The sequence below is a fragment of the Stenotrophomonas sp. JC08 genome, assembly GCF_052180205.1.
In the GTDB taxonomy this organism is placed as follows: domain Bacteria; phylum Pseudomonadota; class Gammaproteobacteria; order Xanthomonadales; family Xanthomonadaceae; genus Stenotrophomonas.
Window position 1 is genome coordinate 1,300,558 of sequence record NZ_CP197473.1, and the last position, 112,174, is coordinate 1,412,731.

Annotated in this window: 98 protein-coding genes, 2 tRNA genes and 2 pseudogenes (1 of these 102 cut by a window edge); 54 read left to right on the plus strand and 48 right to left on the minus strand. The window is 66.4% G+C overall.

Going from position 1 to position 112,174, the window contains the following annotated elements; genetic code table 11:
• The first annotated feature begins 34 nt into the window (after nucleotides 1-34).
• Entirely contained in the window at nucleotides 35-631 is a 597-nt protein-coding gene (locus ACSBPQ_RS05945) for a hypothetical protein (RefSeq protein ID WP_442684113.1), read from the plus strand.
• Between the two features lie 266 nt (nucleotides 632-897).
• On the opposite strand, the gene ACSBPQ_RS05950 is transcribed toward ACSBPQ_RS05945, so the two are convergent.
• The 4 genes and pseudogenes from ACSBPQ_RS05950 to ACSBPQ_RS05965 all read right to left on the minus strand — a co-directional run bounded on the left by ACSBPQ_RS05950 (nucleotide 898) and on the right by ACSBPQ_RS05965 (nucleotide 5,024).
• Nucleotides 898-1,263: a DUF1993 domain-containing protein gene (locus tag ACSBPQ_RS05950; protein WP_442684114.1), complete on the minus strand. Its 366-nt coding sequence runs from the start codon at nucleotides 1,261-1,263 to the stop codon at nucleotides 898-900.
• 40 nt (nucleotides 1,264-1,303) lie between these two features.
• The gene (locus ACSBPQ_RS05955) at nucleotides 1,304-1,657 is read right to left on the minus strand and encodes a hypothetical protein (protein ID WP_442684115.1); all 354 of its coding nucleotides are present in this window, start codon (nucleotides 1,655-1,657) and stop codon (nucleotides 1,304-1,306) included.
• 254 nt (nucleotides 1,658-1,911) lie between these two features.
• Nucleotides 1,912-2,661: pseudogene (locus tag ACSBPQ_RS05960) on the minus strand (TonB-dependent receptor domain-containing protein); the annotation flags it as partial.
• A gap of 164 nt (nucleotides 2,662-2,825) precedes the next feature.
• A complete protein-coding gene (locus tag ACSBPQ_RS05965; RefSeq protein ID WP_442684116.1) occupies nucleotides 2,826-5,024 on the minus strand; it encodes a TonB-dependent receptor in 2,199 nt (732 codons plus the stop codon).
• Between the two features lie 122 nt (nucleotides 5,025-5,146).
• Between ACSBPQ_RS05965 and ACSBPQ_RS05970 the strand changes: the two genes are divergently transcribed.
• The 5 genes from ACSBPQ_RS05970 (at nucleotide 5,147) to ACSBPQ_RS05990 (ending at nucleotide 9,798) form a co-directional block, all read left to right on the plus strand.
• Nucleotides 5,147-5,560, plus strand: a complete 414-nt coding sequence (locus ACSBPQ_RS05970) for a MerC domain-containing protein (protein WP_442684117.1) — start codon at nucleotides 5,147-5,149, stop codon at nucleotides 5,558-5,560.
• 104 nt (nucleotides 5,561-5,664) lie between these two features.
• The gene (locus ACSBPQ_RS05975; RefSeq protein WP_442684118.1) at nucleotides 5,665-5,847 is read left to right on the plus strand and encodes a 30S ribosomal protein THX; all 183 of its coding nucleotides are present in this window, start codon (nucleotides 5,665-5,667) and stop codon (nucleotides 5,845-5,847) included.
• Nucleotides 5,848-6,075: 228 nt separating this feature from the next.
• The gene (locus tag ACSBPQ_RS05980) at nucleotides 6,076-7,716 is read left to right on the plus strand and encodes a serine hydrolase (protein WP_442684119.1); all 1,641 of its coding nucleotides are present in this window, start codon (nucleotides 6,076-6,078) and stop codon (nucleotides 7,714-7,716) included.
• An 88-nt stretch (nucleotides 7,717-7,804) separates the two neighbouring features.
• The gene (locus ACSBPQ_RS05985; RefSeq protein ID WP_442684120.1) at nucleotides 7,805-9,025 is read left to right on the plus strand and encodes a sensor histidine kinase; all 1,221 of its coding nucleotides are present in this window, start codon (nucleotides 7,805-7,807) and stop codon (nucleotides 9,023-9,025) included.
• Nucleotides 9,022-9,798 (plus strand): LytR/AlgR family response regulator transcription factor, encoded by a 777-nt coding sequence (locus tag ACSBPQ_RS05990; protein ID WP_442684121.1) that lies wholly within the window; start codon nucleotides 9,022-9,024, stop codon nucleotides 9,796-9,798. The genes ACSBPQ_RS05985 and ACSBPQ_RS05990 overlap by 4 nt, the downstream gene beginning before the upstream one ends.
• A 20-nt stretch (nucleotides 9,799-9,818) precedes the next feature.
• Here the strand turns inward: ACSBPQ_RS05990 and ACSBPQ_RS05995 are convergent, their stop codons facing one another.
• The 3 genes from ACSBPQ_RS05995 to ACSBPQ_RS06005 are packed head-to-tail and all read right to left on the minus strand — an operon-like array spanning nucleotide 9,819 to nucleotide 13,126.
• Nucleotides 9,819-11,063, minus strand: coding sequence for an alkaline phosphatase family protein (locus ACSBPQ_RS05995; RefSeq protein WP_442684122.1), 1,245 nt, complete (start codon nucleotides 11,061-11,063; stop codon nucleotides 9,819-9,821).
• A gap of 54 nt (nucleotides 11,064-11,117) precedes the next feature.
• A complete protein-coding gene (locus tag ACSBPQ_RS06000; protein WP_442684123.1) occupies nucleotides 11,118-11,630 on the minus strand; it encodes a methylated-DNA--[protein]-cysteine S-methyltransferase in 513 nt (170 codons plus the stop codon).
• The gene (locus ACSBPQ_RS06005) at nucleotides 11,627-13,126 is read right to left on the minus strand and encodes an AlkA N-terminal domain-containing protein (protein WP_442684124.1); all 1,500 of its coding nucleotides are present in this window, start codon (nucleotides 13,124-13,126) and stop codon (nucleotides 11,627-11,629) included. The genes ACSBPQ_RS06000 and ACSBPQ_RS06005 overlap by 4 nt, the downstream gene beginning before the upstream one ends.
• A 166-nt stretch (nucleotides 13,127-13,292) precedes the next feature.
• On the opposite strand from ACSBPQ_RS06005, the gene ACSBPQ_RS06010 reads away from it, so the two are divergent.
• The 3 genes from ACSBPQ_RS06010 to ubiM all read left to right on the plus strand — a co-directional run bounded on the left by ACSBPQ_RS06010 (nucleotide 13,293) and on the right by ubiM (nucleotide 16,280).
• Complete coding sequence (locus ACSBPQ_RS06010; RefSeq protein ID WP_442684125.1) at nucleotides 13,293-14,411, plus strand: hypothetical protein; 1,119 nt, start codon at nucleotides 13,293-13,295, stop codon at nucleotides 14,409-14,411.
• Nucleotides 14,412-14,467: 56 nt separating this feature from the next.
• Nucleotides 14,468-14,947: a DUF4019 domain-containing protein gene (locus ACSBPQ_RS06015; RefSeq protein WP_442684126.1), complete on the plus strand. Its 480-nt coding sequence runs from the start codon at nucleotides 14,468-14,470 to the stop codon at nucleotides 14,945-14,947.
• 154 nt (nucleotides 14,948-15,101) lie between these two features.
• A complete protein-coding gene (ubiM, locus tag ACSBPQ_RS06020; RefSeq protein WP_442684127.1) occupies nucleotides 15,102-16,280 on the plus strand; it encodes a 5-demethoxyubiquinol-8 5-hydroxylase UbiM in 1,179 nt (392 codons plus the stop codon).
• Nucleotides 16,281-16,405: 125 nt separating this feature from the next.
• Here the strand turns inward: ubiM and ACSBPQ_RS06025 are convergent, their stop codons facing one another.
• Complete coding sequence (locus tag ACSBPQ_RS06025; protein ID WP_442684128.1) at nucleotides 16,406-16,618, minus strand: RNA-binding S4 domain-containing protein; 213 nt, start codon at nucleotides 16,616-16,618, stop codon at nucleotides 16,406-16,408.
• Between the two features lie 174 nt (nucleotides 16,619-16,792).
• On the opposite strand from ACSBPQ_RS06025, the gene ACSBPQ_RS06030 reads away from it, so the two are divergent.
• The 4 genes from ACSBPQ_RS06030 (at nucleotide 16,793) to ACSBPQ_RS06045 (ending at nucleotide 22,419) form a co-directional block, all read left to right on the plus strand.
• On the plus strand, nucleotides 16,793-18,664 hold the full coding sequence (locus ACSBPQ_RS06030; protein ID WP_442684129.1) for a DEAD/DEAH box helicase: 1,872 nt from the start codon (nucleotides 16,793-16,795) through the stop codon (nucleotides 18,662-18,664).
• 220 nt (nucleotides 18,665-18,884) lie between these two features.
• On the plus strand, nucleotides 18,885-20,504 hold the full coding sequence (locus ACSBPQ_RS06035) for a diguanylate cyclase (RefSeq protein WP_442684130.1): 1,620 nt from the start codon (nucleotides 18,885-18,887) through the stop codon (nucleotides 20,502-20,504).
• Between the two features lie 42 nt (nucleotides 20,505-20,546).
• Complete coding sequence (locus ACSBPQ_RS06040; protein WP_442684131.1) at nucleotides 20,547-21,269, plus strand: pseudouridine synthase; 723 nt, start codon at nucleotides 20,547-20,549, stop codon at nucleotides 21,267-21,269.
• Nucleotides 21,270-21,354: 85 nt separating this feature from the next.
• Nucleotides 21,355-22,419: a GGDEF domain-containing protein gene (locus ACSBPQ_RS06045; RefSeq protein ID WP_442684132.1), complete on the plus strand. Its 1,065-nt coding sequence runs from the start codon at nucleotides 21,355-21,357 to the stop codon at nucleotides 22,417-22,419.
• 21 nt (nucleotides 22,420-22,440) lie between these two features.
• Here the strand turns inward: ACSBPQ_RS06045 and ACSBPQ_RS06050 are convergent, their stop codons facing one another.
• From ACSBPQ_RS06050 to ACSBPQ_RS06060, 3 genes are read right to left on the minus strand one after another with little or no spacing between them, the layout of a single operon-like run.
• Nucleotides 22,441-23,352: a DMT family transporter gene (locus ACSBPQ_RS06050; RefSeq protein WP_442684133.1), complete on the minus strand. Its 912-nt coding sequence runs from the start codon at nucleotides 23,350-23,352 to the stop codon at nucleotides 22,441-22,443.
• 46 nt (nucleotides 23,353-23,398) lie between these two features.
• Complete coding sequence (locus tag ACSBPQ_RS06055; RefSeq protein ID WP_442684134.1) at nucleotides 23,399-24,232, minus strand: DUF72 domain-containing protein; 834 nt, start codon at nucleotides 24,230-24,232, stop codon at nucleotides 23,399-23,401.
• Nucleotides 24,233-24,268: 36 nt separating this feature from the next.
• Nucleotides 24,269-24,703, minus strand: coding sequence for a VOC family protein (locus ACSBPQ_RS06060; protein WP_442684135.1), 435 nt, complete (start codon nucleotides 24,701-24,703; stop codon nucleotides 24,269-24,271).
• A gap of 106 nt (nucleotides 24,704-24,809) precedes the next feature.
• Here ACSBPQ_RS06060 and ACSBPQ_RS06065 point away from each other — a divergent pair, with 106 nt between their 5' ends.
• Together ACSBPQ_RS06065 and ACSBPQ_RS06070 are read left to right on the plus strand one after the other, a co-directional pair.
• A complete protein-coding gene (locus ACSBPQ_RS06065; protein WP_442684525.1) occupies nucleotides 24,810-26,396 on the plus strand; it encodes a serine hydrolase in 1,587 nt (528 codons plus the stop codon).
• 301 nt (nucleotides 26,397-26,697) lie between these two features.
• A complete protein-coding gene (locus ACSBPQ_RS06070) occupies nucleotides 26,698-28,530 on the plus strand; it encodes an ABC transporter ATP-binding protein (RefSeq protein WP_442684136.1) in 1,833 nt (610 codons plus the stop codon).
• Nucleotides 28,531-28,688: 158 nt separating this feature from the next.
• Here the strand turns inward: ACSBPQ_RS06070 and ACSBPQ_RS06075 are convergent, their stop codons facing one another.
• From ACSBPQ_RS06075 to ACSBPQ_RS06085, 3 genes are all read right to left on the minus strand, one after another.
• The gene (locus tag ACSBPQ_RS06075; RefSeq protein ID WP_442684137.1) at nucleotides 28,689-29,201 is read right to left on the minus strand and encodes a DUF1993 domain-containing protein; all 513 of its coding nucleotides are present in this window, start codon (nucleotides 29,199-29,201) and stop codon (nucleotides 28,689-28,691) included.
• Between the two features lie 152 nt (nucleotides 29,202-29,353).
• A complete protein-coding gene (locus ACSBPQ_RS06080) occupies nucleotides 29,354-31,144 on the minus strand; it encodes an acyl-CoA dehydrogenase C-terminal domain-containing protein (RefSeq protein ID WP_442684138.1) in 1,791 nt (596 codons plus the stop codon).
• Nucleotides 31,145-31,185: 41 nt separating this feature from the next.
• Entirely contained in the window at nucleotides 31,186-31,662 is a 477-nt protein-coding gene (locus tag ACSBPQ_RS06085) for an LEA type 2 family protein (RefSeq protein ID WP_442684139.1), read from the minus strand.
• Between the two features lie 193 nt (nucleotides 31,663-31,855).
• Here ACSBPQ_RS06085 and ACSBPQ_RS06090 point away from each other — a divergent pair, with 193 nt between their 5' ends.
• From ACSBPQ_RS06090 to ACSBPQ_RS06110, 5 genes are all read left to right on the plus strand, one after another.
• Nucleotides 31,856-35,215, plus strand: coding sequence for a TonB-dependent receptor (locus tag ACSBPQ_RS06090; RefSeq protein WP_442684140.1), 3,360 nt, complete (start codon nucleotides 31,856-31,858; stop codon nucleotides 35,213-35,215).
• A gap of 61 nt (nucleotides 35,216-35,276) precedes the next feature.
• The gene (locus ACSBPQ_RS06095) at nucleotides 35,277-35,864 is read left to right on the plus strand and encodes an RNA polymerase sigma factor (protein WP_442684141.1); all 588 of its coding nucleotides are present in this window, start codon (nucleotides 35,277-35,279) and stop codon (nucleotides 35,862-35,864) included.
• A complete protein-coding gene (locus ACSBPQ_RS06100) occupies nucleotides 35,848-36,855 on the plus strand; it encodes a FecR family protein (protein ID WP_442684142.1) in 1,008 nt (335 codons plus the stop codon). The genes ACSBPQ_RS06095 and ACSBPQ_RS06100 overlap by 17 nt, the downstream gene beginning before the upstream one ends.
• A 14-nt stretch (nucleotides 36,856-36,869) precedes the next feature.
• Nucleotides 36,870-38,681: an amidohydrolase family protein gene (locus ACSBPQ_RS06105; RefSeq protein WP_442684143.1), complete on the plus strand. Its 1,812-nt coding sequence runs from the start codon at nucleotides 36,870-36,872 to the stop codon at nucleotides 38,679-38,681.
• Between the two features lie 17 nt (nucleotides 38,682-38,698).
• Complete coding sequence (locus ACSBPQ_RS06110; protein ID WP_442684144.1) at nucleotides 38,699-40,144, plus strand: amidohydrolase; 1,446 nt, start codon at nucleotides 38,699-38,701, stop codon at nucleotides 40,142-40,144.
• 79 nt (nucleotides 40,145-40,223) lie between these two features.
• Here the strand turns inward: ACSBPQ_RS06110 and smpB are convergent, their stop codons facing one another.
• On the minus strand, nucleotides 40,224-40,727 hold the full coding sequence (gene smpB / locus ACSBPQ_RS06115) for an SsrA-binding protein SmpB (RefSeq protein ID WP_442684145.1): 504 nt from the start codon (nucleotides 40,725-40,727) through the stop codon (nucleotides 40,224-40,226).
• A 51-nt stretch (nucleotides 40,728-40,778) separates the two neighbouring features.
• Between smpB and ACSBPQ_RS06120 the strand changes: the two genes are divergently transcribed.
• Nucleotides 40,779-41,207: a type II toxin-antitoxin system RatA family toxin gene (locus ACSBPQ_RS06120; protein WP_442684146.1), complete on the plus strand. Its 429-nt coding sequence runs from the start codon at nucleotides 40,779-40,781 to the stop codon at nucleotides 41,205-41,207.
• 2 nt (nucleotides 41,208-41,209) lie between these two features.
• Nucleotides 41,210-41,467: an RnfH family protein gene (locus ACSBPQ_RS06125; protein ID WP_442684147.1), complete on the plus strand. Its 258-nt coding sequence runs from the start codon at nucleotides 41,210-41,212 to the stop codon at nucleotides 41,465-41,467.
• A gap of 16 nt (nucleotides 41,468-41,483) precedes the next feature.
• On the opposite strand, the gene ACSBPQ_RS06130 is transcribed toward ACSBPQ_RS06125, so the two are convergent.
• Nucleotides 41,484-41,873, minus strand: coding sequence for an outer membrane protein assembly factor BamE (locus tag ACSBPQ_RS06130; RefSeq protein WP_442684148.1), 390 nt, complete (start codon nucleotides 41,871-41,873; stop codon nucleotides 41,484-41,486).
• 104 nt (nucleotides 41,874-41,977) lie between these two features.
• Between ACSBPQ_RS06130 and fur the strand changes: the two genes are divergently transcribed.
• Nucleotides 41,978-42,385 carry a ferric iron uptake transcriptional regulator gene (gene fur / locus ACSBPQ_RS06135; protein WP_442684149.1) on the plus strand — a complete coding sequence of 136 codons (408 nt, stop codon included), beginning with the start codon at nucleotides 41,978-41,980 and terminating at the stop codon, nucleotides 42,383-42,385.
• A 54-nt stretch (nucleotides 42,386-42,439) separates the two neighbouring features.
• On the opposite strand, the gene recN is transcribed toward fur, so the two are convergent.
• Complete coding sequence (gene recN / locus ACSBPQ_RS06140; protein WP_442684150.1) at nucleotides 42,440-44,104, minus strand: DNA repair protein RecN; 1,665 nt, start codon at nucleotides 44,102-44,104, stop codon at nucleotides 42,440-42,442.
• A 185-nt stretch (nucleotides 44,105-44,289) separates the two neighbouring features.
• Between recN and grpE the strand changes: the two genes are divergently transcribed.
• From grpE to ACSBPQ_RS06165, 5 genes are all read left to right on the plus strand, one after another.
• Nucleotides 44,290-44,805, plus strand: a complete 516-nt coding sequence (gene grpE / locus ACSBPQ_RS06145; protein ID WP_442684151.1) for a nucleotide exchange factor GrpE — start codon at nucleotides 44,290-44,292, stop codon at nucleotides 44,803-44,805.
• 138 nt (nucleotides 44,806-44,943) lie between these two features.
• Complete coding sequence (dnaK, locus tag ACSBPQ_RS06150; protein ID WP_442684152.1) at nucleotides 44,944-46,869, plus strand: molecular chaperone DnaK; 1,926 nt, start codon at nucleotides 44,944-44,946, stop codon at nucleotides 46,867-46,869.
• A 130-nt stretch (nucleotides 46,870-46,999) separates the two neighbouring features.
• On the plus strand, nucleotides 47,000-48,124 hold the full coding sequence (gene dnaJ, locus ACSBPQ_RS06155) for a molecular chaperone DnaJ (protein ID WP_442684153.1): 1,125 nt from the start codon (nucleotides 47,000-47,002) through the stop codon (nucleotides 48,122-48,124).
• 121 nt (nucleotides 48,125-48,245) lie between these two features.
• A complete protein-coding gene (gene pdxY, locus ACSBPQ_RS06160; RefSeq protein WP_442684154.1) occupies nucleotides 48,246-49,154 on the plus strand; it encodes a pyridoxal kinase in 909 nt (302 codons plus the stop codon).
• Nucleotides 49,151-50,266, plus strand: a complete 1,116-nt coding sequence (locus ACSBPQ_RS06165) for a prephenate dehydrogenase (RefSeq protein WP_442684155.1) — start codon at nucleotides 49,151-49,153, stop codon at nucleotides 50,264-50,266. The genes pdxY and ACSBPQ_RS06165 overlap by 4 nt, the downstream gene beginning before the upstream one ends.
• Nucleotides 50,267-50,432: 166 nt before the next feature.
• Here the strand turns inward: ACSBPQ_RS06165 and ACSBPQ_RS06170 are convergent, their stop codons facing one another.
• The 5 genes from ACSBPQ_RS06170 to ACSBPQ_RS06190 all read right to left on the minus strand — a co-directional run bounded on the left by ACSBPQ_RS06170 (nucleotide 50,433) and on the right by ACSBPQ_RS06190 (nucleotide 54,610).
• Nucleotides 50,433-50,627 (minus strand): hypothetical protein, encoded by a 195-nt coding sequence (locus ACSBPQ_RS06170; protein WP_442684156.1) that lies wholly within the window; start codon nucleotides 50,625-50,627, stop codon nucleotides 50,433-50,435.
• Nucleotides 50,628-50,730: 103 nt separating this feature from the next.
• Nucleotides 50,731-52,500 (minus strand): ABC transporter transmembrane domain-containing protein, encoded by a 1,770-nt coding sequence (locus ACSBPQ_RS06175; RefSeq protein ID WP_442684157.1) that lies wholly within the window; start codon nucleotides 52,498-52,500, stop codon nucleotides 50,731-50,733.
• Complete coding sequence (locus tag ACSBPQ_RS06180) at nucleotides 52,493-53,089, minus strand: IMPACT family protein (protein WP_442684158.1); 597 nt, start codon at nucleotides 53,087-53,089, stop codon at nucleotides 52,493-52,495. The genes ACSBPQ_RS06175 and ACSBPQ_RS06180 overlap by 8 nt, the downstream gene beginning before the upstream one ends.
• Before the next feature lie 46 nt (nucleotides 53,090-53,135).
• The gene (locus ACSBPQ_RS06185) at nucleotides 53,136-54,095 is read right to left on the minus strand and encodes a hypothetical protein (RefSeq protein WP_442684159.1); all 960 of its coding nucleotides are present in this window, start codon (nucleotides 54,093-54,095) and stop codon (nucleotides 53,136-53,138) included.
• Nucleotides 54,092-54,610, minus strand: coding sequence for an RNA polymerase sigma factor (locus ACSBPQ_RS06190; RefSeq protein ID WP_442684526.1), 519 nt, complete (start codon nucleotides 54,608-54,610; stop codon nucleotides 54,092-54,094). Before ACSBPQ_RS06190 ends, ACSBPQ_RS06185 begins: the two co-directional genes overlap by 4 nt.
• A 195-nt stretch (nucleotides 54,611-54,805) precedes the next feature.
• Here ACSBPQ_RS06190 and ACSBPQ_RS06195 point away from each other — a divergent pair, with 195 nt between their 5' ends.
• A complete protein-coding gene (locus ACSBPQ_RS06195; RefSeq protein WP_442684160.1) occupies nucleotides 54,806-57,721 on the plus strand; it encodes an EAL domain-containing protein in 2,916 nt (971 codons plus the stop codon).
• 28 nt (nucleotides 57,722-57,749) lie between these two features.
• On the opposite strand, the gene ACSBPQ_RS06200 is transcribed toward ACSBPQ_RS06195, so the two are convergent.
• The 6 genes from ACSBPQ_RS06200 to ACSBPQ_RS06225 form a co-directional block, all read right to left on the minus strand.
• Nucleotides 57,750-58,343, minus strand: a complete 594-nt coding sequence (locus ACSBPQ_RS06200; RefSeq protein ID WP_442684161.1) for a TIGR00730 family Rossman fold protein — start codon at nucleotides 58,341-58,343, stop codon at nucleotides 57,750-57,752.
• A 120-nt stretch (nucleotides 58,344-58,463) separates the two neighbouring features.
• On the minus strand, nucleotides 58,464-59,888 hold the full coding sequence (gene lpdA / locus ACSBPQ_RS06205) for a dihydrolipoyl dehydrogenase (protein ID WP_442684162.1): 1,425 nt from the start codon (nucleotides 59,886-59,888) through the stop codon (nucleotides 58,464-58,466).
• 127 nt (nucleotides 59,889-60,015) lie between these two features.
• Nucleotides 60,016-61,200 (minus strand): dihydrolipoyllysine-residue succinyltransferase, encoded by a 1,185-nt coding sequence (sucB, locus tag ACSBPQ_RS06210; protein WP_442684163.1) that lies wholly within the window; start codon nucleotides 61,198-61,200, stop codon nucleotides 60,016-60,018.
• Between the two features lie 42 nt (nucleotides 61,201-61,242).
• Complete coding sequence (locus tag ACSBPQ_RS06215; RefSeq protein WP_442684164.1) at nucleotides 61,243-64,074, minus strand: 2-oxoglutarate dehydrogenase E1 component; 2,832 nt, start codon at nucleotides 64,072-64,074, stop codon at nucleotides 61,243-61,245.
• 179 nt (nucleotides 64,075-64,253) lie between these two features.
• A complete protein-coding gene (locus ACSBPQ_RS06220) occupies nucleotides 64,254-65,162 on the minus strand; it encodes a GNAT family N-acetyltransferase (protein WP_442684165.1) in 909 nt (302 codons plus the stop codon).
• Nucleotides 65,159-66,586 (minus strand): ribosomal protein uL16 3-hydroxylase, encoded by a 1,428-nt coding sequence (locus ACSBPQ_RS06225; RefSeq protein ID WP_442684166.1) that lies wholly within the window; start codon nucleotides 66,584-66,586, stop codon nucleotides 65,159-65,161. The genes ACSBPQ_RS06220 and ACSBPQ_RS06225 overlap by 4 nt, the downstream gene beginning before the upstream one ends.
• 284 nt (nucleotides 66,587-66,870) lie before the next feature.
• Between ACSBPQ_RS06225 and ACSBPQ_RS06230 the strand changes: the two genes are divergently transcribed.
• The 3 genes from ACSBPQ_RS06230 (at nucleotide 66,871) to ACSBPQ_RS06240 (ending at nucleotide 69,422) form a co-directional block, all read left to right on the plus strand.
• A complete protein-coding gene (locus tag ACSBPQ_RS06230; protein WP_442684167.1) occupies nucleotides 66,871-68,424 on the plus strand; it encodes a calcineurin-like phosphoesterase C-terminal domain-containing protein in 1,554 nt (517 codons plus the stop codon).
• A 108-nt stretch (nucleotides 68,425-68,532) separates the two neighbouring features.
• Nucleotides 68,533-68,961, plus strand: a complete 429-nt coding sequence (locus ACSBPQ_RS06235; RefSeq protein ID WP_442684168.1) for a VOC family protein — start codon at nucleotides 68,533-68,535, stop codon at nucleotides 68,959-68,961.
• 44 nt (nucleotides 68,962-69,005) lie between these two features.
• Nucleotides 69,006-69,422, plus strand: coding sequence for a VOC family protein (locus ACSBPQ_RS06240; protein ID WP_442684169.1), 417 nt, complete (start codon nucleotides 69,006-69,008; stop codon nucleotides 69,420-69,422).
• A gap of 163 nt (nucleotides 69,423-69,585) precedes the next feature.
• On the opposite strand, the gene ACSBPQ_RS06245 is transcribed toward ACSBPQ_RS06240, so the two are convergent.
• Nucleotides 69,586-70,413, minus strand: coding sequence for an inositol monophosphatase family protein (locus tag ACSBPQ_RS06245; protein WP_442684170.1), 828 nt, complete (start codon nucleotides 70,411-70,413; stop codon nucleotides 69,586-69,588).
• A gap of 120 nt (nucleotides 70,414-70,533) precedes the next feature.
• Between ACSBPQ_RS06245 and ACSBPQ_RS06250 the strand changes: the two genes are divergently transcribed.
• The 3 genes from ACSBPQ_RS06250 to ACSBPQ_RS06260 all read left to right on the plus strand — a co-directional run bounded on the left by ACSBPQ_RS06250 (nucleotide 70,534) and on the right by ACSBPQ_RS06260 (nucleotide 74,423).
• Nucleotides 70,534-71,298 carry an RNA methyltransferase gene (locus ACSBPQ_RS06250; RefSeq protein ID WP_442684171.1) on the plus strand — a complete coding sequence of 255 codons (765 nt, stop codon included), beginning with the start codon at nucleotides 70,534-70,536 and terminating at the stop codon, nucleotides 71,296-71,298.
• A gap of 114 nt (nucleotides 71,299-71,412) precedes the next feature.
• Nucleotides 71,413-72,279: a phosphate/phosphite/phosphonate ABC transporter substrate-binding protein gene (locus ACSBPQ_RS06255; protein ID WP_442684527.1), complete on the plus strand. Its 867-nt coding sequence runs from the start codon at nucleotides 71,413-71,415 to the stop codon at nucleotides 72,277-72,279.
• Nucleotides 72,276-74,423 (plus strand): putative bifunctional diguanylate cyclase/phosphodiesterase, encoded by a 2,148-nt coding sequence (locus ACSBPQ_RS06260; protein ID WP_442684172.1) that lies wholly within the window; start codon nucleotides 72,276-72,278, stop codon nucleotides 74,421-74,423. The genes ACSBPQ_RS06255 and ACSBPQ_RS06260 overlap by 4 nt, the downstream gene beginning before the upstream one ends.
• Here the strand turns inward: ACSBPQ_RS06260 and epmB are convergent, their stop codons facing one another.
• Nucleotides 74,424-75,452, minus strand: coding sequence for an EF-P beta-lysylation protein EpmB (epmB, locus tag ACSBPQ_RS06265; protein WP_442684173.1), 1,029 nt, complete (start codon nucleotides 75,450-75,452; stop codon nucleotides 74,424-74,426).
• A 101-nt stretch (nucleotides 75,453-75,553) separates the two neighbouring features.
• Here epmB and efp point away from each other — a divergent pair, with 101 nt between their 5' ends.
• From efp to ACSBPQ_RS06290, 5 genes are all read left to right on the plus strand, one after another.
• Entirely contained in the window at nucleotides 75,554-76,120 is a 567-nt protein-coding gene (gene efp / locus ACSBPQ_RS06270; RefSeq protein ID WP_442684174.1) for an elongation factor P, read from the plus strand.
• A 114-nt stretch (nucleotides 76,121-76,234) separates the two neighbouring features.
• A complete protein-coding gene (locus ACSBPQ_RS06275) occupies nucleotides 76,235-77,578 on the plus strand; it encodes a TRZ/ATZ family hydrolase (RefSeq protein ID WP_442684175.1) in 1,344 nt (447 codons plus the stop codon).
• Between the two features lie 27 nt (nucleotides 77,579-77,605).
• Nucleotides 77,606-78,328, plus strand: coding sequence for a bifunctional 2-polyprenyl-6-hydroxyphenol methylase/3-demethylubiquinol 3-O-methyltransferase UbiG (gene ubiG / locus ACSBPQ_RS06280; protein ID WP_442684176.1), 723 nt, complete (start codon nucleotides 77,606-77,608; stop codon nucleotides 78,326-78,328).
• Nucleotides 78,325-79,014 (plus strand): phosphoglycolate phosphatase, encoded by a 690-nt coding sequence (locus ACSBPQ_RS06285; protein WP_442684177.1) that lies wholly within the window; start codon nucleotides 78,325-78,327, stop codon nucleotides 79,012-79,014. Before ubiG ends, ACSBPQ_RS06285 begins: the two co-directional genes overlap by 4 nt.
• Nucleotides 79,015-79,035: 21 nt before the next feature.
• Nucleotides 79,036-79,722, plus strand: a complete 687-nt coding sequence (locus ACSBPQ_RS06290; RefSeq protein ID WP_442684178.1) for a phytoene/squalene synthase family protein — start codon at nucleotides 79,036-79,038, stop codon at nucleotides 79,720-79,722.
• A 219-nt stretch (nucleotides 79,723-79,941) separates the two neighbouring features.
• On the opposite strand, the gene ACSBPQ_RS06295 is transcribed toward ACSBPQ_RS06290, so the two are convergent.
• The 3 genes from ACSBPQ_RS06295 to yidD are packed head-to-tail and all read right to left on the minus strand — an operon-like array spanning nucleotide 79,942 to nucleotide 82,413.
• A complete protein-coding gene (locus ACSBPQ_RS06295; RefSeq protein WP_442684179.1) occupies nucleotides 79,942-80,793 on the minus strand; it encodes a M23 family metallopeptidase in 852 nt (283 codons plus the stop codon).
• Nucleotides 80,793-82,139, minus strand: a complete 1,347-nt coding sequence (locus ACSBPQ_RS06300) for a dihydroorotase (RefSeq protein ID WP_442684180.1) — start codon at nucleotides 82,137-82,139, stop codon at nucleotides 80,793-80,795. Before ACSBPQ_RS06300 ends, ACSBPQ_RS06295 begins: the two co-directional genes overlap by 1 nt.
• 1 nt (nucleotide 82,140) lies before the next feature.
• Nucleotides 82,141-82,413 carry a membrane protein insertion efficiency factor YidD gene (gene yidD / locus ACSBPQ_RS06305; protein ID WP_442684528.1) on the minus strand — a complete coding sequence of 91 codons (273 nt, stop codon included), beginning with the start codon at nucleotides 82,411-82,413 and terminating at the stop codon, nucleotides 82,141-82,143.
• 262 nt (nucleotides 82,414-82,675) lie between these two features.
• Between yidD and dksA the strand changes: the two genes are divergently transcribed.
• Nucleotides 82,676-83,896 carry an RNA polymerase-binding protein DksA gene (dksA, locus tag ACSBPQ_RS06310; RefSeq protein ID WP_442684181.1) on the plus strand — a complete coding sequence of 407 codons (1,221 nt, stop codon included), beginning with the start codon at nucleotides 82,676-82,678 and terminating at the stop codon, nucleotides 83,894-83,896.
• 201 nt (nucleotides 83,897-84,097) lie between these two features.
• On the opposite strand, the gene ACSBPQ_RS06315 is transcribed toward dksA, so the two are convergent.
• From ACSBPQ_RS06315 to cysS, 3 genes are read right to left on the minus strand one after another with little or no spacing between them, the layout of a single operon-like run.
• Nucleotides 84,098-85,339 (minus strand): MFS transporter, encoded by a 1,242-nt coding sequence (locus ACSBPQ_RS06315; protein ID WP_442684182.1) that lies wholly within the window; start codon nucleotides 85,337-85,339, stop codon nucleotides 84,098-84,100.
• Nucleotides 85,339-85,776: a SufE family protein gene (locus ACSBPQ_RS06320; RefSeq protein WP_442684183.1), complete on the minus strand. Its 438-nt coding sequence runs from the start codon at nucleotides 85,774-85,776 to the stop codon at nucleotides 85,339-85,341. Before ACSBPQ_RS06320 ends, ACSBPQ_RS06315 begins: the two co-directional genes overlap by 1 nt.
• Nucleotides 85,777-85,832: 56 nt before the next feature.
• Entirely contained in the window at nucleotides 85,833-87,206 is a 1,374-nt protein-coding gene (gene cysS / locus ACSBPQ_RS06325; RefSeq protein WP_442684184.1) for a cysteine--tRNA ligase, read from the minus strand.
• Nucleotides 87,207-87,458: 252 nt separating this feature from the next.
• Here cysS and ACSBPQ_RS06330 point away from each other — a divergent pair, with 252 nt between their 5' ends.
• From ACSBPQ_RS06330 to ACSBPQ_RS06380, 11 genes and pseudogenes are all read left to right on the plus strand, one after another.
• Nucleotides 87,459-87,941 carry a hypothetical protein gene (locus tag ACSBPQ_RS06330; RefSeq protein ID WP_442684529.1) on the plus strand — a complete coding sequence of 161 codons (483 nt, stop codon included), beginning with the start codon at nucleotides 87,459-87,461 and terminating at the stop codon, nucleotides 87,939-87,941.
• Nucleotides 87,942-88,245: 304 nt separating this feature from the next.
• Nucleotides 88,246-89,256 carry an N-acetylornithine carbamoyltransferase gene (locus tag ACSBPQ_RS06335; RefSeq protein ID WP_442684185.1) on the plus strand — a complete coding sequence of 337 codons (1,011 nt, stop codon included), beginning with the start codon at nucleotides 88,246-88,248 and terminating at the stop codon, nucleotides 89,254-89,256.
• 78 nt (nucleotides 89,257-89,334) lie between these two features.
• Nucleotides 89,335-90,531 (plus strand): argininosuccinate synthase, encoded by a 1,197-nt coding sequence (locus ACSBPQ_RS06340; protein ID WP_442684186.1) that lies wholly within the window; start codon nucleotides 89,335-89,337, stop codon nucleotides 90,529-90,531.
• Nucleotides 90,532-90,668: 137 nt separating this feature from the next.
• Nucleotides 90,669-91,757, plus strand: a complete 1,089-nt coding sequence (locus ACSBPQ_RS06345; protein ID WP_442684187.1) for an acetylornithine deacetylase — start codon at nucleotides 90,669-90,671, stop codon at nucleotides 91,755-91,757.
• 73 nt (nucleotides 91,758-91,830) lie between these two features.
• The gene (locus tag ACSBPQ_RS06350; RefSeq protein WP_442684188.1) at nucleotides 91,831-93,159 is read left to right on the plus strand and encodes an acetylglutamate kinase; all 1,329 of its coding nucleotides are present in this window, start codon (nucleotides 91,831-91,833) and stop codon (nucleotides 93,157-93,159) included.
• A gap of 16 nt (nucleotides 93,160-93,175) precedes the next feature.
• Nucleotides 93,176-93,357, plus strand: a pseudogene (locus tag ACSBPQ_RS06355) (GNAT family N-acetyltransferase); the annotation flags it as partial.
• Nucleotides 93,354-94,307: an N-acetyl-gamma-glutamyl-phosphate reductase gene (argC, locus tag ACSBPQ_RS06360; RefSeq protein ID WP_442684189.1), complete on the plus strand. Its 954-nt coding sequence runs from the start codon at nucleotides 93,354-93,356 to the stop codon at nucleotides 94,305-94,307. The pseudogene ACSBPQ_RS06355 and the gene argC, both read left to right, overlap by 4 nt.
• An 82-nt stretch (nucleotides 94,308-94,389) precedes the next feature.
• Nucleotides 94,390-95,688 carry an argininosuccinate lyase gene (gene argH, locus ACSBPQ_RS06365; RefSeq protein WP_442684190.1) on the plus strand — a complete coding sequence of 433 codons (1,299 nt, stop codon included), beginning with the start codon at nucleotides 94,390-94,392 and terminating at the stop codon, nucleotides 95,686-95,688.
• 175 nt (nucleotides 95,689-95,863) lie between these two features.
• Nucleotides 95,864-96,121 carry a YciI family protein gene (locus tag ACSBPQ_RS06370; protein WP_442684191.1) on the plus strand — a complete coding sequence of 86 codons (258 nt, stop codon included), beginning with the start codon at nucleotides 95,864-95,866 and terminating at the stop codon, nucleotides 96,119-96,121.
• Between the two features lie 4 nt (nucleotides 96,122-96,125).
• The gene (proB, locus tag ACSBPQ_RS06375) at nucleotides 96,126-97,274 is read left to right on the plus strand and encodes a glutamate 5-kinase (RefSeq protein WP_442684192.1); all 1,149 of its coding nucleotides are present in this window, start codon (nucleotides 96,126-96,128) and stop codon (nucleotides 97,272-97,274) included.
• 29 nt (nucleotides 97,275-97,303) lie between these two features.
• Nucleotides 97,304-98,551: a glutamate-5-semialdehyde dehydrogenase gene (locus ACSBPQ_RS06380; protein ID WP_442684193.1), complete on the plus strand. Its 1,248-nt coding sequence runs from the start codon at nucleotides 97,304-97,306 to the stop codon at nucleotides 98,549-98,551.
• A 94-nt stretch (nucleotides 98,552-98,645) separates the two neighbouring features.
• Here ACSBPQ_RS06380 and ACSBPQ_RS06385 read toward each other — a convergent pair whose 3' ends face one another.
• The 6 genes from ACSBPQ_RS06385 to ACSBPQ_RS06410 form a co-directional block, all read right to left on the minus strand.
• A complete protein-coding gene (locus ACSBPQ_RS06385; protein WP_442684530.1) occupies nucleotides 98,646-99,863 on the minus strand; it encodes a CynX/NimT family MFS transporter in 1,218 nt (405 codons plus the stop codon).
• 90 nt (nucleotides 99,864-99,953) lie between these two features.
• Nucleotides 99,954-100,030 (minus strand) — tRNA-Pro (locus tag ACSBPQ_RS06390).
• 156 nt (nucleotides 100,031-100,186) lie between these two features.
• Nucleotides 100,187-100,263 (minus strand) — tRNA-Pro (locus ACSBPQ_RS06395).
• A 58-nt stretch (nucleotides 100,264-100,321) separates the two neighbouring features.
• A complete protein-coding gene (gene cydX, locus ACSBPQ_RS06400; protein ID WP_442684194.1) occupies nucleotides 100,322-100,432 on the minus strand; it encodes a cytochrome bd-I oxidase subunit CydX in 111 nt (36 codons plus the stop codon).
• A gap of 32 nt (nucleotides 100,433-100,464) precedes the next feature.
• Nucleotides 100,465-101,616, minus strand: coding sequence for a cytochrome d ubiquinol oxidase subunit II (cydB, locus tag ACSBPQ_RS06405; protein ID WP_442684195.1), 1,152 nt, complete (start codon nucleotides 101,614-101,616; stop codon nucleotides 100,465-100,467).
• Nucleotides 101,617-101,631: 15 nt separating this feature from the next.
• Nucleotides 101,632-103,212, minus strand: coding sequence for a cytochrome ubiquinol oxidase subunit I (locus ACSBPQ_RS06410; protein WP_442684196.1), 1,581 nt, complete (start codon nucleotides 103,210-103,212; stop codon nucleotides 101,632-101,634).
• A 188-nt stretch (nucleotides 103,213-103,400) separates the two neighbouring features.
• Here ACSBPQ_RS06410 and cydD point away from each other — a divergent pair, with 188 nt between their 5' ends.
• Both cydD and cydC read left to right on the plus strand, forming a co-directional pair.
• Nucleotides 103,401-105,131, plus strand: a complete 1,731-nt coding sequence (cydD, locus tag ACSBPQ_RS06415; RefSeq protein ID WP_442684197.1) for a thiol reductant ABC exporter subunit CydD — start codon at nucleotides 103,401-103,403, stop codon at nucleotides 105,129-105,131.
• Nucleotides 105,128-106,792, plus strand: a complete 1,665-nt coding sequence (cydC, locus tag ACSBPQ_RS06420; protein WP_442684198.1) for a thiol reductant ABC exporter subunit CydC — start codon at nucleotides 105,128-105,130, stop codon at nucleotides 106,790-106,792. The genes cydD and cydC overlap by 4 nt, the downstream gene beginning before the upstream one ends.
• Before the next feature lie 162 nt (nucleotides 106,793-106,954).
• On the opposite strand, the gene ACSBPQ_RS06425 is transcribed toward cydC, so the two are convergent.
• The 6 genes from ACSBPQ_RS06425 to ACSBPQ_RS06450 all read right to left on the minus strand — a co-directional run.
• Nucleotides 106,955-107,809: a DNA ligase gene (locus ACSBPQ_RS06425; protein ID WP_442684199.1), complete on the minus strand. Its 855-nt coding sequence runs from the start codon at nucleotides 107,807-107,809 to the stop codon at nucleotides 106,955-106,957.
• A gap of 110 nt (nucleotides 107,810-107,919) precedes the next feature.
• Nucleotides 107,920-109,041, minus strand: coding sequence for a homoserine O-acetyltransferase MetX (metX, locus tag ACSBPQ_RS06430; RefSeq protein WP_442684200.1), 1,122 nt, complete (start codon nucleotides 109,039-109,041; stop codon nucleotides 107,920-107,922).
• 73 nt (nucleotides 109,042-109,114) lie between these two features.
• Nucleotides 109,115-110,167, minus strand: coding sequence for a tetratricopeptide repeat protein (locus ACSBPQ_RS06435; protein ID WP_442684201.1), 1,053 nt, complete (start codon nucleotides 110,165-110,167; stop codon nucleotides 109,115-109,117).
• Complete coding sequence (locus tag ACSBPQ_RS06440; RefSeq protein WP_442684202.1) at nucleotides 110,161-110,619, minus strand: cytochrome c-type biogenesis protein; 459 nt, start codon at nucleotides 110,617-110,619, stop codon at nucleotides 110,161-110,163. The genes ACSBPQ_RS06435 and ACSBPQ_RS06440 overlap by 7 nt, the downstream gene beginning before the upstream one ends.
• On the minus strand, nucleotides 110,616-111,245 hold the full coding sequence (locus ACSBPQ_RS06445; RefSeq protein ID WP_442684203.1) for a DsbE family thiol:disulfide interchange protein: 630 nt from the start codon (nucleotides 111,243-111,245) through the stop codon (nucleotides 110,616-110,618). The genes ACSBPQ_RS06440 and ACSBPQ_RS06445 overlap by 4 nt, the downstream gene beginning before the upstream one ends.
• On the minus strand, nucleotides 111,245-112,174 hold the final stretch of the coding sequence (locus ACSBPQ_RS06450) for a heme lyase CcmF/NrfE family subunit (RefSeq protein ID WP_442684204.1). It continues 1,002 nt past the right edge of the window; only the last 930 of its 1,932 coding nucleotides appear in the window; the start codon falls outside the window, past its right edge; the stop codon is at nucleotides 111,245-111,247. Before ACSBPQ_RS06450 ends, ACSBPQ_RS06445 begins: the two co-directional genes overlap by 1 nt.

Here is a 112,174-nt window from a genome sequence, read left to right on the forward strand (position 1 = left end):
TAATTTCATCCTAAAGCCAAAAGGACTGTGCGTCGTGCCCTCCACCACCCTTCAACTCCGTGCATCACTCGCAGCCCTTTTTCTTGCACTGTTGGTAGCCTGCAGCCCAGATTCGGAGGATGCCGGGGGTGCTGATAGTTCCGACTCGTATGTAGGCATCTTAGGCGGCTTCGCTTTAGGTGATTCTAAGGAGCGTGTTACCTCCCTGGAGGGTAATCCTCATGAGTCAAAGCCTGATGCTGAATACGAAACCTACACCTATTATTATCATCAAGGTGTTGCGGATCAATACGGAAATGTTAATTATGCTGTAGCTTCCGAGAATAATTCGTCTATTCAGGCGGATATCACATTCGTTGAGGCCAATGGGAAGAGTGAGGCTGTCCTTATCTGTGTGTCAGGTGATGATTTCGGTCCTGGAAAGCGGTTTTGGTACGCCAATATCTGGCTGGGTATGGATATCAAGACCTTTGAGGCTTTAACGCTTGACCCGCTGAATGTCGAATACAAGGATGGAGGAGCCCAGGCCATATACAGGTTTGCAAGTGGCGCTTCATTTTTTATCTATGACCGGACGGTCGGAATGATTTGTTTAGCCTCCCCGGTGAGTTTAACCTCAGGGTCAGTTTGACTTGCATTGTGTGAGTCAATGGCGCAACAACGGCGTTGCCATTAGGTAGTACGCGTCTGCGCTCCAAAATGCAAAAAGCCTCCGCCAGCAGTTCTGGCGGAGGCTTTTATCGGAATCTAAGGGTCAGGTCCACTTTCGTTGTGTCTGTCGATGGAGTAACAACGGCGTTGCCGTTAGGCGGTGCGCGTCACGCTGAAAATGCAAAAAGCCCCCGCCAGCAGTGCTGGCGGAGGCTTTCATCCAATAACCGGACGGAGCCGCTGGGCTCAGTAGTTGCCGATGTAATCGCGCTTGCCGATTTCCACCCCGTTGTGGCGCAGGATCGCGTAGCTGGTGGTCACGTGGAAGAAGAACTGCGGCAGGCCGTATTGCAGCAGGTACACGTTGCCCGGCAGCTTCTTTTTCTTCGGGGTGCCGGGGCGCAGCACGATTTCGAGCGATTGGCTGCCGTCGAACTGTTCGGCGCTGAAACTGTCCACGTGGGCCAGTGCCTTGGTGAGCAGTGCCTGCAGCTCGGCGAAGCCAGCTTCGGGGTTGTCCGGCCACGACGGCACCTCGGTATTGGTCAGGCCCGAGCTGATGCCCTTGGCGAAATCCACCGCGATCTGCACCTGGCGCACAAGCGGAAACATGTCCGGGAACAGGCGGCCCCCCTGCCGATCGGAGGGGGGCTTACGTTGAGGCCGCCAGGCTTCTTGCGGAATTGTTGGGTTTGGCGATTTTCAAGCTAAGTAAAAGAAACGATATGGCTGGAGTGATAAAAAGCAAGCAGGTAATGGTGGTTGATAGCCAGTTGACGGCCTCTCTCAATTCCATGGTATCAATGGTTGACAGGCCTTGCGAGGTTAGTTGTTGAAATAAAATCCAGAGCGGGAGTATGGAGAGTGAGACGAACATCGTCCTGCTGCTTCTGGTTTTGATTGTTTTCATTATCTTCCATGCGCCAATCAGTATTGGGAAATAGGTGCAGGCTGCAGTCATCGTGAGTGCAGCCTGGAGCGCATCAGAGTTGGCGATTGTTGACATGGTCTAATGCCCTGAATTGATTCGCACCGCTAAGCGGCTTCGGCTTCAATGGGTAAAAGTAAGATTTCCGGCCCTGACGGCCAAGCGTCAAGCAAGAACAGGGGTCAGAGTGGATTAAATAAGCTTCGGCTCGGGACTCTTCGGCACTGGCGCATCTTGAGTCTGCTCTCTGGGTCTTCCTGCTTTTCGTGGGGGCGCCGTCAAGAGGGCGGTCAGCACCGCCCTCTTGACCACCGTATTGCGGTGGCTGCCGGTCAGAAGTACGCGCGGATGCCGAAGGCCACGCCGCGGCCCGGTAGCGGGGCGTAGTCGCGCAGTAGCGAGGTGTGCGGGCGGGCTTGGCGATTGGTCAGGTTGCTGCCGTCCAGGAACAGCTCGTAGCTGTTGTCCGCCGAGTGCTCCCAGCGGTAGGCCAGATGCGCGTCGACCAGCGTGTAGCCGTTGCTGGGGGTTTCATTCTGCGCAACGTCGTTCTGGCGGCCATAGCGGATCGCGCCAACCGAGGCGCGCCAGCCGTCACGCGTCCAGCGCAGGTCGGTACCGAGGCGGGCGGGACTGATCCTTGGCAGGTGGCCGGCATTGGCCAGATCGACGCTGTAGTCATGGTGGTGACCGCCATGCGGCACGCGGATGTCACTGCGGCGGCTGCCGCTGCCGTCCAGCTCGGCCCTGACGTAGTCGCCGAATACGCGCAGGTCCCAGTCGCCGCTGTCATTGCGGGTCAGGTGCAATGTGGCTTCGGCCTCGGCGCCGATGAATGTGGCGTCATGCTGGGTCCACACGCGCACCGGCAGCGCCTGCTCGATCACGCCGGTATCGGCCAGGTAGATGAAGTCCTTGAACTGCGTCCGGTAGATCGAGGCGGAGACATCGATGCGGTCGCCATGGGCGTGCAGGCCCAGTTCCAGGTGCCGGCCGCGTTCGGTCTTCAGCGTCGCATCGCCGATTTCCAGCGAGCGGGTGGCGATGTGGGCACCGGCGGCATACAGCTCCTCGTTGGTGGGGGGAAAAAAAGGGGTCAGAGTGGATTAAACAAGCTTCGGCTCGGGACTCTTCGGCGTTGGCGCATCTTGAGTCTGCTCTCTGGGTCTTCCTGCTTTTCGTGGGGGCGCCATCAAGAGGGCGGTCAGCACCGCCCTCTTGACCACCGTATTGCGGTGGCTGCCGGTCAGAAGTACGCGCGGATGCCGAAGGCCACGCCGCGGCCCGGCAGCGGCGCGTAGTCGCGCAGCAGCGAGGTGTGCGGGCGGGCCTCGCGATCGGTCAGGTTGCTGCCGTCCAGGAACAGCTCGTAGCTGTTGTCCGCCGAGTGCTCCCAGCGGTAGGCCAGATGCGCGTCGACCAGCGTGTAGCCGTTGCTGGTGGTTTCATTCTGCGCAACGTCCTTCTGGCTGCCATAGCGGATCGCGCCAACCGAGGCGCGCCAGCCGTCACGCGCCCAGCGCAGGTCTACACCGAGGCGGGCGGGACTGATCCTTGGCAGGTGGCCGGCATTGGCCAGATCGACGCTGTAGTCATGGTGGTGACCGCCATGCGGCACGCGGATGTCACTGCGGCGGCTGCTGCTGCCGTCCAGCTCGGCCCTGACGTAGTCGCCGAATATGCGCAGGTCCCAGTCGCCGCTGTCATTGCGGGTCAGGTGCAACGTGGCTTCAGCCTCGGCGCCCATGAATGTGGCGTCATGCTGGGTCCATACGCGTACCGGCAGCGCCTGCTCGATCACGCCGGTATCGGCCAGGTAGATGAAGTCCTTGAACTGCGTCCGGTAGATTGAGGCGGAGACATCAATGCGGTCGCCATGCGCGTGCAGGCCCAGTTCCAGGTGCCGGCTGCGCTCGGTCTTCAGCGTCGCATCGCCGATTTCCAGCGAGCGGGTGGCGATGTGGGCACCGGCGGCGTACAGCTCCTCGTTGGTGGGCGCGCGTTCGGAGCTGCTCATGCCAAAGCGCAGGTCGAAATGGTCGTTGAGCGTCCAGATGCCGGCCGAGGACAGATTGGTAACGCCGAAATCGCGCTTGCCGTGGCCATCCTCCGGCGTCAGCCTGACCCGGTCATGGCGCCCGCCCAGTTCCAGTTTCAGCATGCCGAAGCGTTTTTCCTGCAGTACGAACAGCCCCAGGGTGTCGGTGCCGGTGTCCGGGACGAAGGCTTCCTCGCCTTGTGCGCCGAAATCGCTGCGGCCGAACTGCAGTCCGAATGCGCCCTCCCAGCCACCGAGCGGCTGCTGCACGGCCTCGATGCGGCCTTCCACGCCCTTGTTGGTGAAACGGGTGGACGGCAGGCCGGCTTCCAGCTCGGTGTGCTCGTAGTCGGTCCACGCCGCACGGGCGCCCAGGCTCTGCAGGAACGGCAGCGGGGAGTGGAGGCCGCCTTTCAGCCCCAGCCGGTTCTGCACCATGTCGATGCGGATGTCGTGCGCGACTTCGTCATCATGGCTGCTGGCGTGGTCGTGGCCATGATCGCCATGGTCATGGTCGTCCCCGGCATGTTCGTGCGCCCCGGCGGGAATGCCGTAATTGCTGCGGTAGGTGCCCACGGAGGCGCCGAGGAATCCGGATTCGCCCAGCCAGGTGGCTCCCACGCCACCGGCGCGGGTGCGTGTCGCGCTGTTGCCCAAGCGGCCGTGTGCGTCCGGTTCGTCGGCATGATCGTCGTGGTCGTCCGCCTGTAGCGCCGGACTCATCGCATGGCCGGGGATGCGGAAGTCGTCGCCATTGCGCACCAGTCCATCGACATGCAGCACCAGGTTGTCACCGCTGACGCCATCGAGCCGGAACATGCCGCTGCGCTCGTTGTTGACGCTGTTGCCGCGCAGCTCGGCGCGACCGCTGAGCGGACGCTCGGGCAGCACGCCGGCGATGCGGCCATCGACCACGTTCACCGCGCCGCCGATGGCGCCACTGCCGAACAGCAGGGTCGCCGGGCCTTTGAGCACCTCGATCTGGTCGGCGAGGAACGGCTCGATGCTGGTGGCGTGGTCGGCACTGACGGTGGAGGCATCCATGTTGCCGATGCCGTTGGCGACCACCGCCACGCGCGGGCCTTCCTGCCCGCGGATGACCGGCCGGCCGACGCCTGGGCCGAAATAGGTGGTCTGCACGCCGGGGGTGCGCGAGAGGGTGTCACCCAGGGTGGCGCCCTTGCGTGCATCGAGCTCCTCACCGGCCAATACGGCAACCGGCCGCGCCAGTGATTCGGCATCACCCTGCAACGGGGAAGCGGTGACCTTGATGCCGGAAAGCTCGGTCGCATGAGGGTGCGCTGTATCGCCACCGTCTGTTGCGTGGGCGAGTGGCAGGGCCAGTGCCAATGACAGAAACAGTGGATGACGGCTAAGGCGGGGGAGGGAACGGGTTGGGCGGTTCATGTTGTTACTTTGTATCACTCGTAGGGCACGAAGACGCCTCATGGCCATGAAATCGGCACAGCAGATGGGGCGGGCGATCATGTTATATTATTCCATAACGATTCGACGCCCTGCTGGAAGTCATGCCGCTGCGATCCAATTTCCGCCACTTCCTTGACCGCTTCGGTGCGCTGGGCTCGCTGCTGTGTGCCGTGCATTGCGCGGTTCTGCCGATGCTGCTGGCGGCCGCGCCGGCACTGGGACTGTCGTTCTGGCTGAGTGGTGAGGTCGAAGCCGTGATCGTGGTCTTTGTGACCCTGCTTGGCCTGTTCAGCCTGATCTTCGGCTATCGCCGGCACCGCGCCATGCAGGCGCTGGCGCTGCTGGTGCCGGGGCTGCTGCTGCTGTGGGCCGGGCTGTTGCATGCGGAGCTGCATCATTCGCTGATCCCGCACGCCATCGTGATGACGCTGGGCGGCATGCTCGTGGGTTTTGCGCATCTGCTGAATCTGCGCCTCAACCAGGGGCACGTGCACGACGCCAGCTGCGTACATTGAAAGGCGCGTGCTAGGCTCTGGACTCATGCGCGGGGCATCTGTTCCGGCCCCGTGAAACCCGTGCAGGCACGGGGAATCCGAAGGCTGACCAAGGAGATGACGACATGGGTAAAGGTGACCGCAAGACCGCCAAGGGCAAGCGTTTCAACGCCAGCTACGGCAATACGCGCAAGCACGCGTTGAGCAGGGTGGCCGTGGGTGCCGCCGCGCCGGTTGCCAAGAAGGCCGTCGTCAAGGCGCCGGCCAAGAAGAGTGTCGCCAAGAAGGCGGTGGCCAAGACGGCCTGATCCTGGCCGATACGGCAAACAGAAAGCGGCGCTTGCGCCGCTTTTTTGTGCCCGTCATGCCTGCATCGTGGACCCGGTGTTTTGGGTGATCTGCCAGAGTGGCGGCGGGATACAGGCGGCTTATCCGGCTATTGCCGCTTCCATCGCCATCTGCGGGCGTCTGTCGCATTTTTCCCGGAATCGTGCCGCCGCCGGCATGCTTTCCGGCACCCCCACAAGGAGATCACCATGCGTACGGCGCTTGTACTGTTTGCTTCACTTTCCGCACTGGGCCTGCCACTCGCGCATGCGCATGCGGCATCGGACGCTACGCTGGCGGCGGTGGTGGCCCAGCGCCTGCAGGGCGACCGCACCGGCGCGTGCATGGCGGTGGCGGTGGTGGAGCGGGATGCGATCGCGCGCTCGTTCCAGTGCGCGGACGAACGCGAGCTGGCGCGTGTCGGCGCGGACACCACCTTCGAGATCGGCTCGGTCAGCAAGACCATGACCGCCACGTTGCTGGCCGACTTGATCCGGCAGGGCAAAGGCACGCTGGACGATCCGCTTGCGGCCTGGCTGCCGGCCGGCACCCCGGTGCCGGACTATCGCGGCCAGCCGATCCTGCTGCGGCATGTGGTGACCCATACCTCCGGACTGCCGGCGCTGCCTTCGCGGATGGCCCCGGTGAACATGGAGGATCCGTATGCCGGGCTGGATGCCGCGACGTTGCTGGCGTCGCTGGCGGATGTGGAGCTGGCGGCGACGCCGGGCAGCCAGTTCGAATATTCCAACTACGCCTCCATGCTGCTGTCCTACGCGGTTGCGGCGCGGGCCGGCAGCGATCTGGAAAGCCTGCTGCAGCAGCGCCTGTTCCAGCCGCTGGGCATGACGCGGGCCCATATCAACCGGGTGCCGGAGGGCGTGCGCGCGGGGCAGGGGCATGCGCCGAACCGGCATGCGGTGCCGGCCTGGCACTTCGCCACCGATCTGGCCGGTGTCGGCGGCGTGCGTGCGACGCTGGATGACATGGTCCGCTATGTGCAGGGCAATCTGGGGCAGATCGATGCGGCGATCAGCCCGGCGCTGGCGATGACGCATGTGCAGGTATCGGAGCAGCCGGCGATGGGCATGAACTGGATGCGCGTGCCGGTGAAGGGTCGCACCGTGTTGATGCACGAAGGCGGTACGGGCGGCTTCTCCTCCTTTGTCGCGGTGGATATCGAGCAGCAGCGGGGCGTGGTGATCCTGTCCGATACCACCTGGAACTCGATCAGCAGCCTTGGCAGCCTGGGATTGCATCTGGTCGATACCGGCTTCCCGCTGGGCAAGCCGCGGCGGGAAACGGCGCCCGAACCGGCGCTGCTCGATGCGCTGGCCGGCGAGTACCAGTTGCAGGGGGCGATGAAGATGACGCTGCGCCCACGCGATGGCCGCCTGTACGTCCAGCCCGAAGGGCAGGTCGAGCAGGTGATGGGTTACGACGATGCCGGCGATTTCTATCCGCTGGCGCTGGATGCGGTGTTGCGGCCGCAGCGCAGGAGTGATGGCAGCTATGGCTTCATCTGGTCACAGATGGGCGCGCAGATACCGGCAGCGCGGATCGATATGCAGCGGACACCGGCGCCACAGCTTTCGTCTGAAGCACTGGGAGCGTACGCCGGCAGCTATCCGCTGATGCCCGCGTTTGCGCTGACGGTACGCGAGCATGAGGGGCGCCTGCATGCACAGGCCAGCGGGCAGGGGGAGTTCGCTCTGGATGTGGTGGCGCCGGACCGGTTTGAAGCGCCGGCGTACGGTATCGAGATCGTCTTCCTGCGTGATGGCGACGGACGTGTGCAATCACTGGAACTGCATCAGGGGGGACAGGTGCTGCGGGGCAAGCGGGAATGAACAGTGCAGTGGTGTGTGAGGCGGGAGCTTCGGGCGCGTGCCGGCAGGTGGATACGCTGCGCGGCAGCGTGCGGACAGGGGCTGCCCGGTGACGGTGGATACAGGCTATTCGCTGCAGCAGGCCTTGCCGGCCGATGTGCTGGCCGGCGGCAACGCGGCATGGAGCCGCTATCGCCAATATCCGGTATTCAGTTGGCCCTGGCTCAAGGGCCGCAGCCTGTTGTTCATCGGCGTGATTGCGCCCTTGGCACTGCTGGCGGGCGTGGTTGCCACCGTCAACCTGCGCGATTACGGCGCCGGCCTGCTGATGTTCGCGCTGCAGTTCGCCGCCTTCACGCTGATGGCCACCACCGGGCCGGCGCTTGCCACCTGGGTGCGGCACCGCCGCAGGCAGGAGGCGCATGAGCGGCGTTGGGTGGTGGTCGCGGTGCTGCTGGGAATCATGGTGAGCTTTGTCGTGGATTACTCGGCCTCGGCGAAGGTTGTCGAGCTGGTGGAGCTGCAGGCGGGTATCGCCAAGCCGTCACGCAGCCCGGAGGTCGGGCCGCTGGCGCAACGGGTGGCGCTGGCGGCCAATCTCGGCCTTCTGCTGCTGGTCTATGGCCTGTTCGGTGGCGGCATGGCGTTGCGCGCCTATTTCAGCGAGCGCAGCCGCTGGATCGCGCACCGGCAACGGCTGGAGCTGGACGCGGCGCGCATGCAGGCGCGTGATGCCGATCTGCGGCTGGGCGTGCTGCAGGCCCAGGTGGAGCCGCACTTCCTGTTCAACACGCTGGCCTCGGTGCGTGCGCTGGTACGCCAGGAGCCGGCGCAGGCGGAGGCCACACTGGATGCGCTGAGCGACTTCCTCCGCGCCACCATTCCGCGCCTGCGTGAAGGTGAAGCGGCCCTGCACTCGACCCTTGGCCAGCAACTGGACATCTGCACCGCCTATCTGGCGCTGATGCAGGTGCGCATGGGCGGGCGCCTGCACTACGGCGTGCAGTGCGACCAACGACTGCGGGAGCGGTCCTTCCCGCCGGCGCTGCTGATCACACTGGTGGAAAACGCGATCAAGCATGGCATCGAGCCCCGGCCCGGGGACGGGCACGTGGAGATCCTGGTGGCGCGGCTCGACGGACGCCTGCAGGTGCAGGTGAGCGACGACGGTGCGGGGCTGAAGCCCGGCCCGGTTGCAGGACTGGGGCTGCACAATGTGCGCGCACAGCTGGCGCAGCGCTACGGTGAGCGCGCCTGCCTGCGCCTGCGTTCCCGCCCCGGGAGCGGGGTGATTGCCGAAGTCGAGGTGCCATGGGAGCCGGAAGCATGAACCAGGAAGTGACGCGGCCGACCACCGGACTGATCGCCGAGGACGAGGCACCGCAGCGGCGTGCGCTGCATGAACTGTTGCGCCAGCTGTGGCCGGATCTGCAACTGGTGGCGGTATGCGAGGACGGGGTGGCGGCACTGGAGGCGGTGGAGCGTTGTGGCCCGGATATCGCCTTTCTGGATATCCGCATGCCGGGTGTCGGCGGGCTGGACGTGGCCCGCGCGGTGGTCGCGCAGGGCGGGCTGGTGGTGTTCATCACCGCGCATGACGACCATGCCGTTTCCGCGTTCGAGACCGGCGCCATCGATTACCTGCTCAAACCGCTGCAACCGCTACGGCTGGAGCGGGCCGTGGCACGTCTGCAACAGCGGCTGGCACTGGCGCGGCAGCCGGACGTGCAGTCGCTGATCGATGAGCTGGAGACCCGCCTGCGGCCGGCGGCCGAGCACCGGGTGCGCTGGATCAGCGCCAGCATCGGCGACAGTGTCAGCATGATCGGTATCGACGAGGTGCTCTATTTCCAGGCGCAGGACAAATACCTGCGGGTGGTTACCGCCACGACCGAAGCGCTGATCCGCACCCCGCTCAAAGAGCTGTTGGCCGGGCTGGACCCGGACCAGTTCTGGCAGGTGCATCGCGGGGTGGCGGTGCGGGTGTCGGCGGTCGCGCGGGTGCGGCGTGACGAGCTGGGGCGGCTGTCGATCCTCCTGAAACAGCGTCCGGAGACGCTGCCGGTCAGTGCCACCTTCGCCCATCGCTTCCGCGGTATGTAGCTGCTACATGGCGGTGTTTCTCAACGCGTGCGCAGCGCTTCCTGCAATATCTGCGGGTCGCCGTCGTTGGGACGGGCGGGGATGCCGATCAGCCGGGTAAGCAGCGGATACACATCGACATTGTCGAAGCTGCCCAGCTGCCGGCCACGGGCGAAGGCCGGGCCGCGGCCAATGAAGATGGCCTGCATCGAGGGCAGGGCGGGATCGTAGCCGTGCGAGCCCCGGTCACCGGGGGTGCGTTGGGCGATCAGCTGGCGCGGCATCGCATCCCAGCCTTCGCGCATCTGGCAGACGATGGGCGGGATGCGCGGATGGCTGCCGTAATGCCACTGCGCTGGCAGCTGTGCCTTGTTCCAGCACTGGTAATGCTCATGCTCGCCGAGCAGCGCCTGTTCGGCTTCGGCGACCTTGCCCGCAAGCGGGCGGAAACCCACCGACTGCCCGATGGTGACCAGCGTGGCGATATCCGCTGCCACCATGTCCTCGGTGGCGACGACATGGCCGTCACTGACCGTTGCCATGCCATGGTCGGAGACGATGACGATGTTGGTGCGCTCGAGCAGGCCATCGCGCGCCATGTTGTCGACCAGCTGGCCGATGGCGGCATCGACCTCGCGCAGTGCGGCCGCGTATTGCGGTGAGTCAGGGCCATGGTTGTGTCCGGCCTGGTCGACCTGTTCCATGTAACCGGCGACGAAGCGTGGGATGACACCGTCCGGTGCGCCCTGCAGCCACGCCAGTACCTGCTGCATGCGTTCGGGCAGGGACACGCTTTCGTCATATGGCCGCCATTGATTGGCGTACAGCCCGTGGATCGGCGCTTCGCTGCCCGGCCAGGACCACGAGGCGCTCTTCAGTCCGGCCTTGCGCACGCTGATCCACAGCGGTTCGCCACCCTCCCACCAGGCCGGATTCTGCACGGCAGCGGGATCGTTCAGGCGGAAGTTCCCCAGCTCATCGGAACTCATCGCGTTGTGCACCAGCCCGTGACGGTCCGGGCGCAGGCCGGTGACCAGCGTGTAGTGGTTGGGGAAGGTCAGCGACGGATAGGACGGGCGCATGCCGATTGAGTGCACGCCTTCGCTCGCCAAACGGAACAGCGTGGGCGTGGTGTCGCGGTCGAGCTTGTCGGCGCGCAGTCCGTCGATGGACAGCAGCAACACGGTCGACGGAATTTCCGGAGCGGAGGCGGAACGGGGGGCGGAGGCGCAGGCGGCCAGCAGGGCACACGCCAGCGCGGCAGCGGCAAGACGGATCGGAATCATCGCTACATGATACGGACGCGCGATGACCGGACAAATACACCTTTGGCCGGAGACTCAGGCAAACAGATCGGCTCCTCGGTTTCCGGCCGCGTCGATGCCTTCCAGCCGCAGCAATGCGGCCTTGGTCGGCAGGCCGCCGCCGAAACCGGTCAGCGTGCCGTTGTGGCCGATCACCCGGTGGCAGGGCAGCACCAGTGGCAGCGGGTTGCGGCCATTGGCGGCGCCGACTGCGCGGGTTGCAGTGGGCCGGCCGATGCGCTCGGCCAGTTGCCGGTAGCTCCAGGTCGTGCCGAATGGAATCTGCGCCAGCGTGTGCCAAACCAGCAGCTGGAAGTCGGTGCCGACCGGTGCCAGCGTCAGCTCGAACTGGCGGCGCTGCCCGTGCAGATATTCCAGCAGCTGCCGCCGTGGTTCGGCCACCGCATCCGGATCGTGCTGCCAGTGCTCGCGGCCGCGGGCGTCGTGGCGGTTGCTGGCAAACAGGATGTGGCGCACGCCCTGGTCGTCGGCGGCCACGGTGAGCAGGCCGATCGGGCTGTCGAAACGGTCGTAGTACAGGGGGCTCATGACGGGTTCTCCGGCGTGTCGACGGATGTGGAAGATGGGGGGCTTTCGGCGGTGGCGGCCAGATGCCACAGGTGCAGCACGGCATAGGCGCGCCAGGGGCGCCACGGTTGCGAGCGGGCTTCGGTGGCGCGTTCGCCCAGACGCTGGCCTTCGCCGAGTACCTGTTGCAGGACGAGGTCGCCGGCAGGGAACGCATCGGGCAGGCCCAGCGCACGCAACGCCATGTAGTGCGCGGTCCACGCGCCGATGCCGGGCAGGGCGGTGGCCTGCTGGACGAAGTGCTCCAGCGTCTGCGCGCGACTGAACTGCAGCCGGCCCTCGACACAGGCACGGGCCAGGGCGCGTACGGTCGCGGCGCGGGTATGCGGCAGGCCGATGGACTCCAGCGGTGCATCGACCAGATCGGCGGGTAACGGGAACTGGCGGTCCAGGCCCCCGGGCAGGCCGTCGAGATGGCCGCCGAACCGCTCCACCAGCCGCCGTGCCAGCGTCGTGGCCGCCGCCACGCTGACCTGCTGGCCGAGCACCGCGCGCACCGCAACCTCGAATCCGTCCCAGCCGCCGGGCACGCGCAGGCCGGGGCGTTCGGCGATACCGCGCGCCAGCAACGGGTCGCGCATCAGGCAGGCGTGCACCGCGTCCAGATTGGCGTCCAGGTCGAAGATCCGCCGTACCCGCGCGACGATGGCGGGAATCGCGCGCGGATCGCTGGCACCCAGTTGCAGTCGCAGCTCGTGGCGTCCGGGAGCGGCGCTGATCCGGATCAGGCTGGCGTGGCCGTCGTGGACGATCACCCGGCGGTAGCTGTCCGCATCGATCTGCTCGATACCGGGGATGGCGCGTTTGCGCAGGAAGGCCAGCATTGCGGCGAAATCCAGCGGTGGTCGGTACGCCAGCCGCAGTACCGGTTCACCTCCGGCGACGCCTGCCTGCTGCCGCCGCAGGGCACTGGGCGGCATGCCGCAGCCGCTGCGGAAGGCGCTGTTGAAGCGGCGCAGGCTGTTGAAACCGGCCGCCAGTGCTACCTGGGTGACCGGCAGCGTGGTTTCGGTCAGCAGCTGCTTGGCCAGCAGGATGCGCCGGGTGGCGTGCAGCTGCGCGGGCGTGGCGCCGAGGCGGGCGACGAACAGCCGCTGCAGCTGGCGCGGGCTCAGGTGCAGCGCCTGGGCCAGCGCGCTGACCGGACGGTCCTGCAGGATGCCTTCGCCGAGCAGGGCAAGGGCGTGGTTCAGGGTGCGGTCCTGCAGCAGGCAGGCGTCATCGGGCGAGAGCTCGGGCCGGCAGCGCAGGCAGGGCCGATAGCCGTCCGCGGCCGCCGCGGCGGCACTGGGGTAATAGCTCACATTGTCCTTGCGCGGAACCGGCGCCGGGCATACCGGCCGGCAGTAGATGCCGGTGCTGCGTACGGCGGTGAAGAACAGCCCGTCAAAGCGCGCGTCACGGGACAGGCGCGCCTGTTCACATTGATCATGGCTGGGCAGGGCGGGGCTGTGCATGGCGCCAGTCTAGAACGGCACCGGGGCCGGCACTGGTCATTTCCGGACAGCAATGTTCATGACGGATCGTTGTTTAGGCCCGATTGCAGTGGCGCCGTCATTGCGTTCTAGACTATTCACACTTTCCGGCGCCTGTTGCGCCGTAACACGGATTCGATTGCTCTCCATGTTGCCCAGATTCTGGTGGTCGCCGTTGTTGTGTGTCGGGCTGCTGGCCTGCAATCCACAGGAACAGGACAGGAAAACCGTGGCCGAACCGACCGTGGCACAGGCCGCAGACGGGGACCACATGGTGTCGATCAATGTCACCGATGTGCCGCGGCCGGCGCCGGTGGCGGTACCGGCCAAGGACCGTGACTGGCCGGAGGTGGTGCTGGAGAGCGGCCAGGCCTGGATCAGCTGCGACACCGACTATGGCGGCGAGGCCGGCGACGGCATCGCGCTGGAGGCACTGGACCGCAGCACCATCGAGGCCGCATTGGCGCCCTGCACCGAGCGTGGCCTGCTGCGGTTGCGCTATGCCGGCAAGATCAATCCGTCCTTCGCCGCGCTGATGACGCGGCTGGCGATCGTGGCCGATGCGATGGATATCGACCGGCGCATCCTGGATCTGGATTCCAGCGGCGGCCAGGTGGAAGCGGCGATCGTCGCCGGTGACAGCATCGGTGAGTCCGGCTGGACGGTCTGGGTGCGGGAAGGCTCGATCTGCCACAGCGCCTGCGTGTTCGTGCTGGCCGCCGGCGACAACCGCCTGATCTCCGGGCAGGTCGGCATCCACCGGATGATGCGCATCAGTTCCACCGCCACCTCGCGCGCGGAGTTGAACAAGGAGCTGCAGGAGGTCTACGACAACGTGAAGGACTACCTGCAGCGCAATGGCGTGGCGGTGGGCGTGGCCGACCTGATGATGACCGTGCCCAATCGCAGCGTGCGCCTGCTCAGCACCGGGGAGCTCAAGCAGTTCGGGCTCGATGGCACCAATGCGGTGCAGGATGATCTGGAGCGGATCAAGCAGATGCGCAAGTGCGGCGATGATTTCGTCCGCCGCAAGGATGCCTTCCTGCTCGCCTTCGATCGCGACTGCAAGGCCGAGGGTGCCGATCTGGAAGCGGTGAACGCCTGCGGCCAGGCGCTGAAGGAGCGTTTCGGATTCCCTGACGAGACCTGCCCGGACGAGAGCCCGCTGTCGGAGATCGACACCGCGCTGCTGACCTTGCCACCGCTGCCGGCCGAGACCGCGACGACGGGTGATCGGCCCGCTCCGGTGGCGGCGACGATCCGCTGAGCCTGCCACTTGCGGCACACGATAGGGAGCGGGGCATGCGGCGCAGCAGCCGGTTGATGGTTTTTTTCCTGGGTCTGCAGGCCGGCCTTGTGGCCGCGCAGACCGCACCCCCGACCACGGCGCAGCTGCCACCCGCGCCGACGTCCGCGCAACAGGTGCGGAAGGACCGGCAGGACGCGGATATGTCCCGCGCCGCGCAGCAGGTGGTGCAGCTGCTGGATCGCGGCGATGCCGGACAGGTGTGGGACGGTGCCTCGGTGGTGGCGCACAAGGCGGCCGGTCGCGCGCTGTTCATTGAAACGGTGCGGGCGGAACGCGACCGGCTGGGACCGCTGCTGTCACGCGGACAGCCCTCGATCACCCGGGTGCAGTACCCCGCCGGCGCACAGGTGCCGGAAGGGCTCTACATCAACGTCAGCCTGCCCACCCGCTTCAGCAACAGCGCCCAGCCGGTGCGCGAACTGGTGTCGTTCCGGCTGGATGAGGATCAGGTCTGGCGGGTTTCCGGCTACAGCATCCGGACCACCGGCAACTGATCTTGCCGAGTCGGGGCATGTGCCGGCAGCGCCCGACGGGCGTGTGTGGCAGGTGGAAGATTGCCAGCGGAATCCACGCTGGCTGATCCAGATCAAGGCCTGTCGCAGGCTGCGCACCTACGCTGCGTGCTCTGTCCGTTGGCGGGAAAGTGCAATGCAGAACGTGGATGTACTGGTGGTGGGCGCGGGCCCGGCGGGGCTGTGCCTGACCCGTGGCCTGGCCGACAGCGGGCTGTCCGTGGCGCTGGTGGAGCAGCAGCCTGCCAGCGCGTTGGCGGTACCGGGCTTCGATGGCCGTGAAATCGCGCTGACCCATTCGTCACGGCGGATCCTGCAGTCCCTGGGTATCTGGCAGCGGATCGACGCTGCCGCGGTGTCGCCACTGCGCAGTGCGCGGGTGATGAACGGAACCTCGCCGTTTGCTCTGGGCTTTTCCGCCGAGCGCGAGCAGGTGGAGGAGCTGGGCTGGCTGCTGCCCAACCATCTGATCCGGCGGGCGGCATGGGAGGCGATACAGGGCCAGCCCGGGGTGGAGCTGATCGACGGCACCTCGGTCACCGCCATCGTGCCCGGCAGCGACGCCAACACGGTGACCTTGGCCGATGGCCGGCAACTGGCCGCGCGGCTGGTGGTCGCCGCCGACAGCCGCTTCTCGGCGACCCGGCGGATGATGGGCATCGGCGCGCAGATGCGGGATTTCGGCAAGTCGATGCTGGTGTGCCGGCTGCAGTGCGAGCGGCCGCACCACCACGAGGCATGGGAGTGGTTCGGCTACGAGCGCACGCTGGCGATGCTGCCGCTGCCTGAAAACCAGGCGTCCGCGGTCATCACCCTGCCACCGGCGAAGATCCAGGCGTTGATGGCGATGGACGAGGCGCAGTTCGGGCAGGCGGTGACCGGTTTCTTCGAACAGCGGCTGGGGCAGATGCAGCTGTGCAGTACGCGCCATGTGTATCCGCTGGTCGGCGTCTATGCCAGGCGCTTCGTCGGCCCGCGCTATGCGCTGGTCGGTGATGCGGCGGTCGGCATGCACCCGGTGACTGCGCATGGCTTCAACCTCGGCCTGCACAGCGCGCACCGCCTGGCGCAGCAGCTGCAGCGGGCGCTGGCCAGTGGTGGCGACATCGGCGCAGCGCGGCTGCTGGAGGCCTATGAGCGCGGCCACCGGCTGGCATCACGGCCGCTGTACGAGGCGACCAACGCCATCGTCACGCTCTACAACGACAGCCGGCGGCCGGCGCGACTGTTGCGCGGTGCGGCGTTGCGTGCCGCGCACGGGATGGTTCCGTTCAGGAAGTTGATCGCCGCCCACCTGACCCAGCGCGGGAGCTAGAAACGGGTTGGGACGCGCGGGCAACGGGCAAGAACCACAGCCACTGCCACAGTTTCAGCAGTAGCCCCGCCATTGCGGCTGTGCCGGCATCGGCCGCTCCCGTTCCTCGCTTCCTGCCTCCGGCTTCAAAGCACCCGGATCAGGACCTCGCCCAGCTGTACCTGCTGGCCTGCGCGGATCTTGCAGGCCTTGCGCAGTTCGACCACGCCATCGACCTGCACATGGCCCTCGCCGATGATCATCTTGGCCTCGCCACCGCTGGCGACCAGGTCGGTCAGTTTCAGCAGTTGCTTGAGCTCGACGTAGTCGCGGTCAAGTTCGAAATCGATGGTCTGCATGGCGTTCACGATAAAAAGCGGGGCATATTGTGCGCTACCTGCGGGGCGTGGTGGGGGCCGAGTGCCTGCGCCAGCTGAACGGGGATGGGCGAACCCGCGACAGCACGGGGGGTTTGGGCGCACAATATGCGTCTTTTCGCCCGCCCGTTCGCGGCGGTGCCCCCGGAGTTACCCATGTCCCAAGAATCCCCCGCACCGCTGCTGTTCGCAGATCTCGGTCTTTCCGAGCCTGTGATGAAGGCGGTAGCCGACGTCGGCTACGAGACGCCGTCCCCGATCCAGGCCGCCACCATTCCGGCGATGCTGGAAGGCCGTGACGTGCTTGGCCAGGCGCAGACCGGTACCGGCAAGACCGGTGCTTTCGCGCTGCCGGTGCTGTCCAATATCGACCTGTCCGCCACCAAGCCGCAAGTGCTGGTGCTGGCACCGACCCGCGAACTGGCCATCCAGGTGGCCGAGGCGTTCCAGAGCTATTCGGTGGCCATGCCCGGCTTCCGCGTGCTGCCCGTGTACGGCGGCCAGCCGTACGGCCAGCAGCTGTCGGCGCTGCGACGCGGTGTGCATGTGGTGGTCGGTACCCCCGGCCGCGTGATCGACCATCTGGATCGCGGCACGCTGGACCTGTCCGAGCTTAAGACGCTGGTGCTGGACGAAGCCGACGAGATGCTGCGCATGGGCTTCATCGACGATGTCGAAGCCGTGCTCAAGAAGCTGCCCGAGCAGCGCCAGGTAGCCCTGTTCTCGGCCACCATGCCGTCGGCCATCCGCCGCATCGCGCAGACCTACCTGCACGACCCGGTGGAAGTGACCATCGCCTCCAAGACCACCACCTCGGCCAATATCCGCCAGCGTTACTGGTGGGTGGCGGGCATGCACAAGCTCGATGCACTGACCCGCATCCTGGAGGTGGAAGAGTTCGACGCGATGATCATCTTCGCGCGCACCAAGGCCGGCACCGAGGAACTGGCCGAGAAGCTGCAGGCGCGTGGCATGGCCGCGGCCGCGATCAACGGCGACATGCAGCAGGCCCAGCGCGAGCGCACCATCCAGCAGCTGAAGGAAAGCAAGCTCGATATCCTCGTCGCCACCGACGTGGCCGCGCGTGGACTGGACGTGGAGCGCATCAGCCACGTGCTGAACTACGACATCCCGTACGACACCGAAAGCTACGTGCACCGCATCGGTCGTACCGGCCGTGCCGGTCGCAGCGGCGAGGCGATCCTGTTCGTCACCCCGCGCGAGAAGGGCATGCTGCGTTCGATCGAGCGCGCCACCCGCCAGCCGATCGAAGAGATGCAGCTGCCGAGCGTGGATGCGGTCAACGACCACCGCGTCAGCAAGTTCCTGGAGCGCATCAGCCAGGCGATGGCGTCGGGCGACACCGATTTCTACCGTGATCTGGTGCAGCGCTATGAGAGCGAGAACAACGTGCCGGCGATCGACATCGCCGCCGCGCTGGCCAAGCTGCTGCAGGGCGATGCCCCGTTCCTGCTGGCGCCGCCGGTGCGTGAGCGCCGTGAGCCGGTTGCCGGCCGCAACGAGCGTCCCGCCCGCGACGGCGGCTTCCCGCGTCGTGACGAGCGTGGCGAGCGTCCGGCCCGTTTCGAGCGTGCTCCGCGTGGCGAAGGCGATTTCGAGCCGCGCCCGCGCCGCGAGATGCCGCCGCGCAGCGCGCCGGAGTTCGGCATGGAGACCTACCGCATCGAGGTGGGGCACATGCATGGGGTGAAGCCGGCCAACATCGTCGGAGCCATCGCCAACGAGGCCGGGCTGGAAAGCCGTTACATCGGCCGCATCGATATCCACGACGGCCACTCGGTACTGGATCTGCCGGCCGACATGCCCAACGACGTGCTGCAGCACCTGAAGAAGGTGTGGGTGTCCGGCCAGCAGCTGCAGATGCGCAGGGTCGAGGCGGGCGAAGAGCTGGGTGACAGTGCGGCCCCGGCCTCCCGGCCGCGCTTCAACAAGGGCCCGCGGCCGGCCGGGCGTCCCGGTGGTCCGCGTCGTGAAGGCTTCAAGCCACGTGGTCCGCGCAACGGCTGATCGATCCGCAGACACCCCGCAGCCCCGGTCTTCCGGGGCTGTTGCGTTTACGTTGACGGGATAGTGGCAGGCAGGCCTGCACGATGGCCGTGTCCGCGCATGCGTCAGATCGCCCGGTTCCTGCGATAATCGGCCCGCGCATGCGGAGTTGTGCGAGAGGAAGATGATGGCAGGTGCCCGGAATGCAGCTGGCTGGCGACAGGGGATGGCGTGGACAGCCATGCTGCTGGCGCTTCTGTGCACGACCGCAAGTGTGCTGGCCAAGCAGTCGCCGGTGCATCTGGACCGTGATTACCTGCTGGTCGGCGCGGCCGGCAGTGATCCTGCTCCGGAGCGGGCCTGCTCCGCGGAAGCACGCGCGCGATTCAGCAACAGCATCGAGATTCCGCCGCCGACGGGCGGCTGGCCCGGTACACCGCAGGCGGTGGAAGTATTCAACGTGTTTGCCGGCGAGGTGATGATCTCGCATCGCAACCGCCAGGTTTGCGGCCACATGCAGGATGCGCGCACCCGTGATTCACGGTTCAGAGCGGGCGTGGGCATGGTGATGGTGCCGGTCAAAGGCGATGTCGAGCCCATCCGCGTGGCCTGGGAGCGGCAGCTCAAGGCGCACTGGATACCGACCGTGCGGCTGGGCGCACCCAGCCCGATGCAGCAGATCGATACCCAGCGGCTGCTGCTCCGTACCGCTTGTATCGCCATTGCGCTGGCGTTGGCGCTGTCGGCGCTGATGGGTTTCATCACCACCCGCGACCGTGATTTCCTCGTCTACACCGTGGCTACCGCATTGCTGGTGATCTGGCAGGCAGTGCTCAGCGGATTGAGTGGCTATCCGCGCCCATGGTTGCCGGTAACCGGCTTTGCCCACTGGTGGCTGGTGTCCACATCGATGCTGAGCATCGTGGTGATGGGCTGGGTGCTGTGGCGCATGTGTGGGGGATTGCGGATCTGGCCGGGCTCACGGCTGTGGGTACGGGGACTGGCGCAGCTGACGCTGGTGCTGGTGCTGCTCACGCCATTGTTGCCCTGGGCGGTGTTGACCTGGTTGGCGGGGACGCTGGATCCGCTATTCGCGCTGGTCTGCGTGCTGGTGCTGGTCGCCGGCGTGGTGTCGCTGCGCCGCGGTGACCGCCGGGCGGTGGAGGGCATCGCCGCGGTGGTGCCGCTGTTGCTGATGGCGCTGATGGGCCTGTTTGGCAGCAGCGATCTGATGCGGTTCCGGGTCGAGGCGGTGCAGCTGTCGGTGACCTGGTTCCTGATGATGTATGCCTACGGCGTCAACCGCAGCCTCGGCCAGTTGCGGCAGCAGCGCGACGAGATGCGCCACCTGGCCGACACCGACACCTTGACCGGACTGCCGAACCGGCGCGCCGGCCTGCGCCAGCTCGAGCACTACATCACCGCCGCCAGGGCCACGAGGCAGCCGTTGTCGATCGGCTTCATCGATATCGACCTGTTCAAGCAGATCAACGACCGTTACGGCCACGATGTCGGCGACGAGGTGCTGGTGCTGGTGGCCAGGGTGCTGGCCAGTGGCGTACGCGGCAAGTTCGATGTGATCCGCATGGGCGGCGAAGAATTCCTGCTGCTGCTTCCGGGCTGCGGCGCCGACATCGCCTTGCCGCGGATGGAAAATCTGCGCGAGAAGATCACCTTCAAGGCGCAGGAGCTGCGCCATGAGGGGCTGCAGGTCACCGCCAGTATTGGTCTGGCGGAATTGCAGGACAGCGATGATGGCGTGGCCGCCCTGCTGCGCCGCGCCGATATCGCGATGTACCGGGCCAAGCGCGGCGGCCGTAACCGGGTGGTCGATGCGCGTACCGAGCTGGATGTGGCCTGAGCCGCGCTGTTCGGTGGTGTGGCAATGGCGGATAATCCGCCAATGACAATCCGAATCAACAAGCACATCGCCGAAACCGGCTTCTGTTCGCGCCGCGAGGCCGACCGCCTGCTGGCTGCGCGCCGCGTGACCGTCAACGGCGTCGTCGCCGGCACCGGCGCGGTGGTAGGCGAGGGTGACCAGGTACTGGTCGATGGCCAGCCGCTGCGTGCCCGTACCGTGCACAAGAGCACCGGCCGCCGCCATGTCTATATCGCGCTGAACAAGCCGGTCGGCATCACCTGCACCACCGATACCGAGGTCAACGGCAACATCGTTGACCACGTTGGCCACGAACAGCGCATCTTTCCGATCGGCCGTCTGGACAAGGATTCCGAAGGCCTGATCCTGATGACCAGCAACGGCGATATCGTCAACAGGATCCTGCGCGCCGAGAACGGCCACCAGAAGGAATACCTGGTCGCGGTCAACAAGCCGGTCACCGATGAATTCCTGCGTGGCATGGCCCGCGGCGTGCGCATCCACAACCAGATGACCTTGCCGTGCCGGACCTCGCGCATTGCCAAGTTCGGTTTCCGCATCATCCTGGAGCAGGGCCTGAACCGGCAGATCCGGCTGATGGCCGCCGAGTTCGGCTACCGCGTCACCCAGCTGCGCCGCGTGCGCATCGACAACATCAAGCTCGGCGTGCTCAAGCCCGGCCAGTGGCGCAACCTCACCGAGCAGGAGCTGCGTGGCCTGCTGCCGCAGCAGACCGACTGGTGACGTATGACCGGCTTGCCGCGGCCTTCGCGCGGTAAAGCTAGACTCTTGCGCGTTGCCTTGGCCTGCGCAGGACGGGAAACTCCGCATGATCAAACCGCCACTTCCCGCCAACGAAGCCGAGCGTCTGGCGGCGTTGCAGCGCTACCGGATCCTGGACACCGCCCGCGAGCAGGAATTCGAAGACCTGGTCAGCATCGCCCGCACGCTGTGCGGCACGTCGATGGGGGCGGTGACATTGATCGACCGCGACCGCCAGTGGTTCAAGTCGCTGCAGGGGCTGGAGGGCGAGCAGACCGCGCGTGATGACGCCTTCTGCGCCCATGCCATCCTGCAGCCCGGGCAGTTGACCGTGGTTCCGGATGCGCGCCTTGATGCGCGCTTCTGCGGCAACCCGGCGGTGGTCGGGGGTCCCAACATCCGCTTCTACGCCGGCGCGCCGCTGCTGAGCAGTGAAGGCCATCCGCTGGGCACCCTGTGCGTGTTCGATGCGCTGCCCGCGCACCTGGGCACGCCGCAGGCCGAGGCCCTGCGTGCGCTGGCGCGGCAGGTCAGCCGGATGATGGAAATGCGCCTGCTGCGGCTGCAGATCGATCATCACCAGCAGGAGCAGGACTGGTACGAAGCGCGGCTGGCCGAGTACTACCGGCAGCTGGAGCAGACCAACCTGGAGCTGTCCGAACAGACCCGCACCGATCCGCTGACCGGTCTGCCGAACCGCCGCGCACTGGCCGCGGCCATGTCGGCCTTGATCGAATCTCCCGGCGAGGGGGCGCCGGCGGTGGCCATCGTCGATATCGACCATTTCAAAATGGTCAACGACATCCACGGCCACGGCGAGGGTGACCGGGTGCTGACCGAATTAGCGGATGTGCTGCGTGCGCAGTTTTCCGGACGCGGCATGGCGGCGCGGTTCGGTGGCGAGGAGTTCGTGATCCTGATGCCGGACACGCCGCTGCAACAGGCCCAGCTGCAATGCGAATACCTGCGCGAAGCGGTGCGGCTGCTGCCGATCGGTCTGCCGGTGTCGGTCAGCATCGGGCTGGCCGTGCACCGTGACGGGGAAACCCCAAGTGACACCCTGCGCCGTGCCGATGTCGCGCTGTACCAGGCCAAGGCGCAGGGCCGCGACCGGGTGGTGGTCGCCGATTGAGACCGCGCCAGTCGCCCGGACTCAGCGGGTCGCGGCTGCCGGTCGCCAGCGGTTGAGCAGCGGGTGCAGGAACACGCCGCCGAGGATGATCGCCACACCCAGATAGAACTGGCCCGACAGCTCGTGCTGCTCGCCCAGGAACAGCATCGCCAGCACGATCGCGTAGACGGGTTCCAGATTGGTCACCAGCTGCACCGTGTAGGCACTCAGGTGGCGCAGCGCGACCAGCGCCAGGGCGAACGGCAGCAGCGTGCACAGCCCGGACAGGGCCAGCAGCAGTACGCCGTCATGCAGGTCCGGCATCACCAGCAGGTCGCTGGCCAGCGCCGGCAGCAGGAACGGCAGCAGTGGCGCCAGCAGGGTCAGGGTCAGGGTGCCGGCACCCAGCTCCAGTGCGGTCACGGTCAGCGGATCGGCATGGCCGACCATGCGCTTGTTGAACGAGCCGAAGATCGCCACCAGCAGCGCCGACAGCGCGCCCACCGCCACGCCCAGGCGCATGCCATCGGGCACGCCGCCGACCACCAGCGCCACGCCCGGCAGCACCACCACGCCCAGCGCCAGTTCGCGCAGCTGGAACGGGCGACGCGCGATCCACGGCTCGATGATCGAGGTGAACACCGGCGCCAGTGCGATGCAGGTTGCCGCCACCGAGGCGTTGGCCAGCTTCACCGCGCCGTAGAAGGTCAGCCAGTGCAGCGCCACCAGCGCACCGATGCCGGCATAGCCCAGCACCAGCCGCGTGTTCAACGCCGACAGCCCGCGCCATACCCGCGGCAGCACGGCCAGCATCGCCACCACCAGCAGCATCCGCCACCACACCAGCGGCAGCGCGGGCAGGGTGATCAGCTTGCCGAGGATGGCCGTCACGCCCCACAGCAGCACGCAGAAATGGATTTGCAGCAGGGCTTTGCGGGTGTCGGTCATCGGCATGGGCGAATTGTCGCCGATGCATCGCCCGGTCGCTGTGCTGGTTCCGTCACTTTTTCTCCAGAAGCCGCAACAGTGCCTGCGCCGCGGCCGGATTGCGATGCTTGGCGGCACTGATGAAGTAGAGGAACACCTCGCGCGGCGTAGCGACGGCGGTATCGGCTGGTTGCAGGTACGGCAGATCCGAAGGCGCGGCGCCTTGTCGCCAGCGCTGGGCGCGCTCGGCCCACTGTGCCAGTTCCGGCAACGGGTAGCCGCTGGCGTGGACGTCGCGGCTGCGCATCAGCCGCGCATAGACGAAGTCGCCGCACAGGTCGGCGGCATTGGGGTGTGCGTCCGAGTCGGTATAGACCAGCGCCATGCCGTGCTGGCGGGCCAGTGCGACCAGTCCGGTATTGAAAAAGCCGCGATCACGCACCTCCAGCGCGTGCCGCTGGCGGCGGCCGTTGACCTCCCTCGGCAGCAACGCGAGGAAGGCGGCGAAGTCGTCCGGCTCCAGCGCACGGCCGGCCTCGAACTGCCACAGCAGCGGCCCCAGCCGGTCACCGAGGTGGCTGATGCCGTCGATGAAGTCCTCCACCTGCGCGCCGGTGGCGGCCAGCTTGCGCGCAGTGACGATGCGCTTGGGCGCCTTGGCCGAGAACACGAAGCCCTCCGGCGTGGCATCGCGCCAGCCGGCATAGATCGCCGGCTTCTGGGTGCCGTGGTACGTGCCGTTGATCTCGATGCTGGTCAGCTGGCGGCTGGCGAACTCCAGCTCGCGCCGCTGCACCAGCCCGGGCGGATAGAACGCACCACCGCGCCACGGCGCATAGGTCCAGCCGCCGATGCCGACGTGGAAGCCGGACGGCGAGCGGGCAGTGCTGGAAAACAGGTCATCCATGCAGAGCGGGTCCACGCAAAGCGCTATTGTGCCGGCTCAGGGCGCGGCCGGCGCCTGCCACGGGTCGTAGCTGCCGAACCACCACACATGGCCTTCGATATCACGGCAGCCATAGCCACGGCCGCCGTACTCCTGATCGGCGATCTCGATGACAATCTGTGCGCCGGCGGCCTTGGCGCGGGCGTAGTGGGCATCGGCGTCGATCACGATCACGCAGGCGCTCTGGGTTTCCAGCCCGCCCACCTCGTCGGGCTGGATCATGTTCGCGCCCCATTGCCCGGGTTGCACCGAGCCCAGCATGACCATGCCGTTGCCGAACACCAGCTGCGCGTGGTGGACGATGTCGCCGTCCTGGTACACCGCATGGCGCTGGAAGCCGAATGCACGGCAGAGCCAGTCGATCGCCGCTGGCGCGTCGCGGTAACGCAGGCACGGAATGATGGTGGCGGTAGTGCGAGCGGCAAGTTCCATGGCGGCATTCGTGCGGGACGTGGAAGGCGAGCCTGCGCGCGCACGCGTTACCATCGCGGCAAGGCTGGCCCGTGCGGGGCCGGTGTCGATCCAGAAGGGACATACATTGAACAACTGGTTGGGCGGCGGGCTGGTGCTCGCGATGGGGATGGCCACGCAGGCCGTGGCAGCGCAGGACAGCGTGACGCCGGCGCAATTGCAGCAGCTCGATGCCACCGTGGAGCGGGTCCGTGAGCAGTTCGACGTGCCGGGCGTGGCGGTGGCCGTGGTCAAGGACGGCAAGGTGATCCTGGAGCGCGGCTGGGGTGTGCGCGAGCTGGGCAAGCCAGAGCCGGTGCAGGCCGACACGCTGTTCGCCATCGCCTCCAACACCAAGGCCTTCACCGCCACCGCACTGAACCTGCTGGCCGAGGACGGCAAGCTGAAAATGGACGACAAGGTGATCGACCACCTGCCGTCTTTCCGCATGTCCGATCCGTATGTCACCGGCGAGATGCGCATCCGCGATCTGCTCTCGCACCGCAGTGGCCTGAGCCTGGGCGCGGGCGATCTGCTGTTCTGGCCGACCACCAGTTACTCCAATGCCGAGGTCGTGGCGCGGCTGGCCAAGGTGCCGCTCAAGGGCGGTTTTCGTGACCGCTACGCCTACGACAACATCCTCTACGCGGTGGCCCAGCAGGTGATCGAAACCGTGTCCGGGCAGTCGTTCGATACGTTTCTGCAGCGGCGCATCTTCGACAAGGTCGGCATGGCCGGCACCCGCTACAACGCCGATCACCTCAAGCCCGGCGACCTGGCCGCCATCGGCCATGCCAAGTTCGACTTCACCGATCTGCGCCCGGTCCCGCCGCTGACCTGGTCCAACGCCGCCGGTGCCGGTGGCCTGTATTCCAGCGTGCACGACATGGCCAAGTGGATGAACGTGCAGCTGGCCGAAGGCCGGCTCGCCGATGGCACGCCGCTGTTCAGCGAGAAGACCCAGCAGCAGATGTGGCAGATGCAGATTCCGCAGGTGGTGCCCAAGCCGTCGGTGCCGGAGCTGGAAGCGGCCAAGCCGAATTTCGCCGGTTACGCCGAAGGCTGGAGCCTGAGCGACTATCGCGGACAGAAGCTGGTCTGGCACACCGGCGGCTGGCCGGGGCAGGTCTCGCGGCTGACGCTGGTGCCGGGGCAGGAGCTGGGTGTGGTGGTGCTGACCAACGCCGAATCCGGCGCCGCGTTCAACGCCATCACCATGAGCGTGCTCGACGCCATGCTCGAGGCGCCGGCGCATGACTGGGTCGCTGCCTATGCCGCGGCCGTGGCCAAATCGCAGGACAAGGCCGACGAAGGTTGGGCCAAGCATCAGGCCGTGCGCGATGCCAAATCCAAGCCCTCGCTGCCGCTGGCCGGCTACGCCGGTGCCTATCGCGACGCGTGGTATGGCGAGGTGTCCGTCGAGCAGAAGGGAGGCAAGCTGCGCCTGCGCTTCGGTGCCACCGCCGATCTGGTCGGCACGATGGAGCACTGGCAGCACGACACCTTCATCGTGCGCTGGGACAACCGCTCGCTCAACGCCGACGCCTTCGTCAATTTCAGTCTCGATCCGGATGGCAAGGTGCGCGAAGTCCGCATGCAGGCGGTGTCCTCGCTGACCGACTTCAGCTTCGACTTCCAGGACCTGCTGTTGGTGCCGGTGCCCGAAAAGAAGTGAGTGCCACAGCGCCATCGGCAACGCCGATGGTCGGCAAGCGGAGGGACTGCCGCACAACGCGGCCTTTGCCGCGAAGCGCCATGCGACGCAGATAGACAGGCCGGTTGCCCCGGTACCAGAAGAGGCATGCCATCAAGGGCATGCCTCTTACCTTGCTACCATTTCGGGTTTGCCCCGCACCGGGGCAGGCTCCGCTGCGGTTGTGCCGCAGATGGGCATGTGAAGTCCACCCGTCGCCTGACCTCAGTGTCGCGGGGATACGCGACAATGCCCGGTATCCTCCGTCCGCTGGTCTGCCTCGATGTTCCGTTGGTTCGAATCCCGCCTCGACCCGTTCCCGTCGGACCCGCCGGCGCAACCGCCGCGTGGCCTGTATGCGTTCTGCCGCCATTACACGCGCGGTGCGGAGAAGTGGCTGCTGCTGATGGCGCTGACCACCGCCGGCATCGCGGTGGCCGAGCTGGTGCTGTATGCCTATGTCGGTGCGCTGGTGGACCGCCTTGGCTCTACCACACCTGCCGCCTTCTTCGATGCCGAAGGTCCGCGCCTGCTGTGGATGGGGCTGCTGGTGCTGGTCGGCTTGCCGCTGCTGGTGCTGGTCAATTCACTGGTGCAGCACCAGACCCTGCTCGGCAATTTCCCGATGCGGATCCGCTGGAGCGTGCATCGCTACCTGCTGCGGCAGTCGATGGGCTATTTCCAGGATGAATTCGCCGGGCGCATCGCCACCAAGCTGATGCAGACCTCGCTGGCGGTGCGCGAGACGGTGGTCAAACTGTTCGACATCGGCAATTACGTGCTGGTGTTCTTCATCGGCACCCTGGTGGTTGCCGGCGCCGCGGACTGGCGGATGATGCTGCCGTTCGCAGCCTGGCTGATCGGCTATGCGCTGTTGATGTGGCATTTCGTGCCGCGCATGGAGCGCATCTCGCGCGAGCAGGCCGATGCCCGCTCCGAGATGACCGGGCGCATCGTCGACAGCTACACCAATATCGCCACGGTCAAGCTGTTCTCGCATTCACGGCGCGAGCAGGCCTACGCGCGCGAGGCGATGAGCGGCTTCCTGGACAAGGTGCATCCGCAGATGCGGCTGGCCACGCGCATCTACTCGCTGCTGTATGCGCTGAACATGTTGCTGCTGTTCTCGGCGGTGGTGCTGGGCCTGTGGCTGTGGCAGGGCGGCCTGGTGAGTGCCGGCGCGATCGCCGTGAGCGTGGCGCTGGTGCTGCGCATGCTGGGCATGTCGCAGTGGATCATGTGGGAGCTGTCGTCACTGTTCGAGAACATCGGCACCGTGCATGACGGCATCAACTCGATCTCGTTGCCGCCGACAGTGGACGATGCGCCTGGCGCCCCGGAACTGCCGCGGCTGGCCGGTGATATCCACTTCGAGGGCGTGTCCTTCCACTACGGCAAGAACCACGGCGTGATCGAAGGGCTGGACCTGCACGTACGCTCGGGCGAGAAGATCGGTGTGGTCGGGCGCTCGGGCGCGGGGAAATCCACCCTCGTCAACCTGCTGCTGCGCTTCCACGATGTCGAGCATGGGCGAATCCTTGTCGATGGCGTCGATATCGCCTCGGTGCAGCAGGACTCGCTGCGCGCACATATCGGTGTGGTCACCCAGGACACCTCGCTGCTGCATCGTTCCATCCGCGAGAACCTGCTGTACGGCCGCCCCGATGCGAGCGAGGAGCAGATGCGCGCGGCTGTGTCCAAGGCGCGTGCCGATGGCTTCATCGCCGAGCTGCGTGACAGCGAGGGTCGTAGCGGTTACGACGCCCATGTCGGCGAGCGTGGCGTGAAGCTCTCCGGCGGCCAGCGGCAGCGCATCGCCATCGCCCGCGTGCTGCTCAAGGACGCCCCGATCCTGGTCCTCGACGAGGCCACCTCGGCGCTGGATTCGGAAGTGGAGGCGGCCATCCAGGAGAGCCTGGACGAGCTGATGGGCAACAAGACGGTGATCGCCATCGCCCACCGGCTGTCCACCATCGCGCGCATGGACCGGCTGGTGGTGATGGACCAGGGCCGCATCGTCGAGACCGGCAGCCATGCGCAGCTGATCGCCGCTGGCGGCCTGTACGCGCGGCTGTGGGCGCGGCAGACCGGCGGCTTTGTCGCGGTCGAGGACTGAGCAGGCGCTGCTGCCGCCACGGGCACGCGAAAGAAAAAGCCTCCGCCAGCAATGCTGACGGAGGCTTTCAGGCAGCGGGCGGCCGCAGTGGGTAGCCCGGGTAAGCGAAGCGCACCCGGGGTTTCCTCAATGTGGCAAAGCCTGTCGGGTCGGTAGACTCAGTAGATGCCCATGTAGTCGCGCTTGCCGATCTCCACGCCGTTGTGGCGCAGGATCGCGTAGCTGGTGGTCACGTGGAAGAAGAACTGCGGCAGGCCGTACTGCAGCAGGTACACATTGCCCTGCAGCTTCTTTTCCTTCGGCGTGCCCGGACGCAGCACGATCTCGCGTGACTCGCTGCCGTCGAACTGTTCGGCGCTGAGGCTGTCGATATGTGCAAGTGTCTTGGCGATCAGTGCCTGCAGTTCGGTGAAGCCGGCTTCGGCGTTGTCCGGCCACGACGGCACTTCGGTATTGCTCAGGCGCGAGCTGATGCCCTTGGCAAAATCGGTCGCGATCTGCACCTGGCGCACCAGCGGGAACATGTCCGGGAACAGGCGTGCACCCAGCAGCGCGGCCGGGTCGATCTTCTTCTCGGTGGCGTGGGCGTCGGCCTTGGCCAACACCTCGGACAGAGCAGTGAGCATCTGCTTGAGGACGGGAACCGAGGCGCTGTACATCGAAAGGGACATGGTGGAACTCCGTTGAGAGGGGGAACCGGCGCGGTGTGGTCGCGCATGCTGAAACCCCTACAGCATAGGCCGTCCGTCGACGCGGCGTGGCCGCTGGCACACTGCGCTGTTCAGGCCCGGCGGCTGCCGGGCCTGGTATGCCCACGTGGCGATCAGTCGCCGAAGTGCAGCGGATCCATGGCCATCAGCGAATCGGCACCGGCGGCGATGCCGGCGGCGTGGCTGAAGGTGCGCGGCAGGATGCGGGCGTAATAGAAACGCGCGGTTTCCAGCTTGGCCTGCTTGAAACTGCCCGTCTGGCTGGAGGCCTGTGCGGCAGCCACCGAGCGTGCCCACCAGTAGGCCAGTGCCACGTAGCCGCTGTAGAACAGGTAATCCCAGCTGGCCGCGCCCAGTTCTTCCGGGTTGGCGGCGGCGCGCTGCAGCACGTCGATGGTCAGCGTGCCCCATTCCTTGGCCTTGGCACCGAGTACCGGCAGGAATTCGGCGACGGCCGGGTTGCTGGCGTTGGCGGCGATGAACTGCTCGATTTCGGCCAGGAACAGCTTCAGCCCGGCGCCCTGCGAGACAGCGGTCTTGCGGCCGATCAGGTCCAGCGCCTGGATGCCGGTGGTGCCTTCGTACAGGGTGGTGATGCGGGCGTCGCGTGCGTACTGCTCCATGCCGTGCTCGGCGATGTAGCCGTGGCCGCCGAACACCTGCTGGCCGTTGTAGGTGGCCTCGATGCTCCATTCGGTGAGGCACGCCTTGACGATCGGAGTGAGGAAGCTGACCAGCGTTTCGGCGTCGGCGCGGGCCTTGTCGTCCTTGGCGTGCTCGGCGGCATCGAGCTGGGTGTAGGCGTGCGCGGCCAGCAGGCGGCCACCTTCGGTCAGTGCCTTGGTGGTCAGCAGCATGCGACGCACGTCGGGCTGGGCGATGATCGGATCGGCCGGCTTGTCCGCCAACTGGGCACCCTTGGGCGCACGCGACTGCAGGCGTTCGCGGGCATAGGCCAGCGCACCCTGGTAGGCGCGCTCGGACTGCGCCAGGCCCTGCACGCCGACACCGAGGCGGGCGGAGTTCATCATCACGAACATCGCCTGCAGGCCCTTGTGCGGCTGGCCGACCAGGTAGCCTTGCGCGCCGTCGAAATTCATCACGCAGGTCGAGGAGCCATGGATGCCCATCTTGTGCTCCAGCGAGCCGCAGCGCAGCGTGTTGCGCTCGCCCTTGTTGCCGTCGCGGTCGACCTTGAACTTGGGAGTGACGAACAGCGAGATGCCCTTCGGCCCCGGCGGGGCGTCGGGCAGCTTGGCCAGCACCAGGTGCGCGATGTTCTCGCTCAGGTCGTGCTCGCCGGCGGTGATGAAGATCTTGGTACCGCTGATCGCGTAGCTGCCGTCGGCATTGGGTTCGGCACGGGTCTTGATCAGGCCCAGGTCGGTGCCGGCGTGCGGCTCGGTCAGACACATGGTGCCGGTCCAGTGGCCGGCCACCAGCGGCTTGAGGAAGGCTTCCTTCTGCCAGTCCTCGCCATAGTGCTTGAGCGCCTCGACCGCGCCGTGCGACAGCATCGGGAACAGGCTCCAGGCCAGGTTGGCCGAAGACACCATCTCGCTCAGCGCCATGCCCAGCGTGCCGGGCATGCCCTGGCCGCCGAAGTCCGGGGACGCGGTCAGGCCGGTCCAGCCGCCTTCGACGAATTGCGCATAGGCCTCCTTGAAGCCCGGAGCGGTGGTGACCTCGCCGGTGGCCTTGTCCAGCGTGCAGCCACTCTGGTCGCCGACGGCGTTCAGCGGGGCCAGTACCGTGCTGCTGAAACGGCCGGCTTCTTCCAGCACCGCGTCGATGACGTCGGCACTGGCTTCTTCAAAGCCCATCGCGGCAAACAAGGACTCGGCCTTGAGCACGTCATGCAGGGCGAAGCGGAGGTCGGTAACAGGGGCTTTGTAGTTGCTCATCAGACGATTCTCGAACGATGCGGAAAACGGGGACGGGGGGTTCAGCGCAGCACGCCGGGCAGACCGGGCGCCTGGTTGAGGCTGTTGCGGGACTTCACTTCGAAGCTGCGCTGCTTCCTTTCTTCTGGAGTGGCACTGACAGTGCCTTCCAGCTCGTAGAACAGCGTGCGGCCGCCAGCCAGCGCATCGGCGACGACGATCCGGGCCGAGGAGCTCGGCTGCATGCGCACGCTGACAACATCCGCCGATTCCGGGCCGATCGACACGGCCGGGCTGGCGTTCAGGGTGCCGGCGCTCTCTTCGCCGACCTTCACCGCAAGCGCGACCGAATCAAACCGCATCGGCATCGAACTGTAGTTGCGCAGGCGCAACTGCACAGCCCAGTTGCCCTCGCTGTCGACGGTAAGCTGCTGGATGCTGGCCGCGGGCTCGGAAACACGCTTGACCTTGCCACTGCCGCAGGCGGTCATGGCAAGGGCGATCAGTGCGACCAGGGCGTAACGGGTGCGCAAACGCATATGGCGGTGTCCTCATGCAGAAACGGATCACCCGGAAGGATACTACGGCGTATGGCAGGAAGGGCGGACCGCTGGTCTGCAAGAACGGGGCAACGGCATCTGGCATGGCGGAACTTCAGCGGTTGTGCATCAAACAGGTGAGAGGCCGGCAAAGGCCATCGTTTTCGCACCTTATTTCCGGGGGATACATCACATGCGTTCATTCAAGTTGTTGCCGCTTGCAAGTGCTATCCGCAGCGGTTTGGCGATTGCGGCCCTGTGCGTGGCAGCTCCGGTATTCGCGGCCCCACCGCAGTTCGATGTGGATGGGGGACATATCGAGGATGTGCTGCCTGAATTTGCACGTCAGGCCGGCATCCAGATCATCGCCCCGGCCAATGAGGCCGGTGGGGTGCGTATCGAGGTCGGGCGGCTCAAGGGGCAGATGGATGTACGCCAGGCACTGAACCGGTTGCTGGATGGCACCGGCCTAACCGTTGCCTCCGACGATGGCCGCACCATCACCCTGCGTGCGGCTTCGCCGATGCTGGCGTCGCTGAACGGCCTCGGTGGGCTGGGTCTGGTGCAGGCGGCGCAGGCAGCCGAGCCGGTGGCGCCCACACCAGCGCCCGCCATCAACCAGAACGTGAGCACACTGGACCAGGTGACCGTGGTTGGCAGCCAGATCAAGGGCAGCAAATCGGCGGCGATCCTGCCCGTGGCGACGCTGCAGACCGAGCAGATCGAGGCCACCGGCGCGGTTTCCGGCGACGAGCTGTACCGTTCCATCCCGCAGATGGGCGACGTGTCGTTCAGGGGCACCAACGGTGGCAACAGCTCCAACTACGCCCGGGGTGACATCGCATCGGTGAATCTGCGCGGGCTGGGCGTCGGCAATACGCTGCTGCTGATCAACGGCCGCCGTACTGTTGTCCATCCGATGAGTCAGGCCGACGGCAACCTGGTGCCGGTGCTGACCTATAACGCCAACGCGGTGCCGGTGTCCAACCTGCAGCGTGTGGAGGTGCTGCTGGATGGCGCCGCCGCAATCTACGGTACCGATGCGGTGGCCGGCGTGGTCAACAATGTGCTGCGCGACGATATGGACGGCGGCACCATCAGCGTGCAGAAGGGCATCGGCGAGGGCACCAATCTCAGCGATATCGGCATCAATGGCATGTGGGGCAAGAACTCCGAAGACCTGCGCTCCAACATCACCGTCGCCTTCAACTACTACAACACCACCGGACTGAATTCACTGGACCAGGACTGGACCCGCAATGGCAACCGCGCCGCCGATTTCGCCGGTACGCCGTTCGCAGGGCTGGCTGGTGTGGACAACCGCAACACCAACAGTCCGTGGGGCAACTTTACCGCGGTCGGTCCGCGTGTGTCGCAGAACGGCACCTGGTTGACTACCGCCGCTGGCGCCTTCCACGTGCAGCCGATCGGCAACAGTGGCTGTGGCGCGACCATTGCCGACGGCATCTGCGTGCAGTCCGGCAGCAAGGCGACCTCCGGCGCCGATGCCAATCTGCGTGACAACCAGCAGTCGCAATATCCGATCTCGATCAATCCGGACGTGCGCCGTCTGAACCTGTTTGTCACCGGCAAGCACGATTTCGACAACGGCATTTCGTTCTTCAGCGAGGCCGGCATCTACAACTCGCGTGCCTACAGCCTGCAGAACGGCGTCAACAGCATCACCGCACTGCCGATGACGGTGGCCGCGAGCAATTACTGGAACCCGTTCGGGGCGATGTACCTGCCCGATGGCACGCTCAACCCGAACCGTCTGCAGGGCCTGAACATCGGTCCGGATGGTGTGCCGGTCACGTTGACCAGCTACCGTTTCGAGCGGCCGACCCGTATTGAGGTCGACAATACCCAGGTGCGTGCCCTGGTCGGCCTGCGTGGCTTCCATTACGGTTTCGACTGGGAAAGCGCGGCGCTGTACTCGCAGGCCAAGGTCAAGGACACCCAGGACGCGGTGAGCATGTCGCTGTTCCAGCAGGTGCTGGCCAATCCGACCGCCTCTGCCTACAACCCGTTCTGCGGCGGCTGCAACGACTGGGATTCTCTCGACCAGTTCTTCTACAAGGCCAAGCGCCAGGCGCAGACCGAGCTGTTCCTGTGGGACTTCAAGGTCTCGCGTCCGGACCTGTTCCGCACCTGGGCCGGTGATGTCGGCATGGCCGCCGGTGTGGAAGCGCGGCATGAAACCCAGCGTGATGACCGCGATGCGCGCGTGGACGGCTCGGTGACCTTCACCGATGCGATCACCGGCGTGGCGTATCCCAGTGACATGTATGGCGTCAGCCCGACCCCCGATACCTACGGTTCGCGCACTGTGGCCGGGCTGTTCGCCGAGCTCTCGGTGCCGCTGGTGTCGCCGGAGATGGGTGTACCGCTGGTGCGCTCGCTGGATCTGCAGGTGGCCGGTCGCGCCGAGCGCTACAACGATTTCGGCAATGTCGCCAAGCCGAAGCTGGCGCTGGGCTGGCAGATTTTCGATGGCCTGACCTTGCGTTCATCCTGGGCCAAGGGCTTCCGTGCGCCCAACCTGGAACAGGTCAACGCCACGGTGGTCAGCCGCTCCAACAACCGCACCGACTACATCCAGTGCGAGGCCGATGTGCGCACCGGCGCACAGGGCTCCATCGCCGGTTGCGGCGGTTACACCTATTCGACCACCGCGCGCCGCTCCGGCAATCCGGACCTGAAGCCGGAAACCTCGACCAATACCAGTGCCGGTCTGGTGTTCCAGCCGCGCTTCATCCCCGAGGACTATGGCCGTTTCACCTTCGCGGTGGATTACTACAAGTACGAGCAGGAGGGCATCATTGGCCTGTTTGGCGAAGGCAACGCGCTGATCCTAGATTACATCCTGCGCCAGCAGGGTGGCAGCAATGCTGCCGTGGTCCGTGCCGATGCCACCGTCGATGAGATCGCGCGTTTCGCCGGTACCGGCCTGGATCCGGCCGGCAAGGTGCTCTACGTCACGGATCAGTATGTCAACCTGGAGCCGCAGACGCTGCGTGGCGTGGATTACAACGTCAGCTGGAATTCGCCGGAAACCCGCATCGGCCGTTTCGACGTGTCGGTCACCGGCACCCATCTGATCGAGTTCTACCGTCAGCGTTCGCCGGCACTGCAGGCGCTGGAAGATGCCAAGGGCACCGGTCTGGTCGATCCGTCGATCCGCATCACTGGCGGTGGCGACCTGATCGGCAATGGCGGCAACCCGGAATGGAAGTGGTCCGGCACGTTGACCTGGCGCTACCGGCAGCTGTCGGTAGGGGCCGCCGCGCGTTATGCCAGTTCCTATGTCGACAACTTCCTGACGCTGTCCGATGGCACGCCGTGGACGGTGCAGTCGCAGACCCTGGCCAACGCCTTTGTGAAGTACGACTTCGAGCGGGAGGGCTGGCTCGACGGTGTATCGCTGAAATTCGGTGCCAACAATCTGGCCAACAAGCGCCCGCCGGTGGCTGACGACGTGTTCGGCTTCCCGTCCGGTGTATACCAGGCCAATCCGCGCTACTGGTACATCAATGTGGGTAAGGCGTTTTGATGAAAGCGGTTGATGCGACCAGCACCACCAGGCGGTTGCCGGGTGGTGTGCAGGTGAAGCGATGAAGGCGGCGCTGGCGAAGGAGCGCAGCCAATGGCTGGCCGAGCATGTGCTGCCGTGCGAGCCGGAGCTGCGGGACTGGCTCAAGCGGCGTTTGCCGGCCCGCCAGGATGCTGATGACGTAATCCAGGAAACCTACGCGATCCTGGCAGCGATGGCGGACGTCTCGCACGTCCGCCAGCCGCGTGCCTACGTGTATTCGGTGGCGCAATCGGTGGTGCTGCAGCAGTTGCGGCGCGCGCAGGTAGTGTCGATCGAAGCGGTGGCGGAGATCGAGCAGTTGGCCCACGAAGGGGATCATGTCTGCCCCGAACGCACGACGTCGTCGCGGCAGGAGCTGGCCCGGATCGGCGTGCTGATCAACAGCCTGCCGGCCAAGTGCCGGCAGGCATTCATATTGCGGCGGGTGGAGGGCTATTCGCAGCGCGAGATCGCCGAGCGCATGCAGATCAGCGAGAACACGGTCGAGAAACACATCTGCAAGGGCATCCGGATTTTGATGGAGTCGATGAAGCGGCATGGCAACGGGGCGGAACAAGGCAGGGAACGGCCTGATGCAGGAGGTACACGGCATGCACGCAGACGCTGAAAACGGGATTGACGACATCGCTGCGGCGTGGGTGGCACGTGAGGATCGCGGGGTGCTGGGCGTGGAAGCCGAGGCCGAGCGTGATGCGTGGCTGCACGCCGACCGACGCCACTTCGGCGCGTATGCGCGGGCGCATGCAGTGCTGGCACGAACCGACCGTGCACGTGCGCTTTCGACTGGCGGCGTGCAGCCTTCTAACAGTGCGCGCAGGCCGGTGCCACGTGCGCGGCGGCTGCTCAAGTGGGCGATGGGTGCGGCGGCGATGGTCAGCCTGCTGGTCATCGGCGTGCAGCAGCAGGAGGACGGCGGGCAGTACTTCGCTACGCGTAAGGGTGAAATCCTGCGCGTGCCGTTGCAGGACGGTTCGGCGATTACCCTGGATTCCGATTCGCAGGTACGGGTGAGTTACAGCAATGCCCGCCGCGATATCCGCCTGCTGCAAGGCGAGGCGTTGTTTGACGTGGCCAGGGATGCGGCACGCCCGTTCGTGGTGCGCGCCGAAGAAACCGACGTGACCGCGGTAGGTACCAGCTTTGCGGTGAGCCTCACCGAGCGTCGCAGTGGTGGCGTGGAAGTGCTGGTGCGTGAGGGGGTGGTGGATGTGGCCGATGTGCAGAACGCGGTGGCGCCGACACGACTGGTGGCCAATTACCGGGCGCTGGCCAATCGCAGCCACGGTATCCGCATCGAACCGGTACCCCGCGAGGACCTGCAGCAGCAGCTGGCGTGGCGCGAAGGCATGTTGTCGTTCAACGGTGACACCCTTTCAGTGGCCGCGGCACAGTTCCTGCGTTACAGCGATACCCGCATCGTCATCAATGACCCGCTGGTGGGCAGTCGGCGCATCGTCGGGCTGTATTCGGCCAGCGACCCGCTAGGTTTTGCGCGCAGTGTCGCGTTGAGCCTGGGACTGGTGGTGGAGCAGCACGGCAGCGAGGTCCGCCTGAGCTCCCCGCAAACCGCGCCGCAGGTGGTGCGGTCCATGCAATGAAACCGGAAGTGAACATGCACAACAATAAACGCCGCCGCAGGCTGGCGCTGATCACCGCGCTGCTGCTGGGTGCCGGGCAGATCGGCATGGTGGCGATGGCCACTGATAGCCAGGCGCTGCTGATCCGTGATGCGATGGTGTTCGACGGTACCGGCCGCGCCGCCTATCCGGCCAGCGTGCTGGTACAGGACGGCAGGATCGCCGCCATCGATGAAAAGCTGGCCGCGCCCAGAGGCGCCCGCGTTATCAATGCGCGCGGGCAGGCGCTGTTGCCGGGCCTGCTCGATCTGCACACGCACTGGACACCCAACGCGGTACCGTCCGAGCTGCCGCAGGTGGCCAACCGCTACATGGCCGCTGGTATCACCACCGTGACCGATTACCATCAGCCACCGGAGGCTTATGCGCCGCGCCGGCAGTGGCTGGCCTCCATTGTTGCGCCGGAAGTGAAGTTCGCCGCGCGCATGAGCACGCCGCTGGGCCATGGTGCCGATTGGGGGGATGAAAACACCACGCGCTGGGTCAACTCGCCCGAATCCGCCCGTGCCGGTGTGCGCGCGGTGGCGGCCTATCGGCCGGACTTCATCAAGGCCTTCACCGATGGCTGGCGTTATTCCAATGCCGCCGACAACAGCAGCATGGACGAGGAAACCCTCACCGCGCTGGTCGATGAGGCGCATAGGCACGGCCTGAAGGTGTTCACCCACACGGTGATGGTCAAACGTGGCAAATCCGCGGCACGGGCCGGGGTGGACATGATCGCCCACAGCCTGCTGGACGGCCCGGTCGATGCGGAACTGATCGAACTGATGCGCACTCACGGCACCGCCTATGCGCCCTCGTTGGCGGTCTATCTGCCCGAGCGTGTCGATGGCAGTGGCCGCACCAGCGTCAAGCCGGAGGTGCTGCACCAGCGCGAACGCAACTTCGCCAACGCACTGGCCAACGTCAAGGCGCTGCATGCTGCCGGCATTCCGGTGGTGGTCGGTACCGATGCCGGGATGACCGGTACGCCGCACGGCAGTTCCGCACTGCGCGAGCTGGAGTTGCTGGTGGAGGCGGGGCTGACCCCAGCCGATGCGCTGCTGGCCGGCACTGCGCACGGCGCCAAAGTGCTGGGAGTGGAGGATCGCGGCACCATCGAGGTCGGCAAGCGCGCCGACCTGCTGCTGGTGCATGGCCAGCCGTGGCAGCTGATCGGCGATATCCGCAATACCCGGCAGGTGTATGTGGCCGGGCGCCAGGTGCATGGCAAGGGGGCGGCATTGCCGGCGGGTAATACGGCGCTCGCGCTGCCGGCGCTGCCGGTGCCGGCGCTGGTGGATGATTTCGAGCGGGGCGATGGCCGTACCGCGCTGGACACCTTGCGCATTGACGAAGCCGATGGCGGCAACGACCGTACCGTGCAGGTGACCGAGATGGTCGCACGCGAGAGTGGCGGGCATGCATTGTCCACGCAGGCCAAGCTGTCGACCAAGGACAGCGCCTTTGCCGCAGCGATCCTGCCCCTGAGTCGGGGCTCGGTGGCGCCGGTGGACGCGCGTGCGCATCGGGGCATCCGCTTCGATCTGCGTGGGGCTACACCGTACTTGCGGCTGGAAGTGCGGGCATTGGGCAATCGCCGCTTCTACGCGCCATTGGAGGCGCAGACGCAATGGCGGACGGTGGAGGTGCCGTTCACTGCGCTGCAGGGCCAGCCACCGTATCGGGCCAAGGTTCCCCTTGCCGAGTGGAAGGGCGATGACCTGCAGCAACTGGTCTTCTCGGCCGGCGGCGAACCCGGCAGCAAGGTCTGGTTCGAAATCGACAACGTCACCTTTTACTGAGTTGCTGGAGCCAGCCGATGAAGCCGATCCTGCTGCGCGCCGCGCTGCTGACCTGCCTGTTTTCCGCTCCCGTCGCGTGGTCGGCACCGGCCGATGTCGTGGCGATACTGGATGGCTATGCAATACGCCAGGCCGAAGTTGGTCGGGCGCTGTGGCAACAGCCGGAGCTGGGCTATCTGGAGGCCGATTCCTCGGCACTGTTGCAACGCGAGTTGCGTGAAGCCGGCTTCCGCATCGAAGCCGGTGTTGCCGGCATGCCCACCGCATTCGTGGCCAGCTACGGTACGCGCGGTAACGGCCCGGTCATCGGCCTGCTGGCGGAGATGGACGCGCTGCCGGGCATGGCGCAAGCAGCCGAGCCGGTGCGCATGGCGCTTCCCGGGCAGGATGCAGGGCAGGCCTGTGGCCACAACCTGTTCGGGGCGGCCTCGGTCGGTGCCGCGCGTGCCATCGCGCAATGGTTGAAGGACAGCGGCAGCGCCGGCCAAGTGCGGGTGTATGGCACGCCGGCGGAGGAGGGCGGTTCGGGCAAGGTCTACATGGCCAAGGCCGGTCTGTTCGATGGCGTGGATGTGGTGCTGCACTGGCATCCGTCGGCAGAGAATTCGGCTGCGCAGGGGACAAGTCTGGCCAATACCAGCGGCAAGTTCCGCTTCCACGGCCGTGCCGCGCATGCAGCCATTGCCCCGGATCATGGACGCTCGGCGCTGGATGGGGTGGAGGCGCTCAACCACATGGCCAACCTGATGCGCGAACACGTGCCCGAGGGCACCCGCGTCCACTACGTGATCAGCAATGGAGGCGCAGCACCCAACGTGGTACCGGATTTCGCCGAGGTCTACTACTACGTGCGTCACACCGATCCAGCCGTGGTGCGCGACGTATTCGAGCGTCTGCACAAGGCCGCAGAAGGTGCGGCGATGGGCACCGGCACCACGGTCGAATTCGAACAGACCGGCGGGGTGTTCTCGATGTTGCCCAACGATACGCTGGGGCAGGTGATGCAGGCCGCGTTGCAGCAGGTGGGGGGCGTGCGTTACGACGCGGCCGAGCAGACATTTGCACAGCGCATGCAGCAGACGCTGGAGGAGCGCCCGTCGCTGGAGGCGGCAATGCAGCTGCAACCGTACCGTGCCGATATGGCCGGCAGTGCATCCACCGATGTGGGGGATGTCAGCTGGAATGCCCCGACTGCCGGCCTCAGTACTGCCACCTGGGTACCCGGTACGCCGGCGCACAGCTGGCAGGCGGTTGCCGCATCGGGCATGTCGATCGGTGACAAGGGTGCGTTGAACGCGGCCAAGACTATGGCGTTGGCCGCCGTGCAACTGCTGCAGTCGCCGGAAACGGTGCGCAAGGCCAGGCAGGAGTTCAACACGCGGCGCGGTACGGAATTTCGCTACCGGCCGCTGTTGCAGCGGGACACGCCGCCGCTGGATTACCGCAGCAAAGCTGCCAGGTGAGCCATGTTGCCGGAGCGGGTGCCTGTGAGGGGCCTGTTGAGTGTGGGCGCGGCTGAGATTGCTGCAGACACCTCCGTGATCAGGCGTTGCGGTTGTGTGCCCGCATCGCGCGCTGCTTCTCGCGATCCCAGTCGCGCTCCTTGGCGGCATCGCGCTTGTCGTGGTTCTGCTTGCCCTTGGCCAGCGCGATCTCAAGCTTGATCTTGTTCTTGCTCCAGTACATCGCGGTGGGCACGAGGGTGTAGCCCTCGCGCTCGACACGGCCGATCAGCTTGTCGATCTCACGACGATGCAGCAGCAGCTTGCGCTGGCGGCGATCCTCGGGCACCACGTGGGTGGAGGCCTGGATCAGTGGGGTGATCTGCGCGCCGATCAGGTAGATCTCGCCATCCTTCACATAGGCGTAGGCATCGGTCATGTTGCCGCGTCCGGCGCGGATCGCCTTGACCTCCCAGCCCTGCAACACCAGTCCGGCCTCGACGCGATCTTCAAGGTGGTATTCGTGGCGTGCGCGTTTGTTCAGCGAGATGGTTTTGTTAACCGTCGCGCTCTTTGCTTTATCCTTGCCGGGTTTCTTGCTCATTTACGTATTGTCTCCGATCCGGAGGCGTTCCGGACATTCTTCAGCAATCCCATGCCTACCATCCGCCGCAGCGCTCTGGTCGAACACTCCGCACAGCGCATGTTCGATCTGGTCAATGATGTTTCCGCCTACCCGCGTCGTTTCCGCTGGTGTGACCGGGCCGAGATCCTCGAACAGGGCGACGAGCGTGTGGTGGCCAGGCTGGATCTGGGGCTGGGCTCATTCCGCACCTGGTTCATGACCGAGAACACCCTGCAGCGTCCACACAGTATCGATATGCAGTTGCGCGATGGCCCGTTCAAGCGCCTGCACGGTCGCTGGGAATTCCATTCCCTGGCCGAGGATGCCTGCAAGGTGACGCTGGTGCTGGAGTTCGAGCCGACCTCGCGCCTGCTGGGTCCGGCGCTGGCGCTGGGTTTCCAGGGATTGGCCGATCGCATGGTCAACGACTTCGTGCGCGTGGCCGACCAGGACGCCTGAGCATGCGCGTGGAAGTGGTGCTGGCCTGGCCGGAACGTTACCTGCGGTGCGAGTTGCAACTGCCCGAAGGCTGCACGGTGGCCGATGCCATCGACGAGGCGGCGCTGGATACCGCGGAAGAGGCCGTTGCCTGCGCCATCCATGGCGTGCTGGTGCGTCCGCAGCACCTGCTGCGCGATGGCGACCGGATCGAGCTGTTGCGTCCGCTGCTGGCCGACCCCAAAGAAAATCGCCGCCGGCGGGCGCGCGGCGGCGACTGAATCACGGCAGCTGCAATCAGCGGCCTCTTTTCTTGTCCTTGGCCAGGTTGCGCCCGAACTGGCGGACACTCTTCCGGGCCAGCTCCGCATCCTGGGTGGCGAAATAATCGCCTTCCCAGCGGGTCACCGCATCGTTCTCGAAGAACACGGTGAAGTTCTTCACTTCGGTCTTGCCGATACGGTTCACGCGCTGGCTGGCGGTGTAATCCCAGCGCTGGGCATGGAACGGGTCGGCGATCGAGGGCGTCCCCAGCAGTGCATTGACCTGCTGCTTGCTCTGGCCGACCTGCAGCTGTGCCACGGACTGCTCGCGGATCAGGTTGCCCTGGTAGATGGGCTGCTTGTAGATGATGCCGCAGCCGGTGGTGGACAGGGCGACAACGGCGATCAACAGGAGGTTGCGCATTGGGTAGGACGGTTGAGGAAATCAGGCCGATGATACACTCCCCGGCACCTGGTGCGATCTGACAGGAGACAACCGGCGCTAAACTGCCCAATGAAAGGATGGCTATGGAATCCAATGAGCTGCGTAAAGTTGGCCTGAAGGTCACCCACCCGCGTATGCGCATTCTCGCGTTGCTTGAGCAGAGCAGCCCGCAGCGTCATCTCACGGCTGAAGACATCTATCGAGAGTTGCTGGATGGGGGCGATGAAATCGGCCTGGCGACGGTCTACCGGGTGTTGACCCAGTTCGAGGCGGCCGGTCTGGTGCTCAAGCACAATTTCGAAGGCGGGCAGGCCGTCTATGAATGGGATCGTGGCGGTCATCACGACCACATGGTGGACGTGGATACCGGCAAGATCATCGAATTCGAAAGCCCGGAAATCGAAGCGCTGCAGCACCGTATCGCCGAGGCGCACGGCTACGATCTGGAAGAACACTCGCTGGTGCTGTACGTGCGCAAGAAGCGCCGCTGAGCGGCCCCGTACAGCAATCTTGAAACACCGGCGCCTGCGCCGGTGTTTTCGTATTCAGGCCTGCTGCAGCAGCCGGCGGGCGGCGGCGCGGGCCTCCTTGCTGACTTCGGCACCGCCGAGCATGCGCGCCAGCTCCTCTTCGCGGCCCTTGCCGTCGAGCAGTTCCACCGCGCTCTGGGTCATGCCCTCCACCGGCGCCTTGCTGACGCGGTAATGGCTGTGGCCCTTGGAGGCGACCTGTGGCAGGTGGGTGACGCACAGCACCTGGCGGTGTTCGCCCAGTGCCCGCAGCTTCTTGCCGACGATGTCGGCGATGGCGCCGCCGATGCCCGAATCCACTTCGTCGAACACCATGGTCGGCACCGCATCCAGCCCCAGCGCGGCCACTTCGATGGCCAGCGAGATACGCGACAGCTCGCCGCCGGAGGCGACCTTGCGCAGCGCACGTGCCGGCTGCCCGGCATTGGCGGCGACCAGGAACTCGATGCGCTCGGCACCGTTGGGGTCCGGGCGCAGCTGGGGCTGGGGTTCCAGCTCAATCAGGAACTGGCCACCGCCCATGCCCAGCTCGTCGATCAGCGCGGTGGTGGTGGCCGACAGCGTCTGCGCGGCCGTGCTGCGGCTGTGGGTCAGTTTCTGCGCCTGTGCCTGCCAGTGGACGCGGGCCTTGTCGATTTCACCGGCCAGCTTGGCCAGGCGTTCGTCGGCACCGCGCAGCTGCTCCAGCTCGCTGTCGATCCGCTCGCGGGTGGCGGCAAGCTCCTCCATCGGCACGCGGTGCTTGCGGGCCAGATCGTGCAGCCGGCCCAGACGGCGCTCGATGTCCTCGAATGCCTGCGGATCGCTGTCCAGATCGTCCTGCACGCGGTCCAGCTGCACCAGCGCTTCCTGCAGCTGGATACCAGCAGCGTCGAGCAGGGCGTCGATGTCGCCCAGCCGCGGATCGTGCTGGCTGACCCGCGCCAGCTCGCTGCGTACCTGCTGCAGCTGGCTGAGCAGGGACGGGGCGTCATCGCCATTGAGCAGATTGCCCGCCTGCAGGCAGGCTTCGATCAGTGCCGTGGAATGGGCCTGGCGGCGGTGGCTGGCGGCCAGTGCGGTGATCGCTTCCGGCTCCAGATCCTCGCGCTGGAGTTCGAGATGCTGGTGTTCCAGGTAACCGATCCGGTCGGAGACATCGCCCTGTTGCGACAGCGCATCGTGTTCGTCCAACAGCGCCTGCCAGGCGGTACTGGCGGCACGCACGGCGGCACGCTCGGCCTCGTTGCGGGCATAGGCGTCCAGCAGTGCCAACTGGCTGGGGCGTGAGAGCAGGGCCTGCTGGTCGTGCTGGCCATGGATCTCGACCAGGAATGCAGCCAGCTCGGCCAGCTGCGAAACCGGCACCGGGCGGCCGTTGATGAAGGCGCGTGAGCCACCGTCGGCACGGATCACCCGGCGCAGCTGGCATTGGCCATCGTCATCGAGCTCGTTGTCGTGCAGCCACTGTCGCGCCGGGGCGTCGTCGGCCAGGCTGAATTCGGCCGACAGCTCGGCGCGGCTGGCACCGTGGCGGACCACGCCGGAATCGGCGCGCAGGCCGGACAGGAAGCCCAGCGCATCGACCATCAGCGATTTGCCGGCGCCGGTTTCGCCGGAAACCACGGTCATGCCCGGGCCGAACTCCAGTTCGGTGGCGCGGACAACGGCGAAATCCTTGATCGAGAGATGTCTGAGCATGGTTGGCAGGCTATGGGGCCGCGCAAAACTAGCATGTGCGCAGGACCGGGCAAACGTCCGGAGTGGAATTTCGGGGTCAGCGTAGGTCGTTGGCGTCTCACCGGCTGCGTCGCGGTCTTGAAACCGCTGGTACTGCCCATATACGGGGCGGAGTAGGCGGCAGAACTTCCGCCAGGGAACCGGAAATGAACCAAGAGCACCCCGAACTCGACCCCACCCCCAGTGCCGATGCGGCCACCGATCCCCAGCAGGAGCAGATCCAGGCCCTGCGCGCGGAGGTGGAGCAGGTCAAGGCCGAGGCGCTGCGCGAGCGCGCCGATCTGGACAACCAGCGCAAGCGCGTGGCCCGCGACATCGAGCAGGCACGCAAATTCGCCAATGAGAAGCTGCTGGGCGAACTGCTGCCGGTATTTGACAGCCTCGATGCCGGGCTCAATGCCGCCGGCAGCGAGCCCAATCCGCTGCGCGAAGGGCTGGAGCTGACCCTGAAGCAGCTGCTGAAGGTGGCCGGCGACAACGGCCTGAGCCTGCTGGATCCGGTCGGGGAAGCCTTCAACCCGGAACACCACCAGGCCATCAGCCAGGTCGACGCCCCCGCCGGCGTAGCCCCGGGCGCGGTGGTCACCGTGTTCCAGAAGGGCTACCTGCTCAACGAGCGCCTGCTGCGGCCGGCGCTGGTGGTGGTGGCCCGGGTCGACTGATCCACTGGCTGGCCGACTGCTGAACGGGTGCGGCCAGCAATAAACACTGTTCCGGGGGTGGCTTGAATGTCATCAGGTCCTCCCCCACATCCCATTCATCCCCGGCGGCTGCCGGCATACGAATCTCAGGAGTCCCCCATGGGCAAGATCATTGGTATCGACCTCGGCACCACCAACTCGTGCGTGGCGATCATGGACGGCGGCAAGGGCCGCGTCATCGAGAATGCGGAAGGTGACCGCACCACCCCCTCCATCGTCGCCTACACCAAGGACGGCGAAGTGCTGGTGGGTGCCTCGGCCAAGCGCCAAGCCGTCACCAATCCGAAGAACACCTTCTACGCCGTCAAGCGCCTGATCGGCCGCAAGTTCACCGACGGCGAAGTGCAGAAGGACATCGCCCACGTGCCGTACGGCATCCTCGCCCACGACAACGGCGATGCCTGGGTGGAGACCAGCGACGGCAAGAAGATGGCGCCGCAGGAAATCTCCGCGCGCGTGCTGGAAAAAATGAAGAAGACCGCCGAGGACTTCCTCGGTGAGAAGGTCACCGAAGCGGTCATCACCGTACCGGCCTACTTCAACGACAGCCAGCGCCAGGCGACCAAGGACGCCGGCCGAATCGCCGGTCTGGACGTCAAGCGCATCATCAACGAGCCGACCGCCGCGGCGCTGGCCTATGGCCTGGACAAGGGCGACGGCAAGGACCGCAAGATCGTGGTCTACGACCTGGGCGGCGGTACTTTCGACGTGTCGATCATCGAGATCGCCAACGTCGACGGTGAGAAGCAGTTCGAGGTGCTGGCCACCAACGGCGACACCTTCCTGGGCGGCGAAGACTTCGACAACCGCGTCATCGAGTACCTGGTCGACGAGTTCAACAAGGACCAGGGCATCGACCTGCGCAAGGATCCGCTGGCGCTGCAGCGCCTGAAGGATGCGGCCGAGCGCGCCAAGATCGAGCTGTCGACCGCGCAGCAGACCGAAGTGAACCTGCCGTACGTCACCGCCGACGCTTCCGGTCCGAAGCACCTGAACATCAAGCTGACCCGCGCCAAGCTGGAAGCGCTGGTGGAAGAGCTGATCAAGAAGTCGATCGAGCCGTGCCGTGTCGCCCTGAACGACGCTGGTCTGCGTTCCAGCGATATCGACGAGGTGATCCTGGTCGGTGGCCAGACCCGCATGCCGAAGGTGCAGCAGGCGGTGAGCGAGTTCTTCGGCAAGGAGCCGCGCAAGGATGTCAACCCGGACGAAGCCGTGGCATTGGGTGCGGCGATCCAGGGCGGCGTGCTGGGCGGTGACGTCAAGGACGTGCTGCTGCTGGACGTGACCCCGCTGTCGCTGGGCATCGAGACCATGGGCGGCGTGTTCACCAAGATCATCGAGAAGAACACCACGATTCCGACCAAGGCCTCGCAGACCTTCTCGACCGCCGAGGACAACCAGTCGGCCGTGACCGTGCACGTGCTGCAGGGTGAGCGCGAGCAGGCCCGCTACAACAAGTCGCTGGCCAAGTTCGACCTGTCCGGCATCGAGCCGGCGCCGCGCGGCATGCCGCAGGTGGAGGTATCCTTCGACATCGACGCCAACGGCATCCTGCACGTGTCGGCCAAGGACAAGAAGACCAACAAGGAACAGAAGGTCGAGATCAAGGCCGGTTCGGGTCTGTCCGAGGAGGAGATCGCACGCATGGTCGCCGACGCGGAAGCCAACCGCGAGGAAGACAAGAAGTTCCATGAGCTGGTGCAGACCCGCAACCAGGCTGACGGCCTGATCCACGCCACCCGCACCGCCATCACCGAGCATGGCAGCAAGGTCGGTGGCGATGTGATCGGCAAGGTCGAGGCGGCGCTGTCGGATCTGGAAACGGCGATGAAGGGCGACGACAAGGCGCAGATCGAAGCCAAGTCCAAGGCGCTGGAAGAAGCCGGCCAGGCGCTGTTTGCCGCCGCTTCGGCCGGTGAGCAGGGTGCTGCCGGTGGCGACGCCGGCGCTGCCGGGCAGGCGGCCGATGACGTGGTCGATGCCGAGTTCACCGAGGTCAAGGACGACGACAAGAAGTCCTGATGTCCGTTGCCCCTCTCCCGGCGGGAGAGGGGTTGGGGTGAGGGTTCGGGGCTGCGATGTGGCTCCGGACCCTTGTCTTGTCGACCAACCCCCACCCAGCCCTCCCCGAAGGGGGAGGGAGAGATAAAGCATGAGCAAGCGCGATTACTACGAAGTCCTGGGCGTCTCCCGCAGCGCCACCGATGAAGAGCTGAAGAAGGCCTATCGCCGCAGTGCGATGAAACACCATCCGGATCGCAATCCGGGTGATGCCGCCGCTGAAGCCGCGTTCAAGGAGTGCAAGGAGGCCTACGAGGTCCTGTCCGACGGCAACAAGCGGCGCATGTACGACGCCCATGGCCATGCCGCGTTCGAACACGGCATGGGCGGTGGTGGCGGCCATGGCGGGCCGGACATGAACGACATCTTCGGCGACATCTTCGGCAACATCTTCGGCGGTGGTGGTGCACGCCAGCCACGGCGCGGTGCCGATATCGGCTACGTGATGGAGCTGGACCTGGAAGAAGCGGTGGCCGGTGGCGAACGGCGCATCGAGATCCCGACCCTAGTCGACTGCGGCGATTGCGATGGCAGTGGCTCGGAGGATCGCAAGGTCGAGACCTGCAACGTCTGCGGCGGTCGTGGCCAGGTGCGCGTGCAGCGCGGCATCTTCGCCATGCAGCAGGCCTGCCACAACTGCGATGGCCGTGGCCAGATCATCGCCAAGCCGTGCAAGACCTGCCACGGCAATGGCCGGGTCGAGGAAGAGAAGGTGCTTTCGGTCAAGGTGCCGGCCGGTGTGGACAGTGGCGATCGCATCCGCCTGCAGGGCGAAGGCGAGGCCGGTCCGCCGGGAACCCCGCCAGGCGACCTGTACGTGGAGGTGCGGGTGCGTGACCACGCCATCTTCACCCGCGACGGCGACGACCTGCATTGCGAGGTGCCGGTGCGCATCTCGCAGGCCGCGTTGGGCGACACCGTCCGCGTGGGCACGCTCGGTGGTGTGGCCGAAATCCGCATCCCGGCCGAAACCCAGACCGGCAAGCTGTTCCGCCTGCGTGGCAAGGGCGTCAGGTCGGTACGCAGCCGTACCGAGGGCGACCTGTACTGCCGCATCGTGGTGGAGACCCCGGTGAACCTCACCGCCGAGCAGCGCAAGCTGCTGGAGCAGTTCGAGGCGAGCTTCAGTGGTGAGGACGCGCGCAAGCACTCACCCAAGTCGGCTACCTTCATCGACGGGGTCAAGGGCTTCTGGGACCGCATGACGTCGACCTGATCGATATCGATTCCACAGTGACAAAGCCGCAGCCTGCTGCGGCTTTGTCGTTTCTGGCGGTCGATTGGTTGCGTGCGCAATCTATGCCGGTGCGGACGGAGGGCGGTCGTAGAATGCGCAGATGAAAGAAGTCGACCACAGCCATCTCGTGCACGGTCGCCGGCAACGCCCGGAGGGGCCCTCGCCGGTGGACGTGATTTCGGTGCAGTCACAGCTGGTGTACGGCCACGCCGGCAACAGCGCCGCGGTGCCGCCGCTGCGCGCCCTTGGCATACGTGTGGCGGAGATTCCGACCACGTTGCTGAGCAATGCGCCGTTCTATCCGACCCTGCGCGGGCGCGTGCTGCCCGCCGACTGGTTTGCCGAGCTGCTGCAGGGCAGCAGCGAGCGCGGTCTGCCGCAGCGGGCGAAGATGCTGGTTTCCGGCTATTTCGGTAGTGTCGAAAACGGTGTCGCCTTCGCCGACTGGCTGGAGGAGGTGCTGCCGCACGCGCCGCAGTTGCGCTACTGCCTGGATCCGGTGATCGGCGACACCCATACCGGTCCCTATGTCGAGCCGGGGCTGGAGGCGGTTTTCGCCGAGCGCCTGCTGCCGCATGCCTGGCTGGTGACACCCAACGCGTTCGAACTGGGCCGGCTCAGCGGCATGCCGGCACTGGAGCAGGCCGATGCGATCGCCGCTTCACGCAAGCTGCTGGAACGCGGGCCGGAATGGGTGATCGCCCACTCGGTTTCCGGCGATCCGGGCGACCTGGTGACGCTGGCCATCAGCCGCACTGAAGTCTGGCGCTGGACCTCGCCGCACCTGCCGGTGGATGTGGCCGGCACCGGCGATGTGCTGATGGCGCTGATCGTCGCCTTCCTGTTGAAAGGCCAAAGCTTCGCCGATGCGGTGGGACGGGCGATTGCCGGCGTACACGCGGCTCTGGAAGCGACGCTGGTCGAAGGCCTGGAAGAATTCGAAGTGCTGGCCGCGGCGCCGGCAGCGACCGGTACGCCGTACCGCTTCCGTGCCGAGCGTCTGGAATGAACGCCCCGGTCATCGGCATTGTCGGCAGTGGCGGCGCCTACGGGCGCTGGTTGCGCGGGTTTTTCCAGACGCGGATGGGGCTGCAGGTGATCGGCCATGATCCGGTCGATCCGGATTCGCACACGCCCGAGCAGCTGCTGCAAGACGCTGACGTGCTGCTGTTCTCCGCGCCGATCCGGCTCACCCCCGGCCTGATTGGCGAATACGTCCGCCAGTCCGGTGGCCGCGAGCGGGGAAGGCTGTGGCTGGATGTCACTTCGATCAAGGGCGCACCTGTCGCGGCGATGCTGGAGTCGCAGGCGTCCGTGGCCGGGCTGCACCCGATGACCGCACCGCCGAAGGCGCCGACCCTGAAGGGCCGGGTGATGGTGGTGTGCGAGGCGCGGCTGGAGGCGCGCTGGCAAACCTGGCTGGATGCGCTTTGCGCCGCGCTGCAGGCCGAATGCGTGCGGGCCACGCCCGAGCACCATGACCGGGTGATGGCACTGGTACAGGCGATGGTGCATGCCACCCATCTTGCCCAGGCCAGCGTGCTGCGCAGCTACGCGCCGCTGCTGGGCGATCTGCAGGCGCTGATGCCGTACCGCTCGGCCGCCTTCGAGCTGGATGCGGCGGTGATCGCGCGCATCCTGTCGCTCAATCCGCTGATCTACGAGGACATCCAGTTCGACAACCCGCATACCGCCGAGATGCTCGGGCGGCTGCTGGAGCAGCTGCAGCGCCTGCGCGATCTGGTGGGCGAGGGGGGCGAACAGGCGCGTGCCGCGTTCCGCCAGCAGTTCCTGCACGACAACCGCCAGGCCATCGATGCGGCGACCCTGCGCGACGGCAACTACAGTTTCGAGCGGATCGGCTACCTGCTGGCCGACCTGACCGAGCAGCGCTCGATGAGCGTGCACCTGCCGCAGGACCGCGCCGGTTCGTTGCGCGAACTGCTGCATGTGTTCGAGCGCCACGGCGTCAGTCTGGCCTCGATCCACTCCTCGCGGACGCCGGCGGGCGAGCTGCACTTCCGCATCGGCTTCGAGCAGAGCTACCGGCCGGAAGTGCTGGCCGCGGCGGCGCGTGAAATCGACAGCAGCGGCATCGGCCGGGTACTGACGGGACAGTGAGCGCGGTGGCCGGGTTAATCCACAGGGGGTGTGGATGGAATGTCGACAAACATGTGGATAAGCGGCGGCGTGCCTTGCGGCATATGGCTGTCAAGATGCTTGCCGAATAATTGACCAGCATCGGGCCGGTTCGGCAAAGCGGCGCCGCTGGCCGGTGCGGCCGGTGTCAGGCGCGGCGCGCGGAACCCAGCGCCAGCCGGACTTCGCCATCGGGCGTACTCAGCTGTTGTCCTTGCCGGACCAGCGGGCGGCCATCCTCCAGCGTGTAACGTGGCGGCTTGGAACTGTCCGGATCCCTGAATTCGATCACCACCCGGCTGCGGCCATCGTCGCCGGTCGCGGGGAACTGTCGGAACGTCATCGCCGATCTCCGGTTGGAAGCTGTTGCAGGCCGGGTCTTCGGCCTGCTGCCAGTCCATGCAGCCTGCCACCGCGGGCGTTACCCGCCCGTTATGTGGCTGCGGTCATTCGATGAACTGCAGGCGGGCCAGCTCGGCATACAGCCCGTCCTGCGCAAGCAGCTCGGCATGGGTGCCCTGGGCGACGATACGGCCCTGGTCCATCACCACGATCCGGTCGGCCTTCAGCACGGTGGCCAGACGGTGCGCGATCACCAGAGTGGTACGGCCCTGCATCAGCCGTTCCAGTGCCTGCTGCACCGCGCGCTCGCTCTGTGCGTCCAGCGCGCTGGTGGCCTCGTCCAGCAGCAGCACCGGCGCATCCTTGAGCAGCGCACGGGCGATGGCGATGCGCTGCTGCTGGCCGCCGGACAGGCGCGCGCCGCGTTCGCCCAGGTCGCTGTCGTAGCCGTCGGGCAACTGTTGCAGGAAGTCGTCGGCCTCGGCCGCGCGTGCCGCCGCGCGTACTTCCTCGTCACTGGCCTCGAGGCGGCCATAGCGGATGTTGTCGGCGGCACTGCTGGCGAACAGCGCCGGCTGCTGCGGGACCAGCGCGATGCTCTGCCGCAGTTGTGCCGGATCGAACTGGCGCAGGTCGATGCCATCCAGTTGCAGGCTGCCGGCATCGGGGTCGTGGAAACGCAGCAGCAGCGACAGCACCGTGCTCTTGCCGGCACCGGACGGACCGACCAGGGCGACGGTTTCGCCGGGGGCCACGCTCAGGCTGAAGTCGTCCAGTGCCGGCTGGTCGGGACGCTGCGGGTAATGGAAGGACACGTGTTCGAAACGGATGCCGCCGCGCAGCGGCATCGGCAGCGGCCGGGGCTGTGCCGGGGCGGTGATGCGCGGGGATTCGTCCAGCAGCTCGGCGATGCGGCCCATGCCGCCGGAAGCGCGCTGCAACTCGTTCCAGACTTCCGCCAGGGCGCCGACCGAGCCGCCGCCGATCAACGCATACAGCACGAACTGGCCCAGCGTGCCGGCACTCATGCTGCCGTTGACCACATCGTGTGCGCCGGACCACAGCACCGCGACGATCGCGCCGAACACCAGCACGATGGCGATGGCGGTGACGAAGGACTGGGTACGGATGCGGTGTCGCGCGGTGGCGACGGACACCTTCAACGCCGCTTCGAAGCGGCCCCGCTCGTAGGGTTCACGCGCATGCGCCTGCACCGTGTGCACCGCGCCCAGGGTTTCAGCCGCCAGCGCATTGGCATCGGCAACGCGGTCCTGGCTGGCGCGGGAGATTTTCTGCAGCCGGCGCGCGCCCAGCACGATGGGCAGTACCGCCAGCGGGATGCCGATCAGCGAATACACGGCCAGGCGCGGGCTGGTCACAAACAGCATGACCATGCTGCCCACCACAGTGACGATGCTGCGCAACGCCACCGACATGGTGGAGCCGATCACGCTGCGCAGCAGTTCGCTGTCGGCCGTCAGCCGCGACACCAGCTCGCCGCTGCGGTTGCGGTCATGGAAGCCGGCATCCAGGCCGATCAGGTGCGCGTACAGCTGTCCGCGCAGGTCGGCGACCACCTTTTCGCCCAGCAGGGACACGAAGAAGAAGCGGGCAGCCGTCGCCAGGGCCAGTACCACCGCCACCACGAACAGCAGTGAGAACGCGCGATTGATTTCGCCGCCACCGGAAAAGCCGTGGTCGATCATCTGCTTGACCGCCATCGGCAGGCTCAGGGTGGCCGTGGACGACACCGCCAGGGCGATCAGCCAGGCGCTGAACAGGCCACCATGGCGGCGGACGAACGGCCACAGCGTTTTCAGGCTGCCTAGTTTCTGCAGGCGGCGCGGTGCGGCGGGGGGGGAGGTGTCATTCATCGGTATCGGGCTCGCTCATGCGCAGGCGGTCGCGGGTGGCATCGCGCAGACGTATCGCCAGCGCGTCGATGCGGTCGGCTGGCAACCGTACATGCAGGCGCAGGCCTTCGGGCAGGAAATCTTCTGCAAGTTTCTCGGCACCGGCCGTGCCCAGCAGGGTGTGGACGATGCCCATGTCCTCGAAGCCGCAGTGCAGGATGCGCTCGGCCATCGGGATCAGCGGGCTGCGCTCGGCCAGGCGCAGGCATTCGGCGGCGGTACCGCCGTAGGCGCGGACCAGACCGCCGGCACCGAGCTTGATGCCGCCATACCAGCGGGTCACCAGCACGGCGACACGGTCATAGCCCTGGCCATCGATGGCGGCCAGGATCGGGCGCCCGGCCGTGCCCGCCGGTTCGCCATCGTCGCTGGAACGGTATTCGTTGCCATGGCGGTAGGCCCAGCAATTGTGCGTGGCATCGGGCACCGAGACCGCGTCGAAGAACGCCAGCGCCTCATTGGCGCCGGTGATCGGCGCGGCATGTGCAATGAAGCGGCTGTGTTTGATTTCCAGCTCATGGCTGGCACGTGTGGCAAGGGTATCGAGCATTGCCCGCCATTCTAGTGGCTGGCACCAGCGAGGTGGGGCGGCTGGCTCAGTCGGCGAGCAGTGGCTGCAGATCAGCCGGGATCCGGGCCTTGGGATGGTCGATGGAGAAACGGCGCAGACTGGCGCGGGCACCTTCCATATCGCCGGTATCCCGGCGTGCACGGATGCGCTTGAGCCACTGCCGTCGCGACAGCGTGGCATCGGCCTCGATGTCGACCACGCGCCCGGCCGTGGCGGTGGCCCTATCGGCCGCCGTCGCCGGTGCGGCAGCGACGTTAGCGCGCTCGCGGCGGGCCGCGGCCGCCTTTTCGGTAGCCTTCTGGCCGGCATGATGCGGAATGATGCGCGGGCCGTCGAACTGCGGGCGTGGCGGCATGTCTTCAGCGGCGGTGCGGCGTGCGGATGCGTCCGATGCGGGCATGGGGGAGGCCGGCGGGGCCGGTGGCGCAGGGGCGGCGGGGGGCGGCATCACTTGCGCTTCATCGTGAATGGCGGCCGTCGTATGCGGTGATGCACGGGCCGGAGCGGTTTTGGCGGCCGGTTGTGCGGGCGCGTGGGTGATCCGGGTCCGGGAGTGTGGCAGAGCTTCGGGTGACGCCGGGGAGGGCGCTGCAACGGTGGCCGGAGACGCAGCCGGAGATGGGGGAGCCTCGGCAGCCACTTCGGCGGCCGCCGGCGCTGCCATATCCACAACGCCCTCGACCGGGGACGGCAACGGCGGGGTGGTGGGCTGCAGTTGCCAGGCCAGACCGACCACCAGCACCAGCGAGGCGGCTACCGCCAGCGAAGCGCCCAGCCGGCGCCGGCGCCGTCCACCTGATGCAGGCGACAACGGTTTCTGCTGTGGACCGGGCGGTGCGCTGCCGATGGCATCGGCGGGAGCTCGCGCCATCACCAGGATGGCGGTCTCGACGTGTGCACCCGGGCCCGGCGCGCGCGCGCCAGGGCGGCCGAGCAGACGGGCCAGCTCGCGTTCTTCGGGACCCAGTGGCTCAGGCGTGTTCATTCGTTCAACCTCGCGCGCAGTTTGTCCATCGCATAACGCAGCCGCGATTTGACCGTTTCCCGGCCGACGCCGGTGATCTGCGCGATCTCCTCCAGGCTCAGCTCCTGCTCCAGCCGCAGCAGCACCACCTCCTGCTGCTCCATCGGCAGTTCGGCCAGTGCCTGGCGCAGTTGCCGGCGCTGGGCCTGCTCCTCGGCCAGCAGTTCCGGTGTGCAGGTGTCGGCCAGCCGTGCCGTGCGTTCGTCGGCATCCGCCGGAGCGGGCGGGCGGTGACGCGCTGCCCGCCAGTGATCGTTGAGCCGGTTGTGGGCGATGCGGAACAGCCAGGTGGAGAAGGCCGCCTCGGGGGTCCAGCCGGAGCGCGCATGGATGACTTTCTGCCAGATGTCCTGGAACAGCTCCTCCGCCAGCGGCCGGTCGCGCAACTGGCCCAGCAGGTAATGGAACAGCCGCGCACGATGGCGTCCGTACAGTTCGGAGAACGCCGCACTGTCGCCGCCGGCATAGGCCAGCATCAGGGTTTCATCGGCGGGAGCCTGGACAAACGTATCCACGCCGGGAAGCCTACTGGTTGCAGCGCCCGCTGCCCAGCCAGTGGAAGAGGGAGATTCAGCCCGCGATTTGCACGGGAGCCTGTATCCCGCGGCAGCGGGGACGTTATGCTGCTGCGCGGGGTCGCCTATGTACGGGTGGCCAGAGAGACCGGATGCATGCTTCATAACCAGACCCGTCCGCTTCACGTCTATTCGCTTGCCAGCGGTGATGTCTGCCTTGCCCAGGTGGTTGCACGGTTGCAGGGCCTGCTCCCGCAAGGTGGTGCGGTCGCGCTGGCCTGGGAGGATGCGCTGCTGGCAACCGGTTGTGTCGGTCATCCGGTGGGCAGCCTGACGCTGCAGGAGGATGCCGGCAGGCTGCTGCAGCAGGGCACGCAGTCCGGATTGGCCGGGGGAAGAGCGGGCGAAGTCTGGACCGATGCCGACAGTGGCGGCCGTGTCGCCCTGATCGCCGAGGTGGAGGAGAGCTGGCCGATGCCTCAGCGGCAGGCGTGGCTTGCGGCCGCGCGGCTGCTGCTGGATGCGGTGATGCTGTCGATGCGGCAGCAGTTGCGAATCGCCGGGCTCGAGCGTTCCAAGCGTCTGCAGAAGGCGCTGTTCGAAATTGCCGATCTGGCCGGTGCGGAGCTTGAGCTGGAGGAAATGCTGGCGCATTTCCATCAGATCCTCGGATCGCTGATGTATGCGGAAAACTGCTACATCGTCGAGTGTGACGAGCAGCAGAGCAGCCTGCGATTCCTGTATTTCGCCGATACCCGGGACGATTTCGTGCCTGAGCGAGAGCGCAGCTACCGGCATGAGGAAATGCCGGGCAGCCTGACCTTCGCGGTGCTGCGACAGGGCAGGGTGATGAGCGGCCCGTCGCGCGAACTGCTGAAGACGCTCGACTCCCCGCAGGCACGCACGCAGGGCCTGGAAAGCGCCGACTGGCTGGGTGTGCCGATGTGGCGCAACGGCAGCGTGTGTGGCGCGATCGTAGTGCAGAGCTATGAAATTGACGCGCGCTACTCGGATGAGGACCGCGCGCTCCTGAATTTCGTCGCCAAGCACATCCTCACCGCCATGGACCGGCGCGCGGCGCATGTGCAACTGGAACGGCACGTGCAACGGCGTACCGTCGAGCTGGAGCGCTCCAACCGCAGCCTGCAGGCGGAGGTGGTGGAGCGGCGGCGCGCGGAGATGGTGCAGGCGGCGTTGTTCCGGATTTCCGAACTGGCGGTCTCCTGCCCCAGCCAAGGGGACTTCCACGCGCAATTGCACGCGGTGCTCGGCACCTTGCTGGATGCACACAACTTTTACATCGCCATGGTCAACGAGCCGGGTGACGGGCTGGAGTTCGTCTATTCGGTGGACGAGAAGAAGCCGCGGCTGTCCTCACGCCCCTTCAGCAGCGGGCTGACCGAATACACCATCCGCCAGCGGCGGCCGATGCTGCTCATGCGCGAGGACATAGACAGCCTGATCGCTGCCGGTGAGGTGCGCGAGTTCGGCTTCAAGTCGCATTGCTGGCTGGGCGTTCCGCTGATGAACGATGGCGAGGTCATCGGCGTGATCGCGGTGCAGAGCTATACGCCGGGGAGCAGGTTCACTGTCGAGGACCAGCGGCTGCTGGCGTTTGTGGCGCGCAATATCGGTGCCAGCCTGGAGCGGCAGCGTGACCGTGAGCGGTTGCTGGAGGCGCATGCCGGGCTGGAGCGCCGGGTCAGCGAACGCACCCATGAGCTGGGCGAGGTCAACCAGAAGCTGCTGGCGCAGATCAGCGAACGCATGGATGCCGAGCAGCGGCTCACCCACCTGGCCCTGCACGATGTGCTGACCGGCCTGCCCAACCGCCTGCAGCTGCAGGAAACACTGGAGCAGACCATCGAACATGCGCGGCAGGGGATCGGCACCGAGTTCGCGCTGCTGTTCCTGGACCTGGACCGCTTCAAATGGGTCAACGACAGCATCGGCCATGCGGCGGGCGACCAGATGCTGGTCCAGGTCGCGCAGCGGCTTGTGCGGATGGTCCGTGCCGGAGATATGGTTGCGCGTCTGGGAGGCGATGAATTCGCGCTGCTGGTGCACGGCAAGGGTGGGGTCGAGGCGATGCTGGAACTGGGGCGGCGCATGCTGCGCGCGCTGGAGATGCCGATGTGGGTGGAAGGACGCGAGCTGTTTCCTTCCGGCAGTGTCGGCATTGCGCTGTGGCATCCGCGCTATGGCTCAGGCGCCGACCTGTTGCGTGACGCCGATGCGGCGATGTATCGCGCGAAGCTGAAAGGGCAGGACCGCTGCGTGGTGTTCGATGCGGCCATGCATGCCGAAGCGGTGTACCGGCTGGAGCTGGAGGCGGACCTGCGCCGGGCGATCAAGAATGATGATTTCGTGCCGTACTACCAGCCCATCGTGTCGCTGGCCGAAGGGCGGGTGGTCGGGCACGAAGCCCTGCTGCGCTGGAAACACGAACAGCGTGGCGTGTTGGCACCGGGAGAATTCCTGGCACTGGGCGAGGAAAGCGGGCTGATCGAACAGGTGGACTGGCTGATCTACACACAGGTGGCCACGGACCTGGCACGGGCCACGCAGGGCTATGTGTCGGTCAACGTCTCACCGCGACACTTCCGCTCCCCCGGCTTCGCGCAGCGCCTGCTGCAGCTGCTCGCCTCAGCCGGCGCCGACCCGCAGCGGTTGCGGATCGAGATCACCGAGATGGCGCTGCTGGAAGATGCGCCGCGGACCTTGCGCACCCTGCGCCAGCTGCGCGAGCGCGGCATCGTCGTGCAGCTGGATGATTTCGGCACCGGCTATTCCGCGCTGTCCTACCTGCACCGTTTCCCGATCAGTGTGCTGAAGATCGACCGCAGCTTTGTCGGCGGACTGCATGCGGAAGGGAGCAGGAACACGCTGGCGCTGGTCGATGGCGTGCTGTCGCTGGCGCGCACGCTGGGCATCGAGACCATCGGCGAAGGCGTCGAGACCGAACAGCAGCGGCAGACCCTGCGGCAACTGGGCTGCAACTATGCACAGGGGTATCTGCTGGGCCATCCGGCCCCCTTCGAGACGATGGCGCAGCGGCTCCAGGTGCCATGACCGGTGCGGTTCTGTAGGCGGCGGCGGCTCAGCGCAGTGCAGCGCGCAGTTTCTCGTCGAACCACTTGTCCGCCTGCGCCGGCGAATACGCGCGCATCCATGCCAGCATCTGCACGTCATCCTCGCCGTACCACAGGTCATCGCGCTGTTCCGGATGCAGGAAGCGCTCGGTGACCATGGTGTCGATCATGCCGATCAGCTGCGCGTAGAAGCCGTCGATATCGAGGAAGGCGCAGGGCTTCTTGCCGATGCCGAGCTGGCGCCAGGTGAGCATCTCGAAAATCTCCTCGGCGGTACCGAAGCCGCCGGGCAGGGCGACGAAGGCGTCGGACAGGTCGAACATGCGCGACTTGCGTTCGTGCATCGAGCCGACCACCTCCAGTGTGGTCACGCCCCGGTGCGCGACTTCCAGATCCACCAGGTGCTGCGGGATCACGCCGGTGACTTCGCCTCCGGCAGACAGCACGCCATCCGCCACCGCGCCCATCAGGCCGGTCCTGCCGCCGCCGTAGATCAGGCGCAACCCCTCGTTGGCGATGCGTCTGCCCAGCTCGGTGGCGCGTTCGACGTAGACGGGTTTGGCGCCGGGATTGGAGCCGCAATAGACGCAGATGGACTTCATGGGGGTTCCTGATGGAGGGACGGTTGCCCGGACTCGACGGCTGAACCGGCGCGGCCAGGCGGGACACAAAAGCAAGAAGGCTCCGCCGGGGCGGAGCCTTCAGGTCACAGGCCGGGACGCTTAGTTGGCCTTGTGGATGGCGCGCTTGCTGACCGCCATCGCCGCGTCGTGGATCACTTCCGACAGCGATGGATGGGCGTGGCAAATGCGGGCCAGATCATCGGCCGAGCCGCTGAACTCCATGGTCAGCACACCTTCGTGCACCAGCTCGGACACGTTGGCGCCAACCAGGTGCATGCCCAGCACGCGGTCGGTTTCGGCATGGGCCAGCACCTTTACGAAGCCGGCCGGCTCGATCATGGCGACGGCGCGGCCGTTGGCGGCGAACGGGAAGCTGCCGGCCTTGTACGGGATACCCTCGGCCTTGAGCTGGGCTTCGGTCTTGCCGACCCAGGCCAGTTCCGGCTCGGTGTAGATGACCCACGGGATGGTGTCGAAGTTGACGTGGCCCGGCAGGCCGGCGATCAGTTCGGCCACCGCGATGCCTTCCTCGAAGCCCTTGTGCGCCAGCATCGGGCCACGCACGCAGTCGCCGACCGCCCACACGCCGTCCACGCCGGTGTGGCAGTGCGCGTCCACTTCGATCTGGCCGCGCTCGTTGAGCTTGACCGCGCAATCGTCCGCCAGCAGGCCCTTGGTCGCGGCGCGACGGCCCACGGCCACCAGCAGCTTGTCGACGGTGATGGTCTTCTCGCCGGCAGCGTCGGTGTAGGTGACCAGCACTTCCTTGCCCTTGACCTCGGTCTTGGAGACCTTGGCGCCGAGCTGGATGTCCAGGCCCTGCTTCTTGAATTCGCGGGCGGCGACCTTGGCCACTTCGGCATCGGCAGCTGCCAGGAAGTCCGGCATGGCTTCAAGGATGACCACTTCCGAACCCAGGCGCTTCCACACGCTGCCCAATTCCAGGCCGATCACGCCGGCACCGATCACGGCCAGACGCTTGGGTACTTCGGTGAAGTCCAGCGCGCCGACGTTGTCGACGATGGTGTCACCGTTGAACTTGGCGAAAGGCAGTTCGATCGAATCCGAACCGGCGGCGATGATGACGTTGGTGCCCTTGAGCTCGACCTCGCTGCCGTCATGCTGCTTGACGGTGACGATGTTGCCGGCCTTGAGCTGGCCGAAGCCGTAGTACGGCGTGACCTTGTTGGCCTTGAACAGCTGGGCGATGCCACCGGTGAACTGCTTCACGATGGCGTCCTTGCGGCCGACCATCTTGGTCACGTCCATCTTGGCGTCGTTGAAGCTGATGCCGTGGTCGCCAAAGATGTGGCCCATGTTCCAGTACTGGCGCGAGGAGTCCAGCAGCGCCTTGGACGGGATGCAGCCCACGCGCAGGCAAGTGCCGCCCAGTGCCGGCTTGCCGTCCTTGCCCAGCGCTGCGTCGATGCAGGCGGTCTTCAGGCCCAGCTGGGCGGCGCGGATAGCGGCGTGGTAGCCGGCCGGGCCGGCACCGATGACGACGACGTCGAATTGTTCAGCCATTTCAGGTTCCTTGATACCAATCTCTTCTCCCTGCGGGAGAAGGTGGCGCGAAGCGCCGGATGAGGGTGCGGGGAGGGCCGGACCCTCACCCCAACCCCTCTCCCGGTGGGAGAGGGACTTTCGGGCCTTACAGGCCGAACAGCATGCGGCCGGGGTTTTCCAGCTGGTTCTTGATGTCCACCAGGAACTGCACCGCGTCCTTGCCGTCGATGATGCGATGGTCGTAGGACAGGGCGATGTACATCATCGGTGCGATCACGACCTGGCCGTTCTCGGCGATCGGGCGTTCCTTGATGGTGTGCATGCCGAGGATGGCGCTCTGCGGCGGGTTGACGATCGGGGTCGACATCAGCGAGCCGAAGGTGCCGCCATTGGTGACGGTGAAGGTGCCGCCCTGCAGGTCGTCCAGTGCCAGCTTGCCGTCACGCGCCTTCTTGGCGTAGTCGGCGATGCCCTTTTCGATGTCGGCAAACGACATGCGCTCGACGTTGCGCAGCACCGGGGTCACCAGACCCTTCTCGGTGGACACGGCGATGGAGATGTCCGAATAGCCGTGATAGATGATGTCGTCACCATCGACCGAGGCGTTGACCAGCGGGAAGCGCTGCAGCGCGTTGGCCGCGGCCTTCACGAAGAAGCTCATGAAGCCCAGCTTGATGCCGTGCGCCTTCTGGAACTCTTCCTGCAGTTCCTTGCGTGCGGCGGCCACCTTGGCCAGATTGACTTCGTTGAACGAAGTCAGCATGGCGATGGATTCCTTGGACTGCATCAGACGCTCGGCGATGCGCTTGCGCATGCGGGTCATCGGCACGCGTTCTTCCGGACGCGCACCGCCGGCCTTGCCGACACCACCGGTGCGGGCGAAGTTGACGATGTCTTCCTTGGTCACCGCGCCGTGGCGGCCGGTGCCGGCCACGTCAGCCGGATTCACGCCTTCGGTGATGGCCGAGAAGCGGGCACCCGGGGGCAGGGTGTCGGCAGCGGACTTGGCAGCCGGCGCCGGCGCAGCGGCAGCAGCCGGAGCAGCAGCCTTCGGTGCTTCAGCAGCGGCGGCCGGGGCGGCAGCGGCAACCGCACCTTCCTCGATGATCGCCAGGATCTGGCTCGAGGTGACGGTGTCGCCTTCCTGGAACTTGATTTCCTTCAGCACGCCATCAACCGGTGCCGGCACTTCCAGCACGACCTTGTCGGTTTCCAGGTCGAGCAGGTTCTCGTCACGCGAGACAGCGTCGCCGACCTTCTTGTGCCAGCTGGCGATGGTGGCGTCGGAGACGGATTCGGGCAGTACCGGTACTTTGACTTCGGTGGCCATTTGGCGGATTTCCTGGTTGCAGATTCTTGGGAAAGGAGGGGCTTATTCGGCGTAGTTGTCGTCGATCTTGTTGACCAGCGCGTCGGCGAGCAGCTGCTGCAGTTCGCGCAGGTGATCGGACATGTGGCCCACGGCAGGCGACGGCGAACGCGGGCGACCGGCGTAATGCAGCGCCTGGCCATCGGACAGGCAGGCCTGCAGATGGTGGCGGATCTGGTACCACGCGCCCTGGTTCATCGGCTCTTCCTGGCACCACACCACGTCGGCGGCCTTGCCGTACTTCTTCAACTCGGCAGCCAGCGCCGGGCGCGGGAACGGGTACAGCTGTTCCACGCGGAGCAGGGCGACGTCGTCACGGCCGAGCTTGGTCTGCTCTTCCAGCAGGTCGTAATAGACCTTGCCCGAGCACAGCACCACGCGCTTGACCTTCTTGGCGTCGGCCGCGGCATCGCCGATCAGCAGCTGGAACTCGCCGTTGGCCAGTTCGTCCAGGGTCGACACGGCCAGCTTGTGGCGCAGCAGCGACTTGGGTGACATCACCACCAGCGGCTTGCGGGTGGTCATGCGCATCTGGCGACGTAGCATGTGGAACGCCTGCGCCGGGGTCGACGGCACGCAGACCAGCATGTTCTCCAGCGCGCACAGCTGCAGGAAGCGCTCCAGGCGCGCGGAACTGTGTTCCGGCCCCTGGCCCTCGTAGCCGTGCGGCAGCAGCAGGGTCAGGCCGGAGATGCGGCCCCACTTGGCTTCACCGGAGGCGATGAACTGGTCGATCACCACCTGCGCGCCATTGGCGAAGTCACCGAACTGGCCTTCCCAGATGCACAGGGTGTTGGGGTCGGTGGTGGAGAAGCCGTACTCGTAGGCCATCACCGCTTCCTCGCTGAGCAGCGAGTCGATGATGGTGGCCTTCTCCGGCGATTCGACCAGCTGACGCAGCGGCAGGTAATAGCTGTCGGTCTTCTGGTCGTGCAGGATCGCGTGGCGGTGGGTGAAGGTGCCACGGCCGACGTCCTGGCCGACCAGGCGCAGGTTGCTGCCCTCGTCCAGCAGGGTGGCGTAGGCCAAGTTCTCGGCAAAGCCCCAGTCGCCCGGGACTTCACCGGCGGCCATCTTGCGGCGGTCGTCATAGACCTTGGCCACGCGCGAGTGGATTTCCACGCCTTCGGGAATGGTGTTGATCAGCGTCGCCAGCCGGGTCAGCTTGTCCATATCGACGGCGGTGCTGACCGTGTCCGACAGCTTGCCGGTCAGGTACTTCGGCCAGTCCACGAACAGCTTGCTGGTGGCCGGGGTCTTGCCCACGTCGGCCAGCTCGGTGGTCACTTCGCCGGCGTCGAGCTTGTTGCGGTAGCTGTCGACCAGCTCCTTGCCGGCACCGGCGGGGATCACGCCCGCGGCTTCCAGCTGCTCGGCATACAGCTCGCGGGTGGTCTTGTGCTTGCGGATCACCTGGTACATCAGCGGCTGGGTGATGGCCGGTTCATCGGCCTCGTTGTGGCCCCAGCGGCGGTAGCAGATCAGGTCGATCACGACGTCCTTGTGGAACTGCTGGCGGAAGTCGTAGGCCAGTTTGGCGGCGTACACCACCGCTTCCGGATCGTCGCCATTGACGTGCAGGACCGGTGCGCCAACCATCTTGGCGATGTCGGTGCAGTACAGGGTCGAGCGCGAGTCGTCGCGGTTGGAGGTGGTGAAACCGACCTGATTGTTGACCACGATGTGCAGGGTGCCGCCGACGGTGAAACCGCGGGCCTGCGACATCTGGAACAGCTCCATCACCACGCCCTGGCCGGCGAATGCTGCGTCGCCGTGGATCAGGATCGGCATCACCTGCTTGCGCGCGGTGTCGTTGCGGCGCTCCTGGCGCGAACGCACCGAGCCGGCGACCACCGGGTCGACGATTTCCAGGTGCGACGGGTTGAATGCTAGAGCAAGGTGCACCGGGCCGCCGGCGGTGGCGACGTCGGCCGAGAAGCCCATGTGGTACTTCACGTCACCGGCAACGGCACGCTCGTCGTGCTCGAACTTGCCTTCGAACTCGTCAAACAGCTTGCGCGGGTTCTTGCCGAGGGTGTTGACCAGCACGTTGAGGCGGCCGCGGTGGGCCATGCCGATCACCACGTCCTTGACGCCGTCGACGCCGGCGTTGCGGACCACCGTGTCCATCATCGGGATCAGCGAGTCGCCGCCTTCCAGCGAGAAGCGCTTCTGGCCGACGTACTTGGTGTGCAGGTAGCGCTCCAGGCCTTCGGCAGCCGTCAGGCGCTCCAGCGTGCGGCGCTTGGTGTCGGCGTCGAGGTTGTAGTTGCCGCCGGTGTTTTCCAGACGCTGGTACAGCCACTGGCGCTGATCGACCTCGGAGATGTGCATGAACTCCGCACCGATCGAACCGGTGTAGGTCGCCTTCAGGCGGGCCAGAAGGTCGCGCAACTTCATGCGCGGCTGGCCGCCGACACCGCCGGTGCTGAACTCGTCGTTGAGGTCGGCGTCGCTGAGGTGGTGGAACGGCAGGCCCAGGTCCGGCGGATTGACCGGCGGGGTCAGGCCCAGCGGATCAAGGCGGGCGCCCAGATGGCCGCGGGAACGGTAGGCGGTGATCAGACGGCCGACATTGCGCTCGCGCTCGTCGCCTCCACCCGCACCGCTGCCGGAGTTGTGTGCATTTTTCGCCGCCTCGGTGATGTGGGCGATTGCGGCCGAATGCGGGACATCGCCTGCTTCACGGCCCTTGAAGCCATCGAAGTAGGTTTTCCACTTGGGGTCCACACTGTCCGGAGAAACGAGGTACTGCTCGTACAGATCCTCGATGTAGGAGGCGTTGCCGCCGGCGAGTTGCGATGATTGCGCAAACTGCTTCAGGAGATTGTCCACGATGGAGAGTCGGATTCGCTTGTGGGGTAAGGCTCGGGAAACCGGCGCGCCCAAAAAAAATTAAAGGCACGCGCGGGCGTGTTTAACGTTTGAATTATACCTGCGCCGGGACAGGAAGGGGCATTCACACTGTCCCGTGGATTAATACATGACCACCGGTTGTCTTGCCCTGTCTGCCGTCAGACACCCAGTACGCGGACCGCGTCGCAGTTGCGGGAACGCTCCCAGATACGCTGGAACAATGCTTCCTGCTGGCGGGCACGGCTGGCGCTGGCCAGCGACAGCTCGCCTTCAAGCCGTTCGCCCATTGGACGAAAGTAGCAATCACCGGCGTCATTGCAGAACCCGCCCGAGGTGACGAGGCAGTCGGCCGGGTCGACCGGCTCACGCAGCTGGAACACGCTGGGCAGGCGCTGGAGCAGGGCGACCAGCGGTGCGGGCAGGTGGGCCACGTCGGCTTCGTGCACCAGCAGCTGGGCCTGCTTGGCATGGCGCGCGGTGGCAAACCGGCGTAGCGCGGCCAGCACCTGCGGCTGGCCCAGCAGAGTGGAATCGTCGCCGCGGAGCTGGATGAACAACTGGCGGCGGGCGCGATGGATCACGCTGCTGGCCGCAGCGGTGGCGCTGTCCAGGTCGTCCACCCGCATGGCACCGTCAAGCCGGCAGCGCATCTGCTGGTGCGCGATGCCGGCCTCTTCGAAGATCTCGCCTTCGGGCAGGAAGCCGTTGCGGGCGTAGAAGTCGCGGGCGGTCAGCTGTGCGTGCAGGCTCACCTCGCCCCAGCCACGCTGCCGGGCTTCGGCGACCAGCGCCTCAAGCAGCGCCTGGCCAACGCCCTGGCCGCGGGCCGCCGCCACCACTGCCATGCGGCCGATGCGCTGCTCGGGCGTGAGCCGGGCGGTGCCGATCACCTGACCGTCATCCGCGCGCGCCAGCACGTGATGGCTGAGCGGGTCCAGGGCATCGATTTCCAGCTCCACCGGCACCTGCTGTTCGACCACGAATACGGCATGGCGCACGCCATACAGCAGTGCCTGCTGGGTGGCGTAATCGGCACGTTCAATATGGAAGCCGGGAGTCGGGTTCATGCGGGCGAGGATTCCGGGTCGGTATCGTTGTCGCAGATCACCACCACCTCGACGCCTTCATCGTTGCTGCTGACCGTCTCGATGGTGCCTTGGGCCGGCTCGCCGGGAGCGGCCTGCGCGTATTCAAATACCTCGATCTCCACTTCCGGCGCGTCCAGGTCGGCGTCGTCGGCAGAGTCGAAATCATCTTCCATCGCCTGCATTGCCGCCAGCGCCTCCACATCCAGCAGCTGGAAGCAACCGCCGGCCAGCAGTTCCAGCACGGCGTTGCGGCCCTTGGCCGAGAGTTTGCGGAAGGCGGTGGCGTCGATGTATTCGGCCGCGGCCAGGGACTGCGCATCCTTGACCGACAGCGCGAACTCGCGGCCGGAGCAGTACAGCGTGCCGCCGCGGGTGGCGCGGCGCCAGGCCAGACGGGCCCACGGGTGGCGTTCCAGCTCACCGCCACGGGCCAGTTCGGCTTCCACCTCTTCGGGCGAGCGCGGGGCCTGCGAGGGCAGGATGTCGCCGGCCGAGCGGTAGGTGGTGATGAAGCGGCCGAACCAGTCGCCGAGGCGGTCCGGATCGTTCATCCGCAGCGCATTCAGTGCGGTGACCACCCGCTTCATCGCCGCCGCGTCGATCTCGTTGGGGTCTTCCGGCAGCTTCAGGTCCGGGTCCTGGAAGCGGATGGACTCGTCGGCATTGGCCACCAGATCGTCCAGCCAGTCGCTGATCAGCTCGGCCGAGGAGGGGGCGCGCATGCCGAAGGAGTAGGTCAGGCACGGGTCTTCGGCCACGCCGTTGTGCGGCACGTTCGGCGGCAGGTACAGCATGTCGCCCGGTGCCAGCACCCAGTCGTGGGTCTTGCGGAACTTCTTGAGCAGCTTCAGCTCCACGTCCGGGCGGAAATCCAGCGACGGGCGCTTGCCCTTGGTCGAATCGCTGGCGTCGATCTGCCAGCGGCGGTGGCCGTAGCCCTGCAGCAGGAACACGTCGTACTGGTCGACATGGGCGCCGACCGAGCCGCCGGGGGCGGCGAAGCTGATCATCACGTCATCCATGCGCCAGCGTGGCAGGAAGTTGAAGTGGACTAGCAGCGCACGCACGTCCGGATCCCACTTGTCCACGTCCTGCACCAGCAGGGTCCAGTCGTGGTCGGGCATGCCGGGGAATTCCTCCTCCTGGAACGGGCCGGTGCGCACCGTCCAGCCGTCGGTGGCGCGATCATGGTTGACGATGCGGGCCAGCGTGCCGTCCTCGCAGGCCAGGCCGGCCAGGTCGTCCGGCGATACGGGCGTCTGGAAGTCCGGGAGCGCGCCACGGATGAGCAGCGGACGCTTCTGCCAGTAGTCGCGCAGGAAGGTGGCCGGGCTCATGCCCAGCGGCTGGCCCGGCTTGGCCTGGATTTCGATCGGGTAGGTCTTGTGCTTGCGTGCAGCCATGGGGAAATCCTTGCAACGGGTGTGCGGGATACGGGCGCCAGATGCGCCAAGGCCGCTATTGTCTCCTTGTTGGATGCAAACCGCACGGCTACCGGCACCACTCCGGCTTGTGGGGCAATGGTGGCAGGTGCCAGCCTGGGCGGAAGATAGAGGAGGTCGCACGCATGTCGATGGGACGACCCGTCTGCGGAAGCCCGTCCGCGCCACCTCTGCAACCTGCCGGAGTGAACCTTCATCCGCGGCCGGGAGATAATCGGCCCCCGTTGTCCTGCTCGAGATTTCCCGTGCGCCACTTTCTGTTTGCCGGCCTGTGGCTGGCCTGCGCACCGCTGGCGGCGGCCGCCAGCTGTTTGCAAGGTGCGGTATTCGCCGACGCCAACGGCAACGGCCAGCGTGATGCCGATGAGCAGCCGCTGGCCGGCATCGCGGTATCCGATGGCGAGCACATCGTCCGCACCGGTGCCGATGGCGGTTACCAGCTGCCGGCCTCGACCCGGGCGACGGTGTTCGTAATCAAACCGGCCGGCTACCGCGCCGCCACACGTGCCGATGGTCTGCCGGACATCTGGCGCGCTGGCAGGGACGCGACCGCGCGCAAGGGCAGTCGCAAGGCCAAAGCCGGCGCGCAGTGCCAGCCGTTCGCGCTGGTGCCCGACGGCGATGCACCGGCCAGCTTCCAGACCCTGCTGATGGCCGACAGCCAGACCAGCAATGCGCAGGATGTGGGGTACTTCGAGCGCGACATCATCGCGCCGTTGCGCGGCAGGCATCAGGCCCGGCTCGGCATGACCCTGGGCGACATCACCAACGACAATCCGGCGCTGTATCCGGCACTGGTGGCGGCGGTGACCTCACTGGGCGTGCCGTGGTTGCATGTGCCGGGCAACCATGACATGGACGTGGGTGCACGCAGCGATGCCACCTCGCTGGCCAGTTACCACCGTGCGTTGGGTCCGGACACCTATGTCTGGGAAGAGCGCTCGATGGTGTTCATCGGGTTGGACGACATCATCGCCCAGCCGGGGCAGACCCCGGCCTATGTGGGTGGTCTGCGCGAGGACCAGTTCGCCTTCCTCGAACGCTATCTGCCGACCGTGCCGGAGGACCGGCTGCTGGTGATCGGCGTGCATATCCCGCTGTTCGACCGCCGTTTCCGCGAGGCCGACCGCACGCGCCTGTTCGCGTTGCTGGAGAATCGCGCCAACCGGCTGGTCCTCAGCGGCCACACCCACGAACAGAGCCAGACCTTCTGGGATGCCTCGCGTGGCTGGAACGGCGCCACGCCGCTGCACGAATACAACGTAGGCGCGGCCTGCGGCGCGTTCTGGTCGGGGGCGAAGGATGTGCAGGGCATTCCCGATACCACCATGGCTGACGGCACGCCCAACGGCTACGGCCTGCTCAACGTGCAGCCGCAGGGCCGCTACAGCGTGGAGTACCGAGCCGCCCGCGCGCCGGCCGACGAGCAGATCGCGCTGCATGCGCCGCGTGTGTTGCGGCAGGGCGCGTACCCGGCATGGGGCGTGTATGCCAACGTATACATGGGCTATGACGGCCTGCCGGTGGAGTTCCGTGTCGATGACGGCGACTGGCAGCCGATGAAGCGGGTCCAGCAGCCCGATCCGCGCCTGCTGGTGGAGAATATCGCCGACGACCTGGCCACGTCGCTGCGCGGCTACGACCGCTCGCCCGAGGCCACGCCGTCCAGCCACCTGTGGCGCGCGGCGCTGCCGACGAAACTTGAGGAGGGCGAGCACACGGTGGAAGTGCGCACCACCTTGAACGGCAAACCCTACAGCGCCCGCACCACCTATCGGCTGCAGGACGCCACGCCCTGACGCGGCGCGGGTATCGGCAACGGCAGGACATCCATCGGCGGTATTCCTGCACAGGGCCGTGGCGGCGGGAGCGCTATCGTGGGCGCCTCCTTCACGCGGGAACCGCCCATGGAAACCGGACACCTGCATCGCGGCCGCCTGATCGACCACCTGCAACTGGTGGTGCGTGACCTGGCGGCCAGCCAGCGCTTCTACACTGCGGTACTGACCGCGCTCGAGGTGCCGATCGGCGGCACTGCCGAGGATTATTTCTGGGCCGACGAACTGTTCGTCTCCAGCGCCGACAGCCTTGCCGCGCAGGGCCGGCTCACCGGCCGCCAGCACCTGGCGTTCCAAGCCCGCGACCGCGCGATGGTCGAGGCCTTCCATCGCGCCGCACTGGCTCACGGCGGCCGCGACAACGGCGCGCCCGGCGAACGGCCGTACCACCCCGGCTACTACGCCGCCTTCGTGCTGGACCCGGACGGCAACAACATCGAGGCGGTGTTCCATGGCGAGGCGCGCCGCAATGTGCCGTCGGTCGAGATCACCTTTTGATGGAGGAAGGGAATCGCATGCAGCCGCCAGCAGGGAATGGGCCTTTGCCGCTGTTCAGCGTGCAGCGCATCGATCATGTGGTGTTGCGGGTGGTCGACGTCGAACGCGCCATCACCTTCTATACACAGGTGCTGGGCTGTGTGGTGGTGCGTCGGCGTGATGACCTGGGGCTGGCGCACCTGCGCGCCGGGGGCTCGATGATCGATCTGGTTGCTGTGGACGGTGTGCTTGGACGCCGTGGTGGCATGGCTGCGGGTGGGGTGGGGCGCAATGTCGACCACCTGTGCCTGCGCATCGAACCATTCGACGAAGCATGCCTGCGTGCGCACCTGGCCGCGCATGGCGTGGCGGTGGACGGCCCGGTGATGGTCAATTTCGGTGCCGAGGGCGAGGGGCCGTCGCTGTACCTGCGCGATCCCGACGGCAACACCCTGGAGCTGAAAGGCGCCTCCGGCGACTGAGGCTGCGGCGCGGGTCACCTGTACGGGTGGATGGGGTTGCCGGGTGGCGGTGATGCATCCGCCAGTGCCGCGCAGGGGTTGCGACCATTTCCAATGGATGCCGCACACACAGAAACGGCGCCTTCACGGCGCCGTTTACGGGATCGGGCGGTTGCGGGCCGGATCAGAACTTGGCGTTGAACTCGGCGGCGTAGCCGGTGTTGACGATGACCTTCTGCAGCGCCTCGCACACCTTGATGTTGCCGGCCACGATCTGCTGGGTCTCCGGACCGCGCGAATCCATGCGGTCCGGGGTCGAGCCACGATAGGTGCAGACCTTGCCGCCGGCCTCGCGCACCAGCAGCACGCCGGCGGCGATGTCCCAGGCCTTCACGCCGGCCTCGAAATAGGCGTCGGCACGTCCGCAGGCGACATAGGCCAGGTCCAGTGCGGCCGAGCCGGTGCGGCGCACGTCCTCGGCCTGCACCAGCAGCGTGTCGACGGTCTTGAGCTGGGCGCTGGCGCGGCTGCGTTCGCGCGGAGCGAAGCCGGTGTGGATCATCGTGCCTTCCAGATCCTTGCGCTCGGCCACGCGGATACGGCGGTCGTTGAGCACGGCGCCATTGCCGCGGCTGGCGGTGAACAGCTCGTTGCGCAGCGGATCAAAGATTACCGCGTCGATCGGCTCGCCGTTCTCGACCAGGGCGATGGAGACGCAGTAGTGCGGGAAGCCGCGCAGGTAGTTGCTGGTGCCATCGAGCGGGTCGATCACCCACATGAAGCGGTTGACGCCCTGCAGGCCACCTTCCTCACCGAAGATGCCGTAGTCGGGATAGGCGCGCTTGAGTTCCTTGACGATGACCTTCTCCGCATCGCCATCGACTTCACTGGCGTAATCCATCCGGCTCTTCTGCACCACGTTCAGGGCTTCAAGCTTGTTGATGTTGCGGAGCAGGACGTTGCCGGCGAGGCGGGCGGCCTTGACCATGACGGTGACGGCGGGTTTCTGCATGGCGAAAGGCTCCCGTGAAGGCAGAGATCGGATTGGCGGGGGAAAAGAGCGGGTCGGCGCAAAGGCCGTCGCGCAGTTTACCATCTACAGCTGTCTGGCTCCTGATTTTTTCCAATATCCATGTCTGTTTCTGCCCATATCCGTTTTGTCCTCGTCGGTACCCAGCATCCTGGCAACATCGGCGCAGCCGCGCGGGCGCTGAAAACCATGGGCCTGGCGCGGCTGGTGCTGGTTGCACCCGAGAAGCCACTGGACGAGGTGGCGTTCCGCCGCTCGGCGGGGGCGGAGGATGTGCTGGGCGATGCGCCGGTGTTCGCCACCCTGGCCGAAGCGGTGGCCGACTGCCGGCTGGTGCTGGGCTGCACCGCGCGCTCGCGCCGGGTGCAACTGGAGGAGCTGCTGCCGGAGGCCGGTGGCCAGCGTGCCGTTGCCAAGGCCGCCGAGCCGGCCGAGGTCGCCTTCGTGTTCGGGCGGGAACGCACCGGGCTGACCAACGACGAGCTGCAGCTGTGCCATGCCGCGGTGCATATTCCTTCTGATCCGGAATTCAGCTCCTTGAATCTGGCGGCGGCCGTGCAGGTGCTGGCCTATGAGGTACGCATGGCGGCGCTGGAGCGGGAGCAGGCGGCGCCCGTGACCGCGGCGCCGGTCCATGATGATGAGATGCCGGCGAGCCATGTCCAGGTGGAAGGCCTGTTCGGGCAGCTGGGCGACACCCTGGACCAGATCGATTTTCACAAGGGCCGCGCTCCGGAATCGGCGATGCGCAAGCTGCGCCGGTTGTTCATGAAGGCGCAACTGAGCGAGCACGAGGTGCGCCTGCTGCGCGGCATCCTGTCCGATGCCCAGCGCATGGCCAGGCTGGCCAATGAGGGGCGCAATTGAGGCGGCCTCATGCCTCCGGATTTCCGGTACGCTTGGGCGTGATCGGCTGGGGGAGTTGAGGTCTTGCGACTGTGGCGATGGCTCTGGGGAGCCGCACTGGCGTTTGTTGCGGTGATGCCGGCGGCCGGCGAGGCGGTCGAGCGTTCGGTGCTGGTACTGGGACGGATCAGCGATGATCCGCAGGCCCATTACGAGCAGTTGAAGCCGCTGCTGGACTATGTTGTCCCGCGGATGCGGGATGTCGGCATCACCGAGGGACGCATCCTGATGGCCAAGGATCCGCAGCAGATGGCCAGCTATCTGCGGCGCGGTCGGGTCGACTGGGTCACTGAAACCGCAGGTACCGGCATGGCGCTGGAGCAGCGCAGTGGGGCGGTGCCGCTGTTGCTGACCGAGCGCAACGGCGTGCGTACCTATGAGAGCCTGTTTTTCGTACGCCGCGACAGCCCGATCAACACGCTGGCAGACCTCAAGGGGCAGACGCTGGCGCTGCAGAGCGCGGCATCCACCAGTGCCTACCTGGTGCCGGCAATGACCCTGCTGGAGCAGGGCATCCGGCCGGAAATCCTGCTCTCGCCGCTGGATACGCCGGCCGCCGATGCGGTGGGCTATGTGTTCGCCCGCTCGGAACTGAATATTTCCACCTACGTGCACAAGCGGCTGGTCGATGCCGGAGCGGTCAGCAGCCTTGACTGGGAGGATGTCCGTGCCATGCCCCCCGCGTTCCGCAGAGATCTGCGCGTGATCCACCGCAGCGAGCCGGTGCCACGGGCGCTGGAAATGGTGCGGGGCGACCTCCCCGCGCCGGTAAGGCGGCGACTGCAGGCGGTATTGCTGGAAGCCAGCCGGGACCCCTTGGCGGCACCGGCCCTGCGCAAGTTCTTCGGTACCACCGGCTTCCATGTCGTCGACCCTGCCAGCCACCAGAGGTTGGCGCGGCTGCGCGCCGGGCTGGTGCGCGTGCGCTTGGAGGTGGAATGAAGCGGATCGGTCTCGGGCTGCAGGCCCGCTTCCTGCTGGCGATGGCCGGGGCGCTGCTGGTGGTCGGCGCCATCGTGGCCTTGTTGCTGGCACGGCAGGCGTTGAACCAGCGCGAAGTACTGCGGGTCAGTGGTGCGGTGGTATCGCAGGTGTTCGACCAGCGGTTGCGTGACCAGGGCATATCCCTGGCTGAATCCCTGGCCGATACGCTGGTCAACCCGCTGTATTACTCGGACCTGGATGCGATCGGCGCGCTGGTGCGCAACACCGTGAGCCAGGAGGCGATCAGCTACATCCTCGTGCATGACCCGGAAGGGCGGCTGATCCATGACGGCACGATGGAAGTGGCCGGCTACGGGCGGCAGATGCAGGATCCGCTGGCGCCCGGTGCGATTCATGCGGTCAAGCAGCTGGTACAGGGCTCTCCCGCGGTTCTGGAGGTGGATCAGCCCATCGTCATCGGCGGGCAGCGCATCGGCGGTGTGCGGGTCGGCATGAACCTGATGCCGGTGCTTGCCAAGGAGGCCGAGGCGATGCAGCTGCTCAAGCAGCGCATGCGCGACAGCGAACGGCGGCAGCTGGGCTGGGTGCTGCTGCTGCTGTTTGCGCTGGTCGGCTTCGCCTGCGCGATGGGGCTGTACGTGCAGCGCACACTGGTGCGCCCGATCCGCTGGCTTGGCCATGCCGCGCGCCGGATCGAGCAGGGCGACTACCAGCTCGAGACCCAGGGAATGCGGCTGGGCGGTGAGCTGGGCGAGTTGATGCAGACCTTCGAACGGATGAGCCGGAGCATTGCCCGGCATGACCGGGAGGTGCGGCAGATGGCCTATACCGACGCACTGACCGGCCTGACCAACCGGCTGGCGTTCCGCGAGGCGCTGGATCACCGCCTGCAGGGCGCGCGCGCCTCCGGCGGCGGCTTGGCGCTGCTGTTCATCGATATCGATGAATTCAAGCGGGTCAACGACACCCTCGGGCACGAGGCCGGTGACGAGGCGCTGCTGCAGTTCGCACAGCGGATCGCGGTGGCGGTGGAGCAGGAGGGCGATGACGATACCCTGCTGGCGCGCTTCGGTGGCGACGAGTTCGTGCTGCTCGTCGGCGATGGCCGCGACCAGGCCAGCAACACCGCTGCGCGGCTGGCCGAACGGCTGGTGCAGGACCTTGCCGCGGCGCTGGAAGTGCAGGGGCGCGAGATTTTCCTTGGCAGCTCGATCGGCATCACCCTGTTCCCGGAAGATGCCGGGGACGCCACGGTGCTGCTCAAGAACGGCGACATCGCCATGTACCAGGCCAAGATGGCCGGCAAGAACTGCTTCCGTTACTACAGCCGTGCGATGGACCACGCGGTGGAGCGGCGCCTGCACCTGGAGCAGGAGCTGCGTGGCGCCTGGGAGCGTGGTGAGCTGCGGCTGGTCTACCAGCCCGTTTTCCGCACCCGCGACCGTGTCCTGGTCGGCGTGGAAACCCTGCTGCGCTGGGAGCATCCGGTACTGGGAGCGATCCCGCCGCCGGTATTCATCGACGTGGCCGAGCAGAGCGGCCTGATCCAGATGCTCGGCCCCAAGGTGCTGCACGCGGCCTGCCATCAGGCCCGCCAGTGGCCGCGCAACATCATCGGCGAGGAGCTGTTCGTTTCGGTCAACGTATCGCCGCGACAGCTGCGCAATGGCGATCTGGTCGGCGAGGTTGCCAGTTGCCTGCACACCTCGGGACTGGCAGCGTCACGCCTGCATCTGGAGCTGACCGAAACCGCCGTGATCGGCGATGAGATGCTGGCCGCCTCCCTGCTGGAAAAGTTGCATCGCACCGGCATCAAGGTCTGGCTGGACGATTTCGGTACCGGCTTCTCCGGCCTGAGCCATCTGCGGCAGGTGCCGGTGGACGGGGTCAAGATCGACAAGAGCTTCATCTCCGACCTGCAACGCGATCCCGATGACCTGGCGCTGACGTCGGCGATCATCGCCATGGCCCATGCGCTGGGCATCACCGTCGTGGCCGAAGGGGTCGAGCAGCGGGCCCAGTTCGAACTGCTCGAGCAACGCGGCTGCGATCTGGTGCAGGGTTACTGGCTCAGTCGTCCGCTGGAGTCGGAGGATCTGGTGCGTCTGCTGGAAGGTGCCAGGACCGTGGTGCCGGATTGATCAGAGCGGGCGTTTGCTGCTGTCGCCGGGCAGCTCGCGCACCAGTTTCGGCACCAGGTAACCCGACAGTCGCGCCATCAGCCCGGCATGCAATGCCAGGGCCTGCTCGTCGCTGACCTCGAAGTGGGCCACGCCCTGCACCCGGTCCAACTGGTGCAGGTAGTACGGCAGCACGCCAGCGGCGAAACTGCGCTCGCTCAGGGCGGCCAGGGCATCCAGGTCGTCATTGACCCCGCGCAGCAGCACGGCCTGGTTGAGCAGTTGCGCGCCACTGTCGCGCAGGCGGGACAGTGCGACATCCACCTCGGCATCGAATTCGTTGGCATGGTTGGCATGGATCACGAAGGCCACCGGCCACGGCAGGCTTTCCAGCCACTGCAGCAGTTCATCATCGACACGCTGCGGCAGCACCACCGGCAGGCGGCTGTGGATGCGCAGGCGCCTGATGTAGGGAATGTCGTGCAGCGCCGCCGTCAGCTCGGCCAGCTTCGGGGTGGCCAGCGACAGCGGGTCGCCGCCGGAAAGGATGACCTCGTCGATGCCCGGATCGGCGGCAATGGCCGCGACCGCATCTTCCCAGGCATTGCGCGCGGCATTTTCGCCGGCATAGTCGAAATGACGGCGGAAGCAGTAGCGGCAGTGGATCGCGCAGCTGCCGGTGGTGACCAGCAGGGCGCGGCCCCGGTATTTCTGGATGACGCCGGTGGCTTTCTTGGCCGGGCCATCGCCGACCGCGTCGAAGCTGAAGCCGGGAACGATGCGCATCTCCGCATCCACCGGCAACACCTGCCGCAAAAGCGGGTCGCTGGCATCGCCATGGCGCATCCGCGATACGAAGCTGTGCGGCACCCGCAGCGGAAACTGCGCCAGCGCCTCCGCGGACACTCCCAGTGCCGAAGGCGTCAGCCCCAGCAGGCCCAGCAGTTCCGCCGGATCGCGTATCGCCTGCCGCCAGTGCTCCTGCCAGCGGGCAAGCGGCAGGGGAGTGATGGCTTTTTCTGGAGTGCGGGCGGGGGCTGCGGTTATCATTGGCGGTCAGGAAACAGGTGCCCGGCCTTGCGGCGGGCGCTCCATTCTAATCCAGCCGGTCGCGTTCCGCGGCGGTTCCGCTTTTACCCAGGAGTTTCTGTATGGCCACTTACGGCATGAATGACGTCAAGAACGGGATGAAGATCCTGGTCAACAACGAACCGGCGGTCATCACCGACACCGAATACGTCAAGCCGGGCAAGGGCCAGGCCTTCACCCGCGTCAAGTACCGCCTGATCCGCTCCGGCCGCGTGCAGGAAATCACCATGAAGGCGACCGACGATCTGGAAGCGGCCGACGTGGTTGATACCGACATGCGCTACCTGTACAGCGACGGCGAGTACTGGCACTTCATGGATCCGGAAAGCTTCGAGCAGGTGCAGGCCGACAAGGCCGGCATGGGCGGCGCCGAGAAGTGGCTCAAGGGCGAAGAAGACTGTGTGGTCACGCTGTTCAACGGCCAGCCGATCTTCGTGCAGCCGCCGAACTTCGTCGAACTGAAGATCACCGAAACCGACCCGGGCGTGCGCGGTGACACCTCCGGTGGTGGCGGCAAGCCGGCCACGCTGGAAACCGGCGCGGTGGTGCGCGTGCCACTGTTCGTCAACCAGGACGAAGTCATCAAGGTCGATACGCGTTCGGGCGAATACTCCGCGCGCGTCAAGTAAGCAGCACGATGTGGGCGCCGCCTCCTTCACCAGCAACCGCCGGTTGCCGGTGTGGGGAACGCGGCGCCTACTTGCATCCGGCGTCTGCCGGAAACTGCTCTGCAGGTGATGGTGATGAGCGTGAGTGAAGTGCAACCCCTGGCGTGTGATCTGCTGATCGAAGCCGGTTACGTGGTACCGGTCGAGCCGCACGCGGTGGTGCTGGAAGACCATGCCGTGGCGGTGACCGATGGCGTGATCGTGGCGATCCTGCCGCGTGCCGAAGCGCGCCGGCGATTCAATGCCAAAGTGGTGGTGTCGCGCCCGGAAGCGGCGCTGATTCCCGGGCTGGTCAACGCGCACACCCACAACCCGATGACGTTGCTGCGTGGCATCGCCGACGACCTGCCGCTGATGACCTGGCTGCGTGAGCACATCTGGCCGGTGGAAGCGGCGGTGATCGGCCCGGAGTTCGTCGCCGATGGCACCACCCTGGCCATCGCCGAGATGCTGCGCGGTGGCACCACCTGCGCCAACGAAAACTACTTCTTCGCCGATGTGCAGGCCGCCGTGTACAAGCAGCACGGCTTCCGCGCGCTGGTCGGTTCGGTGATCATCGATTTCCCCAGTGCCTGGGCGAAAAGCGACGACGAATACTTCGCCCGCGCCACCGAACTGCACGACCAGTGGCGTGGCGATGCGCTGATCGGCACCGCGTTCGCGCCGCATGCGCCGTACACGGTGAGTGATGCCAATTTCGAGCGGGTACGGGTGCTGTCCGACCAGCTCGATATTCCGGTACACCTGCACACGCATGAGACCGCGCAGGAGATCGAGGATTCGATCAGGCTGCATGGCCAGCGCCCACTGGCGCGGCTGGACCGGTTGGGGCTGGTCAACGACCGCCTGATCGCGGTGCACATGACCCAGCTCACCGAGGCTGAAATCCACCTGTGCGCCGAGCGCGGCGTCAGCGTGGTGCATTGCCCGGAATCGAACCTGAAATTGGCTTCGGGTTTCTGCCCGGCGTGCGCGCTGGTGAAGGCCGGCGTCAACCTGGCCATCGGTACCGACGGCTGCGCCAGCAACAACGACCTGGACATGTTCAGCGAGAACCGCACCGCCGCCATCCTCGCCAAGGCCGTGGCCAACGACGCCACCGCGCTGGATGCGGCGACCACGCTGCGCGCGGCCACGCTGGGCGGCGCACGCGCGCTGGGTTTCGGCGACCGCATCGGCTCCATCGAGGTCGGCAAGCAGGCCGACCTGGCCTGCGTGGACCTGTCCGCACTGGAAACCCAGCCGCTGCACCATGTGCTGTCGCAGCTGGTCTACGCCGCCGGCCGCCATCAGGTCAGCGATGTCTGGATCGCCGGCCAGCCCAAGCTGGTACAGCGCCAACTGGTCGACATGGATGTTGCGGCGATCACCGCCAATGCGCGCCAGTGGCGCGACCGCATCCGATCCATCCGCGCCTGAGCGCGGCGGCTTCACGAGGACATTGAAATGACCGCAACCCCGACATCCACCAATTTCGATCAGGCCGAACTGGACAAGTTCGCCGCGCTGGCCACCCGCTGGTGGGACGCCGATGGCCCGCAGAAGCCGCTGCACGCGCTCAACCCGGTGCGGCTGAAATACGTGTCCGACCGCGCCCCGCTGCGCGGTGCAAAGGTGCTGGACATCGGTTGCGGCGGCGGCCTGCTCAGCGAAGCGCTGGCAAAAGAGGGCGCGAATGTCACCGCGATCGACCTGGCGCCGGAACTGGTCAAGGTCGCGCGCCTGCACGGGCTGGAATCGGGTGTGAGCGTGGACTACCGGGTGCAGGCCGCCGAGGATCTGGCCGCCGAGCAGCCGGGCAGCTTCGACGTGGTGACCTGCATGGAGATGCTCGAGCACGTGCCGGACCCGGGGGCGATCATCGCCGCCTGCCATCGCCTGCTGCGTCCGGGCGGCAAACTGTTCCTGTCGACCATCAACCGCACTCCGGCCGCATTCGCGGTGGCCATTGTCGGTGCCGAGTACATCGCGCGGCTGCTGCCCAAGGGCACGCACCACTATCAGGAATTCATCAAGCCGGCCGAGCTGGGCGCGTGGCTGCGCCAGGCTGAACTGTCGCTGCAGGACGTCAGCGGCATGGCCTACGAGCCGTGGCGCAACCGCGCCCGTCTGAGCAGCCGCACCGACATCAACTACCTGGCCTACGCGGTCAAGCCGGAACAGGCATGACCTCCGCGTCGTTCCCGGCGGCAGTGCTGTTCGATCTGGATGGCACCTTGCTCGACAGCGCACCGGATTTCGTCGCCACCGCCAACCGTATGCGCGAGGCGCGGCAGATGCCGCCGGTGGATGCGGAGCAGCTGCGGGCGGTGGTGTCCAAGGGCTCGCGGGCGATGCTGGAAGTGGCCTTCCCGCAGATGGCCGAGAGCGAGCGGCATGCGCTGATCCCGGAGTTCCTGGGCATCTATGAATCGTTGATCGGCCAGCACGCGTGCCTGTTCGACGGTATCGAGACGATGCTTGCGGCCTTGGAGCAGGCCGGCGCGCGCTGGGGCATTGTCACCAACAAGCCCGAGTATCTGGCGCGGCTGATCGTGCCGCAGCTGGGCTGGGAGCAGCGCTGCGCCGTGCTGATCGGCGGCGACACGCTGGCCGAGCGCAAACCGCATCCGTTGCCGTTGCAGGTGGCGGCGCAGCGGATCGGCATGGCGGCGGCCAGCTGTGTCTATGTCGGCGATGACGAGCGCGACATCATTGCCGCACGGGCCGCCGGCATGCCCTCGGTGGCCGCGCTGTGGGGTTACCGTCTGGAGGGCGATGATCCGGCCACGTGGGAGGCGAGCCGCATCTGTGCGCTGCCGCACGAACTCTGGCAGGCCGCTGCGTGGCCGACCGCCCATCTGGCTTCGGCCTGATCCAATTATTCGAGGTATGACGTGAGTAGTGCGCTGGACAGCTTCCTGGACAAATGGCGTGCGCGCTGGCCGGAATGGGCCTTCGTGGAGCGGTTTGTCGACGAGGCCGATCGTATCCGTGCGGTGGCGTGGTTCGCGCTGCTGCAGGAGTTCGATGACATGCTCAATGCCAGCGGCGACACCACGCCGCAGGATGCCAAGCTGGCCTGGTGGGGCGAGGAACTGCGCAGCTGGGCCGGGCAACGCTCGCGGCATCCGCTGGGCCGTGTGCTGGAGCCGGTGCGTGCACCGTGGACGCAGCTGGCCGATGCCTTGCCCGATCTGATCGATGCGCGTGGGCAGGTAGCGGATGCCGCGCAGGCGCGTAAAGTATTGGCGCAATACGCCGCAGCTGTCGTGGCGGTGGAGGCAGTGATGTTCAACGGCAAGCCATCATCGCCGGACGCTGTCGATGCGCTGACCACGCAGATGCTGGCACTGCGCGTACAGGAGTCGGGTGCAGTGGCGGTGCCGCAGGCCTTCGACAGCGAGCAGGCGTGGGACAAAGCCTTGCAGGCAGCCTGGCCATCGAGGGTGGCCGGCCCGCGTCCGCGCCGTCTGTATTCGGTACTGGCACGTGGCCGCTTGCAGGCGCGGCTGAAGGGCGGCGAGTACCAGCCTAGCCCCGCGGGTCTGTTGTGGCGCAGCTGGTGGGCGGCGCGAGGCTGAGACATCAACAAGCCGTGCAGCTTCAATCCCTTCTCCCGTGTGCGGGTGATGAGTCCGTCCCTGCGAAGGCGGGGATGTCTGAAGAAAGGATGAGGAGCGTGCTGAACGGTTGATCGGCGTGCTTCGCGGCTTACGCCGCTCCTGCAGGTAGAGCCGCGCCATGTAGGCCACGGCTTTACCGGGGAAGCCCTTGCCGGGCATGGTTCGGCACGGCGGGTTCTAGTTGCCGCGCTCCAATACCAGCAGCGGATCGATACGCACATCGAACCAGTTCATGCCCCAGTGCAGGTGCGGCCCGGTTGCACGTCCCGTCGCACCGACTGCGGCAATCGTCTGCCCCTGTTCGATGCGCTCGCCCACCTTCACGTCGATCCGCGACAGGTGCAGGAAATTGGAGCTGATGCCGAAGCCGTGGTCCAGCACCAGCGTGCCGCCGGTCAGGTACAGGTCCGGGTTGGCGAAGGTGACGATGCCGGCAGCTGGTGCTTTCACCGGCGTGCCGGTTGGCACCGCGATATCCATGCCGGAATGACCGCTGCCGGGCTGCCCGTTGTAGACGCGGGCATTGCCGAAACGGCCGCTGATACGGCCCTGCACCGGCCACAGGAAAGTCTGGGTGAAGTCGGTGCGGGCGTCGTCGCGCTTGCGCGATTCGGTCACCTGCGCCTGTTCGCGCTTGATCCGCTCGGCGATGGCGGGCGGCGGATTCACCGTCTTCGGTGGCACGCCGTTGACCCGTTCCACCGGCCAGTCGCGCGCGCTGACCGTGATGCTGGCGGTCTCGCTGCTGCCATCCGGACGGCGCACCTGGACCTGCAGCGGACCTTTCTCGTCGCGGCCGATGCCGAACACCACGCTGCCATAGCCGCTGACCCGCAGCTCGCGGCCGGCATAGTGCACGCTGCTGCCGGCTGGCACCTTGCCGATCACCATCGCGCCCTGCGAGGCGCTGGCCGGGAACACCACGCGGTTGTCGACCAGATCGCCAATGCCGTCCTGTGCGTGCACGGACGGGGTGGGAAACAGGGGCGCGGCCAGCAGCAGCGCCCCGAGCAGGAGGGACGAACGCATCAGCGGTCGTAGGTCATGCGCTGGCCGGCCGGTGCGCCCACCAGCTTGCTGCCGTCCCACACCAGTTGGCCGTTGACCCAGGTGGCGGCGATGCGCGAGCGGAACGTGGTGCCCTCGAACGGCGACCAGCCGCACTTGGATAGCACGTCTTCGCGCTTGACCGTGAACGGTACGTCCTCCACCAGCACCAGATCGGCGAAATAGCCTTCGCGCAGGAAACCGCGCTGCTCCACGTCGAACAGCTGCGCCGGGGCATGGGCGAATTTCTGCACCACCTGCTCGCGGGTCAGCTTGCCTTCGTGCACGCGCTCCAGTGCGGCGACCAGCGCGTACTGCACCAGCGGCAGGCCGGAGGGGGCCTGTGCGTAGGGCTTCTGCTTCTCTTCCCAGGTGTGCGGGGCGTGGTCGGTGGCCAGCACGTCAAGCACGTCGTCGGCCAGCGCGGCGGTGATCGCCTCGCGGTCGGCCACGTCCTTGATCGCCGGGTTGCACTTGATCAGGTTGCCCTTGGTCGCGTAGTCCGGGCGGGCGAAGTGCAGGAAGTGCACGCAGGTCTCGGCGGTGATCTGTTTGCGGTTGCCGTCGGCGCGGATCAGCGGGCCCTTCTCGAACAGTTCCAGCTCATCGGCGGTGGAGATGTGCAGCACGTGCAGGCGGGTGCCGTGCTTGCGTGCCAGCGAGATCGCCAGCCGGGTCGACTTGATGCAGGCTTCGCGCGAACGGATGTCCGGGTGCATCTCCGGGGTCAGCGCGTCGCCGTACTTTTCCTGGAAGGCCTTCAGGTTGGCATCGATCATCGGCGTGTCTTCGCAGTGCGTGATGATCGGGGTCGGGCAGTCGCGGAAGATCGCGTCCAGGGTTTCCGGATTGTCCACCAGCATGTTGCCGGTGGAGGCGCCCATGAACACCTTCACACCCGGCGACTTCTTCGGGTCGAGTACACGGATCGCTTCCAGATTGTCGTTGCTGGCACCGTGGTAGAAGCCGTAGTTGGCCCAGGCACGGCCCTTGGCCGACTCGTACTTGGCTTCAAGCGCTGCCGAGTCCAGCGTCGGCGGGTTGGTGTTGGGCATGTCCATGAAGCTGGTCAGGCCGCCGGCCACCGCCGCGGCCGATTCGGTGGCGATGTCGCCCTTGTGGGTCAGCCCGGGTTCGCGGAAGTGCACCTGATCGTCGATCATTCCCGGCAGCAGCCAGCGCCCGGCCGCATCCACCACTTCCTCACCCTCGCGCGCGGTCAACCCGCTGCCGATCTGCGCGATGCGACCGTTCTCGATCCGCAGGTCGCCGTCGAAGGTGCGGCCTTCGTTGACCATGCGGGCGTTGGTGATGAGCGTGGAGGACATGTCAGTGTTTTCCTGTGCAACGGCAAGAGGGGGAGTCGGCGCGCTTGGGGACCGGGTCGAGGCCGCCCGGATGGAACGGCTGGCAGCGGCCCAGCCGCAGCAGCGTAAGCCAGCAACCACGCAGCGGGCCGTGTACGCGGATGGCCTCCATCCCGTATTCAGAACAGCTGGGGACAAAACGGCAGCGCGGCCCGAGCAGCGGGCTGATGAAGCGCTTGTACAGGCGCAGTACGGCAATGAGGAGGCGGCCGATCACCCATCCATGATATGCCAGTTGGCATTGCCGGGTGTTTTGTCGCACGATGCCCGGAAGGTGTTGCCGGAGGCAGAGCTGCCGCCGGCACCCGCCAGTCACGACCGAGGTGGCTGGTCACGTTCCGAACTGCGCGAGACGGTCCGGTGACGCCACCGGGCTGTATGGGCATACGCCGGACATCCGTTCATCCTGGGCGGGCTGGCGTGGTTGCTGCTGCTGGTCGGGTAGGCTATAAAGGCCCGCTTTCCCGGGCCCCGGGGGAAACAAGGAAGAGCGTTTCGTGGCTGCTAAAAAAACTGCAAAAAAGGCCGTCAAGGCCGCCAAGAAAACCGCCAAGCCTGCAGTAACCAAGGCGGTGTCCAAGCCGGCTGTAAAGAAACCGGCGGCCAAGCCTGCGGTCAAGAAGGCAGCCGTCAAGAAGGCCGCTGTGAAGAAGGCAGTTGCCAAGAAGGCGGTTGTCAAGAAGGCGGTTGTCAAGAAGGCGGTTGTCAAGAAGGCAGTGGCGAAGAAAGTGGTGGCGAAGAAAGCCGCTCCTGCCAAGGCGCCAGTGAAAAAGACTGCCGCCAAAGCGGCACCTGCCAAGAAAACCGCTGCCAAGAAGGCGGCGGTGGAAAAGATCGTCAAGAAGGCCGTCAAGAAAATTGCCGCGCTGGTCAAGAAGACGCCCAAGCCCGCACCGGCAGCCGTTGCCAAAAAGAAGCCTGCCAAGCCTGCCGTGGCCAAGGCAGTGAAAACCGCCGCCACCAAGTCCGCGGCCAAGTCCGTACCGAAGCCGGTGTCCGCACCAGCTCCGGCCAAGTCTGTCACGGTCAACGTCGCCAAGACGGTCGCCGCACCGGCCTCCAAGCCGGCCGCTGCCAAGTCGTCACCGGCATCCAAGACCCCGCAATCCAAGAATCCCGTGTCTGCACCGAAATCCCCTGCAAAAACATCCGTGAAATCCCCCGCAAAGGTGGTCACCAAATCCGCCGCCCCGGCCGCCGTCCGTCCGGTCGGAAAAGTCGCCGTGGCGGTGACCGCGCGTTCGAACGCACCGGCTCCGCGCAGCAAGTACAAGGTGGTTGAATACAAGATCGACGAAGCCACCGGTCGCCCGATCCTGCCGGAGGGCTACAAGCCGTCGGCCGATGAGGAATATATGAATGCGTTGCAGCAGGAGTACTTCCGCCAGCGGCTGCAGGAGTGGCGCGCCGATCTGGTCGAAGAGTCCAAGCAGACCATCGAGAACCTGCGTGAGGAAGTACGCGATATCGGTGATGAGGCCGAGCGTGCGACCCGTGAAACCGAGAACTCGCTGGAACTGCGTACGCGTGATCGTTATCGCAAGCTGATCGGCAAGATCGACAGCACGCTCAAGCGCGTGGAGGCCGGTGATTACGGCTACTGCGTGGATACGGGCGAAGAGATCGGTCTGGACCGGCTGGAGGCCCGCCTCACCGCCGAGCGCACGATCGACGCGCAGGAGCGCTGGGAGCACCTGCAGAAGCAGCAGGGCGACTGAGTCCGCTGCCGTTGCAATCCCCTTGGAAACCCCGCTCCGGCGGGGTTTCCTGTTTGCAGGAGAGGGCATATCTGGCGTCGAAATCCATATGCGGCGCGCGCTGGCGCTGGCGCGCGAAAACATCGCAGGCGGTGGTCGTCCGTTTGCCGTGGTACTGGTCAGGGAGGGGCGGGTGCGTCCGGCCCGCAGTGGAATCCTGGGCTATTGCAGATCGCGCAGGTTCAAGCGCCGCAGCAACGGTGCCTTCCAGGCGGTGATGCCGGCCACCCCCAGTACCGCGAAGCCGCCGATGACCACCGCCGGCACCAGGCCGAGCAGCCGCGCCATGCTGCCACCGTAGAAGGCGCCCAGCTCGTTGGAGGAACTGATGAAGATGCCGTTGATCGACGAAACCCGGCCGCGCATCTCATCCGGTGTCGCCAGTTGCAGGATGGTGGAGCGCACCACCACCGATACCCCGTCGCAGGCACCGTAGAACAGCAGGATCATCGCCGACAGCCAGAAGTGGCGCGACAGCCCGAAGCCGATCACGCACAGGCCGAAGCCGGCCACTGCCAGCAGCAGTGTGCGCCCGGCATTGCGATGCAGCGGATGCCGGGCCAGCCACAGGCCCACGCAGATCGAGCCCAGTGCCGGTGCCGCGCGCAGGATGCCCAGTCCTTCCGGACCGTGCAGCAGGATGTCGTGGATGAAGGCCGGCAGCATTGCCACCACGCCGCCGAGCAGTACCGAGAACATGTCCAGCGCCATCGCCCCAAGCATGATCTGGTTGGAGAGCACGAAGCGCGCCCCTTCGGCGATGCTGGAAAAAATCGGGGCGCGGGTGGCAGGCGGCGGTGGTTCCTCGACCTTCAGCTGTGCCAGTGCCGCCAGCGCGATGGCGGCCATCACCGCGGCCACCGCATAGGCCAGGCCCTTGCTGCCCCAGCCGACCAGCGCGCCGCCCAGTGCCGGGCCGATCACCATGCCGGCCTGGAACACCACGCTGCCAAGGCCGGCGCCGTGTGCGAACTGCGAGCGCTGCAGCACCCGCGCGAACAGTGCGTTGTAGATCGGTGACAGGAAGGCGCGGACCATGCCGGTCAGCGCGATGGCCGCGTAGATCGGCCACACGCCTTTGAACGGCAGCCAGCCCAGGGCCACCGCGCACAGGATGACGGCCGTGAGGATCAGCCCCGCAATGGCCACCATGCCCAGCCGGCGCCGCGGCAGATGGTCCACCAGATAGCCGGCAAACGGCGCCACGCAGAAGAACGGCAGCACCTCGGCCAGCCCGATCAGCCCCAGCGAGAACGGATTGCGGGTGATTTCGTAGATGTGCCAGCCCACCGTGACCGCGACGATCTGGTAGGACAGCATCGAGGCGATGCGGTACAGCAGCAGGTGGGCAAAGCCCGGTTGGCGCAGGATTGCGCCGGTGCTGCTGTCCGCGGCGGTGGCCATTACCGCTGCGCTTGGGCGGTGTCGCGGATGAAGGCGAGCATCGCCGCCAGCCCGTTGCTGCGGGTGGGCGAGAGGTGCTTGGCCAGGCCGATGGCGGCCACGTAATCCGGCTCGGTGGCCAGGATTTCGGCGGCGGAACGGCCCGAGTAGACGCGCAGCGCCAGGTAGATCAGGCCCGAGACGATGGCCGAATCACTGATCGCGTGGAACACCAGCTTGCCGGCATCGCCTTCGGGCACGATCCACACCATCGACTGGCAGCCATGCAGGCGGTGTTCTTCGGTTTTCCACGCATCCGGGAAGGTGGGCAGCTTGCGGCCGAGGTCGATCAGGTACTGGTAGCGTTCGGACCAGTCGCCGAAGAAGGAGAACTCTTCGGCAATGGCGGCCTGCGCCTCGGCGGCGGTGGGTTCGAGCGGGAACGGGGAATTGGTCACAACAGTCTCTGGCAGTGGGGGCGTGGTTGGCGGCATCGCTCGCCTGTCACGGTGGATCAGGCGTGCTTGCGCACCCAGCGCACACCTTGCGGGGTGTCTTCCAGCACGATGTTCTCGGCGGCGAGCTGGTCGCGGATGGCGTCGGCGCGGGCGAAGTCGCGGGCCTGCTTGGCGGCGATGCGCTCATCGACCAGTGCCTGGATGCGGGCATCGTCGCTGGCGTCGGCACCCCGGCTGAACCAGTCGGCTGGCGCCTGCTGCAACAGGCCCAGCGCCAGGCCGGCACCGAGCAGTTCGCGCTTCAGGCGGGCCTTGTCCTGGGCCGTTTCGGCCTTGCGGGCTTCGCTGGCGATGCGGGCCACTTCAGCCAGTGCCAGCGGGGTGTTGAGATCATCGTCCAGCGCAGCCTCGACTGCCACCGGAATTTCAGCAGTAGCCTCGATATCGGCCAGATCACGCAAGGTACCGTACAGCCGGTCCAGGGTGCGCACCGATTGCTCGATCAGTGCATCGGACCAGTCCAGCGGCTGCCGGTAGTGCGCCGACAGCAGCGCGTAGCGCAGCGCCTCGGGCGGGTGCTTGCGCACCAGGTCGTGCACGCGCTCGATGTTGCCGATGGACTTGCTCATCTTGGCGCCGCCGAAGTTGAGCATGCCGTTGTGCAGCCAGAAGCGGGCGAAGGTCTTGCCGCCGTGGGCGCATTCGCTCTGCGCGATCTCGTTCTCGTGGTGCGGGAACTGCAGGTCCACGCCGCCGGCATGGATATCGATGGTTGGGCCCAGGTGCGCGGCGGCCATCGCCGAGCATTCGATGTGCCAGCCCGGGCGGCCACGGCCCCACGGCGACTCCCAGCCGGGCAGGTCGTCGGTGGACGGCTTCCACAGCACGAAATCGCCCGGATCGCGCTTGTACGGGGCCACGTCGACGCGGGCGCCGGCCAGCATTTCGTCCGGATCGCGGCGCGAGAGCTTGCCGTAGTCCTTGAAGCTGCTTACCGAGAACAGCACGTGGCCTTCGGCGGCGTAGGCGTGGCCGCTGTCGATCAGGCCCTCGATCATGCTGATGATCTGCGGGATGTGGGCGGTGGCTTCAGGCTCGATATCCGGCGGCACCACGCCCAGCGCGGCCATGTCTTCACGATAGGCAGCGGCGAAGCGGTCGGTGATGGCCGAGATCGGCACGCCCTGTTCCCTGGCGGCGGCGTTGATCTTGTCGTCCACGTCGGTGATGTTGCGGGCGTAGCGTAGGGCGCCGTAGCGGCGCCGCAGCAGGTCGGCCAGTACCCCGAACACCACCGGGCCGCGCGCGTTGCCGATGTGCACGTAGTTGTAGACCGTGGGACCACACACATACATGGTCGGGGCGGAAGGATCGAGCGGAGCGAACGGCTCCAGCTGCCGCGTCAGGTTGTTGTGCAGGCGCAGGGTCATGGGTATCCGGGGGAGAAGCGAATCCCCGCGATTCTAGCGGGCCCGGCCCGGCGGGGCACGCCCCGGCTGGGCAAGCGCAGGGTGGAAGGGTTATGTTCAGCCCCTTCCGGGCCGCGCTGTCTACACTATCGGCCACCACCGACATCTTCCTGCCCGCTGCCAGTGTCAAAACATCCCGCACCGTTTTTGCCGATTTTCTGCCTGCTGACGTTCTTCGTCGCACCGGCGTGGGCGCAGCAGGAGCCGGAGGTGATGGAGACGCCCGAGCGCAACCGGGTGGTGGTGGTCGAGAACGTGCGTTATGACTACGCGCAGGTGCTCAACGTCGAGCCAGTATTCCAGACGTTGCGGGCATCGCGCACCGAAGAGCAGTGCGAGCCGGTGAGCACCCGCACGCTGGCGCCGGTGCAGGTGAAGGGTGAAGAGAGCAAGGGTGGCTTCCGCCGTTTCTGGGATTCGGTGCGCGGCATCTTCACCGAGCGGAGTGAGGAAGACGAGGCGGCGGTACTGGCCCACGCCGGCAGCGGGAATGCCGCCCTGTTGACGCCTGAATGCAAGATCGTCGAGGTCGGGCGCGAGTTCCGCCGGGCAATCGCCTATGACGTGGATTACGTCTACAAGGGCGTCAAGTTCCGCTCGCGCCTGCCGGAAGATCCTGGAAACCGGCTCAAGCTGCGGGTCTCGATCACGCCCGATATCGGCTCGCTGAACCCGGAAACGGCGGATGATCGCTGAATTGCTGCGCCGCGGCACTTGCGTGGTCGCGGTACGCATGCGACTATTCGCCCGATGAAATCGAACAGCTCCCAGCTTGGTATCAGCGCCGCCCGGATGGCTTCCGGCATGACGTCGCGTGCCCGCCGACCGGAACCCCACAATTTCGCTGGGTAACCGGAGCTTCGCGCTGTCTGTTCGGAAAACCCAGCCCAGGCTGGGTTTTTTCGTTTCCGATCCGTTGAAAGTTTCAAGTGTAATGAATGGCGCGCCCGCGCACCCTCCGCCGGCAACGACGGATTTCCCCGCAGCGAAGGAAAGATCGATGTCTTTGAAGCACTTCTTGAACACCCAGGACTGGAGCCGCGCCGAACTGGACGCATTGCTCACCCAGGCGTCGTTGTTCAAGCAACACAAGCTGGGTGATGAGCTCAAGGGCAAATCGATCGCCCTGGTGTTCTTCAATCCGTCCATGCGTACCCGCACCAGCTTCGAGCTGGGCGCGTTCCAGCTGGGCGGGCATGCGGTGGTACTGCAGCCGGGCAAGGACGCGTGGCCGATCGAGTTCAACCTCGGCACGGTGATGGACGGGGATACCGAGGAGCACATCGCCGAAGTGGCCAAGGTGCTGGGCCGTTACGTCGACCTGATCGGCGTGCGTGCGTTCCCGAAGTTCGTGGACTGGAGCAAGGACCGCGAAGACCAGGTGCTCAAGAGCTTTGCCAGGTATTCGCCGGTGCCGGTCATCAACATGGAGACCATCACCCACCCGTGCCAGGAGCTGGCGCACATCCTGGCGCTGCAGGAGCACTTCGGCACCACCGACCTGCGCGGCAAGAAGTACGTGCTGACCTGGACCTACCACCCCAAGCCGCTGAACACCGCGGTGGCCAACTCGGCGCTGACCATCGCCACGCGCATGGGCATGGACGTGACCCTGCTGTGCCCGACCCCGGACTACATCCTGGACGAGCGCTACATGGGCTGGGCCGAACAGAACGTCGCCGAGAGCGGCGGCTCGCTGCAGGTCAGCCACGACATCGCCAGCGCCTACGCCGGTGCCGATGTGGTCTACGCCAAGAGCTGGGGCGCGCTGCCGTTCTTCGGCAATTGGGCGCCGGAGAAGCCGATCCGCGACCAGTACCAGCACTTCATCGTCGATGAGGCCAAGATGGCACTGACCAACAACGGTGTGTTCAGCCACTGCCTGCCGCTGCGCCGCAACGTCAAGGCCACCGACGGGGTGATGGACTCGCCGCAGTGCATCGCCATCAACGAGGCCGAGAACCGTCTGCACGTGCAGAAGGCGATCATGGCCGCGCTGGCCGGCCGCTGACCGCTCCGCGCTATCCCACACAAACCTGCCGGGCCTGTCCCGGTGCTACAGACCGCATTCCACCTGGACCCTGACCCCATGAGCAAGAAAGATATCGTCCTCGCCTTCTCCGGCGGCCTCGACACCAGCTTCTGCGTGCCATACCTGCAGGAGCGCGGTTACAACGTGCACACCGTGTTCGCCGACACCGGCGGCGTGGATGACGAGGAGCGCGATTTCATCGAGAAGCGTGCCGCCGAGCTGGGCGTTGCCAGCCACGTCACCGTCGATGGTGGTCCTGCGATCTGGGAAGGCTTCGTCAAGCCGTTCGTGTGGGCGGGCGAGGGCTACCAGGGCCAGTATCCGCTGCTGGTATCGGACCGCTACCTGATCGTGGATGCCGCGCTCAAGCGTGCGGCCGAGCTGGGTACCAACGCCATCGCCCACGGCTGCACCGGCATGGGCAACGACCAGGTGCGTTTCGACCTGGCGGTGAAGGCGCTGGGCGATTACGAGATCGTCGCGCCGATCCGCGAGATCCAGAAGGAGCACACCCAGACCCGCGCCTACGAGCAGAAGTATCTGGAAGAGCGCGGCTTCGGTGTGCGCGCCAAGCAGCAGGCCTACACCATCAACGAGAACCTGCTGGGCCTGACCATGTCCGGCGGCGAGATCGACCGCTGGGAAGCACCGGGCGAGGGCGCCCGTGGCTGGTGCGCACCGCGCAGCGCATGGCCGGTCGAGCCGCTGACCGTGACCTTGAAGTTCGTCGAAGGTGAAGCCGTTGCGCTGGATGGCAAGGCGTTGCCGGGCGAGCAGATCCTGGCCCGCCTCAACAAGATGTTCGCCTCCTACGGCGTGGGCCGTGGCGTCTATACCGGTGACACCGTGATCGGCCTGAAGGGCCGCATCGTGTTCGAAGCGCCCGGCCTGGTGTCGCTGTTGACCGCGCATCGCGCACTGGAAGACGCGGTGCTGACCAAGCAGCAGAACCGCTTCAAGCCGGACGTGGCGCGCAAGTGGGTGGAGCTGGTGTACGAAGGCTTCTACCACGACCCGCTGAAGACCGACATCGAAGCGTTCCTGAAGTCCTCGCAGGCCAAGGTCAATGGCGAAGTGGTGCTGGAAACCCGTGGTGGCCGCGTCGATGCGGTGGCCGTGAAGTCGCCGCACATCCTCAATGCCAAGGGCGCGACCTACGCGCAGTCGGCCGACTGGGGCGTGGAAGAAGCCGAGGGCTTCATCAAGCTGTTCGGCATGAGTTCCACGCTCTTTGCTCAAGTCAACCGGGGTTGACTGAGCGCGAGCTCACGCATCCCACCTTAACCCCGCGCCTTCGGCGCGCCCCCTTCAACAAGAAGGGGGCTCTCCTCCAGACGCGATACGGTAGCGCCGGGCCACGCCCCGGCGGAATTCCACAGGAATGTTGATTCATGCTTGAACAGACGCTGGACCACCTGCAAGCGCTGGTGTCTTTCGACACCCGCAATCCGCCGCGTGCCATCACCACCGGCGGCATCTTCGATTACCTGCGTGACAACCTGCCGGGTTTCAACGTCGAGGTGATCGATCACGGCGCCGGTGCGGTCAGTTTCTACGCGGTGCGTGGCACGCCGAAGTACCTGTTCAACGTGCATCTGGACACCGTGCCGGATTCCCCGCACTGGAGTGCCGATCCGCACGTGATGCGCCGTCTGGAGGATCGCGTGGTTGGCCTGGGTGTTTGTGACATCAAGGGCGCGGCCGCGGCATTGGTGGCCGCGGCCAACCTCACCGATGGCGATGCGGCGTTCCTGTTCTCCAGTGACGAGGAAGCCAACGATCCGCGCTGTATCGCCGCCTTCCTGGCCCGTGGCATCCCGTATGAGGCGGTGATCGTCGCCGAGCCGACGATGAGCGAGGCAGTGCTCGCACACCGGGGGATCAGCTCGGTGCTGATGAAATTCGCCGGCCGTGCCGGGCATGCCTCCGGCAAGCAGGATCCGTCGGCCAGCGCGCTGCACCAGGCGATGCGCTGGGGCGGCAAGGCGCTGGATCATGTCGAGTCGCTGGCGCATGCGCGCTTCGGCGGTCTGACCGGCCTGCGTTTCAATGTCGGCCGCGTCGAAGGTGGCATCAAGGCCAACATGATCGCCCCGGAGGCCGAGCTGCGCTTCGGCTTACGTCCGCTGCCGTCGATGGATATCGATGCGCTGCTGGGCACCTTCGCCGGTTTTGCCGAACCGCAGGCCGCGCATTTCGAGGAAACCTTCCGTGGCCCCAGCCTGCCGTCCGGCGACATCGCCCGTGCCGAGGAGCGCCGTCTGGCCGCACGCGATATCGCCGACGAGCTCGGCCTGCCGATCGGCAGCGCGGTGGATTTCTGGACCGAGGCCTCGCTGTTCTCGGCCGGTGGCTACACCACGATGGTCTACGGCCCGGGCGATATCGCCCAGGCCCATACCGCCGACGAGTTCGTGACGCTGGAGCAGTTGCAGCGTTACGCCGAGTCGGTACACCGCATCCTGCAGCGCGGCGCCTGAGCCGCGCGTGGCCCGGCGGCCTGCCGCCGGCTTCTTTCCCGTGACCCATCCGGTCGCTACGTAGATACAAGCAATGTCCCCAGCCATGCAGCCGCACCGCCAGACCCGCCAGACCATCGTCCGCCTGCTTTCGAGCATGGCCAGCGCGAAGGAGATCAGCCAGTACCTCAAGCGCTTCTCGCAGCTCGATGCCAAGCGCTTCGCCGTGGTGAAGGTCGGCGGCGCGGTGCTGCGTGACGATCTGGACGCGCTGACCTCGTCGCTGTCGTTCCTGCAGGAGGTCGGCCTGACCCCGATCGTGCTGCACGGCGCCGGCCCGCAGCTGGATGCCGAACTGTCGGCCGCCGGCATCGAGAAGCAGACCGTCAACAGCCTGCGCGTGACCACGCCGGAGGCATTGGCGATCGTGCGCAAGGTATTCCAGCAGTCCAACCTCAAGCTGGTGGAAGCGCTGCAGCAGAACGGTGCGCGTGCCACCTCGATCACCGGCGGCGTGTTCGAGGCCGAATATCTGGACGTGGACACCTACGGCCTGGTTGGCGAGGTGAAGCGGGTCAACCTGGCGCCGATCGAGGCCAGCCTGCGTGCCGGCTCGATCCCGGTGATCACCAGCCTGGGCGAAACCCCGAGCGGGCAGATCCTCAATGTCAATGCCGATTTTGCCGCCAACGAGCTGGTGCAGGAACTGCAGCCGTACAAGATCATTTTCCTCACCGGCACCGGTGGCCTGCTGGATGAAGAAGGCAAGCTGATCGACTCGATCAACCTGTCCACCGAATACGACCAGCTGATGGCACAGCCGTGGATCCACGGCGGCATGCGGGTGAAGATCGAACAGATCAAGGACCTGCTGGACAAGTTGCCGGAAGAGTCTTCGGTGTCGATCACACGCCCGGCCGATCTGGCCAAGGAGCTGTTCACCCACAAGGGTTCGGGCACGCTGGTACGGCGTGGCGAGAAGGTGCTCAAGGCGACCTCATGGGAGCAGCTGGACACCGCGCGACTGAAGACGCTGATCGAATCCAGCTTCGGCCGCACCCTGGTGCCGGACTACTTCCAGAAGACCAAGCTGCTGCGCGCCTACGTCAGCGAGAACTACCGCACCGCGGTGATCCTCACCGACGAGGCCGAGGGCGTGTACCTGGACAAGTTCGCGGTGCTCGACGACGCACAGGGCGAGGGGCTCGGCCGTGCGGTGTGGAACGTGATGCTGGAGGAAACCCCGCAGCTGTTCTGGCGCTCGCGCAACGGCAACCCGGTCAACCATTTCTACTATTCCGAATCCGATGGCTGCTACAAGCTCGACCACTGGAAGGTGTTCTGGTTCGGCGCCAACGACTTCGACAGCATCAAGGGCTTTGTGAAGCATTGCGGCGAACGCAAGGCGAGCCTGGAGGGGTGAGCCAATGACGTCGGCCAGCTGGTTCAACCAGGCGTTGCGCCGCGCCATCGCACGCCTTGGCGCAAAACAGGATGGCGTGCTGCGCAGCCACAAGCGTTACGCCGACGGGTCGCGTCGCGACACCGTGGTGTTTTCCATCATCGATACGGAATGGCCGGCGAAACCCACCTGCAGTTCCTTCTGGATTCGCACTCATGACTGACAAGAAATTCTCCCTGGGCATCGTTGGCGCCCGCGGCTACACCGGTACCGAGCTGATCAGGCTGGTGGCGGCGCATCCGCACATCGAGCTTGCGTTCGTGTCCTCGCGCGAGCTGGCTGGCCAGCGCGTGGCCGATCACAACGACGCCTATCGTGGCGAGCTGCGCTATGAAAACCTGGATGCCGACGCGGTTGCCGCCAAGGGCGCGGATGCGGTCATCCTGGCGCTGCCCAATGGCAAGGCCGGGCCGTTCGTGGCGGCACTGGATGCGGCCAGGCCGGACACGGTGATCGTCGACCTGTCAGCCGATTACCGCTTCGACAACAGCTGGTACTACGGCTTGCCGGAGCTGACCCGCAACCGTTACGACGGCCAGAAGCGCATCAGCAATCCGGGCTGCTATGCCACCGCGATGCAGCTTGCGATCACGCCATTGCTGTCGCAGCTGGCCGGCCCGCCGGTCTGCTTCGGCGTATCCGGCTGGTCGGGGGCGGGCACCACGCCCTCGGACAAGAACAACCCCGAGCTGCTGCGCGACAACCTGATGCCGTACGCGCTGACCAACCATGTGCACGAGCGCGAGGTGGGGACGCAGCTTGGCGTGCCGGTGGAATTCATGCCGCATGTCGCGCCGCATTTCCGCGGCATCACCATGACGGTGAACCTGTGGCTGCAGCAGCCGCTCAAGCGCGAGGAGATCGTCGCGCTGTACACGCAGCGTTATGCCGATGAACCGCTGGTGGAAATCATCGACGAGGCGCCGTGGGTGAGCCGTATCGCCGGCCAGCACGGCGTACAGATCGGCGGCTTTACCCTGGCGCCGGGCAACAAGCGCGTGGTGCTGGTGGCGACCATCGACAACCTGCTCAAGGGCGCGGCCACCCAGGCGTTGCAGAACCTCAACCGCGCGTTGGGGCTGGATGAGCTGATGGCGGTTCCGTATTGATTCTGGTGGATAGCGGCGGCTGAGAGGTTGCCAGCTTCGCGGCTTGCGCCGCTCCTGCATAGCTGCACTGAGAGAGATCGACATGACCAATTTGCTTTGGCAGAAACCCGGCGTCGCGGTTGACGCGAAGATCCAGACCTTCCTGGCGGGTGACGACGTCATCCTGGACCGCGAGTTTTTCCTGCACGACATCCAGGCCAGCACCGCGCATGCTGAAGGCCTGCAGCACATCGGCATCCTCTCGGCCGACGAACTGGCCGGCCTGAAGCGTGAGCTGGCCGTGCTGGCCGAGGACTTCCGCAGCGGCGCCTTCGTGCTGGACGAGCAATACGAGGATTGCCATTCGGCGATCGAGGCGCGCCTGACCGAGCGTCTTGGCGATGCCGGGCGCAAGATCCACACCGGCCGCAGCCGCAACGACCAGATCCTGGTGGCCACCCGCCTGTGGCTGAAGGACAAGCTCGAGCGCGTGGCGCAGATCAGCACCGAGGTCGCCAGGGTCGCGCTGGATCGCGCCGCCGCCGAACAGCAGCAGCCATTGCCGGGTTACACCCATATCCAGCGTGCCGTGGTGTCTTCGGCGGGCATGTGGTGGGCGGGCTGGGCCGAGGCTTTCATCGACAACGCCGTGCGTGCCCGCGATACCCGCGCGCTGATCGACACCAATCCGCTGGGCACCGCTGCCGGCTATGGCGTCAACCTGCCGCTGGACCGTGAGCACACGACGAAGGCGCTGGATTTCTCGCGCATGCAGATCAGCCCGATCTACGCGCAGCTCTCGCGTGGCAAGTTCGAGCTGGCCGCGCTGGAAGCGCTGGGCGGCGCCACCCTGGACCTGCGTCGCATCGCCTGGGACCTGTCGCTGTTCACCACCGGCGAATTCGCCTTCGTGGCGTTGCCGGCGCAGTACACCACCGGCAGTTCGATCATGCCGAACAAGCGCAATCCGGACGTGATCGAGCTGATGCGTGCCACCCACGCCAGCGTCGCCGCCGCGCGTACCGAGATCGAGCAGCTGCTGTCGCTGCCGTCGGGTTACCAGCGTGACCTGCAGAACTCCAAGGGTGCGATCGTGCACGGCTTCGGCCGTGGCCTGGCGGCACTGGAGCTGCTGCCGGCGCTGCTGTCCAACCTCGACTGGCGCGACGACCACATCCGCGCGGCGATCGATTCGGGCATGTATGCCACCGACGTGGCGGTGGAAGCCGCCGTGGCCGGGGTACCGTTCCGCGATGCCTACAAGGCTGCGGCGGAGGCATCGGATAGTGCAGGGCAGGGACGCACACCCGAAGGCAGCCTCGCCGCGCGCGTGTCGCCCGGTGCGGCGGCGGACCTGCGGCTGGATGAGCTCGCTGCACGCTGGCGGGCGCTGCAGGGGTGATACGCACACGGGCGCCCTGGGCGCCCGTCCTGTTTGCGGCATATCCGGTGGTGGGAATCACCGCTGCTGCGGCTCGTTGCGCGTGTTTGCGACAGCACCGCCGGCAAGTTCCAACCGAAAGCAAACGCGACGCCGGCATGCCGGGCGTGCTGTCATATGGACAAAGGAGAGCGGAATGAAAATGTATCTGGTGATGGCCCTGCGCAAGCCTTCGTTCGACAGCGCCGCCATCGCACCCCACCTGGCGTTTCTCGATGAACTGGCTGCCGCCGGACAACTGCACCTGACCGGCGGTTTCAGCGATGGCAGCGGCGGTGCCTATGTGCTGAAGAACGTCTCCGGCCTGGAGCATGCCGAGGCCATCGTCGCGCGTGATCCGCTTGTCCTTCACGACAGTTCTGAACTCACCGTCCATGAATGGAATACCCGCTGACATCATGAGCAGCACCGTGCAATCTTCGTTCACCGAACAGCCGTTGCCGCCCTGGCGGCGGGCCGTGCTGAAAGTCGGCAGCAGCCTGCTGGCCGCCGACGGTGGTGGCCTGACGCCGCGCTTCGCACTAGGACTGGCGCAGTTCGTGTCGGCCAATGTGCAGGCGGGGCGGGAAGTGGTGATCGTGTCTTCCGGAGCGGTCGCGGCCGGCCGCGCCATCGTGCCGAAAGGGGCCGAGGCGGGCGCGGCGATCGCCGCGCGGCAGGCGCTGGCGGCGCTGGGGCAGGCGCAGCTGATCGCCTTGTGGCAGCGCTTCTTCGAACGGCCGGTGGCGCAGGTGCTGCTGACCCATGACGACCTGCGCAACCGCCGCCGCTACCTCAACGCGCGCGCCACGCTCAACGAATTGCTGGCACTGGGCACGTTGCCGGTGATCAACGAGAACGACACCGTCTCGGTCGATGAGCTCAAGCTCGGCGACAACGACAACCTGGCCGCGATCGTCGCCGCGCTGGTCGATGCCGATGCGCTGTTCATCGCCACCGATATCGACGGCCTGTACACCGCCGATCCGCGTGGCAATCCGCACGCGCAACCGATCAACGAGGTGACCGCACTGACGCCGGAGGTGATGGCGATGGCCGGCGGCAGCGGCAGCGCGGTCGGCACCGGCGGCATGCAAACCAAACTGCAGGCGGCGGCCAAGGCCGGCGCGGCGGGGATCGACACGTTCCTGTTCAACGGCCGCGATGGCAGCGTGGTGCGGGAGCTGGCACAGGGCCGCCTGCGGGGTACCCGCGTGCATGCCGGACGCTCGCGCATCGCCGCACGCAAGTACTGGCTGCGCCACGCGCCGGTGGAGCCGGGGGCGATCCTGATCGATGCCGGTGCCGCACGCGCGTTGCGCGAGAAGGGCGCCTCGCTGTTGCCCGGTGGCGTACTCGGTGCCGAAGGCGAGTTCCGCCGCGGCGACATGGTCGAGGTGCGCCAGTTCGATGGCGAAGGCGGGCCGCACATCGCCCGCGGGATCAGCCAGTACTCGGCGGTGGATATCCGTCGCATCAGCCAGCACCACACGCGTGAGATCGAATCGATCCTTGGTTACAACTACGGTGACAACGTGGTTCACCGCGACGACATGGTGGTGCTGTGATGTCGTCCTCCACCGATACGGGAATGGTCATGAGTGATATCCGCACGCTGGCATTGCAATGCCGCGACGCCGCCCAGCAGCTGGGCCAGCTTTCCACGCAGGCGCGCAGTGCGCTGCTGATGTCGATGGCGGACGCGCTGGATGCCGACGCCGGCGCAATCCTGGCGGCCAACGAAGTCGACCTGCAGGCCGCGCGCGACAAGGGCGTGGGCACTGCGATGCTCGACCGGTTGGCGTTGAATCCGTCGCGTCTGGTGGGCGTTGCCAATGCGCTGCGTGAAGTGGCGGGCCTGCCGGACCCCGTGGGCGAGATCACCCGCGACTACGTGCGTCCCAACGGTATCCGCGTGCAGAAGGTGCGGGTGCCACTGGGGGTGATCGCGATGATCTACGAAGCGCGTCCGAACGTCACCGCCGATGCCGCGGCGCTGTGCATCAAGGCCGGCAACGGGGTGATTCTGCGCGGCGGCTCGGAGGCCATCCATTCCAACACCGCCATCGCCGCCAGCCTCAAGCGGGCGCTGCGCGAGGCCGGCATCGCCGATGCCGCATTGACGCTGGTCGAGGACCTGCGCCGCGAGACCATGCTGGAGCTGCTGCAGCTCAACGACCTCATCGATCTGGCCATCCCGCGCGGCGGCGAGGGGCTGATCCGCTTCGTCGCCGAACATGCGCGGGTGCCGGTGATCAAGCACTACAAAGGCGTGTGCCATCTGTTTGTCGATGACAGTGCCGATCTGCAACTGGCGCTGGATCTGCTGGTCGACGGCAAGGTGTCACGTCCGGCCGCCTGCAATTCATTGGAAACCCTGCTGGTGCATGCTGATGTCGCACCGCGTTTCCTGCCGTTGGCGGCAGCCGCATTGCGGCAGCGCGGCGTGGAGCTGCGCGGTGATGCGGCCACGCAGGCGCTGGTGGCGGACGTGTTGCCGGCCACGCAAGACGACTACGCTGCCGAATACCTGGACCTGATCCTTGCGGTGCGCGTGGTCGATTCGTTGCCGGCGGCCATCGCCCATATCCAGCAGTACACCTCCGACCATACCGAGGTGATTGCCACGGGCACTGCTGCGCATGCCGAGCAGTTCATGCACGCGCTGCGTTCGGCGGTGGTGATGGTCAATGCCTCCTCGCGCTTTTCCGATGGCGGCGAGCTGGGACTGGGCGCGGAGATCGGCATCTCCACCACGCGCCTGCATTCCTATGGCCCGATGGGACTGGAGGCGCTCACGGTGGAGCGCTTCGTGGTCCGCGGCGAGGGCCAGGTCAGGGGCTGAGTGCCGGAAACGGGTGGAGAGGAAGGAGTAACGGGTAAAGCCGGATCAGACGCCATTGGTCTAGGTTTTACCTGTCCCCGTTACTGTCGATCCGTTACTGGCGCCAATGGTCTTCCAGCTGCTGCGGCTTGCAGGCGAACCAGGCGGCGGTCAGCAGCACGGCCGAGCACAGGCCCAGGAAGGCGAAGGACCAGGTCCAGTTGCCGCTGGCGCCATGCAGCCAGCCGAACAGCACCGGCCCCAGGCTGGCGACGCTGTACCCCACGCCCTGCATGAAGCCGGACAGGGCGGCGGAGCCGGCCTGGGTGCGGGTGCGCAGGTTGATCAGGGTCAGCCCCAGCGGGAAGGTGGACGGGCCGAGCCCGGAGATGGCCACCCACAGCCAGGGAGCAGCCATCGGCGCCCACAGCAGGCCGGCGAACGCGATCATGTTCAGGATGAAAACGCCCATTGCCAGCGGGAACGGATTGCGCATGCGCACCGCCATCGCCGGTACCAGCAGCGATGGCAGCAGGCCGATGGCCGAATACAGCGCCACCATCACCCCGCCGAAGGATTCACTGGCACCGGCGTCGACCATCACTTTCGGCAGCCAGGTGAACAGCGAATAGGTGCCCAGCGAGGTCATGCCGAACATCAACGCCATGCCCCAGCCCAGTGAGGTCTTCCACACCCGGCCGGTACCCGCAGTGCCCGTTGCGGTGCGGGTGGTCACGCTCTCGGCAGGAGACTGGGTGCGGGACAGCAGCAGCCACGGCAGCACTGCGGCGAGCGTGAACAGGGACCACACGCCCAGCGAGATGCGCCAGTCGAAGCGGTCGGCCAGCGGTACCGCCAGCAGTGCCGGCACCATCGTCCCGGCCTGCAGCACGGTGATGTAGATGGTGCTGAGCGTGCCGACGCGGTCGGCGAAATACCGTTTCACCAGCGGCGGCACCAGCACGTTGCCCATACCCATGCCGGCCAGCGCGATGGCCGAGCCAAGCATCAGCATGCCGACATTGCCGGCGGCCGAGCGCAGCAGCAGGCCGAGCGTCGCCAATGCCATGGACAGGATCGCGGTGCGCTCCAGTCCCAATGCACGGATGATGCGCGGTGTGGCCAGTCCGAATACGGCGAAGGCGGCGGTCGGCATCATCCCGAGCACGCCGGTCATGGTGCTGCCGAAGTTGAAGGTCTGGCCCAGACGCTCCAGCAACGGCGACAGCGACGTCACCGCGCTGCGCAGGTTGGCGGCAACCAGGACGATGGCGACAAAAGCCAGCAGGCGGCCTTTTAGCAGGGAATGCCGCTGTGGAGCGGTGTTGGACAAGGACACGACAGACTCCAGTGCGGAGAAGGGGCGATTGCATGGGAATCGCCCAAAACAAAAGCCGACCCGAGGGCCGGCTTTTGTCCAATTTGGTCGGGGAGACAGGATTCGAACCTGCGACCTCTACGTCCCGAACGTAGCGCTCTACCAGACTGAGCTACACCCCGAAGGAGCCGCCTATGATAGCGGTGGACCTTCAATACTGCAAGCTGTTTTCACCCTTGTCACCGTCAGCGCGATCGCGTGATGGTGGAAGCCGGGCGCTTGTTCCCGGCAATGAAAAAGCCTGGACAACGTTGCCGTTTTCCAGGCTTTCGACCTTCTGGTCGGGGAGACAGGATTCGAACCTGCGACCTCTACGTCCCGAACGTAGCGCTCTACCAGACTGAGCTACACCCCGCGAAGGAGCCCGGAAAGATACGCGCAGTCCGGGCTCATGGCAAGACCTTCACATGGGTTCAGTGGCTTGCTTCGGCCTTGCGGGCTTCGCGCGCCTCAAACCACATGCCGTTGAGGATGGCGACGGTCGATGCCAGGCCGGCACCGAGGATCCAGGCGAAATACCACATGGTTGGCTCCTTGAATGGTGGGAATGTGCGGATCAGTAGGCGTTGGGGTTGTCGCCCATCTCGTCCAGCGACGTCTTGCCCTTGAGCACCCGGTACACCCAGGAGGTGTAGGCGAGGATGAGGGGCAGGAAGATCGCCGTTGCCAGCAGCATGATCCACAGCGTCAGGTGGCTGGAGGAGGCGTCCCACAGCGTCAGGCTGGAATCGGGCTGGCTGGAGGAGGGCAGCAGGAACGGGAAGCAGGCAAAGCCCACGGTGAGGATGATGCCGGCGATCGACAGCCCCGAGGCGATGAAGGCCATGATCCCGTGACGCCCGCGCAGCAGCACGGCGCTGGCCAGTGCGCCGAGCAGGCCGGCGGCCGGAGCCAGCAGTGTGGCCGGCATGCTGCTGTAGTTGTGCAGCCAGCCACCGGCCGCACCGATCTGGACGGTTTTCAGCAGCGGATTGCTGGGGCCGTCGGTCGCCATCGACGAGGTGATGGCATAACCCGGCAGGCCGAAGGCGACCCAGAGGCCGGCGGCGGCGAACAGCACGAAGCTCAGCAGGGCGGCGATGCTGCCGTAGCGGGCCGAGCGGTCGGCCACCGGGCCGTCGGTCTTGATCACCAGCATGGCCGCGCCATGGGCGATGAGCATCGCCACGCTGAGCAGGCCGGCCAGCAGCGCGAACGGGGTCAGCAGGCCGAAGAAGCCACCCGTGTAGAAAATTCGCTGGGTGTCATCGAAGTGATAGGGCACGCCCAGCAGCACGTTGCCTACCGCCACGCCCATGATCAGGGCCGGAACGAAGCCGCCGATGAACAGCGCCCGGTCCCAGTTGTTGCGCCAGGTCTGCGACGGCATCTTGCCGCGGTACTTGAAGCCCACCGGGCGCAGGATCAGCGCGAACAGGATCACGAACATCGCCAGGTAGAAACCGGAGAAGCTGACCGCGTACAGCGGCGGCCACGCGGCGAAAATCGCGCCACCGCCGAGGATCAGCCACACCTGGTTGCCTTCCCATACCGGGCCGATGGTGTTGATCACCAGCCGGCGTTCCTCGTCGGTCCGGGCCACGAACGGCAGCAGCGTGCCGACCCCGAGATCGAAACCGTCCATCACTGCAAAACCGATCAGCAGCACGCCCAGCAGCAGCCACCAGATCACGCGCAGCGTGGTGTAGTCCAGAAGAATGAAATCCATGGGTGTTCTCCTGCCTTATGCCTGGCCCGCGGCCGGGGCGGTGACGTGGGGGGAGGTGGACGGCTGCAGTGAGGGCAGGATCTGCTCCGGTCCCTTGCCGATGGCCTTCAGCATCAGCTTGATCTCGATCACCATCAGCACCGTATAGAGCGCGACGAAGCCGGTCAGGGTGATGAGGATCTGGTGCAGCGCTAGGCCCGAGGCGGCATAGAACGTCGGCAGCACGCCCTCCACGGCCCACGGCTGGCGACCGTATTCGGCCACGAACCAGCCGCATTCAATGGCGATCCACGGTAGTGGCAATGTCCACAGCGCGATTTTCAGGAACGTGCGTTTGTCCTGGAAATTGTTGCGGCAGGAGTAGTAGAAGGCCACCGCGAAGAAGGCGATCAGGTAGAAGCCAAGGCCGGCCATGATGCGGAAGGTCCAGAACAGCGGCGCCACCCGCGGCACGGTGTCCATCGCCGCCTGCGAGATCTCCTCCGGCGTGGCGTTGAGGATGTCCTCGCGGTAGCGCTTGAGCAGCAGGGCGTGGCCCAGATCCTGCCAGTGCCGGTCAAACATCGCGCGGGCTTCGCTGTCGTTCTTGTCGGCGCGGACGCGCTCCAGGGCGGCGTAGGCCAGCTGGCCGCCACGGATGCGGTGCTCGGCGCGCTCGACCAGCTCCAGGATGCCCGGAATCGGCTGGTGCAGCGAGCGGGTGGCGATCAGCCCCATCAGGTACGGGACCTTGACCGCATAGTCGTTCTGGTGGGTCGTCTGGTTGGGAATGCCGAAGGCGGTGAAGTCGGCCGGAGCGGTTTCGGTTTCCCACATCGCCTCGATGGCGGCCAGCTTCATCTTCTGGTGCTCGTTGGCGGCGTAACCGCTCTCATCCCCCAGTACCACGACCGAGATCGAGGACAGCAGGCCGAACGCCGCGGCCACCGCGAACGAGCGCCGGGCAACGTCGTGGTGCCGGTTGCGCAGCAGGTAGAAGGCACTGATGGACATCACGAACACCGCGCCGGTCACGTAGCCGGCCGATACCGTGTGCACGAACTTGGCCTGGGCCACCGGGTTGAACAGCACCGCCATGAAGTCCACGACTTCCATGCGCATCGTTTCCGGATTGAACACCGCACCCACCGGGTTCTGCATCCAGCCGTTGGCGATCAGGATCCACAGTGCCGACAGGTTGGTGCCCAGTGCCATCAGCCAGGTCACGGTGAGGTGCTGCACCTTGGACAGGCGGTTCCAGCCGAAGAAGAACAGGCCGATGAAGGTGGCCTCCAGGAAGAACGCCATCAGTCCTTCGATGGCCAGTGGTGCACCGAAGATGTCGCCGACGTAGTGGCTGTAGTAGGACCAGTTCATGCCGAACTGGAATTCCATGACGATGCCGGTGCCTACGCCCATGGCGAAGTTGATGCCGAACAGCGCGCCCCAGAACAGGGTCATGCGGCGCCAGACCTCCTTGCCGGTCATCACGTAGACGCTTTCCATGATCGCGATCAGGAAAGACAGGCCCAGTGTGAGCGGGACGAACAGGAAGTGGTACATCACTGTCAGCGCGAATTGCAGGCGCGACAGATCGACGATTGTCGTATCGATCATGATCCGGCTACCTCATGAAATATGGACATCATTGGATCGGGGGGAGGAAAACAGTGTGAATACTTGATCCCGATTCTGATCCTGACGTTGATCCGGATCAAGGCGACAGATCGACGCACCGGGCAAGGTGGATTGCCGCGGGTGGGCATGCAGGATGCTTACAATCGGGCAGAAACTTTCCAGTCGGGTTGTCAGTCTTGAGTGAGGTTGCAGATAGCGTGCAGGCGCAACGGGAGCTGCGCCGCCAGCAGCGGCAGTGGTTGGCGGAACTGGCGGCGGGGGCGCGCGCGCAGCAGCGGACGGCGGTCATCGCCGTGTGTGTTTCCGGCGGCTTGCTGATCGCGCAGGCTGCAGCCATCGCCTGGTTGATCCAGGGCGTTTTCGTCGAGCAGCGGCCACTGGCGCAGACCACCGCAGTGTTCGGCCTGCTGGCCGCCGTGCTGCTGGCGCGCAGCCTGCTGGGTGGGCTGGCGCAGAGCGCGGCCGGTGATGTCGCCGACGCGGCGCGGCTGGCATTGCGCGAGAAGGTCTACCGGCGGCTGTTGGGCCGCGGCCCGCTGTGGCTGCGCCGGCAGCGCACCGGTGAGCTGAGCGAGCTGCTGCTCAGCCATGGCGACGCGATTGAAGGCTATTACGCCGGATTCCAGCCGGTACGCGTGGAAGTGGTGGTGGTGCCGCTGCTGATCGCGCTGGCGGTGGCCTGGGTGGACTGGGTGGTGGCGCTGATTCTGATCTGCACCGCACCGCTGGTGCCGGTGTTCATGATGCTGGTCGGTTGGAGCGCGGAGGCTGCCGGCCGTGAGCAGCTGGGCGAACTGGCGCGGATGAGCGGCCACTTCGCCGACCGCATCAAGGGTCTGGGGCTGCTGCGCCTGTACGGGCGCGGCGAGGTCGAGCTGCAAGGCATCGCCGCCGCCGCCGAAGGCGTGCGCCTGCGCACGATGAAGGTGCTGCGCATCGCGTTCCTGTCCTCCACCGTGCTGGAATTTTTCGCCTCGGTCAGCGTGGCGATGGTGGCCTTGTACCTGGGGCTGAGCTATCTGGGCATGGTGTCGCTGCGCGAGGCGGTGCCGACCCTCGGTGTGGGGGTGTTCTGCCTGCTGCTGGCACCGGAATTCTATGCACCGCTGCGGCGCCTGGCCGCGCATTACCACGACCGCGCCAATGCGCTGGCGGCGGCCTCGGAAGTGGAGCGCCTGCTGCAGGACGATCTCCCGGCCGCAGAGGTGGCGCCCGCGAAACCTTCACCGCTGGCGGCCGAGCCGATCCAGCGGCAGGAAGCGCTGGTGGCGCTGCGCGACCTGACCCTGCGGCCGCAGGGGGCAAATCACGATGTGCTTTCCGGATTCTCGCTGGAGATCAGCGAAGGCCAGCATCTGGCGCTGGTCGGCCCCAGTGGTTGCGGCAAGAGCACCTTGCTGGAGGCGCTGGCCGGCTGGCTGCCGCCCCGCCAGGGTGAAATCGTGCTGCGCGACGGTGTGCGGGTCGGCTATGCGGGGCAGCGTCCCTATCTGTTCCACGGCTCGATTGCCGACAACCTGCGCCTGGCCGATCCCAGCGCCAGTGAGGCGCGCTTGCATGCCGTCGCCGAGGCGGCGCAGGTCATGCGCTTCGTCCGCCACTTGCCGCAGGGGCTGGATACGGTGATCGGTGAACGCGGCTTCGGGCTGTCCGGTGGCGAGGCCCGTCGTATCGGACTGGCGCGGATGCTGTTGGCCGATCCGGAACTGCTGCTGCTGGATGAGCCCACCGCCTTCCTCGATCCACAGACGGAGGCGGACCTGCTGCATGCACTGGCAGTCCATACCCGTGGACGCACGGTCGTCATGGCCACCCACAGCGAGGCGGCGATGCGCTGGGCCGATGCCGTGGTGCGCCTGCAGGTAGGGCAGGGCGTGGCGCCGGAGGCCGGGGCATGAACGACACGATGCGCAAGGTGTTCATCCGGCACCGCGGACGCACGCTGCTGGCGGTGGTGCTGTTGCTGACCACGATGCTGGCCGGCGTCGGCCTGCTCGGGCTGTCCGGTGGCTTCCTGACCGGTGCCGCACTGGCCGGGGCGGCAGGTCTGGCCGCCAGTTTCAATTTCTTTTCGCCGTCAGCCGGCATCCGGGCGTTGACCATAGCGCGGATTGCCTCGCGCTATTTCGAGAAGCTGGTCGGCCATGATGTGACCCTGCGTGTCGCCCGCGACCTGCGGGTGTGGTTCTTCCGCCGTGCCCTGCCGCTGGCGCCGGCACGCCTGGGCAGCAGCCGGACCGGCGAGCTGCTGACGCGGCTGGTTTCGGATATCGGCGAAGTCGACGGGGTGCTGGTGCGGGCCATCGGCCCATTGCTGGCCCTGCTCGGTATCGTGCTGGCCTGTGTGGTTGCCGCGGCCTTGATCTATTGGCCGGCCGCGGTGGTGCTGCTGGTGGTGGCCGCTCTCATCGCCATCGGCGTGCCGCTGCTGGCCGTACACGGTGGCGAGCGCGGGGAGGCCGGGCGTGCGCAATCGCGTACCCGGCTGCGTACCTTAGCGTTCGAAGGGCTGGAAGGCGTCGCCGACTTGACCGCGCTGCAGGCGCAGGGCGAGTGGATCGCGCGGGTGGATGCGGCCGCGTTGCAGGTCGCCGGGCATGACCGGAGGCGCCGGCGCCGGCTGATCGGCGGCAACGTCATGCATTCGGCCGGCGCCGGGCTGGGCCTGCTGGCGATGCTGTGGCTGGGGCTGCATGCGTTCCAGGGTGACCAGATCAGCGCACCGCTGGCAGCGGTTCTGCTGTTCCTTACCGTGGCCTTGCTGGAGGTGGCCGCAGGCAGTGGCCTGGCCTGGCAGTCGCTGCAGTCCGCGCGGGTCGCCGCCGACCGCTTGCGCCAGATCGTGGACCAGCCGCCGGCGGTGGAAGAGCCGGCGCAGCCGCTGGCATTGCCGCCGCAGCCGGCCACGCTTAGTTTCGAGCAGGTGGTTTTCCAATGGCCGGGAGAGCCCCGGCGGCTGCTGGATGGTGTGGAGCTGCAGCTTCAGCCCGGTGACCGGGTCGCCATCCGCGGTGACAGCGGCTGCGGCAAAAGCACCTTGTCGGCCCTGCTGCTGCGGCTGTGGGACCCGCAGCAGGGCTGCGTGCGCTACGGCGGCGTGGACCTGCGCGCGGTGGCACAGCAGGACTGGCACCGCCGTGTCGCCTGGCTGCCGCAGGGGGCACCGGTGTTTGCCGGCACCATCGCCGACAACCTGCGGCTGGGAAATCCCCAGGCCGACGAGGCGGCGCTGTGGCAGGTACTGGAACAGGTGCGTTTGACGGCCTGGGCGCAACAGCAGGGCGGGCTGTCGGCATGGATCGGCGAGAACGGCAGCACCATGTCGGCGGGCCAGGCCCGGCGGCTGGCCTTGGCCCGTGCCTTGCTGCGCGACGCGCCGCTGATGGTGCTCGACGAGCCGACCGAAGGCCTGGATGTGGACACCGCGGAGGCCTTGTTGGTCGATCTCGCTACCGCACTGGGATCGCGCAGCTTGCTGATGATCACCCATGGCCAGTTGCCCGAAGGCGTGGTGCAGCGTGAATACCGCTTGCAGCAGGGGCGCCTGCTACCGGCTTGAGCGGGGCGACTGCAATGCGATGAGCGAGCGACATGCGCCTGTCGCGGGTACGGGCTTGTCTGTGACGGGTAGTACCGGGCAGAACGTGCCGATGGGGGCGCAGGCTGCGCTTCTGCGACCACTGCGTGAAACCCGCTGGCCGGCGTTGTGTGGGCTGCCGTCTCAGCGCCGCTCGTCCGGCGCTGTTTCCTCACGCACCCGCAGGAACCGCGCGAAGCGGGGCAGGCCGTTGGCGGTGAAGCCGTTGTAGCGGTAGGTCACCCGCGTGCCGATCGCGGGGGGATGGGCGCGCTCCACATCCTTGAGCCCGCTGCCGATGCGGAAGCGGCGGCCATCGTGGCGCTCCACCAGCAGCGCGCCCAGCATGCCGGTGTACTTGCCCTTGCCGGGAACATGGCCGACCACCCAGGCCTCGGCATCGTCCCAGGGCTTGAGCTTGAGTATTCCCGGGCTGCGGCCGGCGCTGTAGCGGTTGTCCTGGTGGTGCAGCATCAAGCCTTCACCGCCTGCCGCGACCACCGTCCGCAGCAGCTGCTGCAAGCGGGCGGTATCGGCCACCCGCTGCTGCGCCACCAGTGCGAGGTGGCGGGCGTCGGTCTGTTGGATCAGCTGCTGCAAGGCCTCAAGGCGCTGCGAGAACGGGCCGGGATGTTCGGGCAGGTCGAACGCCATGAAACGGACCTGCCGCCAGTCATCACTGTGTTGCGGGCGGGTGCGGATGATCGTGCTGACCTCATCGAAGCGGTTGCGGGCGATCCACAGCTCTCCGTCCAGTGCCTGCGCGGGCCAGCCCTCGGTGAAGGCCCGCGGTGCCGGAATGCGGTTGCCGGCACGCGTCCACAGCTGCCGGCCATCCCAGCGGGCGCGCACGCCGTCGAGTTTCTCGCTGACCCAGTAGTGCGACACCTCCGGTCCGTCGCGCCATTGTCCGGCGAGCATCAGCGGTGGCGGCGCGGCCGCCTGTGCAGGGAGGGGCAGCAGACAGGCGCACAGCAGCACAAGCAGCAGGCGGATCATGGCGTTCCATCGCAGCGTGGCAGGGAGCGCCAGATTGGCGGGCACCGGCAATGGCCACCATCAGCGATCAGCCGGGACGGCTGTAGGGAACGGTGGCGTGCGGTTGTCGGTCAGCCGGCCGGCAGGCTGTCGAGGAAGTCGCGCACGGCCGGGCTGAAGCGCTGGTAATCGACCAGGAAGGCATCATGTCCCTGCGGTGAATCCATGCCGGTGAACTGTGCCTGCGCACCACCGGCACGCAGGCCGTCGGCGATCTGCTGCTGTTGCTGCACCGGAAACAGGATGTCGGTATTGGCACCGATGGCCAGCGCATACGGGACGCGGATCTTCGCCAGCCCGGCCATCACGTCGCCATCGCCATATTCGCCCAGGTCGAACCAGTCCATCGCCCGGCCCATGTACAGGTAACAGTTCGGGTCGAAGCGGTGGACGAAGCGGCGCGCATGGCCTTCCAGATAGCTTTCCACCTGGAATTCCAGACCGAACGGATCGTCGTCGTTCTGGTCCGAATCCAGCCGCACGCGGCCGAAGCGACCATCCCACTCCAGTGCCGACCGGTAGGTGATCACCCCCAGCTTGCGGGCCATGCGCATGCCCGATTCGGGATAGTGCTGCTCGTCGTAATTGCCGCCGTTCCACGCCGGATCGAGGCGGATGGCTTCGCGTTGCAGCGAGCGGATGGCGATGGAGAACGGCAGCGCCTGGGCACTGCCGGAGATGTTGATGTGCGCGTTGGCGATGCCCGGGTGGAGCAGCAGCAGTGCCAGCGCGGTCATGCCGCCCATCGAGTTGCCGATCAGACAGGCCAGCTTGCCGATTCCCAGCGCGGCGATCACTTCGGCGGCGGCATTGGCGGTGTCTTCGATCGACAGTTCCGGGAAGGACAGCCGGTACGGCTGTCTGGTGGCCGGGTTGATGGAGGCTGGGCCGGTGGAGCCTTTGCAGCTGCCCAGCGAGTTCACGCAGATCACGAACCAGCGGTGGGTGTCGATGGCCTTGCCGGGGCCGAGCATCGGCTCCCACCAGCCGATGGCGGGATTGTCGGCATGGCTGGCGGCATGGGCGTCGGGTGACAGGCCGGTGACGATCAGGATGGCGTTGCCGGCGTCGGGCGCCAGCGTGCCCCAGGTCTCATAGGCGACACGGGCGCCGTGCAGCTCGCCGCCACGCTTCATCGGGAAGGGTGAAGAGAGGGCGTGGAAGCGGCTGCCGGGGGGGATGAATTCGGTCATCGGGGAATTTTACCGGGCTTGCCGCCGGTGTTCCCGTATACGTCATAACCTGCAGTTATCAGCCTATGCCCATTCAGGGGACTGCCGGCCCCAGAATGATCTCCACTGTCCGGGTGGTGGGCAGGGAAACCTTCACCGGCACCGATTCGACATCATCGGGGTGCCGCTGGGTGGTGCCGCTGGCGCTTAGCCGCGCAAACACTTCCACTTCAGCCAGTGCCGAGAGCTTCTGCGTCGGCATCGGGCTGTTGCTGTCATCGAGCGTGACCGTGAGCGGGGCCGAAGCGGCCGGGTGGCGCTGGACCGCGACCGGCATCGGCGGGCCGTCGGGCACGCGGGCGATGACGAACAGGGTGTCCTTGCCGGCGGCGGCGCGGGCCTGCAGTGCGGGGGCGAGCGTCACCTGCACGCGGATGGCGTGGTCGCCGGCGGCAGTGGCGCTGGCCGGAGCCTCGGGCGGCGGTGCGGAAGGCGGCGGTGCGGAGGGCGGCAGTCCGGCATCGGCACGGGCGTCGTCGATCTGGATGCGCAGCGCGGCGGCGGCCTTGGCCTCCAGCCGCGGCAGCAGGCTTTCCCAAGTCTGCGCGGCCTGCGCCGGCTGGCCGCGCTGGCGCTGCACGATGCCCAGCAGCCAGGTCGCACGTTCATGGCCGGGGGCGAGCTGGCGCGCCTGCTCCAGCCACTGTACGGCGGTGTCATCGAACAGGAAGCCGTCCGCGGCCTGCGCGCGGGTCTGCGCGGCTTCGACCAGCAGTCCGGGCTCGTCGGGTGTCAGTTTCACCGCGCGCTCATAAGAGGCGGCGGCATCGGCAACGCGGCCGAGTTCAAGCTGGGAGCGGGCCAGCAATACCCAGCCATCGGTGCGCGCGGGATTCTTCTCCATCGCCGCCTGCAGCTGGCGGACACCTTCTTCCAGGCTCTGCGGCGTGGCCGCAAGTTCGGCCTGCGGCTGCAATCCGGCCGGGGTGCCCAGCAACTGGTACAGGCCGAGGGTGCCAACCACCATGCCGGCAACCAGTGCGCCCCAGAGGCGACGCTTGCCGGCACGGAACAGCGGCCACAGCATGGCGCCGCCGCAGAGGGCGGCCAGCAGTGCCGCCAGCAGGAGGAAAACCTTGGTCACCATTCACGAGATTCCTGGCTTGCTTCTTCATCAAGCGCCTTGAGCGGTACGGTCTGCGCGCGCCGGCGCACGTGCAGGAACAGCCACAGCGCGCCGATCAGCAGCAGTACACCCGGCCCGAACCACAACAGCCAGGTGCTGGCCGACATCTGCGGCCGGTACAGCACGAAGTCGCCGTAGCGTTCGACCAGGAACTGCTTGACCTGGGCATCGCTACGGCCTTCGCGCATCAGGACCAGCACCTCGCGGCGAAGGTCATGGGCGATCTGTGCGTTGGAGTCGGCCAGCGACTGGTTCTGGCACTGCACGCAGCGCAGTTCTGCGGTGAGCTGGTGGAAGCGCGCTTCCTCGGCCGTGTCGTGGAACTGCAGCGGCGAGGGATCGCCGGCCGGTTGTGCGCCGGCCAGTCCGGCAGCGCACAGCAACAACAGCGGCAGCAGCAGGCGGAGCATCATGGACGCGGATCCGACGGGGAGGACGGCTGCGCCTGGCCGGCGGCGGCCTCGACTTTCTCTAGTGCCGGGATCAACTGCGTATCCAGCACCTGCTGGGTGATCGCGCCACTGTATTTCCAGCGCACGATGCCGCTGCCATCGACCAGGAAGGTTTCCGGCGCGGCGGCGATACCCCAGTCCAGCGCAGTGCGGCCTTCCTGGTCGGCGATCACCGCGATGTACGGATTGCCCAGCTGCTCCAGCCAGCGCAATGCATCGGCCGGCTCGTCCTTCCAGTTGTAGCCGATCACGCGCAGCCGCTTGGTTTCGGCAAAACGGGTGAGCACCGGATGCTCGTCGCGGCAGGACGGGCACCAGCTGCCCCACACGTTGAGCAGGTACGGCATGCCGCGCAGGTCCTGGCTGCTGACGAAGACGTGCGGATCATGCAGCAGCGGCAGCGAGAACTCCGGTGCCGGTTTGTCCTGCAGTGCCGAGGGCAGGGTGTCGCGGTCGGGCCGGTCCGAGCGGCTGACGCCATAGAGCATCAGCCCCATCAGGCCGATGAAGAACAGTACGCCGAGGATGATCGCCACCGGAGGCAGGCGGTTCGGAGTGGACTGTGGAGGCTGCGGGGAGTCGGACATCAGGATTTCTTCTCCGGGAACCGGCGGAAACGGCGGTCGGCGGCGGTGACGAAACCGCCCAGCGCCATCAGCGCTGCGCCCAGCCAGATCCAGCGGACAAAAGGCTTGATCTGCACGCGTACCGCCCAAGCACCATCGCCGAGGGATTCGCCCAGGGCGACATACAGGTCACCGCCGAGCGCCGGATGGATGCCGGCCTCGGTCATCGGCATGCCGCCGCTGGCGTACATGCGCTTTTCAGGATGCAGCAGGGTGATGGACTGGCCGTCGCGTGATACCCGCACATGGCCGCGGTCGGAGTGGTAGTTGGGGCCGTTGGTCGCATCCACACCTTCCAGCGTGAACCGGTAGCCACCGGCTTCCACCGACGAACCCGGTGCCAGCGCCACTTCATGCTGGACGTTCAGCGCCTCCACCAGCAGCGCGCCGACCAGGAACACGGCGATACCCAGGTGGGCGACCAGCATGCCCAGGGTTTCGGCATTGATCCGGCCGCTGTTGCGCAGCCGCGTCCACAGGAAATACAGCGTCCCCAGCCCGACCCAGGCGGCCGCGGCGATACCGGCGGCGGCCTTGAGCTTGCCCTGCGGCGCCATGAACCAGGCCACCACACCCAGCAGCAGGGCCAGGCCCAGCCACGGGGCAAGCAGCGCCAGCGGGCGCATGCCCTGCTCACGCTGCCAGCGGGTCAGCGGACCGAACGGGACCAGCGCCACCAGCGGCGTCATCAGCAGCAGGAACAGCGTGCCGAAGTAGGGCGGACCCACCGAGATCTTGCCCAGGTCCAGCGCGTCGGCCAGCAGCGGATACAGGGTGCCGAGCAGCACCATCGCGCAGGCGCAGCTGAGCAGCAGGTTGTTGGCCAGCAGCAGGCTCTCGCGCGAATTGAGGGTGAAGCCGCGGCTTGGGTCGCTGTTGCCGCCCACGGT

Bases quoted from the DNA above. Each gene is read 5' to 3' on its own strand.
- ACSBPQ_RS05950 (WP_442684114.1), bottom strand. From the start codon at position 1,263: ATGTTTCCGCTTGTGCGCCAGGTGCAGATCGCGGTGGATTTCGCCAAG.
- ACSBPQ_RS05955 (WP_442684115.1), bottom strand. From the start codon at position 1,657: ATGTCAACAATCGCCAACTCTGATGCGCTCCAGGCTGCACTCACGATG.
- ACSBPQ_RS05965 (WP_442684116.1), bottom strand. From the start codon at position 5,024: ATGAACCGCCCAACCCGTTCCCTCCCCCGCCTTAGCCGTCATCCACTG.
- ACSBPQ_RS05970 (WP_442684117.1), top strand. From the start codon at position 5,147: ATGCCGCTGCGATCCAATTTCCGCCACTTCCTTGACCGCTTCGGTGCG.
- ACSBPQ_RS05975 (WP_442684118.1), top strand. From the start codon at position 5,665: ATGGGTAAAGGTGACCGCAAGACCGCCAAGGGCAAGCGTTTCAACGCC.
- ACSBPQ_RS05980 (WP_442684119.1), top strand. From the start codon at position 6,076: ATGCGTACGGCGCTTGTACTGTTTGCTTCACTTTCCGCACTGGGCCTG.
- ACSBPQ_RS05990 (WP_442684121.1), top strand. From the start codon at position 9,022: ATGAACCAGGAAGTGACGCGGCCGACCACCGGACTGATCGCCGAGGAC.
- ACSBPQ_RS05995 (WP_442684122.1), bottom strand. From the start codon at position 11,063: ATGATTCCGATCCGTCTTGCCGCTGCCGCGCTGGCGTGTGCCCTGCTG.
- ACSBPQ_RS06000 (WP_442684123.1), bottom strand. From the start codon at position 11,630: ATGAGCCCCCTGTACTACGACCGTTTCGACAGCCCGATCGGCCTGCTC.
- ACSBPQ_RS06005 (WP_442684124.1), bottom strand. From the start codon at position 13,126: ATGCACAGCCCCGCCCTGCCCAGCCATGATCAATGTGAACAGGCGCGC.
- ACSBPQ_RS06010 (WP_442684125.1), top strand. From the start codon at position 13,293: ATGTTGCCCAGATTCTGGTGGTCGCCGTTGTTGTGTGTCGGGCTGCTG.
- ACSBPQ_RS06015 (WP_442684126.1), top strand. From the start codon at position 14,468: ATGGTTTTTTTCCTGGGTCTGCAGGCCGGCCTTGTGGCCGCGCAGACC.
- ubiM (WP_442684127.1), top strand. From the start codon at position 15,102: ATGCAGAACGTGGATGTACTGGTGGTGGGCGCGGGCCCGGCGGGGCTG.
- ACSBPQ_RS06025 (WP_442684128.1), bottom strand. From the start codon at position 16,618: ATGCAGACCATCGATTTCGAACTTGACCGCGACTACGTCGAGCTCAAG.
- ACSBPQ_RS06030 (WP_442684129.1), top strand. From the start codon at position 16,793: ATGTCCCAAGAATCCCCCGCACCGCTGCTGTTCGCAGATCTCGGTCTT.
- ACSBPQ_RS06035 (WP_442684130.1), top strand. From the start codon at position 18,885: ATGCTGCTGGCGCTTCTGTGCACGACCGCAAGTGTGCTGGCCAAGCAG.
- ACSBPQ_RS06040 (WP_442684131.1), top strand. From the start codon at position 20,547: ATGACAATCCGAATCAACAAGCACATCGCCGAAACCGGCTTCTGTTCG.
- ACSBPQ_RS06045 (WP_442684132.1), top strand. From the start codon at position 21,355: ATGATCAAACCGCCACTTCCCGCCAACGAAGCCGAGCGTCTGGCGGCG.
- ACSBPQ_RS06050 (WP_442684133.1), bottom strand. From the start codon at position 23,352: ATGCCGATGACCGACACCCGCAAAGCCCTGCTGCAAATCCATTTCTGC.
- ACSBPQ_RS06055 (WP_442684134.1), bottom strand. From the start codon at position 24,232: ATGGATGACCTGTTTTCCAGCACTGCCCGCTCGCCGTCCGGCTTCCAC.
- ACSBPQ_RS06060 (WP_442684135.1), bottom strand. From the start codon at position 24,703: ATGGAACTTGCCGCTCGCACTACCGCCACCATCATTCCGTGCCTGCGT.
- ACSBPQ_RS06070 (WP_442684136.1), top strand. From the start codon at position 26,698: ATGTTCCGTTGGTTCGAATCCCGCCTCGACCCGTTCCCGTCGGACCCG.
- ACSBPQ_RS06075 (WP_442684137.1), bottom strand. From the start codon at position 29,201: ATGTCCCTTTCGATGTACAGCGCCTCGGTTCCCGTCCTCAAGCAGATG.
- ACSBPQ_RS06080 (WP_442684138.1), bottom strand. From the start codon at position 31,144: ATGAGCAACTACAAAGCCCCTGTTACCGACCTCCGCTTCGCCCTGCAT.
- ACSBPQ_RS06085 (WP_442684139.1), bottom strand. From the start codon at position 31,662: ATGCGTTTGCGCACCCGTTACGCCCTGGTCGCACTGATCGCCCTTGCC.
- ACSBPQ_RS06090 (WP_442684140.1), top strand. From the start codon at position 31,856: ATGCGTTCATTCAAGTTGTTGCCGCTTGCAAGTGCTATCCGCAGCGGT.
- ACSBPQ_RS06095 (WP_442684141.1), top strand. From the start codon at position 35,277: ATGAAGGCGGCGCTGGCGAAGGAGCGCAGCCAATGGCTGGCCGAGCAT.
- ACSBPQ_RS06100 (WP_442684142.1), top strand. From the start codon at position 35,848: ATGCACGCAGACGCTGAAAACGGGATTGACGACATCGCTGCGGCGTGG.
- ACSBPQ_RS06105 (WP_442684143.1), top strand. From the start codon at position 36,870: ATGCACAACAATAAACGCCGCCGCAGGCTGGCGCTGATCACCGCGCTG.
- ACSBPQ_RS06110 (WP_442684144.1), top strand. From the start codon at position 38,699: ATGAAGCCGATCCTGCTGCGCGCCGCGCTGCTGACCTGCCTGTTTTCC.
- smpB (WP_442684145.1), bottom strand. From the start codon at position 40,727: ATGAGCAAGAAACCCGGCAAGGATAAAGCAAAGAGCGCGACGGTTAAC.
- ACSBPQ_RS06120 (WP_442684146.1), top strand. From the start codon at position 40,779: ATGCCTACCATCCGCCGCAGCGCTCTGGTCGAACACTCCGCACAGCGC.
- ACSBPQ_RS06125 (WP_442684147.1), top strand. From the start codon at position 41,210: ATGCGCGTGGAAGTGGTGCTGGCCTGGCCGGAACGTTACCTGCGGTGC.
- ACSBPQ_RS06130 (WP_442684148.1), bottom strand. From the start codon at position 41,873: ATGCGCAACCTCCTGTTGATCGCCGTTGTCGCCCTGTCCACCACCGGC.
- fur (WP_442684149.1), top strand. From the start codon at position 41,978: ATGGAATCCAATGAGCTGCGTAAAGTTGGCCTGAAGGTCACCCACCCG.
- recN (WP_442684150.1), bottom strand. From the start codon at position 44,104: ATGCTCAGACATCTCTCGATCAAGGATTTCGCCGTTGTCCGCGCCACC.
- grpE (WP_442684151.1), top strand. From the start codon at position 44,290: ATGAACCAAGAGCACCCCGAACTCGACCCCACCCCCAGTGCCGATGCG.
- dnaK (WP_442684152.1), top strand. From the start codon at position 44,944: ATGGGCAAGATCATTGGTATCGACCTCGGCACCACCAACTCGTGCGTG.
- dnaJ (WP_442684153.1), top strand. From the start codon at position 47,000: ATGAGCAAGCGCGATTACTACGAAGTCCTGGGCGTCTCCCGCAGCGCC.
- pdxY (WP_442684154.1), top strand. From the start codon at position 48,246: ATGAAAGAAGTCGACCACAGCCATCTCGTGCACGGTCGCCGGCAACGC.
- ACSBPQ_RS06165 (WP_442684155.1), top strand. From the start codon at position 49,151: ATGAACGCCCCGGTCATCGGCATTGTCGGCAGTGGCGGCGCCTACGGG.
- ACSBPQ_RS06170 (WP_442684156.1), bottom strand. From the start codon at position 50,627: ATGACGTTCCGACAGTTCCCCGCGACCGGCGACGATGGCCGCAGCCGG.
- ACSBPQ_RS06175 (WP_442684157.1), bottom strand. From the start codon at position 52,500: ATGAATGACACCTCCCCCCCCGCCGCACCGCGCCGCCTGCAGAAACTA.
- ACSBPQ_RS06180 (WP_442684158.1), bottom strand. From the start codon at position 53,089: ATGCTCGATACCCTTGCCACACGTGCCAGCCATGAGCTGGAAATCAAA.
- ACSBPQ_RS06185 (WP_442684159.1), bottom strand. From the start codon at position 54,095: ATGAACACGCCTGAGCCACTGGGTCCCGAAGAACGCGAGCTGGCCCGT.
- ACSBPQ_RS06190 (WP_442684526.1), bottom strand. From the start codon at position 54,610: ATGCTGGCCTATGCCGGCGGCGACAGTGCGGCGTTCTCCGAACTGTAC.
- ACSBPQ_RS06195 (WP_442684160.1), top strand. From the start codon at position 54,806: ATGCTTCATAACCAGACCCGTCCGCTTCACGTCTATTCGCTTGCCAGC.
- ACSBPQ_RS06200 (WP_442684161.1), bottom strand. From the start codon at position 58,343: ATGAAGTCCATCTGCGTCTATTGCGGCTCCAATCCCGGCGCCAAACCC.
- lpdA (WP_442684162.1), bottom strand. From the start codon at position 59,888: ATGGCTGAACAATTCGACGTCGTCGTCATCGGTGCCGGCCCGGCCGGC.
- sucB (WP_442684163.1), bottom strand. From the start codon at position 61,200: ATGGCCACCGAAGTCAAAGTACCGGTACTGCCCGAATCCGTCTCCGAC.
- ACSBPQ_RS06220 (WP_442684165.1), bottom strand. From the start codon at position 65,162: ATGAACCCGACTCCCGGCTTCCATATTGAACGTGCCGATTACGCCACC.
- ACSBPQ_RS06225 (WP_442684166.1), bottom strand. From the start codon at position 66,586: ATGGCTGCACGCAAGCACAAGACCTACCCGATCGAAATCCAGGCCAAG.
- ACSBPQ_RS06235 (WP_442684168.1), top strand. From the start codon at position 68,533: ATGGAAACCGGACACCTGCATCGCGGCCGCCTGATCGACCACCTGCAA.
- ACSBPQ_RS06245 (WP_442684170.1), bottom strand. From the start codon at position 70,413: ATGCAGAAACCCGCCGTCACCGTCATGGTCAAGGCCGCCCGCCTCGCC.
- ACSBPQ_RS06250 (WP_442684171.1), top strand. From the start codon at position 70,534: ATGTCTGTTTCTGCCCATATCCGTTTTGTCCTCGTCGGTACCCAGCAT.
- ACSBPQ_RS06255 (WP_442684527.1), top strand. From the start codon at position 71,413: ATGCCGGCGGCCGGCGAGGCGGTCGAGCGTTCGGTGCTGGTACTGGGA.
- ACSBPQ_RS06260 (WP_442684172.1), top strand. From the start codon at position 72,276: ATGAAGCGGATCGGTCTCGGGCTGCAGGCCCGCTTCCTGCTGGCGATG.
- epmB (WP_442684173.1), bottom strand. From the start codon at position 75,452: ATGATAACCGCAGCCCCCGCCCGCACTCCAGAAAAAGCCATCACTCCC.
- efp (WP_442684174.1), top strand. From the start codon at position 75,554: ATGGCCACTTACGGCATGAATGACGTCAAGAACGGGATGAAGATCCTG.
- ACSBPQ_RS06275 (WP_442684175.1), top strand. From the start codon at position 76,235: ATGAGCGTGAGTGAAGTGCAACCCCTGGCGTGTGATCTGCTGATCGAA.
- ubiG (WP_442684176.1), top strand. From the start codon at position 77,606: ATGACCGCAACCCCGACATCCACCAATTTCGATCAGGCCGAACTGGAC.
- ACSBPQ_RS06285 (WP_442684177.1), top strand. From the start codon at position 78,325: ATGACCTCCGCGTCGTTCCCGGCGGCAGTGCTGTTCGATCTGGATGGC.
- ACSBPQ_RS06295 (WP_442684179.1), bottom strand. From the start codon at position 80,793: ATGCGTTCGTCCCTCCTGCTCGGGGCGCTGCTGCTGGCCGCGCCCCTG.
- ACSBPQ_RS06300 (WP_442684180.1), bottom strand. From the start codon at position 82,139: ATGTCCTCCACGCTCATCACCAACGCCCGCATGGTCAACGAAGGCCGC.
- ACSBPQ_RS06315 (WP_442684182.1), bottom strand. From the start codon at position 85,339: ATGGCCACCGCCGCGGACAGCAGCACCGGCGCAATCCTGCGCCAACCG.
- cysS (WP_442684184.1), bottom strand. From the start codon at position 87,206: ATGACCCTGCGCCTGCACAACAACCTGACGCGGCAGCTGGAGCCGTTC.
- ACSBPQ_RS06330 (WP_442684529.1), top strand. From the start codon at position 87,459: ATGGAGACGCCCGAGCGCAACCGGGTGGTGGTGGTCGAGAACGTGCGT.
- ACSBPQ_RS06335 (WP_442684185.1), top strand. From the start codon at position 88,246: ATGTCTTTGAAGCACTTCTTGAACACCCAGGACTGGAGCCGCGCCGAA.
- ACSBPQ_RS06340 (WP_442684186.1), top strand. From the start codon at position 89,335: ATGAGCAAGAAAGATATCGTCCTCGCCTTCTCCGGCGGCCTCGACACC.
- ACSBPQ_RS06345 (WP_442684187.1), top strand. From the start codon at position 90,669: ATGCTTGAACAGACGCTGGACCACCTGCAAGCGCTGGTGTCTTTCGAC.
- ACSBPQ_RS06350 (WP_442684188.1), top strand. From the start codon at position 91,831: ATGTCCCCAGCCATGCAGCCGCACCGCCAGACCCGCCAGACCATCGTC.
- argC (WP_442684189.1), top strand. From the start codon at position 93,354: ATGACTGACAAGAAATTCTCCCTGGGCATCGTTGGCGCCCGCGGCTAC.
- argH (WP_442684190.1), top strand. From the start codon at position 94,390: ATGACCAATTTGCTTTGGCAGAAACCCGGCGTCGCGGTTGACGCGAAG.
- ACSBPQ_RS06370 (WP_442684191.1), top strand. From the start codon at position 95,864: ATGAAAATGTATCTGGTGATGGCCCTGCGCAAGCCTTCGTTCGACAGC.
- proB (WP_442684192.1), top strand. From the start codon at position 96,126: ATGAGCAGCACCGTGCAATCTTCGTTCACCGAACAGCCGTTGCCGCCC.
- ACSBPQ_RS06380 (WP_442684193.1), top strand. From the start codon at position 97,304: ATGAGTGATATCCGCACGCTGGCATTGCAATGCCGCGACGCCGCCCAG.
- cydX (WP_442684194.1), bottom strand. From the start codon at position 100,432: ATGTGGTATTTCGCCTGGATCCTCGGTGCCGGCCTGGCATCGACCGTC.
- cydB (WP_442684195.1), bottom strand. From the start codon at position 101,616: ATGGATTTCATTCTTCTGGACTACACCACGCTGCGCGTGATCTGGTGG.
- ACSBPQ_RS06410 (WP_442684196.1), bottom strand. From the start codon at position 103,212: ATGATCGATACGACAATCGTCGATCTGTCGCGCCTGCAATTCGCGCTG.
- cydC (WP_442684198.1), top strand. From the start codon at position 105,128: ATGAACGACACGATGCGCAAGGTGTTCATCCGGCACCGCGGACGCACG.
- ACSBPQ_RS06425 (WP_442684199.1), bottom strand. From the start codon at position 107,809: ATGATCCGCCTGCTGCTTGTGCTGCTGTGCGCCTGTCTGCTGCCCCTC.
- metX (WP_442684200.1), bottom strand. From the start codon at position 109,041: ATGACCGAATTCATCCCCCCCGGCAGCCGCTTCCACGCCCTCTCTTCA.
- ACSBPQ_RS06435 (WP_442684201.1), bottom strand. From the start codon at position 110,167: ATGGTGACCAAGGTTTTCCTCCTGCTGGCGGCACTGCTGGCCGCCCTC.
- ACSBPQ_RS06440 (WP_442684202.1), bottom strand. From the start codon at position 110,619: ATGATGCTCCGCCTGCTGCTGCCGCTGTTGTTGCTGTGCGCTGCCGGA.
- ACSBPQ_RS06445 (WP_442684203.1), bottom strand. From the start codon at position 111,245: ATGTCCGACTCCCCGCAGCCTCCACAGTCCACTCCGAACCGCCTGCCT.